Origin of the sequence: Streptomyces sp. NPDC086023 (assembly GCF_044540325.1) — a bacterium.
GTDB lineage: Bacteria > Actinomycetota > Actinomycetes > Streptomycetales > Streptomycetaceae > Streptomyces.
In genome coordinates this window covers 1-100,299 of sequence record NZ_JBITRX010000025.1, presented here as the reverse complement: position 1 = coordinate 100,299, position 100,299 = coordinate 1, and the positions used below count along the sequence as shown (strand labels likewise).

Sequence of the window (100,299 nt, the reverse complement as noted above, 5' to 3'; positions counted from 1 at the left end):
GCCGACGGCGGCGTGTACGTGCACGCCGGCCCCGAGGTCTGCGTCGTGTCCACCAAGTGCTTCACCAACACCGTCGTCGCCTTCGCGCTGCTCGCGCTGCACCTGGGCCGCATCCGCGACCTGTCCGTCGCCGACGGCAAGCGGATCATCGAGGGCCTGCGCAAGCTGCCCGCCCAGATCCAGGAGATCCTTCAGGGCGAGGAGGACATCAAGAAGCTCGCCGCGCAGTACGCCGAGGCCAAGTCGATGATGTTCATCGGCCGCGTCCGCGGCTACCCGGTCGCCCTGGAGGCCTCCCTGAAGCTCAAGGAGATCTCCTACATCCACGCCGAGGCCTACCCCGCCTCCGAACTCAAGCACGGCCCCCTCGCCCTCATCGAGCCCGCCATGCCCACCATCGCGATCGTCCCCGGCGACTCCCTGCTGGAGAAGAACCGCGCCGCCCTGGAGGAGATCAAGGCCCGCAGCGGCCGCATCCTCGCCGTCGCGCACACCGAGCAGGAGAAGGCCGACCACACCATCGTCGTCCCCAAGAACGAGGACGAACTCGACCCGATCCTGATGGGCATCCCCCTCCAGCTCCTCGCCTACCACACCGCCCTGCACCTGGGCCGCGACATCGACAAGCCGCGCAACCTCGCCAAGTCCGTCACCGTCGAGTAGTCGCGACGGTGGACGCGGAAGGGCCCCTCGTGCTCCTGCACGAGGGGCCCCACGCATCTCAGCACCTCTCAGAGAGAGTCTTCGGCGAAGTACTGGAGGTTGTACGCACAGGTCAGGGCTTCGATGGTGCCCATCATGTCCTCACCAGCACGTCGTTGGAGCTTGGCCTTCGGCGTTGAGCCGGAGTTGCCGTGATCCTTGATCTGCGCGTTCACGTAGTGGGCGGACTCGTGCATCAAGATGATGGCCTGCTTGGTGCGATCCTTCTCGAAGAAGCCTTCACCCAGGTAGATCGCTTCCTTGGCCACGGTGAACGCGACGAACTTGCCCTCCTGGGACTTCTCGTCTCCGCCACCCTGGTACATCCGGACGGGTGCGGCCGGAAGGTGTGCCGCCATGTGGCTGTAGGTCTCGGTGAGGACGCCGATCTTGTCCAGGGCTCGGCGCCCGAACCACTTCGACACCAGTTCCTCGGCGGCAGAGACCCCCTTGGCCGCAGCGCCTGCCTTCGTCTGCGCTGCCCTGACATAGGCGAGCGCCTCCTCACGGAGCGCCTCCACGAGCTCGGCGCGATCGCCCGAGAGGTCAGTGGAAGTGACCGCCTGCGTCTTCTTCCTGCTCGTCGGCGGCTCGGTTTCACGGCGTCCCTGCTCGACGGCAGTCGACTGCCCGGAGGCAGCCTGCCGGGCAGCCGTCTGACCCTGCTGCACCGCAGCAGCGGCCACCGAACGGTTGGCCTGGGGGGCAGCCTGCACACGGTCCAGGCCGAGGAGTTGATAGAGCCCGACCGTGAAGTCGCTCGACGCATCGCGGATGTCATCGTCGTCGAAGCAGGCCGCCCATGCGTCTTCCAGGATCCCCTTGAAGACACGGAAGGTCTCGGCCGAGTCCTGGAACGCCAGATCGAGCTGCCCCCAGGTCGTGGCGAGAGTCCACGAGACGTTGTATCTGGACTTCACCTCTTCCATGAAAGAGAACTGCGGCGAGAATCGCAGGATGTCACGCGCGTTCGAAATTGCCGGTATGTCGGGTACCAAGGCGAACCCTTTCATTCTCTATGGATACGTTGCCGTCCAGACCAGATGTCATGGAGCTTGACGACACCCGGACCCTATTGCTTCCCATGCGAAACGACCATGTGCGAAAGCGAAACCCATCGGGCAATCACGTGGTCGAGGGAGCGTCAGACCGTCCGGCCCGCGACGCTTTCCGCGAAGTACTGGATGTTGTAGGCGCTGTACGCCGCCGTCCCCTGATTGGCCTGGGCGATGAGACGCGCCCCCGGAATGCTGGTTCCGTTGGCCCGGGACAGGTCATGATCGAGGATTTCCTCGTGGACATAGTGGCTGGACTCGTGGAGGATCACGAAGGCCCTGCCCTCGGCCGAGAAATCATCGAAGAACGCGTCCGCCACATAAACAGCCTTCCCGAAATCGGTGTACGCCGTGAATTTGGCCTTCAAATCGCCGCCGCCATAAAGAAGCACAGGCATCCTGCCGATCGCCGCACTCATATCGGCGAACGTCTTCCTGAGGTGCGGGAGGCTGCTCTTCCATGATTTTCCGAACCATTCGACGGCCAGTTCGCTGTGACCCCCTCCGGCTGCAGCCTCAAGGTACTTGAGGGCCCTGTCCACGTGGCCGGCCGCGCTCGCCCTGGCAGCCTCCACCGCATCCGTCTGGTCATCGGACATCGGGCGGGAAACGATCGGAGCATTTGCCTGCCCCTTCTTCAGGTACTTCTTGTCGGGCTCGTCGTCCGATGTGGCACCGCCAGGCAGCGGAACGTCGGCCCTGAACACCGCCCGGGCGAACCATTCGATGTTGTACGCACGCTGCAGACCCAGCCCCTTTTCAGAGTTGTTCCGCAGGTTGCCCACATCCGACCCTCCATCGTCCGTTGTGGAGTGGTACATGTGCGTGGATTCATGCAGAAGGTCGAAAGCCTGCATCTCCGGACTGACCTCGTAGAACGCCGGCGTCACATGCACGGGTATATCTGCCCGCCCCGGGGTGGTGAACGCCCTGACGGAATCCGTGACATCGGGTCCCTGACGTTCGTGGCCCTTGTGCCAGTTCAGCACCGGGATTCCATCGAGATTCTCGGCCAGCGTCTCGTAGAAGGTTGCCGCTTCCGTGACGGATCCTACGGTCGGATTCGCGTTCAGGAGGTTCACATAGAGCTTGCGGATCATCTTCGCCTCCGGGGTCAGCACCCCGTCGAGCTGTCCGGAAAGCTCCCAAAGGTGACTCGCAGCCGCACGCGCAAGGTCTGCGGCAAACACCTTGGCCGTCGCAATGACATCCTTCTGCGCGGCATCGGGTTCGGGCGATTCCGCCGGCGTCGCCTTGTGATGCCAATGCGAATTCTTGGTCGGCTTGTCAATCCCTCCCCGGGCGTACACCTTGTCCCCCCGACCATCCTTGACCAGAGCCTTGTACGTGCCGTTCTCCACCGGCTTCTTGCGGGTTACGCCACTGATGGTGGCTTCGATCACCTCCGGGTAATCGAGGCCCGGGGGCTTCATTTTGGCGACTCGACGCTCCAGCTTCGCGTTGAGCCGCCTGACGCAATCGCCCGCTTCCTGATCGGGCCAGTTCGGCAGCAGTATGGAAAGAATATCGAGCGGGTCCGCCCCCGGCCAGAGGACCTCAATCATGTTCTTGTGCCGAGGGGTGAGCCAGCTTGGCCCAGAGTCCGCTCCGGGGCCCGCAAACGTCCGAACAATGTACAGCAAAGCGGGGATGAATTTCTCATTCTCCTTCGAATGAGCCTTCCACAGCCTCGCCGCCTCGATTTTCAGAAGTTTGGCGTCCGTTTTCTTCAGGAGAGCGGCGTGCTCGAAAGTGTCCCAGTCATAATCGGCCAGGGCATCCGCGCTCTTCGCGATCTGCTCTCGAATACCTGGGTTCTGAAGCAGCCAGGAATTCATTGCCAGGAGATCACCTTCCGGCAGAGGAGCCTCCTCGGATTCCCCCTCTCCCTCCGCCGCGGAATCATCCTCTTCCAGTGCAGGTTCCTGTTGCGCCGCAGAGCCGCCGGAGTACCCACGGGCTGCGAGCAGGAGCGAGGTGACGTACGTATCCGCCGAAAACCCCGACCAGAGCGTGCGCACCGCGGTGTTCAGCGCGCTCAGCTGCCTCGGCTGAAAAATGCCGAAATTCTGGACACCTTCCCAATGGAACGCAGAAAGGACTTCCGCGTATTTGTTGATCGCACTGAGGAGCTTTGGATCGTTTGCGGCGAGCCATTGCCCCATGGCATTGATCGCCTCCTCCGGGACGTGCTTCGCCTTTGCCCGAGGCGCGCGCTGCCGCGCCGCCCAGATCACGTAGATCAGGGCCAGATGCCGCTGCTCCACGGCCATGCCGACAAGGCTGTCCTGGTCGAGGAGCGTGGTCTTCAGGTGGTGGGTCTGCTCCTGATTGAGGACCCTCTCCTCCAGAAGAACCTTGAAATCAGACCATGGCAGCATCGTCCATGACTCGTCGAAATGGTCATGGAGGGCTGAGGAGATCTGCGGGTTCCTTGCGAGCCAGTCCTGTATCTGAGTGGACTGCTCGAGCGTCATTGTCTGGGCAGAGGTTTCCATGAATTCTCCGTATGTTTCCGGTCTGGTTTCCAGGGTTCTGCGGGCAGCACCGCCACGTGAATCCCGAAAGGGCTGTGCTCAAGGCACCGTTCAGCTCCACACCCGGTCCCGGGCGGCCTTCCGGTGGTTCCGGCCGGGCGTGTGGGACGTCCAGACGGCGGCCGGGTCGTGGGCGAGGGCGTGCGACAACTCGGCGGGCGTGAGGTCGGTGGTGTCGCCGGCCGCGCGCTTGCGGCGGATCGCGGCGCCGACGCAGTGCTCGACGCGTCGGAGCTCGCAGTGGGTGCGCAGCATGAGGCGCGCCTCCTCCTCCAGGGCGAAGCCCTCGTGGAAGAGCATGCACAGGCGGCAGTGCCAGAAGTAGCCGCGCCCGGCCTCGTGGCCGAAGCACACCGGAGCCCGCTCAGGGGCGTACGGGAAGGGGGGTCGGAGGCCTTCGCCGGCCGGGCCCTCGTCCACGGCCGGGCCGGGGCCACCGGAGCAGTCGTACTGAACGTTCAAGAGGTTCCTTCCTCATGGTGCGAAAGTCTCTGCGCAGGCCTGTCCGGACGTTGCGGGAACCTTGACGTGCCCGGACGGCTGGCCACGGGTCTGCCCGTGTGCTTCCCCATGGGGTGCTCAGACCTCGGGCAGGAGGACTCGGCGCAGCGCGTCGGCGGCGGGGCCGTACCCGTGGCCCGCGTCCTCCGTGCCGGAGGCGTACGCGTCGGAGGCGTACGCGTCGGGACCGTGCCCCGTGACCGGCACGTCGGCGCCGTACGCCTCGGCGCCGTACGCGTCGGGACCCTGCCCCCCGGCCGCCGCGTCGGCGGCGTACGCCTCGGCGGCGTAGGCGTCGGCGCCGGGCCAGTAGCGGCCGAAGGCCGACCACTCGGCCACCATCTCGTCGTACACCGGCGTGTTGACCGTCGTGGGTGCGGCGGCCAGGGCGGGCACGTACCGGTACGCGCCGGGCGGCACCGCGACAACGGGCGGCGGTACGGGTCCGAGTCCGGGTGGAGCGGGCATGAAGCCGGGGGCGGGTACAGGTGCCGCGGCGGCGCCGAAGGCAGAGTCCTCCGGGGCGAAGGAGCCCGGCGACGGCACGGCGGTGCTCGGGAGCATGCTCGGTGTCCTCTCGTGGGGGGGGGCGGGGCCACCGATGCTGCGTCCCCCCGCCGGGGGTGTCCACCGCCGCCCCCGTTGCCCGGCGTCGAGCCTCTCGCAACCCTCCGTTAGGGCGGGCGACCGTAGCTTCGGCGGCATGCGTCCACACCGCGAACACCACCGCGACCGGCAGCCGTTCGGCTCCGGCGGTCAGGCCGCACCGTTCCCCGGAGGGGGACGGGCGGCCAGTCGTCCTGCCGGGTCTCCGAGGGGCTCCGGCACAGGCCAGGGCCCCGTCGGCGGCGAAGGCCGCGCCCGGGGCAGAGCGGGCGGCCCGCCCGTTCCGCGCCGCAAGGGGTGGCGCCGCTTCGTGCCCCGCCCCAAGACGCTCCTGTGGATCGTGGTGGGCGGCCTGCTGCTGCTGATGAGCCTGTTCGGGGCCGGCTACGTCCTCGTCGACATCCCCGACCCCAACAAGAAGGCCATTGCCGAGAGCAACGTCTGGCTCTACGCGGACGGCACCGAGATCGGCCGCTCCGGCGAGGCCCGGCGCACCAGCGTGACGCTGGATCAGGTCTCCCTGGCCGCGCAGGAGGCCACGCTCGCCGCGGAGGACCGCAGCTTCTACACCGATCCCGCCATCTCCCCTGCAGGCATCGCGCGAGCCGTCTTCAACAACGTCACCGGCGGCGCCCGCCAGGGCGGCTCCGGCCTGACGCAGCAGTACGTGAAGAACCACTACCTGACCCAGGAGACCTCCCTGACGCGGAAGCTCAAGGAGCTGTTCATCGCGGTCAAGGTCAACCAGAAGATGTCCAAGGACGAGATCCTCCAGGGTTACCTCAACACCAGCTACTACGGCCGCGGCGCCTACGGCATCCAGTCGGCGGCCCGCTCGTACTACGGTGTCGACGCCAAGGACCTCACCGCCGCGCAGGGCGCCTATCTCGCGGTTCTGCTCAACGCCCCGAGCCGTTACGACGTCAAGCAGTCCCCCGAGCACCGGGACCGCGCCGTCGCACGCTGGAACTACGTCATGGACGGCATGCGCGACATGGGCGCGATGACCGACCGGGAGCGTGCGGCCGCCGTCTTCCCCGAGCCCCTGGCCCCCAAGGGCAACGAGGGCATGGCGGGGCAGAACGGCTACCTCATGCAGGCCGCCCGCGACTACCTCATCGCCGCAGGCACGGTGACCGAGGCCGAACTCGACGCCGGCGGCTGGCGGATCAAGACCACCTTCGACAAGGACAAGCAGGCGGACCTCGTCGCCGCCGTCGACAAGGAGCTGCGGTCGAAGCTGAAGCCGCAGGACCGCGCGGTCGACCGCAACGTGCGAGCGGGCGCCGCGTCCGTGGAGAACGAATCCGGCAAGGTCGTCGCGCTCTACGGCGGTCCCGACTACCTCAAGGAGTTCGTCAACAACGCGACCCGGCACGACGTCCAGGCGGGCTCCACCTTCAAGCCGTTCGCCCTCGCCGCCGCCCTGGAGGACGAGGCCACCGACTCCCGGGGCGAGCGGATCGGGCCCCGCACCCGCTACGACGGGAACGACGGGTACACCGCGACCAACGGGTACGCCCCGGGCAACCAGGGTGGCAAGAGCTACGGGCCGATCTCGGTCCGCGAGGCGATGGCCCGGTCGGTCAACACCGTCTTCGTGCAACTCGCCGCGGACACCGGTCTCAGCACCGTCCGCGAGGCCGCCGTCGACGCGGGGCTGCCCGACAGCACCCCCGGACTCACCCCGGTCCCCTCCCTCCCGCTGGGCGTCGCCACGCCCAGCGCCCTCGACCTGGCGGGGGCGTACGCCACCTTCGCCGACCGGGGCGTGCGCCACGACCCGCGGATGGTCCTGGAGCTGAGCCGCGGCGAGGAGAAGCGGGCCCTGCCCGAAGCGAAGTCCGAGCGGGTCTTCAGCACGAAGACCGCCGACTCCGTCACCGACGTGCTGCGCAGCACGGTCAACGCCTCGTACGGCAGCGGCCAGGCGGCCCGGGCCGCCGGTCGGCCCGCGGCCGGCAAGACCGGTACGACGAACGAGCAGAAGTCGTACTGGTTCGTCGGGTACACACCCGAGCTGACCACGTCGGTGGGCGTCTTCCGCGAAGACCCCGACTCCCACGCCCGGCTCAGCCTGAGCGGCCTGGGCGGGCAGTCCGGCGGCGGTGGCGGCTTCCCCGCACGGGTGTGGGCCGCGTACACCAAGGCGGCCCTCGCGGGCACCCCGGTCACGTACTTCCCCGCCCCGTCCGGGAACGACTCCGGTACGTCCTCGGGCCCGGCCTCCGGTTCCGACGGCTCCCGGGACACGGCCCCGGACGACGGGGGGAAGCAGGGCTCCGACGCGGTGGTCCCGCCGCCGGCGTCCCCTTCCGCTCCCGCGAAGCCGGCCGACCCCGGTCCCCCGTCCCCCTCGACGACCGTGAGCCCGCCCCCGGCCGGCCCGCCGCCGGAGGAGGACCCGCTGCCGGACGAGGGGGACGGTACGTTCCCGTCTCCGCCGACGCCGTCCTCATCCGACCCCGCCGTCCCGCCGGACCCCGGCGGCGGGCGCCCCGCCGCGCCGCCGGGACGCCCCTTCTGAGGCTCCAGGGTCTCCGTACGGCTCTGCCCTCCCCGTTAGAACTCGCCCGAAGGCGGACCAACCCCGCCCCGACGTCCCACCCCCAACCGCCGCCGCACGGCGGCAACCCGCAGCAACACGGATGGTTCCTCATGTCCGACCACGACCACGACACGATTGCTCTCGACCGTACGACCACCTCCGACCGATCGTCGTGGCGTCCCCTCTCACCACCGGGCAGGCCTCCCGTATCCGGCCGCCATCGCAGGCAGTCCCGCCGAAACGGCATCACGGCCGTGCGCGCCGGGGTGGTCACCGGGGTGCTCAGCACCGTCGCGGCGGTCTCTCCCGTGGCGGCCGACGCCCAGGAGGGCGACCGCGACACCGTCACGATGGAGCTGGACCTGAGCGCCCTCACCCGCTCCAGCACGGCCCTGGCCGCGGACGCCTTGAAGGAGAAGGGCGAGATACACGCCCGGCAGGCGGCCGCGGAGAAGGCCGCCAAGGAGAAGGCGGCCAGGGAGAAGGCGGCCAAGGAAAAGGCGGCCAAGGAAAAGGCCGCCAGGGAGAAGGCCGCCAGGGAGAAGGCCGCCGAGGAAAAGGCGGCCAAGGCAAAGGCGGCGCGGGAGAGGGCAGCCAAGGCCAAGGCCGGCAAACTGAAGCCGGGCAAGGGCGCCGCGGCCGCCGTGGCGTTCGCCCGGGCCCAGGTGGGCAGCGCCTACATCATGGGCGGCACGAGTTCTGCCGGCTGGGACTGCTCCGGGCTGGTGCAGGCGGCCTACAGGGCGGCCGGAGTCCAACTGCCGCGCGTCTCCCAGGATCAGTCGACCGTCGGCCGGGAGGTTTCGCTCAACGCCCTCAAGCCCGGCGACATCCTCTACTGGGGCGGCAAGGGCAGTGCGTACCACGTCGCCCTCTACATCGGCGGGGGGAAGTTCGTCGGTGCGCAGAACCCGTCGGCCGGTGTGGCCGAGCGGACGCTCGACTACGACCGGCCCGCCGGCGCGGTCCGGCTCGTGTGACGGGTGGCCGTACCACGGGGGCGGCGGCATCGATCCAGGGCCCGTGCCGCTCCGCGCGAGCGATCTCGGCGTCATGGAGCTGCGGTCGCCCCCCGGCCGCTGCGGTCGCCCCCGGCCGCTGCGGTCGCCGTCGACCGGCCCGTCGAACGGGTCCCCCGAACGGCTCCCCTCACAGGCGATGCGTTCGCACGATGCCGCCGCCGGCCCCGGCGCCTAGCGTGGCGGCCGCTCATCACCTGCACCAAGAGGAAACGGACTGTCGTGCGCGCTGCCATCTCAGAGTCTTACGGGAAGATCGAGGACGTCGTCAGGGTGTCCACCGTCGACGAGCCGGACCTCCGGCCCACCGACCTGTTGGTGGAGGTGCGCGCCGCCAGTGTGAACCCGATCGACTGGCTGATCGTCACCGGTTACATGCGGGTGCTGTCCGAGGCGGCCTTCCCGCTGCGCCTGGGCAGTGACGGCGCCGGTGTGGTGCGGTCCGTCGGCTCCGAGGTCACGGGGTTCGACGTCGGCGACCACGTCTACTTCCGGGTGGCTCCCGACCGTACGGGAACCTTCGCCGAGCTCGTGGCGGTGGACGCCGCACTGGTCGCGCGGGCGCCCGCGTCCGCGAGCTTCGTCGAGGCGGCCGGAATCCCCCTGGTCGCGCTGACGGCGTGGCAGGGCCTGACCGAGCAGGCCGAGGTCTCGGCCGGACAGCGGCTGCTCGTCCACGGCGGGGCCGGGGCGGTGGGCGCAGCGGCGGTGCAGCTGGCCCGGCACCTGGGTCTGCACGTCACGGCTACGGCGGCCGCGGAGGACGCGGCATGGCTGCAGGGGCTGGGCGCGGACCGGGTCATCGACTACCGCACGCAGGCCTTCGAAGACGTTCCGGGCGAGTACGACGTCGTGTTCGACACCGTGGGCGGGGACACCCAGAAGCGGTCGTACACCGTCCTCGCGCGTGGGGGGACGCTCGTGTCGATCCTCGGAGCGCCGGACGCCGAGCATCTGGGGCAGCTGTTCGGCGTGCGGGTCAGGCCCTTCTTCATGCGCCCCGACGGCGGTCAGCTGGCCCGCATCGCGGAGCTGGTCGACGCCGGAGCCCTGCGGTCCCGGGTCGACAGCGTCTTCTCCCTGGAGGACGTCCGGGAGGCCCTGACCCGCAGCGCCTCGGGCCACGCCAAGGGCAAGGTCATCGTCTCGGCCCAGGCGTGACTCACAGCCGGCCGGAAGGAACGGGACCGGCGACGCGTCGCAGTTCCGGTCGATCAGCCGTCCCCGGCAGGTCGGTTCACCACCGGAGCTTCGGGCCGTACGGCCGGTCGGTCCGATGACCGCGATCCACACGGTCGGGCGGAGTGTCCGCCCGACCGTGCACCGACTCATTGCACCGCGTACTCGGGACTGCCGGTCGAACTCGCGCATCCATGGACGGCGACGGCCGGCAGCCAAGCCTCGGTCCCACTTCCGGGTGCGTGATCAGAGACGCCCGCCGCGTCCAGTGCCCGATGGCACGAGCGCAGACAAGGCACCTCACTTACTGTAGTTTGATTTCCACCTGAGCTTTTGCATGTAGATCTGGCAGTTCCCGCATGGCGCAAGGTAGTTCCATTTACCCTCACGCCATTCAAAAGTATGACACGTCACGCGCATTGTTCCCATCCCGGCCACCGCCCTTTCAACCTCCGCCCGGGACTCGGTATTGACCCCCTTGCCTGCGAGGTACTTCGCGAGAGCCTTGAATTCTCCGCAGCAGAAGACATCCCTGCCTTCCGGATTTTCTCCGCCCATGAGCGTGCTGATGAGGCCCCGAAGCCCGTTCGCGGAGACACCGTCCGTTGAAAAGGATTTGACCTGCGCTCCCCCTACGTTCAGGACGGAGGTGACCGGACTCCCCTTGCCATTGCGAGGAAGGGTGCCATTTTCCACAAACGTTTCAACCAGGCTGTAGCCCTTGTTTTTGAATTTGATCTTCTTCGCCACCTCGCTTTCCTTTTTTTGCTTGACTTTCAGCTGTTCGAAAGCCTCCTTGCCCCGCTCCACACCCTTGCCTATGTCCGCCCGCTTGACCCTCTCCGCCATCCCGTCTTCCACATGGAACATGGCGGCCATCACGTCGCGATACTTCTCAAGCTCTTCCGCAAAGCTCAGATCATAGGAGCGGAGGTCGTCTTCGAAGTTCTCGTATCGGTACTTCAGGGCATTCGCATAACCATCCCTGTAGCTCTGGCAAATCAGCTGGAGCCCATTCAGAATAGCCTGCAGCTCATCATCATCTCCACGTTCAGAGCTCGCCATCAGCGCCTGCAGGAACCGGATGAGCTCATCGGCCGCGACCAGCTGCTGCCGATACCTCTGCACATTCACTTGCGCCAGAAGGTCTGCGGAATGGTTGCGCCGGAGGTCTTCCAGCGGATCGCCATCGTACAAACACTCCTTCAGCTTGACGAGCTTCTCGTGATCCAGCCCGTCGATAAGCTTGATTATCTTCCGCTCGATACCAGTAGTACCAGCAGTAGCAGCGTCTTTGATTTCCACGTCTACGCCTTCGCACTCATTGCACTGTCGACAGCCTTCTTGATGAATTCCCTCGCGGATCTCTCATCCATCCCCCCCGACACCGCAATCTTGATGAGTCCGTCACGCAGCACCTGGGCCTTACGCATATCCTCATCCGGCGGCATGTCCGCGTCCGAAGGTTTCGTGCCGCTCTCCCCGTTTGAACGATTCCCCGCCCCCTTGTCCCGACCGACGTGAGGCTTCCCGCTCCCGGCAGCAACCTGATTAACCGTGGACCAGGACGCGGAAGCACGATAACGGGAATCTGAAAAGTAACTGGCGCGGCCGCTGTCATACTGGAAGGATTCCCCGTTCCACCACGACCCGAGGATGACCTTGACTTCCTGCAGGTTATCTTGATCGAGCTTCATTTCCAGAACGCCGCACAGGTGCCCCCTCGCGATGTCTGAAACCTCGGTCAGCGTGGCACTCCTGAGGGCCTGTACAATGTCGCCCTTTCCATACGCTGCGCGAATGCGGTACAGAAGATCGGCATCAGCCTGCACCTCCCCGATCAACCCTTCGATATTTTCGATCATGGCAACTGCCATACCGATATCAGATTCCACAGAAACCTCCTCAGTCGATTTCAATACGCCTTCGCATGCGCGGCAGGTATTCGAAATGAACCTCTTGTGGGCGGCATGAGGATCTCGCCACCGCCTGAAGGAGACCCTGCCGCCTCCCTGGTGTGCCGGTAAGGACCTGACGAACAGGAATGCGGGCACCTCACTGGGAGAATCGCGCCGGTGGACTACGCGGATCGCGACGGCCATGAGGCGGCCAGGGCGATTGCCACGCCTGATGATCATGTCCGGGTGCGGGCCGCGTGCCCACGGCCGGCCTTTGGGGCAGGCTCAGGCCGGGGTGCCGAAGACCTGGGTCCACCAGGGGCCGCCGCCCGTGGTGGTGACGCCGACGCCGATCTCGGTGAAGGCGCAGTTGAGGATGTTCTCCCGGTGGCCGGGACTGTTCATCCAGGAGTCCATCACCGCGGCCGCGTCCGGCTGGCCCGTCGCGATGTTCTCGCCGGTCCGGGACCACGCGTAGCCGGCCGCTCCGACGCGGTCCGCCGGCTGTGACCCGTCCGGGCCCGTGTGGGAGAGGACACCGGTGGCAGCCAGGGTGTTGCTGTAGGCCTGCGCCGCCTTGCTCAGGGCGGGGTCGGTCTTCAGGGCCGGGCAGCCGGCGGCCGCGCGCTCGGAGTTCACCAGGCGGGTCACTTCGAGGGCCCGACCGGTCGCGACGGTCGGGGAACCGCCGCCGGACGTGGCCGCCTGCGCCTTCGGCGCCGGGGCCCTGCTCGGGGTCGGCGCCGGTTTCTTCGCGCTGCGGGTCGGCGCGGGGGACTTGGAAGTCCTGGGGGCCGTGGGGGACTTGGCGGACGGCTTCTTGGACGCGGACGGGGCCGGCTTGGCCTCCGGTCTTGCGGAGGCGGTGGCTCCGGGGGGCGTGGGCGCCGGATCGGACGACACCGCGACCGACCCGCCCGGAGGCTCGGGGAGGACGGATGCCCGGTCGCCGAGGGCGGAGGTGTCCGGCGCGCCGACCGGAGACATCACGAGGTCGGCCCCCGCCATGCACACCGCCGCGAACGCCAGGGTGCCCGCGCCCGCCAGCGCCGCCTTGATGCGCAACGGCACGGGCGCACGCTGCCCACGGCGTCGGCCGGCGGCACGGGGACTCATGGTGGGACCTCGGGTAGGGGACGGGAGGGGAGGGTGGAGAGGGTGGGCTGACCCGTACCCCGGCAGGCAGGCGATGGCCGGCGGCCACCTCCGCCTGCCGGGGATCGTAAGCAGGGGCGCAGACACCGGGACACCGGTAAGGGGATACGCAGGGGAAGCCTTAGGGGTCCCTTGAGGTTCCGCACACGGTGGCGCGGGCTGCGCACGCCCGGGCAGGTGTTCCGGTCACGCCGGCACGGCCCGGCGGTCGTCCGGCGGGCCGACGTACCGAGCCGCGGCGGTCGTCATCCGTCGCCCTTCTCCCGCCGGGACCCCTCGTCCTTCCCCAGCCGGGAGGTCGCGGGCAGACCGACGAGGAGCAGGAGGCCGGCCGCTGCCGCGTAGGCGAGGTGGTGGCCGGCGAGCGACAGGGTGCCGTGGTGGTGCGGGGAGACGGCCTGGGCGATTCCGGCGAGGACGGCCGGGCCCGTGGCGGCGCCGAGCTGCAGGGCGGTGACCGTCACGGCCGAGGCGGTGCCGTGGTCCTCAGCCGGGACCCCGCTGAGGCCGGTGGCGGTGAGGGCGGGGAACGTGAGCCCCTGCCCGATCCCGGTGACGACCAGGCCGGCCAGGACCGCTCCCGCGTAGGGGCTGTGGGTTCCCGCCGTGCACCACAGGAGCACGCCGCCGGCGGTGAGCACGAGGCCGGCGGCCAGCAGCCTTCGGGTACCGAGGGCGTGCGCCAGCCGCCCCGAGACGAGCGCGGCCGCGCAGACGGCCAGGCTGACGGGCAGAACGGCGAGCCCGGACGCCGCGGCGGACATGCCGTGCACCTGCTGGAGGTAGAGCGGCAGCAGGAACAGCGCCCCGGTGACGCAGAAGTAGAACGCCCCCGCCACCACGGCCGAGGTCCGCACCCCGCGCAGGCGCAGGAGCGCGGGGTCCAGCAGGGCCGACCGGGTTCCGCGGGTGCGGCCGCGCCGCCACCAGAGGCAGCCGGCGCCCGCGGCCGCCGCCAGCAGCACGCCTGCGAGGGGCGCGCACCCGGGGCGGGCCGCCAGGTCGGCGCCGAGGACGGTCAGGGCGAGGGCGGCCACCAGCGCGCCCGCCCCCACCGGGTCCAGGCCGTGCTGCCGTCGCGGTACGTCCCCGGCCGGCAGCCACCGGATGGCGGCCACCGCGGTGGCCGCGGCCGCCAGGGCTTGCAGGGCGAACACCCAGCGCCATCCGAAAGCGCTGGTGACCACGCCGCCGAGCACCAGTCCGGCGCCGTAGCAGCCCGCCTGGGCCGAGGAGAACACGCCGAGGGCGCGCGAGCGCGTCCGGCCGACGGGGTACACCGCGGTCAGCAGGGCCGTGGCCGCGGGCATCGTGGCGGCCGCACCGGCCCCCTGCAGTACGCGTCCCGCGACGACCATCCAGAACGCGGAGGCCGCGAAGGCGAGCGCGCCGCCTGCCGCCACCACCACCAGGCCGCCCACGAGCACGCGGCGCCGCCGCACCCGGTCGGCCGTCGCACCGCCGCACAGCAGCAGCCCGGCGAAGGCGAGCGCGTAACCGGTCGCCGCCCAGGACAGGTTCTGCGCCGACGTGCCGAAGTGGGCGCCCAGCGAGGGCAATGCGCTGTTGAGTACGGCGACCCCGCCGGCGTCCAGGCCCGCCGCGGCACTCAGGACGGCGAGCGGTGCGTACCCGGCGGACCTCGGTGAGGCGGGGGCGGCCGTGGCAGCGGCGGAAGCGGGTCGCCCCCCGGGGCGCGGCGGTGATGCGGCAGGGCGTGCGGGCATGGGCGGGCTCCTGGAGCCGATGGGCGTGCGGGGGTGCAGAGCGTGCGGGTGGGGTGCGGGGGGAGGGCGGCGTGCGGGTGGGGTGCGGGGGGATGTGTGGGGGGAGGGCGGCGGGCGGGAGCCGCTCAGGTGAGGGCGAAGCCGGCGTAGACCGTCTTGCCGCCCGCCCCCTCCGCGCTCTGATCCGACCCGTCCCGGGGTACGACGCCCCAGTGATCGGAGAGCGCGGTCACCAGCTGGCACCCGTAGCCGCCCGACTCGCCCTTCGCCTCGTCCGCGGGCTCCTCGGGCAGAACGTCCGACGCGTCCTCGACTTCCACGACCAGTTCGCCCTGCTGCAGGCGCACCCGGACCTCGTCGGCGCCGCCGGCGTGCCGGCACGCGTTGGTGACCAGTTCGGAGACCACCAGCAGGACGTCGTCCGCCCGGCTCCCGGCGGCCTCGCACCCCGAGCGGTGGCACTCGTCGAGCACGTCGGAGACCATCCTGCGCGCCTCGCGAACCGCCTTCTTCGCTTCGGACCCGTCAGGACGGATGACGGCAGGTGCGGTGTGGGGGGTGTTCGTGCGCATGGTCCGGTCCCGATCCAGTCTGAATGACAGCTATGAGCCGACATGTCTGTTTTCTTCGCCTCTGTCATGACAGCCGAGTCGAGCCCCCGGGGGATCGGCCACCAGGCCCCACGACATGGGGGAGCCGCCCCCTCCCCCAGCCGACCGGCCCCTCCACCAAATGGCCCCGTCCCACCGCGGCGCCCCGCGCCGAGCGCCGCCGACGGCCGGTGAGCGACAACCGGTGAGCCGGGGCCGTCCCTGGCTGATCGGCGGGGTACCGACGGGTGAGCAGGGGCGCCGGGCGAGGGCTCCGCTCGGGGTGGTCCGGAGCCGAGCAGGTGATCAGCACGTGGTTGCGCGGTGCGCCAAGGCCTCGGGCGCGAGCCGCTCCGCCCCCTCGGGCGACGCCGTTCGCGGCGCAGCTCGCGACGCAGCTCGCGGCACCGTTCGCAACGCCGTTCGCGCGCGGACGAGAGCCGCCACACGCGACCGCGCCCGTGCTCGACCGGTTCGACCGCACCCGTCCGGTGACCGCACTCGCCCGGACCGTGTCGGTTAGGGAGCGCCGGGGGACCTTCGGCCGGTGTGCACCCTCCACCGGGCACGGTCCTGAGGACCGCGCCCGGCAGGGGGAGGGTGCGGGACGTGCGCATCCGGGGGGTGGGGATGCCGATGCCCGCCCCTGCACCCGCCGGCTCTCATCCGGCGCAGGGACCACACTGACCCCCGGCCGGCCGGGGCGCCCCCTGCTTCCGGACCGCTTACGGGGGGACCTGCCGGGATGCGGACGGCCTCCCCCTCCCCGTGCCCTTCCCCTGCCCGCCCGTGCCCCGGCGCCCCGCCCCGCCCGTACACCGGCGTACACCGGCGGTCCCGGAACGGCCACGTGCGCAGCGGCGCTGCCCCGATGTCTACCCGGGCGGTGGCTCCGCCCCGCCCGGCGGTGACGCATCGTGCTCCGTACCCCCGGACACCGCCGGGGGTGCGAAACCCCTTCCCCCAGCACGGCAGGAACCGACATGTCCCACCCGCCGCCCTCCAGGGCCCGCCGCGCGGACGGCCGCCCGGCCCGCCGGGCGGCGCCCCGCCGGCCGCAGCCGGACCAGGGCGCCCCCGCCTCACGCCGGCGGGCCCGGCAGCCCGCCACGGGCGGCCCCGGCCGGGGTGCCCGCCGTGGCGCCCCCGGGAGCGACCACGACGGCCGCCTGCGCCCCACCCGCCGGGGCGGTTCGGCAGCCGGCCGGATCGGCGCGGTCCTGTGCGTCATGGGACTCCTGCTCGGGCTCTACACGGCGTACTCGCTGTGGGGCACGGACTACGTCGCGAACCAGGCCGCGCAGAGCGCGTCCTCGGACCTGCGCAAGGACTGGCAGCAGCAGCGCGCGACCGGGAACGCACCGCCCAGACCCCTTCCCGGGGACGCCATCGGCTTCCTGTACGCACCGCGCATGAGCAAGTCGCCGATCCTGGTCCGGCCCGGGACCGCCGACGAGGTCCTCGACCAGGGGGTGGCCGGCGCGTACGAGCACGCCGCGATGCCCTGGGAGAAGACCGGCAACTTCGCGCTCGCAGCACACCGGGACGGCCACGGGGCGAAGTTCCACCACATGGACAGGCTGCGGCGGGGCGACACGCTGGTCGTGGAGACCCGCGACACCTGGTACGTCTACAAGCTCGACAGGACGTTGCCGAAGACGTCCATCGACAACACCGGCATCATCGAGCCGGTCCCCAAGGGCTCGGGATACTCCAAACCCGGCCGCTACATCACCCTGACCACCTGCACACCCAAGTACACCTCGGACTACCGCATGGCCGTGTGGGGCCACCTGGTGCGCACCGCGCCGGTGGACGCCGCCCGGACGCTCCCCGCGGAGCTCCGGTGACCCGCCTGCAACCGGAACGAGGAGCGAACCACGATGAGGGCGAACATGAGGATCGACCTGGCCGTGGGCCAGGCCCGGGCCGCGGAACTGGTCAAGCGGTACCGCGACCGGCTGATGGAGCACGACCGGCTCCCCCCCGACCGGGCCCTGGCGCTGGCGTGCCAGGCGTACGCGGACGGCTACGTCTACGTCACGGCCGCGCCGGGCCAGGTCTGGGAGCGGACGGAGAAGGCGGGGGGCGGGTCCGACATGCTGTTGATCCTCTCCTTCGACCAGTCGTGGCAGGGCCGCACGGCCCTGTGCGAGTTCGCCGACGGCGAGCACGACGAGCTGCTCCTGGAGGAGCTGCGCGCCCACTACACGCTTCGGTGCTGGCCGGCCGGTGACGGGGCGGAGCCGTCCTGGATCGGGCCCGGCGGTCACTGACGCCGCGGACGGGCGGCCGGCCGGCCGGAGGGCGGGCTTCTCCCCCGGCCGGTCCCATGACCGGAGGATCGGCCCGCCCCGTCCGGCCGCACAGACTGGGGAGACCGGCCTTACCGGCCCCGCCTGCTCCGTGACCTGCCCTTTCGGGCAGCTCTGGGGGAAGGGCGTCACTGCGGTCCCAGGAGTTCCCCATGTCCTCCCCCCTGACCCTCAAGTCACAGGTGCCGCCCTCCCCGCGCAGGGGCTTCCGCGGGCACCCCCGGGGCCTGGCCACCCTCTTCATGACGGAGATGTGGGAACGCTTCAGCTACTACGGCATGCGCGCCCTGCTCGTCTTCTACCTGATCTCCGGCGGCCCCGACGGGCTGCGGGCGCACCTGCCGGGCGGCGGTCTCGGGGTGACGCTGACGACGGCGACCGCCGTCTACTCGGTGTACCTGGCCGTCGTGTACCTGCTGACGATGCCCGGTGGCTGGATCGCGGACCGGCTCTGGGGAGCCCGCAGGACGGTGACGGTCGGCGCCGTGGTGATCATCGCCGGGCACTTCGTGCTGGCAGCCCCCGGCATGACGTCCTTCCTGATCGGCCTGGCCCTCGTGGCCATCGGGTCGGGCCTGCTGAAGGCCAACATCGCCCCGATCGTGGGGCATCTGTACGACCGTGACGACCCCCGCCGCGAAGGCGGGTTCACCCTCTACTACCTCGGCATCAACCTCGGCGGTCTCCTCGCCCCCCTGGTCATCGGCACGATCGGCGAGACCGTCAGCTGGTCCCTGGCCTTCGTCCTGTCCGGGGTGGGAATGGCGCTCGGCCTGGCCCAGTACCTGTTCGGTACCCGCCACCTGCCCGAAGCGAGCAACCGCGTCCCGCACCCGCTGGGCCCCGACGAGCGCCGCTCCCTGGCGCTGCGCGTGCTGGCCGTGCTCGCCGTGGTCGTCGCCTTCTACGGCGCGGTCGCCGCCACCGGGCACTACACGTTGACCTGGGCCCTGCTGCCGCTGACCCTGACCGGGCTGGCCGTCCCCCTCGTCGTCCTCGTACGGATCAGGCGTGACCGCGACCTGACGGCGGACGAGCGGGCGAAGATGCGCGGCTACACATGGCTCTTCGCCGCCGCGGCCGTGTTCTGGATGATCTACGACCAGGCGGGCTCCACCCTGCTGGCCTTCGCCAAGACCAGTGCAGCGGCGACCATCGGCTCCTTTGCCGTCCCGGGTTCCTGGTACCAGTCCCTCAACCCGGTGTTCATCATCGTCCTGGCGCCGGCGTTCGTGTGGCTGTGGCTGCACCTTTCACGGCGCCGCCGGCAGGGTTCCAACGCGGGCAAGTTCGGTGCCGGCCTGTTCCTGATCGGCGCCTCGTTCCTCGTGTTCCTGATCCCCATGGCCCTGGCGTCGGGCGGTGCGCGGGTCAGCCCCTGGTGGCTCGTGGTGATCTTCCTGGTGCAGACCCTCGGCGAGCTGAGCCTCTCCCCCGTCGGGCTGTCGGCCACCACCCGGCTGGCGCCGCGGAAGTACGGCAGCCAGATGCTCGGCGTGTGGTTCCTGGCCGTCACCGCGGGCGACTCCGTGACCGCCCTGCTGTCCATGGCACACGTGAACCTCGCCGACACCCCGGCCGTGGCGGTGGAGGGCGCGGTCGCCGTCCTGGCCGGCCTGGGCATCTACCTCGCCCGCCCGTACATCAGCCGTCTGATGGGCTCGGCGGCGTGATCGCCGGCCCGCCCGTCGCCCGCCCCGGTCCTCACCTCCCGGCCCCGGCTCCCCAGGAAGGCACCGCATGACCCCCGACATCCGGCTCGCCCGCGCCAGAAGCGCGACGATGACCACGTTCGCCCTGGTGGGAGCGATCAGCGCGGTCTGGGTGGTGCGGATCCCAGCGCTGCGGGACAAGTTCGCGCTCACCGAGCTCCAGGTGGGGATGGAGGTGCTCGCCTGGGGCCTGGGGGCACTCATCGCCATGCAGGCCGCGGGCCGGCTCGTCACCACCCACGGCAGCCACCGGGTCCTGCGCCTCACCGTGCCCAGCGCGGTGGCGGGCCTCCTGTTGCTGGCCTTCGCACCCGGATTCCCCTGGCTGCTCGCGGGGGGCCTCGTCTTCGGCGGCCTGTTCGGCCTGGTGGACGTCGCCGCCAACGCACAGGCCTCCCACCTGGAACGGGTCGGCGGCAGGCCCCTGATGGGACGGATGCACGCGGGCTGGAGTCTGGGGGCGGTGCTCGGCGGCCTGCTCGGCGCGGGTCTCGCCGCGGCCGGGCTGGGGTTCACCACCTCGGTCGCCGCGGCCGCCGTCGTCGCCCTCGTACCGGCCGGCTACGCCATGTCCCGCTTCCTGCCCGACGCCCCCGCCGATGCGGCCGCCGGGGCGGCCCGGCGCCCGAGGCTGCCGCGGGTCGTCCTGCTGCTGGGCGCCCTGATGTTCTGTGCCTTCCTCGCCGAGGGCGCGGTCGCCGACTGGAGCGGCCTGCACCTCCACGACGGCCTGGGCGCGTCGGAGACGGTCGCCGCCCTGGGCTATCCCGCGTTCGAACTGGCCATGCTCGTCGTACGGCTCGTGTGCGACCGCTTCACCCAGCGCGTCGGTGCCCGGCTGCTGCTCACCGGAGCGGGCCTGGTCGGCGCGGCCGGGTTCGTCGTCTTCGTCACCGCCCCGGCCGCACCGGTGGCGATCGCGGGACTGGTGCTGGTCGGCGCGGCGGTGTGTGTCGTGGTCCCGCTGACCTTCTCCCTGGCCGGCCTCGTCGGCGGGGACCGGTCGGCGGCGGCCATCGCCCGCGCCGGGACCTTCGGCTACTGCGGGCTGCTGCTCGGCCCCGTCGCGATCGGCCTGGTCGCGGAGCACTCGGGCCTGCGCACCGGTTTCCTCCTCCTCATCCCCGTCTGCCTGGTGGTGGCCGCCGGCGCCTGGACCCTGCCCGACCTGCGCGTCCCCGCGCAGCACGCCGCCGTCGCCGAGCCGGTGGAGGCGGCCCCCGCCGATCCGTCCCCCTGACCCGCAGTCCGCTCCCGACCGAAAGGCAGTGCCGGCGATGACCGACCTCTACCTGGTGGCCCACGGCTCCTCCGCCTCCCTCCCGACGCGGGCCCGCGTACCGCGGGGCCGCAGCCTCGTGACGTACGCGGCACCGGGCGACAGCCTGTCCACGGCGGAGATCCAGCTGGTCGTCTCCGGTGCGGCGAGCGGCCCCGAGCCGCTGGTCCGCACCGCGGACGCCGTGCCGAACACCCAGCTGTTCCCGGTGACCGACGGCGAACTGTCCGGCATACGGGCCCAGTTCGGCACATCGGGCGGTGAACTCGCCACGGTGCCGCAGCCGATGTGGCTGTGCGCGAGCCCCACGCTCTGCTCCGCCTCCCGGCACGTGTGCCGAGGGGTGCTCGGCCCGGCCTTCGACGCCTACGAGAGGATCCACGTGCTGGCCTGCCGCGGCGGGACGAAGACCCGCAACGCCGTCGCCGAGTCCCTGGCCCGGGAGACGGACGCCTTCCTGGCGGGCGACTACGCGGCCACCCGCGCGCACTGGGACGGCCTCGACCAGCTGCACCAGGCCCGCTACCTGGCGTTCGACGGGGTCGCCCTCTGGTACCAGGTGCACGGCTGCCGCCTGCGCGCCTCGGGCGCCCAGGGCGAGTTCCGCCTGCTCCACGACTTCGAGTCGTTCCTGCCGAAGGAGCACCGCAACGTCCTCCTCGCCTACGGCGACGCGGAGGACTGGCCCTGGGCCACCGAGTTCATGGCGCAGGTGCGGGCCGAGGAGGAGGCCCTCACCGCTCTGGAACGGGATTTCGACCCCTCGGCGTGGACCGGCCTCAGCGCGGCCGGGCAGCTGCGCGCCCTGGAGGTCTACCGGGAGTGGGGCACCCACTACCTGGATTCCCTCCAGGACTCCCTCACCGCCGCCGGACTCGTGGTCCCCGGCCACCTCACGCCCGACCCGGGAGACGGAACGGCTCCCGACGGGAGCGGGATGCGGTGACGCTCCCCCGCCTCCCGTCCGCCCGCCTCCCGCTGTCACGCCACGCCCCGGGCCCTCGAAGGCCTCAGGCCCAGGGTGCCGGGGGGTCGCCGGGCCCGCGGTCCGACCCGGACCGCGGCGGGACACACGCGTCGAGCACCCTGTGGAAGGGCCTGCGCAGGGCCACGGCCACGGCCTGCGGGTCCTGGTGCCGGTAGCGGTCCAGCAGGCGGCGGGCGGCCTCGGCCTCTCCGTCCGCGTCGCCCCCCGCCACCAGCGCCGCCAGGACGCGCCCCGTCGCCTCGACGACGGCGGGCAGTTCCGACCCTGCCCTGCGCAGGGCAGGGCTGGCTCCGTCCCGCGCGCTGAGCACCTCCGCCTCCACCGCGAGGAGGTCGACGTAGGACGCGGCCCCGGCGACTGTCCGCAGCCGGGCCGCCAGGTCGGCGACCCGGGTCCGGTACTTCCTGCGCAGGGGGTTGAACCGCATCGCCCGTTCCGCGTCGCCCGCCCGCACCCGCGCGTGCCGCAGCCGCTCCACCTCGGCCGCGACGACCCGCCGGTTGTCCGCGGCCGCGACCGGGTCCCCCAGGGCAGCCACGCTGCCCATCAGCGCCGCGGGCAGCCGCTCGGCGCACTCCCGGGCCAGGGCCGTCAGCTCGCGGTACGGGTGCGGGGGCCACAGGAACGGGGCCAGCACGATGGTGACCAGGCCGCCCAGCGCCGTCTCCCAGAGCCGGGTGATCCCATAGGCGTCCGGGGCGGGATTGGACAGCACCAGCAGGGACGTGAGACCGACCTGGGGGTTGAGCGCCGGGCCGGGACCCACGAGCGTGCCGATCAGCAGCGCCAGGCCCAGCACGACCACGAGGGCCGCCAGGGACGGGGTGAGGACGCTGACCACGGACAGCCCCAGGGCCACACCCGCGATGACTCCGACGACCCGCAGCGCCACCGCCGTCAGCGAGGAGAACGGATCACTGCGCAGTGCCATGAGCGGGGCGAACACGGCATAGACCGGCGGGTTCCGGGCTCCCGCCCACACCGTCACCTGCCAGGCGACGGCCCCGATGACCAGGACGCGCGCGGCTGCGGGCCCCTCGTCCCGCAGGCGCCCTCGGACCCACGCCCACGACCGGACGGCCGGTGCGGTGCTCACCGTGCCACCGTACGGCGCCACCGCACCCCACGCCTCCGGTGCCCTGCACCGACATCTGACCCTCATGCTGCCCTAAGCGCCCTCCGCCCATTGCCGCGTCGACGCTATACAGGCAGGAAAACCCACAGCGACGGAGAGCGGGGAAGCATGCCGATCGAGCCCCAGAGTATGCCCGTAACACTTGATTACACCAGCACCGAATGGCAGGCAGTGTACATCGACGAGCTGCCGGAAAACCCCACGAAGCTGACCGGCCTCACCAGAGAGCACTTTCGCAGCTACTGCCGCCATTTCGGACTCAAGGGAATAACCTCCAGCAGTAGCTTCGATTCAATTTCCTCACACTTCAAAAAGAACAGCTACAGCATCGAGAACGCCTATCGGAATTACCGTTCCAACTTCAGTACCCAGCAGCTTCTCTTCAAGTCGAACAACGCGGCACTATTCAATCGGCTCACCGACAGAAGGATAAAGAGCGCGACCGCTCGCGCCACAGCAGAGAGGATCAAACAGGCTGCCCGACTGGGGGCTGATGTCGAATACTGGTGCAGCCGTCCTTCAAATTACGTAATTGACAATGAAACCAAGTGGAATGAAGCTCTGAGAAAGTACAGGGATTCCCTGAAGGACATCCCGGTCGACCAGCAGGAACGGTCGGGATTGACCAGAATACTCAATAATATAAGCATCAAGGAAGCGAGAGTAAAGCAAGTAAAACTCGAACGCCAGCTTTCGACAAAGCAGGAGCTGGCCAGGCTGGAGAAGGCCCTGATAGGGCTCTCAGCCGAGCCGTTGCGCCTCTCCCGCGTGGCGATATGGACGGACATACTCAACAAGTACCACCAGGCCCGGGACGTCAATAGGAACGTCCCGCTGAACGCAGAAACAGAAAAGGCGATCGCGAAGCAGAAGAGCCGCCTCACGGGCTTCAGAATCGCCACCGACGCGAAGAACGAGTTCAGACGCAGAGAGCAAGACCCTCCCTCCGTAGAGGACCTCGAATATTTGAAGAAGAGGCGCTTCTCATTCGAACTCGCAGGCAAGGCTGCCGGGCTCCCCGAAGAGCTTCGGTACAGCGCCACGGTGAGCCACATGGATCAAACCATCAAAACGTGGTCCGCAAGCCTTGCAGAGCCTCATGCCCGCCAGAGGAGACCACGGTTCGAGCCCATCCGATGGCAGTACGTCATCGATTCCGATTTCCCCGTCAAGGCAGCCTGCCCTGCGAACGATCTCCACCTCTCACCGCCGCGAGAATGGGACCTCGGCACGGCAAAGGCGTTTTACGCCTTCTGCCACCTCAACAGGTATTTCCAGAACATGTCAGCCGATTATATCGGCAACCTCGACTCGTACCCTTCCGACCAGATTGTCCACATGGCCCTGCGGGACTTCGGCGTGGTGGTCTTCCAGGACGCCTGTTCCGCCTTCGAGAAAGCCTGGGAAGCCAGGCCCTGGCGTACCTAGTCGGGCCCGCGGGTGCGGCACGGCGGTGACCGAGGTCGACCTGCCCACGGGATTGCACATACGGCTGCACGGATTCCCCTGCCCTTCCCGGCAGCCGAGGTGAACCCTTCTCGTAAACGCGCCCCCGGAAGGGGATGCCGTGTTCTTCCGATACTCCTGGGGAGCTTTTTATGCAGGCAAGCCGTTCGACAGCGATCCTCGTGGCGGCTGCGGCGTTTCTGGCCGTACCGGTGACGGCATATGCCGACTCCGGGCCGAGCCCTTCCGCCCCCGGACCGGTTTCCCAGGCGGCGACGTGCTGGGGCGATGCGCCTTTCCGTTCCACGGGCACGCTCAAGAACGAATCCAACGCACACCTGAGTCTCACGAACTCGGGGGTAACGGGGCACGGAGGCTTCTGTGAAGGCGGCACCCCTGGTGACGTCGCGCCCGGTGGCATCACCACGTGGACGGGTCAGTGGGAGGATTCTCCCGGCGATGGCATCATGCTGTTCTACGCGCTGCCCGACGGAGGCGGCCAGTTCAGCGTCTACACCCTCAATGATTCTCAGAAGAATCTGAGCACCACCTGCAAGGCACCCCCCGGTCATACCTGCACGGTGGACGACCCCGCGTCGGAATCTCCCACCATCACCTTCCACTAGGCACTCGGCCGGCGAAGGCCGTAGGGGGTGCTCACGGGCGTGAGCACCCCCGGCAGTGTTCGGACTGCGGTCAGGAGGCAGGTGCCGGGCAGACATGGGCCAGGGCTTGGCCGAGGCCCTCGCGGTGGGCGGCGTCCAGTCCCAGCTCGTCGGTCGTCGCCGCCTTCGCCCGGTCCAGGGCCTCGCCGCAACCCGGGCTGACCAGCAGGGGCTCCGCCTGCCGGATGGCCGTCAGCAGGGCGCCGTCGATGCGGTCGAGCTTCGGGCGCACCTGCGTGTCGAGATCGGGCCGGTGGGTCGGCCGTTTCGCGGGGTCTGCCCGCCACGTGGCGTACAGCGCCCGCTGGACGGTCTTGTTCGCCTCGATCTGGTCCTGGATGATCCGGCGGACGGTGTCCGAAGGGATTCCCAGCTTCACGCCCTGCGCGGTCGCGCCGTCGATGACGGCCTTCTCCCGGGCCGGGTCGTCGATGGGCCGGGAGGTTCCCCACTTCGCCGCGGCCACGGTGTCCGCGGTCGTCATCCGCTCGCTGGCGAGCGTCACCAGGGTGCCCAGGGCGCGCTGGGCTGTCGCGGTCTCGGCCGGAGAGGGCCCCCGGTCGGCCTCGTCGGAGGCGCACGCCACGAGGGCGCCTGCTCCCGCACAGATGAGCACGAGCGTGGCGATCGAACGTCTGAAGAGGGAAGTCATGCACACCACTGTCTTGGAGCGCCCGGGGCGGCGGGCCCCTCCGATCGGCCCGGCGGGCAGGGGACCGTCACCCGGGCCGGTCGGCCCGGATCCCGCGAGGCGGGTGAGGCTCCGACTCCCCCAACCGGAGGGTCCACGGCTCCTCCCCAACGGCGGCTGATCGGCCCAACCGACCGCGCCGGTACCGCCCCTACAGTCCCGGTATGAATGAAAGCTCTCCCCTCGACGCGGCCGACCAGGCGGAGTTCTCCCTGCTCTGGCTCGACCACGCCCGCGACGAAGAGGACTGCGCCGGAACGCGCCGCGCGCTGCTGAGCATCGCCCGGTGCATGGCGGAGATGGGCGATACCGAGACGGCCGCCGACCTGCGGGCCCTGGCGGAGCGCCACCGGGCCCACGTCCCCGAGTGGGCGATGGACCGCAGCGTTCCGCGGCAGGCGCGCGGTCCGCTGCCGAGCTGAGCCGGCCCGCCGGAGACCAGTACCGCCATCCCGGAAGGAACCACGATGCGCCCACAGGAACCGACCTGCCCGTCGGTGGCTTCCCCCGCCCCCGAGGCCGCTGAGTCCCGGACGGCGTTCCGTGACGCGCTCGTCCGGTTCGAAGAGCTCGCCCGCACCTGCACGGCGGACAGCCTCCGCATGGAGGACCTCGTGCTGCGCGCGGGGCGGGCGGCTCCCGAGGCGACCACGCACCCGTTCCACGCAGCCGGGAGCGCGCAGGACCGGCACGAGGTCCGGCGCGTGACGTTGCTGCTCCTGGACATCCTCTACGGCGAACCGATGTCGGCCGTCACCCGCATCACCACCGACCTCACCGGCGACCGGGGCCGGCTGCGCCCCGCGTGGGAGTTCGCACTCCGGGTACGGGGCGATGCGGGCGGGCCGCCGGCCGAGGGCGTCGACCACGTCCATCAGGTCGTCGTCGCGTACGGCCGGGAAACGTTCCGGCCGAACCTGGCCAGGTGCCGCGCCCTGTGGAGCCGCCTACCGGCCGCCGACCGGGCCCTGCTGTCCCCGGAGGTCACGGGCGTGATGGCCAGGGTCACCGAACATCTCGACGCGCTGGAATCGGCGTTCTCCGCCGTCGAGCACGCTTCCCGGGCGCTGCGGACCACCGAGCACGCTGGGCGGCTCCGAGCGGCATGACCCCTTCACGGGCGCGGGCGGCGCACGGCGGGCTTCCCCCCGCTGGGCGGCGACGGTGCGGACCCGTCGTCCGGACTCGAAGCCGCAGCGTCGCGGGGCGGCCGCCACCCCGTGTGCAGCGCCTTCCAGAAGTCGGTCCAGGCGGCGGTTTCCGTCGGTCCGTGCCCTTCGACCCCGGGCAGCGTCTCGCACGAGACGACGTATCCGTCGGGTGTCAGACGGACGGATGGGGCAGACATGCGCATTCTCCCGGGCTGTCGGTCGGGTAGGGCCAGTGTCCGCCGCGTCGTCCGGCCCCGCACGTCCGAGCCCTTCGTGGCCTTCTTCTCCCGCCCCCGTAGCTCAGTGGACAGAGCGGGCGCCTTCTAAGCGCTTGGCCGCAGGTTCGAGTCCTGCCGGGGGCACCGACGACCAGGGGTGCCGCGTACGCCCGCCTCCGCCCCACCTGGCGGCCACTGGTCACCCGCCGGGAGGGCCGATCGGCCGAGGCCGCCCGGCCGGCCCGCGGACAGGATCGGTACGGCGTCACATCCCGACAGTCGATCAGGGAGCACCGCATGCGCACGAGGAGCCGAACGCATTACACCGCCAAGGCCGTTGTGGTGACCGCCGCGGTCGCGGTGGGTGCCCTCGCATGCGGTGCCGGAGTCGGCTGGGCCGCACCGGCCCCGGGCCCCGGGCCGCACGGAGCCGGTGCCGCCGCCGTGGCCCCGAAGGACGCCGGACGGCAGGACGCCCCGCAGGATCACGCGGCACCGGGCAGGGTCCCGGACAGCTTCACCACCGCGTCCGAGGGCGGTCCGCACACGGTCGACATCACCATCGACGACGGCCCGAACCCGGTGTGGACGCCTCAGGTGCTCGCCGTCCTGGCGCAGAACCACGTCCATGCCACCTTCTGCCTGATAGGCAAGAACGCGGACAAGTACCCGTCCCTGGTGGAACGGATCGCCGCCGCGGGCAACCGGCTGTGCGACCACTCCATGAACCACGACACGACCATGGACAAGAAGCCCGCCGACTACCAGAAGGAGGAGATCCTCAAAGGCCAGGCCGCCGTCGACCGGGCCGCCGGCGGAGCCAGGGCCCTGTACTACCGGGCGCCCGGCGGTGCGTTCACCCCGGCCAGCCGGCAGATCGCGGCCGCGCACGGCCTGCGCCCGCTGGGCTGGGACGTCGACCCGCAGGACTGGGGCCGTCCGGGCGCCGCCGGCATCATCACCGCGGTCGAGGACCACCTGGGCGACGGACCGATCGTCCTCCTCCACGACGGAGGCGGGGACCGCTCCCAGACCGTGGCCGCCCTGCGCCACCTCCTGCCGTGGCTCAGGCAGCACGGCTACGGCTTCTCCTTCCCCGCCCAATCGGCCTGACCGACCCGCCGTCCGAGAGAACCCCGGAGCCCGCAAATGAAGAAGCCCTCGGCAGGTACGACCGCTCTGGTGGCTGTAGGGGTGTGCGCCGCCGCGGCCATGGCCCCCTTCTTCCTCCCGGACCCCACCGGCCACGGCGACCGGGACCCGGCACCCGAGACGGCGCACATATCCTTCGGCCTGCCCGACGGCAGCACCGGTGTCCGGCCCTCGCAGTCGGCCGGGGTCTCGGTCAGCGGCGGACGGCTGGACTCCGTGACGATGGAGCCGCCGGCCGGCGGCGGCACGGGCGGCACCTTCTCCGCCGACCGAGCGGGATGGACCTCCAGCGGAGCCCTGGCCCTCGACACCACGTACACCGTGCACGCGGTCGCCCGCGACACCGGCGGCAAGGTCGTCTCCCGGGACGCCACGTTCTCGACCCTGGGCGCCTCGCAGGCCCTGCACGCCACCGTCACGCCCTCCGCCTCGGCCACGGTGGGGGTCGGCATGCCCCTCTCCATCGCCTTCGACAAGCCCGTGCAGGATGAGCAGGACGTCCAACGGGCGATCGGCGTGACCTCCACCGGCGGGCAGCAGGTGGTCGGCCACTGGTTCGGGCGGACCCGGCTGGACTTCCGGCCGGAGACGTTCTGGAAGCCGGGGACGACCGTCCGGGTCCGCCTCGCACTGGACGGGGTCGCGGCGGCGCCCGGCATCGTCGGCGTGCAGGACAAGTCCTTCGACTTCCACGTGGGCCGTGCCCAGATCTCCACCGTCGACGCGGCGGCGTCGACGATGACCGTGGTCCGCTCCGGCAAGACGCTCAGGGAACTGCCGGTGACGGCCGGAGATCCGGAACACGCCACGTACAACGGCACCATGGTGATCTCCTCGAAGAGTCTCAAGAAGCGGATGAACGGGGCGACCGTCGGCCTTCTCGACGACGACGGCAAGCCCGCCTACGACATCCCGGACGTCCCGCACGCGATGCGTCTGACCACCTCGGGCACCTTCATCCACGGCAACTACTGGGCCGCCCCGTCCGTGTTCGGCGCCGCGAACACCAGTCACGGCTGCATCGGGCTGCAGGACGTCAAGGGGGGCGGGGACCCGAACACCCCCGCCGCGTGGTTCTACGAGAACTCGCTGGTCGGCGACGTGGTGATCGTCAAGAACTCGGCCGGTGGCGGCAACGTCAGCGCGCAGAACGGGCTGAACGACTGGAACATGTCCTGGTCCGCGTGGAAGGACGGCTCGGCCCTGGCCTGACCGCCGGACGGCGGCCCGCGAAAAGGGGCGGAACCCTCCCGACAGCGGGCCGGCCCGCCCCTGACGGGGGCGGGCCGGCCCGCCCCCGTCAGGGGCGGATCAGGGCGGGCGGTCAGCCGCCGCTGTTGCGGCGGCGGGCCGCGATCAGCAGGGCCGCACCGATGCCCACGGCACCCAGCGCACCCGCTCCCCACCAGAGCGCGTGGGAGCCGGTGGCAGCCAGGGCCTGGTCGAGCACCGACTGCTCCTCGGCGGCGCCGTCGCCGCCCTTGCCGGCCCCGTCACCCGAGGGGGTCTGGGAACCGCCGGCCGGTGCGTCCCCGGTCGGGCCGGAACCCTCGCCGGGCTCGTCCGTACCGCCTCCGGTCGCCGTGGCCCGCACGCTCGCGCTGCCGCAGATGTCCACACACTCGTTGGGATCGTCCGCCTTGGACGACACAGCCAGCACGTCGAAGCGGTAGTCCTTCGGCTTGTCGGCGGTGAAGGTCAGGGTGAGGGACCTCTCGTCGCCGGACTTCAGCCCCCCGGCCTTCCACGTGCCCGTCGCGGGATCGAAGCCGTCACCTCCGTCGTGGTCCACGCCCTTCAGGCCCGGGGGCAGGGCGAGCTCGACGGACGTCTCCTCGGCTGTGGACGGACCGGCGTTCGAGACCTTCACCGTGACCGAACCCTCCGCACCGGTCTTGACCGTCTCCGCACCCGGCGTCACCGACACGTTCAGATCCGCCTGCCGGCGCACGGACAGCGTGTGCTTCACTTCCGCACCGATCACCTTGTCCTGGTCCTTGAGCGGCGTGCCGCTCGCCGTGACCTTGGCCGTGGTGACGACGTCCTGGTCTGCCGGGGCCTTGCCCGTCAGCTTCAGCACCGCGGTGCCCTTCGACATGATGTCGGCGGGCTTCCACACGCCGGAGTCCTGATCGAAGGAGCCGCCGTCCTTGTCGACGGCCACATCGGTGACCTCCTTGGGGAGGGCCACGCCGATCTCCAGGCCCTTCGCCGTCGACGGGCCGTCGTTCGACGCCTCCACCGTCCACGTCACGCTCTGGCCCGGCACGGCCTGGGGCCGGTTCGCGCTGACCTTGACGCGGGCGTCCGCCTGCTGAGTGACGGTCAGCTCCTGGGAGGCGACGTGCTCCTTCACGGCACCGGCCTCGCCGCAGGGCTTGAAGCCACCCCGCGGATCCGGGATGTCGGCGCCCGTGATGCACACCCGGTGCAGGGTCTTCTCCTGGTCCGCGGGGACGATCCCCTTCACGGTGATGGTGGCGGCCGAGTCCGGGCCCACACCGATGAGCGGAACGACCCACGTGCCTTCTGCGGGATCGTAGTCCGTGCCGTGGGGGCCCGTCTGCTGGAGCACGCCCATGCCCGCAGGCATGAGGTGCGAGATCTTCACGTTCCTGGCGGGGGAAGGCCCGTTGTTCTTCGCCACGATCGTGTAGGTGACCTGCTGGCCCGGGGCGTAGGTCTTGTCCGCGCCCTCCCGGTCGGCGGACACGCTGACATCCATTTCGGCGTTCATGGCGATGGGGACTTCCGTCTCGGACCGGTTGTTCCCCCGGGTCGTGTCGTCGACACCGCCGAACGAGATCAGTTCCGCCGTGGCCGACAGTGCCTCCTTGTCCGCCGGAACGGTCACGGCGAGCTTGAGCGTCGTGCTCTTGTCCGCGTCGAGGCCCGCAATCGTCCACTCCCCCTTGTCCTTGTCGTAGTCATCGGTCGGCGCCAGGTTGACCGGCTCGGCTCCGGAAGGCCCGTGGACCCTCACGGTGAACTCCTTCCCCGGCCTGGCCGGTCCGTCATTGCCCACCGTCACGGCGATGTAGGCCTTCTCTCCGGGCTTCGCCTCCTTCAGCGGCTCCCCCTGCTCCGACTGGATGCCCGCCTGAACCTTGAGGTCGGCACCGTTGCTGGCATCGCTGCTGAATTCCAGTTCGTTGTTCGTCGTGACCGGGTCGAGTGTGCTGGGGGTGGACACGTTCGCCACCCCGGTCAGCTTGCCGACGTTGGCCGCGACCTCGCCGGTGAAGCCGAGGGTGCGGCTCCCGCCGGCCGGGACCTCTCCCACCGCACAAGTGAGAATGTCCATTGCGTCGCGCGTGCAGGAGAGTTCTTCCTCGTTCCATTCCAGCCGCCCCACGTTCGCGGGCTCCTTGACCTTCACGACGACGTCCTGAGCGGGTTGCGCCCCGGCGTTGACGACCTTGACGGACAGCGCGGCCTGCTCGCCCTGGACGTAGCTCTTCTTCGAGAACGTGGCGCTGTCCAGCACCAGATCGGTGGAAGCAACCTTGATCATCGTCTTGGCTTCGGGGAGTGGGATCTCCGCGTCCTTGGCCCAGTTGTGCTTGATCACCGGATCGTGTGCGAACTCCAGGGACTGCGGCGCCTGCTTCCCGTCCTTCATCATCAGTCCGTACGTGACGACGAACGTGTCACCGGCCGCGACCGTGCCGTCGGGGCCCAGCTGAACGCGCATGGTTCCGTCCTCGAAGCGCGCGGCCCCGCCGATCTTCTTCCAGGTTCCGTCCTTGTTGGACACCACCACCTTGTCCAGATCGACGTCGACGCCCTCGGGAAGGGGAACGGTGTACATCGCATCCTCCAGCGGGCCGCCGGCCTCGTGCTTGACCTCGGTGCTGACCTTCAGCTCCTTCCCGATGTAGAGGGGACTGTTGCCGACGTCCACCGTGCCCTTGAGCGTGGGGGCGTACTCGATCCTGAAGTCGTCGAGGTACACCCCGCCGGGGCCCGTGCCCGCCGCGACCTTGACCTCCAGCGACGTCGCCGCGACGCCCGGCCACTCGGGGACCGTGTACTCACCCGACGTGAGCTTCCAGTCCCCCTTTGTCACAGGGACCACGAAAGTCTTCTCGTTTGGCGCTCTGTTCGGCTGGTTCACCTTTTCGGACAGCGTCACGTTGAAGTTCGTCGTGTACGCCACCGAGGTATGGGCGATACGCCATCTGATCTTCTTGCCGGGCGCGACCTGGATCTTCCGGGACATGTCCCCGTAGAGGTCGATGAACTGCTTGTCGTACGGCTTGATCCCGAGATTCGCGCCCCAGGAGGGGGGAGAGACCACAGGGAACATCTGCGTCGTGGAGGACTCCCAGCCTTGGGGAAGCTTCGCCACGGGAGGATTCACATTCGTGACATTGGGGAGCTCGAAATCGCCGTTCTCCAGGAGGGACGCCTCGGCCGCGCCCCGGACCTCGTCGTCAGGGCTGGCGCTTGCGTACTGGAAGGCGAACGCAGACATGACCGCAGCCGCGGCACCCGCCCCCAGGAATGCTTTCTTACGAGAAGCCCGATGCCTCTGTGCGGCCATGTGCGGGAGTCCTTTCACCACGGATCCGGTGCGGAACGTCGCATTCCGCCAGGCCGTCACTCTGGACCCGCGTCACTCCGGCCGCAGGGGTCCTCCGGCCAGTCGCACGGGCACTGATCCCCGTCGGCCGGCGGCGGACGGGGAAGCCGAAGGTCCGGCCGAAGCGCGGAGCCCCGGCCGGACCGGCCCGTGGGGGTGCCTGAGCGTGCGTCAGCAGGCCTCGGTCTCCTCCGCGAGGTGGCGCAGCACGTCGGTGGCCGACCGGCGACGGGCGAACACGGCCCGCTGCCGGGCCGCCGCCGACCCGTGGCGGAGCAGGTCCGTCACGGTGCGGGACACGTGGTCGTAGTCCCCGGCCGCCTCCAGTTCGAGTCCGACCAGGTCCACGAGCTGCCACACCAGCGTGGCGGCGGGCACCTCGGCACCGGTGCGGGGGTCGATCCCCCCGCCCTCAAGTCCTTCGCGGGCGGCGCGCCCGCGCGCCAGCCGCAGCGTCCGGCCGGAGACCGCGGGTCCGCAGGGCGTGTCGGGGTCCTCGGCCAGCACATGGGCCGCCAGCGCACGGGCCAGGGCGGCTTGGAGCAGGGCACCGTCCAGCCTCGGCGACATGTCCGGCGCCCGGAGTTCGAGAGTGGGCCAGTTCGCGCTCGGACGCAGGTCCCAGTAGACCATCCCCGTGTCCACGGCCGCGCCGGAGTCCAGCAGGTTTTGGACGGCACGGTCGTAGGCGGATACGGACCCGTAGTGGGGCGGCAGACCTGCCGAGGGCCACGAGGACCAGGTGACCGTGCGCCAGCTCGCGTGACCGGTGTCCCGGCCGTTCCAGATCGGGGACCCGGCCGCGAGGGCGATGAAGGTGGGGATCCACGGACGCATGCGGTTGGAGGCCCGGACGGCGAAGGACTTGTCGACCGCGCCCACGTGCACGTGGCGGCCGCAGCTGACGAGATTGTCCGTGAGGCTGCCGAAGAGGGTGTGCCGGATGCGCCGGCGCTCCTTGTCGAGGTTCAGGGCGAGAGGGGCCGGCGCGGGGAGCACCGGGGACGCCGCCGCGACCAGCCGGTACCCCCGGGCCGACGCGGCGGCGGCCAGGACCCGGCGGGCACCCGTCAGGCTCTCGCGCAGGCCGGCGAGGGTGTGGTGCACGGGGGTGGCCGTCTCCACCTGGTACAGGGTGCCCTCGCCGTGGAAGGCGTGGCCGTACGACGCCACGTCCCCGAGGATCTCCGCCGCGGCCGGGACCAGCCGCCAGGTCCGGGCATCCACCAGCAGGTACTCCTCCTCCACCCCCAGGGACAGGGACGCGGGACGGTCCCCGGTGGGGCGCGCCCCGGTGCGGGGCAGCGGCAGGGAGGAGGGGGGCGGGGACACCAGCGTGCCGGCACCGGGCTGGGGGGAGAGGATCCTGGCGTTCAACGCGATCTCGCCAATCGGACGGGCCGGGAGGGCACGGGCTTTCGGCGTGCTCCGTCGCGGTCGCCGCCCGGAGCACGTCGCGGGCTGCCCGGCCGGCCAAAGGTGGCCCGGTGGCCGACCGGGGACGCTTCCATGGTGGTGCGGCGAGGGGCACCGGTCCTCCACCGATCAGAGGGCCGGCCGGAGGAGCGCGCTCGTCCCGGGCCCTACACCGTGCGCCAGTGCGCGGTCGGCCAGGCCACCGCCACGGCCTGCCCGATCACTGCATCCTCCGGTATCGACCCCCCGTGGCCGTTGTCGAGGTGTACCCGGGAATCCGCCGAGTTCCCCCGGTTGTCGCCGAGCACGAACAGCCGGCCGGCGGGCACGGTGACGCGGAACGGCACGGCCGCGCGGCCGGCCCCGCCCGCGTCCGGAGGTTCGACGACCGCGCCGTTGACGCGGACGCTCCCTGCCGCGTCCCCCTCCACCGTGTCGCCCCCCACCGCGACCACGCGCTTGATCAGGGTCGTCCCGTCGTCCACCGGGAGCAGTCCCAGCGAGGTGAGCAGTGCCTTCCCGGGGAACCGCCCTTCCGACGCGGCCGTCGTCCGCTGCGGCGACCAGCCCTCGGGGGCGTGGAACACCACGACGTCACCCCGTGCGGGGGTGCTTCCGAACCAGCGGGTGAACGTGTCCGCCAGGACCCGGTCGCCGACGCGCAGCGTCGGCTCCATCGAGCCCGACGGGATGACGAAGACCTGCGCGACGAACGTCTTGACCAGGAGGGTCAGCAGAATGCTGCCGCCGAGCGCTGCCGCGATGCGGCGCGGCGCCCGGCCCGCCCTGCGACGTCGTACCCGCCGGGCCAGGCGCCGGCGTTCGGCCCTGCCGTGCTCGGGCAGCACGGTCTGCCGGTCCGGCGCGGGCCCCTGCGGGGTGCGGCGCCGGCGGCCGGTCGGGGCGGAAAGGCGCATGGGCGGACCAACCTGCCGGGGGACCCGGCATGCGTCGGGAGCGGCGTACGGACCGTCCACAGTGCCCGGTGCCGGGTTGTCCGGTCCCTGCGGCCACCTTGTCGTCCGCTCTACGGACGCCCTTCGGCCCGCCCGTCGCGCCGGCCCTGGCGGAAGCCGGGCACCGGCGGGGCGGACGAAGGGAGCGTGATGGCCACCGTCGTGCCGTCCGGGCCGGAGGTGATCTCCATGGTTCCGCGAACGGCCTCGATCCTGATGCGCAGGGAGGCGAGCCCGATGTGGCCGCCGAGCAGCTTGCTGCGCGGCTCGTCCGGGGCGATGCCGCGGCCGTCGTCACGTACCTCCAGCCGCCACGTCCCGGCCTCGTCCGTGAGCGAGATGCCGAACCGGGTGGCCTGCGCGTGCAGGACGACGTTGTTGAGCAGTTCCCGGGCCGCGGTGAAGACGAGGCCCTCACGCGGGTCGGGCTGCTCGGCGTCGTGGCGTACCGTGACCTCGCAGTCGCCCCGCAGGCCGGACCGTTCGGCCGTGGTGTTGGCCAGGAGGCTCAGGACGTGTCCGATGCCCTTGGCCTCCAGCATGACCGGGTGGAGTTCGGTGGTGAGGTCGCGCAGCTGCCGGGAGATGTCGAGGAGCCTGACGCGTGCGGTGGCGACGCCGTCCGGGCCCGCCAGCCGCTGTGCCGTGCCCAGCTCCAGCCGTACGGCCAGGACGGACTGCAGCGGGCCGTCGTGCAGCAGCTCCGCCAGGACCGCCCGCTCCCGCTCCTCGACGCACATCACCTCCGCCAGGAGCTGCGCCCGCTCACAGGTGAGCTGGTGGATCCGCTCCGTCCGCTCCTGGATCTGACGGGCCACCACCAGACAGGAGAGGCAGGTCAGGACCAGGAAGGCCAGAACCGCCAGGGCGTTCTCGTCGACCGTACGCTCGCGCAGCCGTGCGTCCCCGGCCAGCAGCAGCAGGTACGCCACGAGACACACGCCCGCGAGGGCGGCGGTGCGCCGCACCGGGAGCTGGAAGCCGGCGAACATCGGCACCAGGAACAGGGCGAGGGCGAGCGCCGGCGCTCCGTCCGAGACCAGTGCGAGGACGATCACGACGACCACGTCCCCCCACAGCATGGTCTCGGCGAAGCGGGGACGTGGGCCCGGCGCCGGCAGGCGACGCCGTGCCGCCGCCGCGCCCAGTGCGAGGAATCCGTAGCCGGACAGGACCGCCGCCTCCGGAAGGGGCAGCGGTCCGCTGCCCCGGTGCTCCACACCGGAAGCGAGTGCGAGCACCACGAGGAAACCGAGCCTCAGCCAGACGGAGATGCGGATGACGTCGGCACGGTACGAGGTCAGAACATCCGCGAGGCCGCCCTGGGAAGGGGGGCCCTCCGGGGAGGGGGCGCGCCGGAGGCCGGCGCGGTCCGCGCCTCCGGGCTCGTCGGCGGTCGCGGCGTCCGTGGCATGGTTCACAGGGCTATCCCGGATGTGGGGGACCTCGATGGAGAGCCGGCGGGCCCGCTGGGGCCCCACGTCGGCCGGATGTTCCGCGCGGGCGGCCCGCGGACCGGGCTGCAGGGTCCCCGCCGGGGCCCCCGGGCCGCCCCTAATCGAGGATCCCGCGGCGCATGGCCTCGGCCACGACGGCGGCGCGGCCGGACACGCCCAGCTTGTCGCAGACGTGCTGGATGTGTGTCTTGACGGTGGAGGGCGCCAGGTACACCGCCCGGGCTATGTCCGGGGTGGACATGCCGGACGCCAGCATCTTGAGGATCTCCGTCTCCCGCTGGGTCAGGTGCGGGTCGCGGATCTCGGTGCGGCTGCGGATCTCGGAGATCAGGCCCGCGGTGAGCCGCGGTGGCAGTACGGGATCTCCCTTGTGGCAGGCCTTGACGGCCTGGACGATCTCGTGCGGCTCGGCCTCCTTGGTGAGGTACCCCCAGGCCCCGTCCCGCAGGGCCTGGTAGACCGTCGCGTTCTCGGTGAACGCCGAAAGGATCAGCATCCTCGTGGTGGAGCCGGATCCGGCCGCGGTGCGGGCGACCTGGGCGCCGTCGAGGCCGGGCATGCGGTGGTCGAGGACGGCGACGTCCGGCTCGACCTCCATGATGGCGGACAGTGCCTCCTTGCCGTCCTGGCAGACGCGGACGACGTCGAGGGACTCGTCGGCCTCCAGCTCCCGGCGCACCCCGTGGAGGTATACGGGATGGTCATCCGCGATCAGGACGCGGATGTGCGGCCGGGTCGAGCTGTTCATGGGGAGGCCTCCGTTGGACGTGAACGAGGGCCCATCCTGTCCTCCGGTGCCGCGGTTCGGACGAGGCAGACGGGCAGTGAATAGGCCGATTTGAGTCGGCCTGTTCGGAGGATCGACAGATCGACCGTGATGAGGTATTTCCGTCCGCCGGCACGTGGCCGCCCGGGGCCCGTCGGCAGCGGACACCGTCATCCCCGCCGACCGGCGGTCGCCCTGGCGCGGGCGGCACCCCTCCACCGGCACGATGGGCCGATCGGCGGAGCCGGCGCCCGCGGGCCGCTGCCTACGGTGAGGCCACCGGCGCGCATCGCGTACCGCAGTCCCGACCGTCCCACGGACACCGCACGAAAGGGTGAGCCCGTTGTCCAAGTACACGCCCCGGGCCCAGATGACACCGCAGCAGCGCACCAGCGCACAGCGCAACGCCAAGCGGCGCAGGTTCCTGGTCCAGCGCGGTACGCCCTCCCGCAGCAAGGACATCGCGGAGATCCAGCAGCACCTGCGCCGGATGTACTACGACGGCGGGATGACCTCGCACGCCATGGCGGCGCAGAGCGGCGTCAGCCGGGACACGATCATGCACGTGATCAAGGGACATCGCAGGCTCCACGGACGCGAGGTGCCGGTCACCTGCCTGCTGCGGTCCACGATCGACAAGCTCTGGACGATCGAGCTGCAGCTGCCCCCGGACGCGTCCCGTTCGGGCGCCCACCTCCCCCCGCTCGGCACCCGCCGCCGCCTCCAGGCGCTCAACGCACTCGGCTACGACGGCGTGTGGATGGCGAAGCAGCTCGGTGTCTCCGAAGCCAGTCTCACCGCCATGCTGAGCGACTGCAGCCGCCGCTACGTGTACGCCGCGACAGCGCGGAGGGTCGCGTCCTTCTACGAGCAGTACCAGCACACGGACCCGGCCGACGCCGGCCGCAGCGCCTGGCACATCGCCACCACGAAGTCCCGGGCGGCGAAGAAGGGCTACGCGCCGCCGGCGTGCTGGGACGACGACGCGATCGACTCCCCCCAGGCCGAGCCGGAGTGGACCGGCGCCTGTGGATCCGCCGAGGGCTACGCGATCCACCGCCGCGAGGGGATCCCTGCCTGCCGCCCCTGCCGGCGGGCCCGGTACGCGTATCTCCAGGCGCTGCGGGCGGAGAGCGGAACGGCAGCGGGGGCCGTCCCCACCGAGACCGCCGCCCCGCAGGCGGACGCCGCCCGGAGCACCGTGCGCCGGCTGGAGCGGATCCCCGTGCTCGACCGTGCGTCGGCGGACGCGCAGGAGCGTCAGCCGGCCGCCGCCTGACCCTTCCTCCGGAGCCGGGTCCCGGCGTCAGTTCCGCGGGTCGTCGTACGCCCTGTCCCGCCGGGTGAACTGCTCGCCGCGGCAGTCGGCCTCCGCCTTCGCCGCCGCGAGCCACCCCTCGAACGGCCCGGCCTCCACCCACGGCAGGTTCGCGCTCACCTGCTGCACCTCCCAGCGGGGCGGACCCTCGTGCAGGAGGGCGACGCCCGCCGTGTAGTACGGGGTGCCGGTGTCCAGCAGGAGCTCGGGCCGGTCCAGTGCGTAGGCCTGCACCGCGTCGACCGCCGGCGGCACGTACCGAAAGGGCTCCAGCACCGCCACCGCTCCGCCCGCGCCGGTCTTCACCAGGCACCGCTCCCCCGTGGCATCGCGCCCCAGCCGGGCGAGGTCGAGCACCCGCAGCCCCCCTGTCACGTCCACGAGGGACACCGTCACCGTCTCGATCACCATGGGGTGCGCACCGTCCTGCCGGGCGGCCCCGCCCCCACGGCACAGGACGAAGTCGGCACGCGCCGGGAAGGACTGTTCGGTGAGCTGGTTCCAGATCGAGTACGGGTACGTGACGGTGCACCGGTCCGGCACCCGGACCGGCCCGGCGAGGGGCGTACTGCGTCCGGTGTCGGGGTCGAAGACGTAGTCGCTCCCGTTGACGGCCGTCACCATCCGGCCTGCGGAGTCGCTCCCCACGGTGCGCGCCCCGGGCCTCGGGGCCGAGCGGCCGGCGGTCTTGGCGGTCTTCCTGACGGTGCGTGCGTCCGCGGGCAGCCGCTCCCGCTCGGCCGCCCCGCCGACCGGCACGGTCGTGCGCACCGTGGAGGCGGCCGCGTCCCGGAGCAGGCCCAGGTGCCCGATGGCCGCGCCCGCGGGAGTGCTCGCCAGGACCACCGTGCTCTCCGCCAGGACGGCCGCCGCGGCGGCCACCTCCGCGTGGGCGCCGCCTGCCGTCAGGAGGTTGGACACGGCCCCGAACCCTTCGTTGCCGGTGTCCAGCAGCTCCCCGGCCTTGCCTGCCACGGCGCGCGCCTCCTCGCGGCCCCCGTTCCCGGCAGCCTTCGCACGCTTCTTCAACCGGCTCACGGGTACGGCCTTGTTGCGCAGCAGCTCCACGACACGGTCGGGGTCGGCCGTCTCCTGCCCGGCCCGCTTCCTCAGGGCGGCGGCCGGGCCGACGACACCGGCCGCCGCCACGCCGATGGCGACGGCCGCCACCGGCGGACAGAGCACCGAAGCCGCCGTGCCGGCGGCCCCGAGCACCAGAGCGGTCGCCTTGAAGGTGTGCGACATCAGCGCGAACTCGCGGTCGTAGTGGTCGACGGCCCCGGTGAATTCCTTGCGAGCGGCCTTCACGGCCCGCTTCCACAGCGCGACGCAGGCCTCCGCCAGGCCTTCCTGGTACGCCTCCAACGCCGAGCGGAGCCGCACCAGGTCCTCGCAGGCCCTGGCCGTCTCGGCCGACAGGTCCTGGCACGCGGAGCCGGGGCGCAGCGCCTTCCCGAGGACGGAGGTGGAGCGCTCAAGCGCCTTCCTCGACTCCTCAAGGTGCTCCAGCAGACCGGGCAGGCCCTCTCGCACCGCCCGGTCGCGCCCGGCAGTGGGCGGCAGCGACTCCGGTGACCACTCCCAGCCGAGGCTGTCCTCCAGGTTCCGCGCGGCCTGCAGACCGTCCACCAGGGGTGCGTGCCGGGCGCTCAGTTCCGCCAGGAGCGCGGCACACCTTCCGTATGCGGTCCCGGCCCTCTTCCGGGTCTGCTCCGCCGATCCGCCCTGACGGGCGGCCGCGGACGCGGTCGGGTTCCGGGCGGCTTCGTCGTGCAGGGCAGCGACGGCGTTCCTGAGCAGGAGGGCCTCCGCCGTCTTCAGCTGCTTGCCGTCCAGTACCCGTACCAGGTGGTCAGCGGCGGTGAAGCTGCCGGCGGCCTCCAGGTACCCCCGCACCCGCCCGGCCCGCTCCGGGAACCGGCGGTAGTGGTGGACGCTCTTCAGCGGTGCGCAGTCCTTCAGACGGGCGGCCGCCGTCGCCACGGTACGGGGCGCGCCCCCGGGCCCCGCTCTGTTCTCCATGGATCAGTGCCCTCGTCCGGACGTCACCGCGTCCGTCCGCTGCCGTCCTCCTGCGGCCACCGGGCGAGCGCGTACCCGCGGCCGAGCTGCTCCAGCGGGACCCTGACCTCGATGCCGCAGGGCTCGCGGCACAGGGCGAAGTGCCCGGACTCGGTGTTCCCGATCTCCAGGACGTGCAGCTCGGCGGCCTCGGGGTCGTCGGGGCGACCGCCGTCCTCGTCCCGGATCCACACCTGCCCGGGAGCGGCCAGCACGTGGACGCATCCGGAGGCATAGGCGTAGCAGGCAACATTGAGGGCTGCGTGCGGGGACAGCAGGTCCAGCCGCTCCAGCCGCTCCCGGTAGGCGTTGACGAGCTCCGCGGCCCGCACCCCCCCGACGACCAGATCTATCCTCGAACTCATATGACAACTCCGTTACGGGTGAACGACCTTCGGCCCCCGTCACCGGCACGGCAGGGGTGGCGCCCTGACCTGGTACCGGCTCCGCGGGGTGCTCATCCTGCGGGCCCGGCACCTGCGGGCCGCTGCCTTCGGGACAGTCGTACGGGCAGTCCTTGCACCGCGCTTGCAGCTGCCGGGGCGGGCGGCCCCAGGCCGTGTCCGCCCTTGTGCCCCAACGGGATTGCAGCCGGAGCCGGTCTTCGGATGGGCTCGCCGACGGGACCGGTGCGCCGCCTGCGGGCGCGCCGCCCCGTCCATACCGCCCCCTTCCCGAAGGCCCTCACCATGCACGTCCGAAACCGACGCCCCGTGCTGAGAATCATCGACATCGACGTGGCCGCCCTGGCGCTGCCGACCCTCCGGGTCCAGGCGGCGGCCCTCGAACTGCCACGGCGCGCGCTCGACCACCGAGTACCGGAGCGCCGTATGCGGGGCGCCTGCGACCTGACCGCGTTCGGCGCGTTCGACGACGGCCGGCTCGTCGGCTTCGCCTACGGGGTCCGCGCCGACGAGCCCTACGCATGGCGGGAGCCGGTGCTCGACCGGCTGGCGGCGGCAGGCTGCCAGGAGTGGACCGAGGACGCCTTCTACCTGTGCGAACTGCACGTCCGGCCCGACTTCCAGGGCCGGGGACTGGGCACGCGCCTGCTCACCACGCTGTGCTCGCGCGCGTCGGAGCGCCGGGTGGTCCTCACGACGCCCCGGCAGCCGACTCCGGCGCGCCGGCTCTACCACCGCTACGGCTACCGCGACCTGGTGACCACCGACCCGGGCGGCGGCGAGGGGGAACCCTACGCGATCATGGGTGCCGAACTGCCGCTGCTGCCGGAGACCTTCGCCCGGGCTGCCTGAGACCGCCGGGCGTTCGCCGGGCGGCACACCACGGGCACGTCCGGCCCTGTCCCGGCCCGGCGGCCATGGCCCGACCGTGCCTGCGCTGCCGGCGCGCCCTGTGGCAGGCAGGTGTCAGCGCGTGTTCCACACGGACGAAGACGGCCGGGTACGGGGCGTGACCATCGTCCCCGGCCCCCGACCCGCGAACGCCGACCAGGCAGGGCGCACGGCGCACATCTTCCCCGCAACCAGGCGTTAGGGAAGCCGCAACGTCCGGGCGCCGAGGATGCAAGAGCCCCGTGGCGCCGCTCGGTCGCGCCGCCCTTCTCCCGATTTCCTCCAGGAAAGGCCCTGACCGTCATGCTGGACGCCCCTGCCGACGACGCTCCCGCCCTCGCGGCCCTCCCCTCGCGGAGACTCACCGCCTCGGCCGCGCGGCGCGCGTTCTACCGTACGCGCCAGACGGCCTGGCACCTGGTGGCGGCCGGACTCTCCGGCCGGAAGCTGGCTCCGCGGTGAGCCGGGCACGGCGCTCGGCGGCCGTGCGGCAGCCCGGCCCGGCCTCCCCGGGGGCGCTGCCGCGCACCCGGCGGGAGGCCCGTATCCGAGCCCGCTCCCGCCACCGGCGCCGTGCCTGGACCAAGGCCGGGATCGTCGGCGCGCTCGTCCTCGTGGTCGGCGGCGGCTCCCTCGCCTACGCCTTCTACGACAAGCTCGACGGCAACATCACCACGGCCGACGTCACGTCCTCGCTCGGCGACGACCGGCCGGCCGATTCCCCGGCCGGCGCCCTGAACATCGCGCTGATCGGTTCGGACAGCCGCGACGGCACGAACGGCCGGTACGGCAAGGGGCTGACCACCCACAACTCCGACACGCTGATGGTCCTTCACCTGTCGGCGGACCGCCAGTGGGCCACCGTGGTCTCCCTGCCCCGGGACTCCTGGGTCGACATACCCGGCTGCGACCTCGGCGGCGGCAAGACCTCGAAGCCCACCCGGGGGAAGATCAACAGCGCTTTCGCGGTCGGGAGTTCGGGCGGCGGGGGAGTCACGAGCGGCGCGGCGTGCAGCATCAAGACGGTCGAGTCCAACACGGGGCTGCGCATCGACCACTTCATGGAGATCGACTTCTCCGGCTTCAAGGAGGTGGTCAACGCCCTCGGCGGCGTCGAGATGTGCCTGCCGAAGGCGGTCAAGGACACGAAGGCCTCCCTCGACCTGCCCGCCGGCTGCCAGAAGCTGAACGGCGAGCAGGCCCTGGGCTACGCCCGGGCCCGCTACTCGCTCGGCGACGGCAGCGACATCCAGCGCATCGGGCGTCAGCAGCAGTTGCTGACCGCGATCTTCGCAACGGTGCAGAAGAAGAAGCTCGACGCTCCGGCGATGTACCGGCTCGCCGACGCCGCGACCAAGTCCCTGACCGTGGACACCAAGCTCGGCGGGCTCTCCGCGCTGCTCGGCCTCGCCCAGGACTTCCAGAGCATGCCGAAGGACAACCTGACCTTCCTCACCGTCCCCAACTACCCGCGCTCCCTCGACGTCCCCTCCGACAAGGCCAACGTGGTCTGGAAGTCGTCGGCCAAGGAGCTGTTCGCCGCGCTCCGTGCCGACAAACCGGTCGACAAGGAGGGACGGCCGCTGGTCACGCCCGGCACGTCGCGGTCCCCGGACGGCTCCGCCGCTCCGCAGCGGGACAGCATCACGGTCACCGTCCTGAACGCCAGCGGCACGACCGGCAAGGCCGCCGAAACGGCCGGGAAGCTGGCCGGAGCCGGCTTCCGCACCGCACCGTCCGGCAACACGGCCGGGCAGCGCCAGACCGTCGTCCGGTACGGCCCCGGCGGCGAGCCGGCGGCCCTCGCCGTGGCCACCGCCCTCGGCCTCGATGCCGACGTCGTGCGCGAGCAGAGCACCGGAGCGGCGTCCGCGGTCACCGTCGTCCTCGGCACCGACCACTCCTCACTGGGCCTGTGACCCCCGTAGGGCCCGCCCACCGCGTTCCCCCCGCCCCTGGAGGCCATGTGCCCGTCCCCGTCCGCAGATACGCCGGCGCCCTACTGGCCGCCGGCGCGGTCGCCACCGGAACGGCTCACGCCGCGTCTGCGGCCGGGGGCCCGTCCCGGACCGACCTCTCCCTCACCCGCCCCTGCCTCGTCACCGCGCCAGCTCCGCGGGCCTGAGTCTGCAGTGGTCCGGCGCCGACGCTTCCCGCGCCGACGCCTACGAGGCCGCCGACCCCGCGGTCGAGCGCGTCAGCCTCGCCCGGTTCGTCGGCAGCGCACTGACCGTCCCCCGCACGCCCGCTGTGCCACCCCACCAGCATCGGCAGTGCACTCGGCGTCTTCGACACCACGCGCCTCTGGAAGACCGGCCCCGACACCTACGTCCTGCCCCCGTGTCGGGAACTACGCCTACACGGGTTCGGGCAGCGGGTGCGGGAGCTACGCGGGCATGCCCATGCGGCCCTGCATCAGTTCGGCCTCACTGGACCTCACGGGGATACGGCCCGCACTGGTCACGGCCGGGATGAACCCCCGTACCGCGGGTACGTCCGCGCCGCCCGCCGCGTCCGTCGTCCGCTGGCCCATCGATCCCGTCACCGGCGTACTCACGGCGGACGGCAGCGGCAGGGTCCGCGCGACCGACCGGTTCGTCACGCCCCTGCACGGAATCCAGGGCGTCACCGTGCACGAGGGCCGGTTCCTCTTCTCCGCCCCTTGCCCCGGCGTGACCGAGCGCAGGCCGTGCAGGAGCCCGCGTCACAGCCTTCGGCGCGCTGACGCGGGCAACCGGCGGCGATCGGCGCTGACCGGGGGTCAGCCCCGTCGGCGCACGTTGCGGGCCCACGGCCCCAGGGCACCCGGGCAGAGCTCGTACTCGACGGCGTCACCCGCGGCGGGTGGTTCCGCCCCAGGCTCTGCCGCCATGTCGGAGCGGTGGACGAACAGGTCGGGCTCGCCGTTCCCGTCCGGGACGATGAGGCCGAACTCTCCGCACGGGGTTCGCCACACCACGGTCCCCCACGCAGCTCGTGTCGTATCCGGCATGTCCGGGTCCCTTCCTCCTCAGGTGTTCCCTCACAGGGACCCAACCCATCACCGGCGCGGACCGAGGAGAAGGGCGGGAGAGACAGCTCTTCGTGCAGGGCGGAGCACCCGGCGCCATCGATCCGCACCGCATCCGCACCACATCCGCCGCCGGCTTCCGCCCCGGCCGGTGGGCCTCCGACGGCCGCTTCTAGCGGCGTTTGCGGGTCAGGACGCGGTGGCCCACCGTGGCCGCCACCGCGGCCGCGGCCACCACCGCGAGCTCCAGCGTCTGTACGGCCGTCGACGACGGCCTCCCCGCGTCGACCGCGGGCGCAACGGCAGCGGGCTCGCGGTCCGCCTCCCCGGCCGCCGCCTGCGCGGGCCCGGCTGCCGTCGCAGCGCAGGCCAGCGCCAACGCGCCGGCGGCCACCGCCGGCCGCCACTTCGGACTCCTGCCCATCGGGGTGGACCTCCTCGACCGGGTTCGGCCCGCAGCGGGCCCTGATCCCCCCGGAGCTCTCCATGCTCGGCGGCCCGGGACGCCCGTCCCTCCACCGATCGGCGGAGGGGTGCGGCGGACTCCGCCCCGACGACCGCGGAAGACCTCGCCGGAGCGCACCGCGGTCCGGGCGCGCCACCGTTCGGGGGAGACGGAAAGGGGAGGCGAGGACCGGCGCGCGGCCGCCCCCGACGGGCGATGGCAGGCGGGCGGGTCCCGCAGAGGATCGGACAAGGATCCTGAAAGGAACAGAGCGTTGAAAATCAACAGAGCAGTCGCCACGCTCGCGGCCGCCGCAGTCGTCGCGGCGGGCACTGCGGCTCTCGGCACGGGCGCCTCCGCCACCGGCGTACCCTCGCAGAAGCCCACGATCGTCCTGGTGCACGGCGCCTTCGCCGACTCCTCGGGGTGGAGCGACGTCGTCCAGCTCCTCCAGGCCCGCGGGTACAAGGTGGTCGCCGCGGCCAACCCGCTGCGCGGGCTCGCCTCCGACTCGGCCTACGTGGCCGAGGTGCTCAAGGGCATCCCGGGACCGGTGGTCCTGGCCGGCCACTCCTACGGCGGCGAGGTCATCACCAACGCTGCTGCCGGCAACCCGCAGGTCAAGGCCCTCGTCTACATCGCCGCCATCGCGCCGGACAAGGGCGAGAGCGCCAATGACATTCTCGGCAAGTTCCCGGGGAGCGAGCTCCCGGAGTCACTGAACGCGGTCCCCTACACCCGCGCCGACGGCTCCGCGGGCACGGACCTGTACATCTCGGCGGACAGGTTCCGCCGGGCCTTCGCCGCGGACGTGCCGGCCTGGAAGACGTCCGTCATGGCGGCCACCCAGCGCCCGATCGAGGCGTCGAGCCTGGGGGACCAGAGCGCGAACTCCACGTGGCGGTCCATCCCCTCCTGGTACCTCGTGGCGACGCAGGACAAGGCGATCCCGCCCGCGGCGCAGCGCTTCATGGCCGAGCGCGCCCACGCGCACACCGTCGAGGTGGACGCCGCCCACGCGGCCGCCGTCTCGCAGCCCAACGCCGTGAGCAAGATCATCGTCGACGCCGCCGGTCAGGTGAAGTAGCCGCGTGACCGGGCGCCGTACGGCGCCCGGTCACGCACCGCGGACGGCCCGGCCCCGGCAGGCCCGGGACCGTCCGCGTCCGGAGCCGTTCAGCCCGCGCCCGCGGCAGCGCGGCGTAGCCACCCCGTCGCCTCCGGGGCCGCGAGTGCGGGCGACACGAGCCAGCCCTGTATCACCGGTACGCCCATCCCCCGCAGCAGCAGCAAGTCCTCCTCGGTCTCCACGCCCTCGGCCACCACGTCCAGCCCCAGGGCGTGCGCGAGGTCCACGGAGCACCGCACCACCGCCTCGTCCCGGGGGTCCCCGGCCATCCGCGACACGAACGACCGATCGATCTTCAGCTCGTCGACGGGCAGTTCCCGCAGCCGCGCGATCGAGGAATGGCCCGTTCCGAAGTCGTCGAGGGAAACCCGCACACCGTGCCGACGCAGCTCCGCCAGGGCAGCGGCCAGCGCGGGGACGTCGGGCACCGCGGAGCTCTCCGTCACCTCGACGGTCAGGGCCCGGCCCGGCAGACCGTGCCGGCGCAGGCAGGCGCGCACCCGGGCGGGAAAGCCCGGCACCAGCGCGTCGGCCGGCGAGATGTTGACCGCGACCGGGACCGCGAGACCCTCCCGGCGCCACACGGCGGCCTGCGCCACCGCCGTGTCGAGCACGTACCGCGTCAGACGGGGCATCAGCCCGTTCCGCTCGGCGTGCTCGATGAGCGCGACGGCCGACTCCGGGCGCCCGCCGGGCGGGCGGCGGCGCAGCAGTGCCTCCATTCCGGTGGCCTTGCCGGCCGGGTTCACCTGTGGCTGGTAGTGCAGCTCCAGGGCATCACCGCCCAGCGCCCGTTCCAGGTCGGACGTGCCGCCCGCCCCGGTCGGCTCGGGCTTCTCGTCGATGCGGCCGTAGACCACCCAGGCCAGCAGCAGCACGACGCACGTGCCTCCGGCGAACGCGAGCGCGTCGAGGTCGCGCAGCCGCCTCACCACCCCGAGCAGGCCGAGCAGGGCGACCCCGGCCAGTACGGCCAGGGCGCCGACGTCCGCGGGACCACGGCGGTGGGCGCGACCGGGGGCCGCCGCGCGCTCTGCGCGCGGCCGCGCTTCCGGCCTCACGGCCCCGCGGTCCGCTCCCATTCGTGGTGCCCTGCCTTCCCCGTCACGCACTGTCCGACGGCACACGTTCGCCCCTGGCACCGCAAGCCGCCAGTCCGTAAAGGGCAGTTCGTCGGGCACCACGGGGCTCCGCCCAGCCTGCCTGACGGGCCTGGCCGGGCGGAGCCCCGTGGTGCCCCCAGTGTGCACCAGGGGCAGCGTGTTCATCATGGTGCGTCCGGCCTCCTCCGATCGGCCTCCCCCTCCTCGCGGCCACCCCTCCCGCCGGCCGCCGGAACCTCCAGTCCTGCCGTCGGTCCCTTCGGTCCCTTCCCGTCCAACCCGACTTCCCCGAAACGTGGTTCCGGCCAGACCCGAGGGACTCTGCGCAACCGGTCCCGCGGCCCTCCGCACCCGTGACACCCTTCCGCAGGACCGCAGGACCGGCGGGGCGCGCACGTCCGTGGAGTGCCCGGCCGCCTCTCCGGGTGAGCGAGGAGGGGGAGACCAAGGGACCGAAGGGACCGAAAACCGGAATCACTCGCTCAAGGTGCCCGTCGTGGGACCACCTCTGGGTTAGGCTCACCCCGCGTGAAGACCAGCCCTCTTTGGTCCCTGTAGTCCCTCGTCGAACCGGACCCGCAGGGGTCCCCGCTCGTTGAGGAAGGCGACCACAGCCGAACCCGCAGCAGCCGAGGAAGAAGACCGTGCCGCCCCGCGCTGATAGCCCCCCGCCAACACCGCCAGCACCGCGCGCGCACCTCGACGTGGCACGGTGGTTCGCCGCCGAAGGCCGGGCCGTCCACCCCCTCGCCCCGGGCAGCAAGGTGCCCGCCCGCAACTGCGCCCGCTGCCGGGCCGAGCGCCATCCGCCGGCCGCGTGCCCGTGCCGGTCCGAGGGACGCTGGTGCCACGGCTTCCACGCCGCCACCACCGACACCGCGGTGGTGGACCACTGGTGGGGCCTGGAGCCCGGGTTCGGCGTGGGCGTCGCCTGCGGCCCGTCCCGGCTGGTGGTCATCGACGTCGACGTACACCCCGCCGCCGTGCCGGGCCGCGACCGGCTGCTGCCGGGGATCGCCATCGACCCGCGGGTGGACCTGTCCGGCCTGGCCTCCGGCTTCGACACACTGGCGCTGCTGGCCGCCCTCCGCTCCCGGCCGGACCCTGCTCACGACCGCGACACCCTGCGGGTGGCGACGCCTTCCGGAGGCCTGCACATCTGGTACGCGCGGCCACCCGGCGTCCCCCGGCTGCGGTCGTCCAGCGGATCGGGGGCCGGGACCGCCCTTGCCTGGCAGGTGGACGTACGCGCGGACGGGGGCTACATCGTCGCCCCCGGTACGCGCACGGCGGAAGGCGCCTACACCCCGCTGCCCGGTGCCCGCAGGCCGGCCCCGCTGCCCGACTGGCTGGCGGCCGAGCTTCTGCGGACCGGGCACGGCACGGCAGAGGCCCCTGCTTCCGCCCCTCCGGAGCGCGCCTCCCGGCCCGGGGCGGCGCACGCACCGGCGCGCCCGGGCGGGGGTCCGGCCGGCCACGCCGCCCGGCTGCTCGATTCCCTGCTGGCCGAGGTACGCGGGTGCGGGGCCGGCCCCTCGGGAATGGGCTTCACCGAGAAGCTGAACCGGGCGGCGTACACCGCCGCCGGCCTCGCGGCGGCCGGCCACCTGTCGGACACCCGGTGCCGTGCCCTGCTCGCTGAAGCTGCCGCACAGGCCCGGCCCCATCAGCAGCGCCGGAACCGGTCGATCATCGAGTCGGCGTACGCGGCGGGCATCGCCCGCCCCATCCACCCCAAGGGATGTCCATGAGCAGCGTCAGGACCGGCGGCTTCAACGCGCAGGCCGCGGCGGAGCAGATGGTGGCCTTCGATGCCGGACTCCCGGTCGCGGGCGCACATCCCCCCGCCCGCCGGGGCGCCCGCGCCCGGGACCGGGCGCCCGAGCCGCACCCCACACCGGCGGCCGGGGAGCTCCTGGAGTCCGGCCTGCTGACGAGCCTCACCGACCGCGGCAACGCCCTGCTCTTCGCCCACCTCCAGCACGACCGCTTCCGGCACGTGGAGGGGCTCGGCTGGTACGTGTGGGACTCCTACCGCTGGAAGCGCACCGGGGGCGAGAAGGCCGCCATCTGGGCCGCGGGCGACATGGCCGAGGCGCTGCCCCTGCACGACCCGCGCGGCACGTTCACCGACCGGGAGCTGGCGCAGCACCGCAAGCGCGCCATGTCGACCTCGGGAGTCAAGGCGATGCTGGCGCAGGCCAAGGCGGCACCCGGACTCGCCCTCGACCCGGACGTGCTGGACGGCGACAAGTTCGCGCTGTGCACCCCCGGAGGCGTCGTCGACCTGTGCACCGGCGAGCTTCGGGCACCGGACCCCTCCCGCGACCTCCATTCCCGGGCGACGTTCGTTCCGCCGGAAGCCATCCCGACACCGAGGTTCACCCGGTTCCTGGACGAGACCTTCGGTGACGACGACAAGGGCAGGGAGATGATCGGCTTCCTGCACCTCCTGCTGGGGTACTCCATCACCGGCGACGTCGGCGGCCAGGTGCTGCCCTTCCTCTACGGCATCGGCGCGAACGGCAAGTCCGCGCTGATGGACGTCGTCATCAAGCTGCTGGGCGACTACGCGGACGTGGCCCCGCCGGGCTTCCTGATGGAGCGCGGGAAGTTCAACGAGCACTCCACCGAGCTGACCGAACTGCACGGCAGGCGGCTGTTCGTGTGCAGCGAGCTCAAGCCGCACGACAAGTTCGACGAGGCCAGGGTCAAGCTGCTCACCGGTGGCGACCGGCTCAAGGCCCGCCGCATGCGGCAGGACTTCTTCAGCTTCGAACCCACCCACAAGCTCTGGCTGCTCGGCAACCACCGCCCCGAGGTGGGCACCGGCGGCCACGCCTTCTGGCGCCGCATCCGGCTCATCCCCTTCGACCGGGTCGTCCCGGCCGAACGGAAGATCGACAACCTGGCGGAGGAACTCGTCCGCGACGAGGGGCCGGGCATCCTGCACTGGATGGTCCAGGGCGCCAGGGCCTACCTCGCCACCAAGCCGTCGCTGGTCGGCCCGAACGTCGTGCGCACTGCCACGCAGGCGTACGCGAACACCGAGGACCACATCGGCCGCTTCCTGGCCGAATGCTGCACCACTGCCGCGGACGGGGGCGACTACCGGGAGTTCAAGGTCGAGCAGGGCCTCCTCTACCGTGCCTACGGCACCTGGTGCAGCGAAGGGGAAGGTCTGCGGCCCGCCACCGTACGTGCGTTCGCCACCCGCATCCGGGCCGAGGTCGGCATCGCCTCGCCCAGCGAGATGCTCCGCTCGAACGGCCAGAAGTTCTATCCGGGCCTCGCCCTGCTGGGCGATCCGGAGCAGCCCGCCGCATCCGTGGGGGGTACCGAGCCCTGAGGGCCGGCGAACGTGCTGTCCGCCGGTGGCCCGACGATCTACCATGGAGCAGAGCATGACGAACGCCGCAGGACTGGGGTCGCCGCCCCCCGGAGCGCGCCGACGACGGCCCCCGGGGGCATCGGCCACGAAGCGCCGGCACACGGCGGACACGAGAAGGGACCAAGGCTCATGAGTTCGCTTCTGAACGCGAGCGATCTCTTCCACGAGGACAATGTGGTGTGGCTGGAGGACCCGGAGTCGCTCGACTACGTGCGCCAGGCGCTCGACAAGACACCTCGTCGGCGGGGGAAGCCGCGTTACTTCCGTGACGGGCGGATGGTGGGTTTCGCCGAGCTCGACGACCGCGCGCAGGCGGATCCGGACACCGGCCTGCAGAAGCGACGGGTCTTCTACCTGCTCCCCCACGACCGCGACGCGGAACCGGACGGCCTGTACCGCGAGGGCGCGCCCGGCGAGGCGGTCGACCCCCGCACCGTCGAACCGCGCAAGGTCGGCCTCAAGACCCCTCGTTCCCAGCGCAGTCTGTCCACCCCCGCGGCACCGGGCGCCTGACCGGCGCTCCTGCGCCGCGCTCTCGCCCTCCGGGCACTCGCCCGGGGCTAGCTCATCACCACTTCCCGGACAGGGCCCTGGGGACGTTCCTGCGGTCCTTCTCGGCGAGGCCCTTGCTGCCGATGCGCGTGAGGATGCCCAGGAGGGGATCCCGGCCGAGGACCGTGAGGACGGTGGAGAACTCCTCGCGTGTGATCGTGGTGGCGGCTCTGCGCTGTCGGTCCTTCAACAGCCCGGTCAGCGCGGTGGTTCGCTCCGTCCCCTTCTTCAGGTGAAGTCTCGCCGCGACCGCCCCGTTCACCAGGTCGAAGGCGGCCTTGCTCTTGATCACGTCGCAGAAGAGGACCGCGTCCTGGGACGTGAGATCGGCCAGGGGACCGACGACTTCGGCCGGAAGGTCGCAATGCTTGTCGAGGAGCACCAGGCGGCGATCGTACAGACTGGCCCACTGCCCATGGGTGTCCACGCCGAGCTTGGCGTGGGTGACACGCGTGCCGTGTTGTTCCGTCGCCCGGCGTCGGCTGTCGTCCCGCGCCGTTTGCATGATCTGACACTGGTCGGCGAAGTCCTGCACGAACTCTTCGTAGATCTTGTCGAAGACGGCCCCCCTCCCGATGTCCTTGAACTGTCCCCTGACCCATGCGATCGTGACCTCGTTACAGAAGTCGTCGTCCGTTTCATACCTCTTGGCGACCTTCGGAAGGCACCTCTTCACCGCACCCATCCGCCGGCCGAAGAGGAACGCCTTGAACGAGTCGGCCAGCTCCGGGTGCTTCACGTCCAGCTCCCGGCACTGGCGACCGGCACACTTCTCCAGCACCCGGACGCTCTTGGACGAGTAGAGCCTCTCGCAACTGTCGGGGCCCTCGGAAGGCTGCAGCTCGTTGCTCCGTCGGCTCCACCTCTTGGATTCCCAACCGGAATCCTGAGCCTTCCTTCGGGACTCCGGAGGTTCTTCGTTCCACGACCGCGTCACGCCGAATACGTCCTGCGGCTTTCGTTCCGTTGCCGTGCGGTGCGCCTCCACCAAGATCTTGAATGCGTTGAAGACTTCGAAACCCTGCTCGCGGAGCATCTGGTCCGCTTCCACGGACAGTTCCAGCCCCCCATGGGAGAGGCGCTCGCCGGAGAGCCGTCGCCCGGCGGCCTTGTACTTGAGGAACACGCCCAGCTCGCAATAGGCCCGGAACGCCTCATAGACGTTCTGATCCTCGATGTCCCCCGTGTCGGCACAGTCCCACAGGTCTTGCATCGCCACCGGACTGCACCGGGAAAGCGCCGTCCTGAAATCCGACTCGAACAGCGTCTCCCAGTGATCATCTGACCAGGATTCCATCTTGAACGCGCTGAAGTACTCGTCGAACGGCAGCTCGGCGGACGGCCCGTCGACCTCGAAGGTGATCGTCCCGTCGTGCTCGGCGAAGGCTCTGCGCTCGCAGTAGATCCGGAACGCCTCCACGAGCACGGGATCGGAGAGCGCGTTCCAGCTGGCCGTCCTGTGCAGTTCGACGACCTGCGCGGGCGAGAGCTCGGCCCTCACCGCCATTCCGCCGTAGCCGACCACGTTCTCCATGCAAACCACCTGCTCGCCAGCACCGCCCTCCTTCGGTACGGAGGAACCCCACGGTACTGATCACTGCAGAAAGTCTGGCACCGCCCTTTCACGGCCCCAAGCCCGATCGGGCTCCCTTCGAGGCAGCGCCGAGCCGGCCGCCGTGCAGCAGACACCCACCAAGGCCTGAGAAGGCCGGACCACGGTCCCCCCGTCCCATCGGACCGGTGGGGCGGCCCCCCGGTCCCGCCTCGTCCTCACACGGCTCCCCCCGTCCGGTCCCTCCAGCCCCTCAGTCCCTGCCGGACTCTCCCCCGGGCCGGGGAGTCCCCCTCTTCCCCCTCCCTCCCCTCGCCCCTCCCCAGGGGGACTGAAGGCCGCCGGTTCTCCTTCGGTCCCTGTCCCTTCGGTCACTGAGTAAACCTGCAGGTGGGGGCGGTTCTGCCGGTGGGCCAGGGACCAAAGGGACCCAATTTCCCAGTTATGAGCTGCCTGAGAACACGTAGCCATATAAGAAGATGTCTCGCGCCCGCGCGCATACACGCACACGCGTAAAGACTGGAAGTACCGACCCTCGGTCCCTTCAGTCCCTGCCCTGACCCGAAAAACGCCTCTGACCTGCGGTTTCATCAAGGGACTGAACTTCCCCAGGGACTGAACCCCCCAGGGACCGTTCAGCCCCTCATCCGCACCGGCTCGCCGCCCGTTCCCGGACCGGCCTTGACCGCACAGGGACCGTCAGCCGTCGCCCCTGGCGAGCCGGTGCAGCCCCCGGCGGTCGTAGACCGAGGTGACCAGCACCCCCAGCACTACGGCCGTCACCAGACCCGCTCCCGTCATCACCCATGCCCGGGTCAGACCCGCGTCCGCGCGCGCACCGAAATAGAGGATGGCCCGCACCCCGTCGGTGACCTGTCGCATCGGCTCGAACTCCGCGAGCAGCCGGTAGGCCCTGGGAACCGCCTGCACGGGGACCGTGCCGCCCGAGGACGGCAGGGCCAGCGCGATGAAGACCAGCATGGCCACCGGCTGCCCCAACGCGCCCAGAACCGAGGTCAGGGCCTGCGCCCCCACCCCCACGGCCGCGCTCACGCAGACCGAGAACACCCACAGCAACGGCAGATGCCCGGCGTCCATGTCGAGGAACCCGACGGTGACCGCCATCAGGATCGACGAGGTCACCAGGGAAAGGGCCACGGTGAACACGCTGTTGACGAGGAATGTCTGGCGACGGCTGATGGCCACCAGAGGCCGATGGGTCCGCAGGGGCCCGAAGTCGCTGGCGGCGTAGCCCAGTCCGATGTCCGTGCCGTTGCTGACGATGCCGGCGCACAGGAAACCGATCAAGACCAAGAGCAGCGCGTAGTAGAACGCGGACAGGCCCAGGCCGCTCCGTGTGCCGATGGGATGCCCCACGGAGACGGAGACGTCCACCGGATCGGCGAGCAGCAGGCGAGCCGCGGGCCCGGCTGCTCCGGCACCGGCTCCCGCATGCCCGGCGAGCAGGGTGGCACCGAGCCTGGTGGAGGCGTGGTGCGCGGCCTGTTGCATCGCGGTACTGGCCAGCGACGAGCCGAGGCTGCCGGCGCCGGGGTTGGTCAGGACGTCGATCCGGGGCCTGGCCGACGCCGGGCCGGGGCCGCCGAGCGCCTGCACCTTCGCGGTGAAGTCCTGGGGGATCACGAGGACGCCGTACAGCTTGTCGGACGCGAGTTGCCGCCGTGCCGAGGCCAGGTCGAGGGGCTTCCATGCGACGTGCCGGTCCGGGTCGGCCGTCCGGATGGCCTCGGCGATGCCGGTGCCGAGCGCCTCTCCCGATCCGGGCACCCCGCGGTCCTCGGAGACCAGGCCGATCGGGAGGTCCTTCATGCTCCCGCGGGGATCCAGGATGCCCCCCATGTAGATCAGCGAGAGCAACAGGGCCAGAACGGTCACCAGACCGGCCGGCACGGCCCAGAGGGAGGGGCTGAGGAGCGTTCCGAGCGGCACGCGCTCGGCCCTCCGGTGAGTGGACGCCATGGGACCTTCCCGAGAACGGTGGATCCGGGGGCGGCGTGGACAGGACCGTCCGTCCCCCGGCCGGCCCCGGCCCGGCCGGTACCTCCCGGCCGACCCACGCATGGTTCCCCCCGGGACGGCCGCCCCGGATCATCCCTCCGCAGCTCTGGCAGGACTAGGCCGCTTCTTCAGATCATCGGCGCCGCGTTCTTCCGTGGCCCCGGCGGTGTGCAGGATCGCCTCTTCGAGGTCCAGGCGGCGTACGAGGAGGCGCATCGTCTCGCTGTCGAGCCGGTGCCCGTCCCGAAGGTCCACCAGGACCCGCCGCTCCTCGGCCAGGAGCTCCGCGGCCAGCCGCCGGTACGTCGCGTGCGCGCTGCCGGCGTCGACCGGTCTGCCGGCGAGGGGGCTGTCCTCCACCACACTGCGCAGCCGGCGCCCGGGAACGTGCCGCAGCCGCTCCTCAAGGTCCGGGGGCAACGCGTTGTGCGTGTCGGCGAGGAGCTCCTCAAGCCGGACCAGTGCCGCCTGGGAAGCCGCTTCCTGCGCCCGTGCGGCGGCCCGGGCCGCCGTCAGGGGGTCCCTCTGCGGCAGCTTCAGCAACCGCACCAGCGGGGTCAGCGTGAGGCCCTGGACGAGCAGGGTGGAGATGACGGTGGTGAACGTCAGGAAGAGCACCAGGCTGCGTGCGGGGAACTCCTCCGTCCCGGAGAGCCCCGGGACCGTCACCGGGATGGAGAAGGCCACCGCGAGGGATACGACCCCCCTCATCCCCGACCAGCCCACGGTCAGTACCGACTTCCACGTGGTGTCGGGATCACGATCCCGGACACGGGCACTGAGCAGCCGCGGAAGGAAGGTCGCAGGAAAGATCCACACCAGCCGGACCAGCACGACCAGGCCGAAGACCACCATCGCGTAAGCGGCCAGCCGGGCCGTGCCGTAGCTCTCCAGCCCCTCCAGCACCCGCGGCAGCTGCAATCCGATCAGTGCGAAGACCACCGATTCGAGAGTGAAGACGAGCATCCGCCAGACGGCCGCCTCCTGCAGGCGCGCGGCGAAGTCGACCTCCCAGGACCGGTGTCCGAGATAGAGCGCGATCACGACCACGGCCAGCACCCCGGAGGCGTGCACCCGCTCCGCGAGGGCGTAGGCCGCGAAGGGCACCAGCAGGGACAGGGTGTTGTGCAGCACGGGCTCGCGCAGTCGGCGGCGCATCCGGTGGATCGGCAGCATGAGCACCAGCCCGATGGCTATCCCACCGACCGCGGTCATCAGGAACTCCGCGACGCCGCCCATCCATCCCGCCCCCTCCCCCACGGCGACCGCGAGCATCACCTTGAAGACGGTGATGGCGGTCGCGTCGTTGGCCAGGGACTCGCCCTCCAGGACGGCAGTGATGCGCGGTGACAGCCGCAACCGGCGGGCGATCGCGGTCGCCGCCACCGCGTCGGGCGGCGCGAGGACGGCTCCGAGGACCAGGGCGGAGGTCAGGGGGATGCCGGGCAGCAGCAGGTGCACGCCGTAGCCCACTGCCAGCGAGGCGAACAGGACGTACCCGACCGCCAGCCACAGCACCGGCCGGATGGCGGCCACCAGGTCCGGGTACGAGCTGTTCGCGGCCGCACCGTACAGCAGCGGGGGCAGCATCAGCGGAATGACGACGGCCGGATCCAGAGCGTACGCGGGGACCCCGGGCACGGTGGTCGCGATCAGCCCGACCACGACCAGCACCAGCGGTGCCGGCACCGGACCAGATCGTGCGGCTGCGCCGATCGCTGTACTGCCGGCGATGAGCGCGACTACCTCCAGAACGTCCATGCCTGCTTTCCACGGGGCGACGCGGTAGGACCACGGACGGTCGACGGTATGCCGTTCTCACGTGCGGCGGATCGTCCCATCGGCCGCGCCGACCGAGGGGGCACGGCGGACGATGGGTCTAGTGCTGTGGCCGGGAAGGTCTGCCGGACCGGGGAACCGCATCGCGAACCCGGTCCGAAGCCTCGCGCGCTTGCGCCCGCACCCTGGCGGGTGCGGGCGCAAGCGGGGGTTCTGGGCCGCTCTCAGGAGCCCTGGGGATCGCCGGGGACGACCACCTTCAGCCGGTCGTTGCGGGAGACGTAGTGGACATGTGCGTCGCCGCCCAGGGCGGCGGCCTTCTCGTCCGCCTCGCACGCTCTCGACATGGCGTACACCCCGACTTCCCGCGCCGGACGGCCATCGCACTGCGTACACCAGGAGTCACACACCGGCAGTCTCCTGAGCGGCGGAGCCGGGGTGGAGGGGTCGGCATACAGGGGGGAGCTCATGCGCGGGGTTCCTTCCACGGGGAGGGGCTGCCATTCGAGAATCCCGGACCGTCCTCGCCCCAGGATCCGCTGGTCGGTCCCTCCGCCAGGGGACACTTCCTCCGCCGGCGGTCGTGCGCGTTCCCCGCCGCATGACCGCTGCGATGGGCACCGCAGTCCCCCGGTCTGGTCCCCCGACCGTGGGGCGCCGCCTGCTGCTGCCCGCGCGGATGCTGGAGGCTACCGTTCGCCATCTCGAACCGGAGGCCTGGATGCCCGCGCCACATGCCCCTCATCTCGTGCGGAGCCCTCGGCGAGCCGTCGTGCCGACTCCCGGCGCCAAGGCCGCCGAGTACGGCGACGGTGCCTGCGTCCTCGTCACCCGGCACCTGGCCAAGGGCATCGCCAAGGAACCCATCGAACTGCACGTCGCGAACGTGTCCGAGGTGCTCATGCGGCGGATCGTCCTTCCCGTCGGTGGCAGCACCGGATGGCACTACCACCCCGGCTCGCTGCTCGCAGTCGTCGAGCAGGGCGAGCTGACCCACACCGACGTCCACGGCAGGAGCCACCGCTACGGTCCGGGGGATGCCTTCCTGGAGCCCCACGGCTCCCAGCATGCCCATGAGGGCTGCAACACCGGTGAGAACGACGTCGTCCTCCACGTGACGTACCTGAACCCCGGCGCGGGCCCGCTGGCCGTTCCGGTCGGCTGAGCCGCCGCACGCCTCGAGACCCGCCGTATGAACGAAAGCTCGCAGCAGTTGGAGCTTATGAACCGATATGCGGGTGAACAGGAATTAACGTTCCTGAGGCAATCTCCCTGCTTCAGGAAGTAGAACGGCATGCGTAGAACCAGGCTTTCGATCCTCGGCATGGTGCTGGTCGCCGGTGGCGTAACGGCAACCGCGTCCGTTGCCTCCGCAGCTCCTCAGGGAGGCGGAGAGCGACACGTCACCCTGAACTGGACCCAGACCATCGACCGGCACGACCCCATCGACGTGGGTCCAGCAGGTGAGAGCGTCGGCGACCAGAGCATTGCGAGCGGAGTCGTGTACCGGGACGGAACCGCGGTCGGCACCTTCGATCTGAACTGCACGATCACCCACGTCGACGCGCAGTCGACCACGACCCAATGCCAAAGTGCGTACACGCTGCCCGAGGGCGGCCTGACGTTCTGGGGCCGTCACACGCAGCCGCTCGGCACCCCGATCCATCTCGGAGACCAGGCAAGGGGCCGTATCTCCGGCGTGGCCAGCGGCACGTTGGCCTACAGCACGGCACGGGGCCAGGGCACCTTCACCCGCACGACCGGAGCATCCCAGACCGTCTCCGTCACGCTCACCCTGGACAAGGAGAAGAGCACGGACCCCCGCAGCCGCCGACACTCGGCGTAGACCGTCCACACGGGGAGAGCTCTGCGGCGGTGATAACTGAGTTATCGCTCGGCTCCCCCGCCTCCGGGAAGGCCTGTGGCCGATGACCAGGGCGGAAGGTCATCGGCCACAGGCTGGGGGCATGGCGGTGGTCATCAGCCCCTGACCGCACGCAGTCGTGCGCGGACACGCTGCCGGCGTTCTTCGTTGAGGTGGTCGACCGCCTTGTCCAGGCGCCGCTTACCCGTCCGGGGAGAGACCCCGAGCCGTCGGCCGACCTCAGCGCCGGACAGCTTCGTTCCGGACTCTTCGGCCTCGGTGAGCCATTGCGCGACCATCGCGATCTGTTGCTGCAGCGGGTCCTGGTGAGGAAGTTCTTCTGGTGACGCGGCAGTGGCCGCGTCGATGACTGCCGGCTTCCGAGCACTCGCTGTCGGGGGTGCATCCGAGCCGGCGCCGGCAGCCTGCGCTGGGGCCTCCTGGGCAACTGGTTCCGGGTGCGGCAGTCCCTGGGGCTCGTCGCCCGGTACTCGTATGACCTGCGCCGGGTCCTGGGGTCCGGCGGCCGGGGGTGCCGGGTCTCCGGTCCCCGGTCCGGCTGGCGGTAGCTCCGGTGTCCGCGTCGGTGTCGTCACGGTCTGCGCCGGGATCGGCAACACGGTGGGGGCCAGCGCCGGTTGTGGGGCGGGCGGCAGCAGTACGGGATCGATGCCCGCGGCTGCCAGGCCCTCGGGCGCGGTCTGTGCCAGTGGTACGCCGATGCGTGCCAGTCGCAGTGGCATCAGGGCTTCCACCGGGGCTTTGCGCCGCCAGGCGCGTCCGTAGCGTGCCTGGAGTCGTGCCTGGTAGATCAGCCGGTCCTGTTCCATGCCGACGGCCTGCTCGTAGGAGCGCAGCTCCCACAGCTTCATGCGGCGCCACAGTTTGAACGTCGGCAGCGGTGAGAGCAGCCAGCGGGTGATGCGTACGCCCTCCATGTGCCGGTCGGCCGTGATGTCGGCGATCCGGCCCACCGCGTGGCGGGCCGCTTCCACGGTCACGACGAACAGGACGGGGATGACCGCGTGCATGCCCACGCCCAGTGGGTCGGGCCAGGCGGCCGCGCCGTTGAAGGCGATGGTGGCCGCGGTCAGCAGCCAGGCCGTCTGCCGCAGCAGCGGGAACGGGATCCGGATCCAGGTCAGGAGCAGGTCCAGGGCCAGCAGCACGCAGATGCCCGCGTCGATGCCTATCGGGAAGACCAGCGAGAAGTCCCCGAACCCCTTCTTCAACGCGAGCGCGCGCACGGCGGCGTACGACCCCGCGAAACCGATACCCGCGATGACCACGGCGCCCGCGATCACGACGCCGATGAGTATCCGGTGCGTCCGTGAGAGTTGCATGGCGGTGGGCACCTGTTTCGCTTGACGATCAAGGGGTTTCGAGTAGATGACTGTCCCCCGGATCCAGCCTCTGAAAGGTCGGAACGCACGGGGCGGCACAGCTGGTGCCCCAGGCGATGGCCCGGGGCACCAGCAAGGCGGGGCTCACCGTCAGTCGAGAAGCCGGTCGGCCAGTTCGATCCGCTGACGCTCGTCCAGCCGTTCACGCAGGAGTTCAGCCAGCTGATCCAGGTCAGGCAGGGGAGACCACACCTGGCGGGCCAGAACCGGGTGTACCGGTGGCGTGGTCACCGGGTCGGAAACAGCTGAGCCCGAACCATCGGCTGAGGCACTTGCGGGGGGAGTGACCGCGGTGGACTGGGGTTGCTGCTCGCCGTCGGTCGGGATCTCACGGCCAGGCATGGGGGGCGCAAAGTGGCGTGGCTCAGGGACGGCAGGAGTGATAACTGAGTTATCACTCGTCCCCCGCTTCTCACGCTGCGCAGCCTTTCGGCGAGACGTCTCCTGCGCGCGCTGGTCGGCAATATCCTTCTGCTGTTCGGCTGGAAGGTCCGCCAGGCCCCGCACATGATTGACCTGCCGGCGGCCGGCTGCGAGGTCTGCCTGGAGCTCGGGAGTGAGGCCCAACAGGGACAGCTTCTGGGACACATATGCCTGGGACTTGCCCACCCTGCGCGCAGCCTCTCGCTGGGAGCCGTGGAGCTCAACCAACAGCTTCAGGGCTTGCGCTGCTTCAAGATCGGTGAAGTCCTTGCGTTGGGCGTTGGCGACGAAGGCCGCTTCCAGCAGGTTGCGGTCAGTCGTGGCGAGGGCGTCGTCGACGAACACCTTCATCGTGTGGAGCCCCGCCAGCTTTGCTGCGTGGAGGCGTCGGTGCCCGTCCACGACGACGTAAGCGGCCTCGGGATCGAGCCTGTCTTCCATCTGGGGACGGTCGCGCAGATACGCGTCGACGCTGGCGACTGTGATCGCCTGCACCTGGCCTACCGTCTGCAGACTTTCCGCCAGCTCTCGGAGGTCACCCAACTCCTCACGCGGGTTCTCAGGATTCGAGCTGATCTCCCGCAACGGAAGCTTGGTGGGTACCCCGTCCTTTCCGGTCACCCGGTCGATCATGCCTCGTCGCGTGCTTCTGCCGCCGGCCATGCGCTCGAACGTCCCAGCCTGGCCGAGCAGTTCGCTCTTGCTGCTCACGAGAGCCTCCGGGCGATCGTGCGCATCATCTCGGACTGCTCGCAGTCGGCCGAGTAGACGAGGAGCGGCTGCTGCAGACGTACGGCTTCCCGCTGTTCCTTGAGGTCTCCGACCACAGCGAGGAGTCTGGGGTTCTCCATCTTCTCCCAGCGCTCCAGAGACGACGTCGCCACGTAACCACGGCGGCTTTCATAGAGGTTCACCACGAAGCCCAGACAGTCCACTTCGAGCGCGAAGTCCTCTTCCAGAGCCGAGATCTGGGCGTCGAGCATGCTGAACGCCTTGGCTGAGCTGTCCTCCGCCTGAACCGGGATGACCACGCCCGACACATCCGCGGCCTCACCGTCGCGGCGGCGCGCGTAGTACAGAGCGGTGTCCATCGTGGTGCCCAGGCTCGGCGGACAATCGATGATCACGACGTCGAACTGGTCTTCCACGGGGCGCAAGGCCTTCTCCAGCGCGGTCTCCTTGGTGCGGAGCTTGGAGAGGGCGAGCATCGTGTCCAGAAGGAAGCCGTCCATACAGGTGGGCAGCACGACGAGCCTGCCACCAAAGCTTTCGTGCTCCAAGGTCACCAACAGCTCTTCGAGCGGATGGTCGTTCTCACTCACCATGTGCTTGGCGAGGCTGTCGTGATCCTTGTCGTTCGGGATCTCTGCGAGGCCGAGTTGTTCGGTGAGGTGACCTTGCGGATCGAAGTCCACCAGCAGGACCCGCTCACCTGCTTCGGCCTTGGCCTGGGCCAGACCGGCAGCGATGGCAGTCTTGCCGACTCCGCCCTTCTGGTTCGCGACGACCAGCCTCTGAGGAATGCCCGTGACCGGCCGGACCTTGGGCGAGGGGTTGTCTGAGAGCCAGAGCTGCACGGCCTGGGACAGCCCCTGGACCAGAGGGATGCCACGCTGGGCGCACACCTCGCGTACGGAAGACCAACATCCGACCGGCAGATGGGTGGAGAAGGGGATGGCCCCGGTCGTCGAAACGAGGGGCATCGCCTCCTCGGTGGTCATCCACGACTGCAGTCCCTGCAGTACCGCGTCCTGGATGTCGCAGCCACGTTCCGCCGCTCGGACCTTCAGGTCCTGGCGCATCAGCGCCGGCAGCTTGGAGACAACCTTCTCTCTGTCTCCAGCAAGGTTCTGAGTCGTCATGAAGCAACCTTACTAACTTCTGCTGCGCGAAGTAACGCACCCCGCAGCCTTCGGTGTGTCTCGGAGACACCAGAGTTCAACAAGGAAACGGAAATACTGGAAGCAACTGAACATTTCGCATGAGGGAGTCTCAGGTGCACAGAGCGGTAGCTCCTCAGCCCTGGCGGGCTTGCGGTGCCCCGCCGGGGTCCACCCATACGTTGGCACCTGCGGCTGAGTTCCCGGGCACGAACAAAATGGCGTGGTTGATGCCGGTGGGGGTCAAGGGAAGGCCCTGAGCCGAGTGGACCGGTGCCCGCAGCATGTGGCGCACCTTCTGTGGCCAAGGTGGACATCGGGGAGGGTTGGTGCGTCCGACGCCAATTGACGGTCAGTCAGGGAACGGCCGATCAGATCGTCTTGACCGCAGGGACGTTGGCAAAACGACGGCCGGCCTCTTTATATAAGAGGGCGGCGCACGAAAAGGCCCTCTGACCTGCAGGTTTCCAAAAGCAAGTGTCGGTGGCCACCGACATTAGGCCCTGTCTGATGTCGGCCGTGGCCCACATTCGACAGCGAAACTTGCGTCTATCCACAAGATTGTCTGGAGACGGTCGCAAAACTTGCGTCCAGTAGCAACTTTCCTGGTCTGGCGGCGCCTTGTGGCCACATCGAAGGCATGGCGGGCTGCGGGTGCCCCACGGCAGCCGGGGGTGACGGCCGCCACCGACACAAACTTGCGTCCATCCGCAAGAACGCGGCGCGTAACATGCGCCTGTTGACAACTTTTGCCGTACAGTGCTCGGCACCTGTACGCGAAAGGATCAAGAGATGGCTGAAGCCGCCCGCCCGCTACGGAGTCGAAACAGCAGAGGGCCAACGCCCGTTGAGCGCCCGCACCTGAAACCTGCGGGTGCGGGCCAACCCAACGACCTGGCCCGCATGATCGCCGAGCAGTTCGGTGCCGGACCCGTCCACGAGGTCAGGGCCACCGTCTACCGCAGGGCCCCCCACGACTTTCTCGGCGAAGAGGGCTACTCCCTCGTCAGCAACTACTTCCTGCGCCGTGTACTCCCGTACTGCCTGACACACCACATCATCACCACCCTGCAAGGCGCGATCCTCTCCAACCTGATCGGCCGGCAGAAGAAGGGCAAGATCCAGTCCACCCACGCCGAGATCGCCCAGGAGCTGGGCGTCCAGCGGACCAGCGTCGGCGCACCGCTCAACCAGCTGTGCGACATGAACCTGATCCGTAAGGTGAAGCGGGGTGTCTACGAACTCAACCCGCGGGTTGCCTTCAACGGGAACGGCGATGAGCAAGCCGATTTCCTCGCCAAGCTGCGGGCTGCGAAGCTTGAGTCGAAGTTCCCGGACGAGTTGGGGGAGATCCTCACACTCTTCGCCAAGACCGAGATCTGCTGATCGGAGGCCGCGATGCTGATGACAACCACCGGACTGCTCGGGATGCTCCACCAACTTGAGCTCACCCCTACGGCCATCAACGTGTTGTCCGTGATGGTCAAACACTCCGAATCCGGCGGAACGGTCGATCTCAAGCAGGCGGAGATCGATGAGATCCTCGGCGTGGGCCAGGCCTCGATGAGTCGGGCGATGGCCCTCCTCGTCGAACGAGGCCTCGTACTGCGCTCCGGAAACGGGCGCGGACACCGCTACGCGCTCAACCCCGCGATCGCCGGCTACGACTCCGAGGGAGAGCTCAAGAGCCGGCTCGGCACCCTCGCGGCCGCAGACGCGCTGCCGCCCATCATCGTGCCGGACTACAATCGCCGGCCTCCCAAACCGGGAAGCGGCGGCCTCCACGCCGTCGCCTAGCCGCACGCAGCAGTAAGGCCCCGACGGGATTGTCGGGGCCCCTGCACCTGTACGCGTAAGCGTGCTCCCAGTATGCAGGCGACGGTGCCGTGCTGCCAGGGCTGAGGCGAGCAGAACCGCGTACGGTCGCGACCGCAGGGCCGTCACCCCCCACAGACGCGTGGGGGTGTCGTCTTCCCCTTCCCCCGGCGCCCCACCAACCCTACGCGTCGTCGGGGTGGGGACGTTGCGGCTGGAACGCAGCCTCGTCGGCTGCGTGCGGGTTGAGGTCCCGGTGTACGGCCTTGGCGACCGCCTCGATGGTGTCGATGCCGTAGTACCACCCCGCGGGGTCGTCAATCGTCCGGTTCTGGTTGTCCTCGGTCAGGACCACCAGACCGTAGTCGCGACCCGCGCCCTGGAAGGCGCCCATGCTGTTGACCTTCCAGTCACCACGGTCGAACGGATCGTCGGGGCCGGTCAGGGAGCGCTGCAGCCAACCGTTCTTGACGTGGACGTCGACTCCCGCCGGAGTGCCGGCCGGGGTCCCCCAGCGCTGGTCCGCCTCTACGTCGTGCATCAGCGACAGCGCGTATGCCCGTTCATCTGCGGTGAGCGGACTGTCCGTGTCGTTCCGGGTGGTGAGCGCCCGCAACAGCCGAGCCTGGTCGGCGGAGGTGATCTGGGTCAGGCCCCACGAACCATCCTTGTCCAGGACCGTTTCCTTCATCCCGGCGGCGTTGAGGAACTTCCGGACCTGGACCGGCTTGGTCTTGTCCCCGTTCTGCGACAGCTGGGCCCACAGCGCGGTGGTGGCATCGTTGTCAGAGCTCACGATCATCGCTCGTGCCAGCTCCTTGTCTGCCTCGGTCAAACCGCCGTGGCCTCGCGTGCTCAGCAGGAGAGCTCCCAGCACGATCGGCTTGGCCACGCTGGCGGAGTCGTACGTCCTGTGCGCGTCCAGGGAACACGTGAGGTCCTGCTCCCGGTCGTAGAGCGACGCGGAGACCGCGTTCTTCCTGTCCTTCAGGGCACCCGATATGTCCTCGGAGAGTTTCGCAGCCAACCTCTTTCCCTCAGCTGTCGAAGAGCTGCACTCCACATTCCTCGTGGCCGGCGAGGAGGGCGAGGCAGTGGCGGTGCTCGCCGGGACGGCCACCCCCAGGGTGCTGACGGTGGCCAGCACAGCGGATATGCCCCACCTGTGCTTCTTCGAGCGCATGAATTCCTCCGGAGATGATCAAAAGATCTGCTCCGACAGGCTGCCTCGAATGTTTTGCCGTCCTCATCCCCCGGTCGGACCCTTGGGCGGGCCGGCCCTGCCCTCCGATCGGTGGTCTGGCCGTTGTGGGAGAAGCCCTTGCCCGAGGGGGCTCGCTACGACCACTCGGCGAGCTCGATGGTGATCCCGTCGGGGCCCTCCAGGAACACGAGCTTGCGGTCGTGGAAGGTCATCGGCTGACTGCGTACGCGCACACCGGCGGCCGTGACTCTGGAGATCAGGGCGTCGATGTCGGAGACCGCGAAGCAGATGTGGTTGAAGCCCATGCGGTCGAGCCTGGCCGCGTCGCTCGCGGTTTCCACCGTCGGCTGGAGGAAGTGCAGGAGCTGTACCTCCAGCCGCGGAGCCGAGTCTTTGAGCACCAACGTGACGTGCCGAGCCTCAAGGTCGTCAATGCCCATGTAGCGGTCCATTTCCGGGCCTTTGATCACCACGTCCTTGTCCTGCTCGAAGCCGAGCAGGCCGAAGAATTCGATGGCTGCGGCAGGATCGCTCACTGCCACGGTGACATGATCGAAATGCTTAAGCATCATGCCATTTTACCTTTATGTAACGAAAAGAGAGGCGGGGCGGCCGGCGCGAGTTGCCCCAGGGGGATCCCTCCGCCCGCCCTGTCCCGCCGGCCCGCAGAGCGCCGCCTTTCGGCCGACTTCCGCGAGCCCATGTCGGTCTCGTTGACACCTGGGCGGACGTCTTCCAGCCTGCGGATTGTCATGTACATCACATGAAAGGTGTGTGGAATGAAACGACGAAGAGGCCTCAGGCGGAGACGCGGCCTGCTGTACGGCCTGGCGTTCGCGCTGATGGCCCTGACGATGGGGCCTGCGGCCGGAGCTGCCGCCGACGGCGGCTCCGTGGCCGCAGCGGGCGCCTGGTGGGATCCGGTGGCTCGGCCGGCTCCCGACTCCCAGGTCAACGTGACCGGTGAGCCGTTCACCGGGACCGACACGCAGGGGCGAGTCCGCGGCTGGGTCGACGCGCACGTCCACCTCATGTCCAACGAAGGCTTCGGCGGGCGGCTGGTCTGCGGTAGGCCCTTCTCTCCCGCAGGTGCCGCAGACGCCCTCAAGGACTGCCCCGAGCACTACCCGAACGGCATCCTCGCCCTCTTCGACATGATCACCAAGGGAGGCGACGGCAGGCACGACCCCACCGGCTGGCCCACTTTCGGGGACTGGCCGGCCCACGACTCCGCCACCCACCAGCAGACCTATTACGCCTGGGTGGAGCGGGCCTGGCGGGCTGGGCAGCGCGTGCTCGTCAACGACATGGTCACCAACGGGGTCATCTGCTCGCTGTACTTCTTCAAGGACCGCGGCTGCGACGAGATGACCGCGATCCGGCTCCAGATCCGGAAGACCTACGAGCTCCAGGACTTCGTCGACCGCATGTACGGCGGCCCCGGCCGCGGTTGGTTCCGGGTCGTCACCGACCCCGCCCAGGCCCGCGAAGTGATCCGACAGGGCAAGCTCGCCGTCGTGCTCGGCGTCGAGACATCCGAGCCCTTCGGCTGCAAACAGGTCTTCGACCGGGCGCAGTGCTCGGCGGCCGACATCGAACGCGGGCTGGACGAGCTGCACGGGCTCGGCGTGCGCAGCATGTACCTGTGCCACAAGTTCGACAACGCCCTGTGCGGCGTCCGGTTCGACACCGGCACCACGGGCATGGCCATCAACGCCGGCCAGTTCCTCTCCACCGGCACGTTCTGGAGCACGGAGCCCTGCACCGGCCCGGAACAGGACAATCCGATCGGCTTCGGCCTCGCCCCCGCGATGGCCGGTGACCACGGTCACGACGGGGCGGTCGTCGAGTCGGGCGGCACCGATGAGGAGCAGGCGCGGGACCGGATCCAGGCGGCCCTGCCCGCAGGCGTCGAACTGCCGCAGTACGGCTCCGCGCTGCAGGCTCAGGGGCAGTGCAACCGTCGAGGGCTGACCGCGCTGGGCGAGCATGCCGTGCGGGGCATGATCAAACGCGGCATGATGCTCGAAATCGACCATATGAGCGTCAAGGCCGCCGGCCAGACCCTGCGCGTGATGGAGGCCGAGCGGTACGCGGGCGTCCTGTCCACCCACGGCTGGATGGACGAGAACTGGACCGAACGCGTCTACCGGCTCGGCGGCTTCATCGCCGGGCACATGTACGAGGCCCCGTCCTTCGCCGCGGAGGCTCGCAAGCACGCGGCGATGCGGGCCAAGTACGGCGCCGGATACGGCATCGGCACCGACATGAACGGGTTCGCCTGGCTTCCCGGACCACGGGCGGCGGCCGGGAACCCGGTTCGCTACCCCTTCCGCAGCCCCGACGGTGGGTCCGTGCTCGACAGGCAGGTCACCGGAAGCCGCGTGTGGGACGTCAACACCGACGGCGGCGGCGCCCACTACGGCCTCGTGCCGGACTGGATCGAGGACATCCGTGTCACCGGCGGCCAGGACGTGGTGGACGAGTTGATGCGGGGCGCCGACGGCTACCTCCGCACCTGGCAGGCGTCCCGGGACCACGTGCCAGGACGCTTCGACGCCTGCACCACGCGCATGGACCCCGCCAAGGACATCACGTACCAGGCGCATGTCGCGGACATCGGCTGGCAGGGGTTCAAGGGCTCCAACGGCACCGAGGCCGGCACCACGGGGATGAGCAAGTCGATCGAGGCCCTGCGCCTGTCGATGCGGGGCGCCGGGGATCTGTGGATCCGTGCGCATGTCCAGAACCTGGGGTGGCAGCCCTGGCAGCACGTGACGGACGGACAACAGGCCGAAGTCGGCACCGTCGGGCGGAGCCTGCGGCTGGAAGCTGTCGAGATCCGGGTCGGAGCGGGCGGCATCGCCGGGCGCGGGCACGTGCAGAACGTGGGCTGGATGGCCCCCGTCGCGGGCACGACCATCGCCTTGGGCACGACGGGGAGGAGCCTGCGACTGGAGGCCCTCTCGCTGAACCTCTGCATGTGATCCGAGCTGTGACCACCTCCCCATGACGGTCCGTCGGCCCCCTTCCGGCGGACCGCCATGGGGCAGGGTCAAGCCCTGCCCGCTCTCCACGAAGGCCCGCAGTGCCCTGGCGGCTGAGGTTGCCGCAAGCTGCAAGTCCATGACAAGTGCTCCTCCTGGAGCCCTGTGATGCTTTTCGGTCGTTCGAACAGTTTGTTTTTCAGGTGCTCCTGCCGGCCGGTGCGGGGCGCACGGCGGCTCGACCTGGCGCGACGCCGACAAGCGGGTGGGCGAACGGCCGCCGTGCACGATGGCCTGCATCAGTCGCAGAGGCGGAGTGCTCACTCCGCTTGCCTTCACATCACCTTCACGGGCGTGCTGTCATGGCCCCGCCAATCGGTCGGATCTCCGGCCGTACCCCCGAAACGAGGAGGCATCATGGCCATGCGTCGTGTTCTGTTAGGCGGAGCGTTCGCCCTGGCATCGGTTCTGGGCGCGATCCCGGCGCACGCCCAGCCGGTCCCGACCCCGCCGGGGCAGATCACCGTCGAGGTCGAGACCGTCAACGGTTCCGGCTGCCCGCAGGGCACCGCATCGGTGGCTGCCGCCGAGGACAACACGGCCTTCACTGTCACGTACAGCGACTACCTCGCGCAGGCCGGCGGCGGCTCGAACCCGATCGACTCCCGCAAGAACTGCCAGCTCGGCCTCAAGGTCCACGTGCCGCAGGGCTTCACCTACGCGATCGCCCGCGCCGACTACCGCGGCTTCGCCTACCTCCAGCGCGGAGCCTCCGCCCTGCAGCGCGCGAGCTACTACTTCCAGGGCTCGTCCCAGACCACCCGAAGCACGCACGGCTTCGCCGGCCCGCTGGTCGACAACTGGCAGGCCAGCGACGAAACCGACTACGCGAGCCTGGTCTGGGCGCCCTGCGGCGAAGAGCGCACCCTCAACGTCAACACCGAACTGCGTGTCTCCGCCGGAACCTCCAACCCCCAAGCCGTGAGCTTCATGACCATGGACTCGACCGACGGAAGCGTCAGCACGAAGTACCACCTGGAGTGGAAGGAATGCCCGGCCGGCTGACCACCGCTCCCAGCCCGTCACAGCCTGCCCCTCATACACACCTGGAAAGGTCGAAGATGAAGCATGCCTTGACCGGCGGCGCCGCCGCCGCGCTCCTCCTGGCCCTGGCAACCCCGGCGCACGGCAGCACTGCCGGCAAAACGACGCTCCCCGCCCCGCCCGACAAGATCGTCATAGAGCTGGCGACGGTCAACGGCTCCGGCTGTCCGGAAGGCACCACGACGGTGGACGTGGCCTCCGACAACACGGCGTTCACTGTGACCTACAGCGACTACCTCGCGCGGATCGGACCCGGCTCACCGGCCACGGACTTCCGCAAGAACTGCCAGCTCAGCCTGCGCGCCCACGTACCCGGCGGATTCACCTACGCCATTGTGAAGGCGGACTACCGCGGATACGCGTTCCTGCAACCGGGTGCGAACGCGATGGAACGCGCGGGCTACTACTTCCAGGGCATGCCGCAGACGTCCCAGCGCTCGCACCGGTTCGACGGGCCGTACGACGACAACTGGCAGGCCACGGACGAGACCGAGTACAGCGAGTTGATCTGGGCGCCCTGCGGGGAGAAGCGCAACTTCAACATCAACACCGAGCTCCGGGTAAACGCCGGGACCTCCAACCCGCTGACCCAGACCAGCTTCATGACCATGGATTCGACCGACGGCAGCGTCAGCACCGTCTATCACATGGCCTGGAAGGAATGCCCGCAGCCCCAGTAGCCGACTCCGGCGGGCCTTCTGCCTCGTGGCGGAGGGCCCGCCGGCATCCAGACGATCACGTCGTCGCCCAACGCCTTCAGGCTACGAAGAGGACCTGAATTGATCTACAACGTGTTCGCTTACGATCCGACATCGCCCGTCCGCTGGGACAACATCCGCGTCCTGGCCGCAGACTTGGGACACTACCTTGAGTGGATTCACTCACGGGGGTTCCGAGACGTGACCGTCACGGTGAGCCTGCACAAGTTCGGTGCTCTGCCCACCTTCGCTGCGGAGGCCCACTGAGCGCTTGCGAGAGCGGCGAACCAGGCCGAGGAGCCGAGGTCCGGACGGATGGAGCCGGTGACTAGCTGGGATTGAGCGGGTGGATGCCGGTCCCCTCGTACGCCTCCGGTTCGAGGGAAAGCACGGTGACGGCTTCGCCGGATTTCGCGGCCTGCCACGCGACGGCTGCCGGATGTGTGACGGCCCAGTCGGTGCCGGGCCAGGATGCCGCGTCCAGGGCGTGCTCCGCGGTGAACGGGACGTGCTCGGCGAACCGCAGCCGGGCGGCATGCGAGCCGGCACCGGCCACCGCGCGCTCAGCGGCCAGCGTGGACAGGGCCGGGACCAGGACCCTGCCGGCGCCGCGCGAGGACTCGATGTAGAGACCGGTGAAGAACGGATCGGCCCGATACAGGCTGATCAGCGCGGTGTGGTCGAAGACGGCGGTCAGGCTCACGCGGCGGCGCGGCTCTGGTGGGCGCGGATCTTGTCCCAGGCGGATTGCCCGGCCTGCTGCACCTGCTCGGTGTACTCCAGCCCGAGCTCGGCCGCCGCAGCGCGGGCCCGCTGCTCCTGCTCGGCCCGGGTCAGCCGACTGGCGGCGAGCTCCTCGAGGAGCTCGGTGATCGTCGTCCCGTGCTCCTGGGCCAGCAGGCGCAGCCGGTCGCGCGTTGCCTCGGTGGCCTTGATGCTCGTCGGCTTGCTGTCGCTCATACCATCGATTCTACCACCGGTAGAACCCGACTCGCAGGCTTCCGCGGGCCGAGCTCTACCAAAGGTCCTCCTCGGGGTCGGAACGACTCCGCCCTGGTGAATCAGCCCTGCATCAGGTGTTGGCTGATGTTGCCTGTTCGACCATGGCCTGGCGTCGGGCGCGGAACTTGTCCCACACGGGCTGCAGAAGACCACCGAGCACCACCTGCAGGGTGTGTACTGCGTCCCGCTGCGCCTTTCTCTGGACCTCGGCGAGTTCGAGCGCCAGCGTGGACATCGAGGCGAGGACTTCGTTCACGTCCCCCCGGGTGGCCAGATGGTTCACATAGTCCTCGGTGGCGTCGGGAGCACTGGGATTCGGATGCTTGTTCCGACCCTCGGCGACGATCCACTCCAGATCGCCTGGGGCCAGACCGAAGAGATGGTTCCCGATGGTGGAGCCGCTGCAGTGTGGAATGAGGCGCAGCATTGCGCATCGTGCACCGTGCTCCTCGATTCCCGCGACCAGGGCGGGGTTGACGTCGGGCTGGACGGCTCGCTGTCCCAGGGCGAAGGCCACCAGTTCGGCGTCGGTGGTCTCGTCGCAGGTAAGGAAAGCCCCGCCTTCGGTGGCGAAATTGACCTTGTTACTCGGATCGAGCCAGTTCTGCGACATGATGAGCAGATCCACCCGTGCCTTGTCGGTCCCGCTCTTCAGGAAGGTGTGCGCGTAGAGCCAGAACGCCCACCGCCACGTCTCGTTCTCTATGGCCTGGTTCACGGTGCCGGGCAGCACCAGTGCGGGATCCCACAGTTCCCGCGGCATGAACATCCACGCGCTCTTGTGGGACTCCCATTGCTTGGGGTTGGTGAGGTGACCCCAAGCCGGGCCGAAGTCGGTGTACTCCTTGGCCTGCCTGTCCAGCATGATGCCGCTCAACGCCGACTTCGTGACCTGAGGAAGGGCCTCGTACTTCCTGAGGCGATCGCGCTCGTACACGGAATCCTGTTCCTGGTCCGCCTTCCTCAGCATCTCCGGAATAAACCGCCTGTCTTCCTTGGAGAAATTGTAACGGTTATCGGCGCCGCGCCTCTGCTCGTCCTCGAGAGTGTGCTCCTCGATCCCGCCCAATGCCACGGTGAATCCGTCCCTGCCCGAATACGGCTGGCAGGCCAGGAAGTGCATCGTTGTGAGACTGGGGTTCCGGCTCAGGAGTTCATTTACCATGTTCTCCAGGTTCGATTCGGGAAGACCGTCCAGGGTGAGGCGCCCACGCGAACTGAATTCCGGCTTGACCTCCAAGCCCACCATGTACAGGGCGCCGTCCATCTGGCTGGATCCAGCGACCGCAAGGTGGTGGAGGTTGCCCAGGGAGTCGAAGCCAGTCATGTCCAGGTTCTTGGTTCTCGTTTCGGGCGGAATCACATGACTTGCCTTGACCGCCTTGAACCCGCCGACGCTCAGGACTCCGATACCGTTCGTTCGCATCGTGTACGTCGCCGGCTTTCCGTAGAAATAAAGCGTCACGTCCTTGGGGGTGACGAAGTACCTGTTGCTGATTCCCAGCCCGTGCGAAGCGATGTAGGCAGTTTCCATGAATTTTCCACTCACGTATCTCTGGTGCGGTCGGCGTTCTCAGATCGTCGAAACCTGTCGACTCCACGAAATCACTCGCCTCCCGGATTTCCCTACAAGGTTGGACAAGAGAAGAGGCACGCCTCATGGCACGATGGTGTCCCTTGTCGTGGTGTAGCCGATCAAGGTGAGGGAGTGCGCCGGGGGCGCGTGCTGACGTGTCTTCCGCTCCCTGCCAGAGGACGGGCCACCGTGCAACTCTCCGTAGTGAACGGGCAGTTCAACGCGGGAGGTGCAGGGTGGCCCTGTCGCAGCATGACCTACTCCGGTTGCTGGAGTCACTACGCTCGGGGGACGGGCTGGAGCTCGAACGGGGTGTGGCCGAGCGGATGCTCCAGGAGCTGATCGAGGCCGAGGCCACCGCGAGGATCGGCGCGCGGCGCGGAATGGAACGAGCACACCGAGACGCACCGCGCTTCGCAACGGCCGCCCAGGCCGGCGACCTGGACCTTGCGATCCCCAAACTGCGGTCGGGAAGCTTCTTCCCCGCGCTTCTGGAACGGCGCCGCCGCGTCGACCAGGCCTTATAGGCGGTGATCATGCAGGCGTACGTCCACGGCGTGTCCACCCGGTCGGTCGACGACCTGCTCAAGGCCCTCGGCGCGGACACCGGGGTCTCCAAGAGCGAGGTGTCGCGGATCTGCCAGGACCTGGACGGCCAGCTGACCGCGTTCCGCAGCCGGCCCCTGGACCCCGTCCGCTTCCCGTACGTGTATCTGGATGCGACCTACTGCAAGGCGAGGGTCGAGCACCAGATCGTCTCCCGGGCCGTGGTCATCGCCACCGGCATCACCGAGGAGGGCGGCCGGGAAATGCTGGGAGTGATGGTCGGCGACAGCGAACGCGGACTGAGCGGGGTCCGCCTCGTCATCGGCGACCACGGTCAAGGCCATCCGCAAGGTCATGCTCGGAGCCGCCTGCCAGCGCTGCAGGGTTCACTTCCTGCGCAATGTGTTCAGCGTGATCAGCAAGGAAGCGGGCGAGATGGTCGCCGCGACGATCCGCACAATCTTCGCCCAGTCCACAGCCGACGCGGTCCGGGCCCAGCCCGACACCGTCGCCGACATGCTCGGCCAGCAGTTCCCCCAAGGTCAAGGAGATGCTGCTGGAGGCGAAGGACGACCTGACCGCCTTCGTCGTCTGCACGACGAGTGGATCGCCTTCCCCCACCGACCTGCCCGAGGGAAGCATGGACCAGCTTCATGGAGGATGCACCGATGACCAGTGAGAACGTGACCGAGGCCGAGATCAGCAAGGCGGCCGAGCCGCAGCCGGCGAGGGCGGTGGACGACCGGCTGATCGACGAGTTGGTGTCCCGTGCTCAGGCAGAGGGCCTGCAGCTGACCGGCGAGGGCGGGCTGCTGCAGTAGCTGACGAAGCGCTGCTGGAGTCCGCCCTGGAGGGCGAGATCACCGATCACCTCGGCTATGACAAGCACGATCCGGCGGGAAGAACGGCGGCAACTCCCGCAACGGAACTCGTGCGAAGACCGTGCTGACGGACGTCGGACCAGTGGAGATATCCGTGCCCCGCGACCGGGACGGATCCTTCGAGCCGAGGATCGTCAGGAAGCGACAGAAGCGCCTCACCGGCGTGGACGAGGTGGTCATCTCCCTTTCTGCGAAGGGTCTGACGACCGGCGAAGTCCAGGCCCATCTGGCCGAGGTCTATGGCGCCGAGGTCTCCCGGCAGACGATCTCCACGATCACCGACAAGGTCATGGACGGCATGGCCGAGTGGCAGAACCGGCCCCTGGACCCTGTCTATCCGGTGGTCTTCATCGACGCGATCCACGTGAAGATCGGCGACGGCGCCGTCGCCCACCGGCCGATCTACGTGGCCCTGGCCGTCACGGCCGAAGGCCGGCGCGACATCCTGGGGCTGTGGGCCGGCGATGGCGGCGAGGGCGCCAAGCACTCCGAGATCAAGAACCCACTGGCAAGGGCCAGGCCCGCTGGACCATGCGCTGGAAGACCGCCCTCAACGCCTTCGACATCACCTTCGACGGCCGACTCTCCGCAGCACGCCAGTAACCCCGAACCCCCTCGTTACACCGTTCGATTCGACTGACAGACCCCACGGGTCACGACGGGTCCCCAGGTTCAACGCCACCTTCGACGAGGAGTCGTCGGAACGCGACCGTGAGCACCGCCGCAAGTGCCATGCATGCGGCAACTGCCCACATGCCGGCACGGAAGTCGCCCGTGGCGTCCCTGAGCCAGCCGGTGACGAAGGGCGCCACGAATCCGCTCAGGTTGCCGCAGGAGTTGATGAGGGCGATGCCGGCGGCCGCGCCGACCCCGCCGAGAAAGCCTGCCGGCACTTGCCAGAACACCGGGAGGGCAGCGAGCACCCCAGCCGTGCACACGGAGAGCGCAATGATGGCCAAGTACGGCGACTGCAGGTAGAGCGAGCACGCCACGCCCACGGCACCGACGAAGGACGGGACGGCCAGGTGCCACACGCGTTCCCCCTGCCGGTCGGAGTGCCGGGCGTTCCAGAGCATGGCCACTGCGCCACAGGCAAAGGGGATGGCGGAAACCAGGCCGACCTCGACGAGGCCCAGCTTCACGCCGAAACCGTCCTCGAATCCTGCGACGACCTGCGGAAGGAAGAAGGTCAGGGCATAGAGCCCGTACACGACGCCGAAGTACACGGCGCACAGGAGCAGGACCCGGGCGTCCCGAAGGCTGCGGCGCAGCCCAGGGGGGTCGGGAACCCGTGCACGGTCTTCGGACTCGATGGTTGCTGTCAGGGCCTGACGTTCCTCCGGGACCAGCCAGTTCGCGTCCTGCGGCCGGTCCGGCAGGAAGGTCCAGCAGGCGACGGCCAGCAGAATGGAAGGCAGTCCCTCCAGGAAGAACATGGTGCGCCAGCCGGCATCGAAGCCGAGGAATCCCCGCCCGTGTTCCATGATCAGGGTGGAGACCGGGGCGCCGATGACCGAGGCCGTGGGCAGGGCAAGGAGCAGCAGCGACATCATGCGGGCGCGGTGGCGGCGGGGGAACCAGTAGGTCAGATACAGGACCATTCCGGGGAAGAAGCCCGCCTCTGCGGCCCCGAGCAGGAAACGCACGGTGAAGAACGCGGCGGGGCTGTCGATGAAAGCCTGAGCGCTGGCGATGACGCCCCAGGTCAGGGCAATGCGTGCGATCCAGCGCCGGGCGCCGACCCGGTGGAGGAGGAGGTTGCTGGGCACCTCGAAGAAGAAGTAGCCGATGAAGAACAGGCCCGCGCCGAGCCCGAACGCCGTGGCGCTCAGTCCGATGTCGGCGTTCATCCTGAGAGCGGCGAAGCCGACGTTGGCACGGTCGAGGAAGTTCATCGTCGCCAGTGCGCCGAGGAGTGGCAAAACGCGGAGCGCTGTCCTACGCACCGCACCTGAAACGACCGGATCCGAGGTGGCCACGGACGATGGGTTCCACCGGGGGGCCACTCCATGCGCGCGGCATGCGAACGGCGCGCATCCGGGGTAGGCCGTTGCGCCGTTCGGCCTCCGGAGCCGACGAGGTCGGCGACCTGCGGACCGCCTCGCCGAGTTGCTGGGTCTGGCTGGGCTTCAGCACTGGGCCACGACCACCCACCTGCGTCTCACCCACCCCCGTGGCGGGGCGGTCGGCCGGGACCGGGTCGGCGGGGCCGAAAAAGCCGTCAGTCCGAACCGCCGGGGCGAGTGCCCGGTCGGCCGGGCGGGGCCTATGAACCGTCGCACGGTCGCCGAGTACCTGTCGGGTGGGGTTCTGCGAACGGTCAGCCGCGCCAGCGGGCGGTGGACGAGGTCGCGCCGCTGATCGACGCGATGCTGCGGGCGGAGATCCTGACCAAGGGGGCGCTGATCCACGAGCGTCTGGTTGCTCCGGAGGCGGTCGCGTTCTCTGCCCACCGGAGCCGGCCGCCGCGTCACAGCCGGCGGAGACCTGCCAGCACCCCGGCAGAGCGGCGGGTCGGAGACGGGATCGCTGCTGGCCTTGCTGAACCGAGCCGCGGCCACCCAGGTCGAGACCGAGAAGCGGGGCGATATCTGGCACACGGCCGACAACTGGGCCGAGGGCAGCTTCCTGTCGTCGATGAAGCGCATGAGCCAGGCCCTTGAAGTGCGCCGTCTGCTCGACCAGATCCTCAAGGGCGGCCCGGACGCCCGTGCCATCGTGGCCTGCGACTTCAACGCCGAGCCCGGCGCAGTGCCCGTCCTGGCGATCTGCGGGAACGTCGAGGACACCAACAACCGGGACCTGGCCACAAGCGTTCCGGTCCCCATCGAGCACACCATCCCCGCCGACTCCCGCCACACCCTCTGCTACCACGGCCGCGGCCAGCGGCCTCATGGAGGGCTGCCTCGCCGAGACCGGCCTGCCCACAGACGACACCACGAGTTCAACCTCGGCAATACCAAATGGGGGAGTCCCTGTGTTCGACCTTCGGGGGGAGGCGGCTGTGCCCCGTGACGCAGGAAGATCTTCTCTCGTGCCGAAGCCTCCTGATGCGACCTCAGGACTCGCGTGACGGCAACAGGACTCTCGGAAAGTTGAGACATTCGTGAAGACGACAGCATTACTTGTCGGTGCTTCCACTGCAGGCGCACTGCTGCTGTGGGCTCCCATGACGGACGCGGCGACAGGTCCGCCGCAGGCAGGCGCCTCCACTGCCCGCGCCGGTGTCGGCAGCATCGGCCAGGGGGTGGTGCAGGAGAGGAAGTACATTCTGGAACACCTCATCGAGACCACTATCCCCAGCAAGGCTGGCAGCATCAGGGTTCTTGCGCTGGACGGCCCCCCGAACGTCTCCAGCCGGCCTGGGGAGGTCTTCTTCCTTTACGATCCGTCGGAACGGAGCGTCAGCGGGTCGTTCTGGCTCAGCGGTGACACGGCCGCGACGGAGGTCGACGACTGGCGGCAGGTCAAGTTCTCCTACCCAGCCCGGTCTCAGCAGCGCATCGAGGTGCGCTACGGCAGCCTCGCCACCCCTCAGAGAGCCGATGTCGTGGCATCGGTCACGCGCTCGTACGACCGGGAGTCCGCCGAGCCCGTCTTGATTGACGACGCCTTTACCGACTCGGAACAAGGCTGGAAGCAGTTCATCGCCGACGTGCCTGCCGACAGCCCCCTGGACGACTTCGAGCTCCACTACGGCCTCGACCAGATCCCCGCCCCACTGGACGCCATGGGCCGCGCGCTTCACCTGACCGGACACAACCGCAGCGACGACCTTGCCATGTTCGCGACCAAGGAACTCGGACCGCAGCACGGCATCAAGCCGAACACCAGCTACCGCATCGACTACGAATTCGACATTGCCACCAATGCCTACAGCGGTATAGGCATCGGTGGTGACCCAGGCGGAGCGGTGTACGTCAAGGCGGGCGCGGTCTCCACCCAGCCCGCAACCGTGCGTGAGGCGGGCCTGCTACGCGCGAACTTCGACCACGGCGACCAGTCGGAGGACGGCAGGGACGCCGTCGTGCTCGGCAACCTGATCAAGCCGTCAGGCCTCGAGGACGACACCTACGAACTCAAGCACTTCAACAACGCTGACAAGCCGCTTAGTGCCACCTCGGACGCCAAGGGACGACTCTGGCTGGTCGTGGGCACCGACTCCGGCTACGAAGGCATAACTCACGTCTACTTCCCTCGCATCGGCGCTGTCCTCACGCCGCTCCAGTAGCAGGTCTCTCGGCCTTCGTCCGTTTTCATGATCGACAGCCGGGCTTCGCTGACTCTGTGTGAGGTTCGCTGAACGGGCCTTACCGGGTCTGGACACGCGGAGGCATCGACGGATCCGAGTCCACCGCGTCGAGGGACCGTCGATTCACATCTGGCGTTTCGTTGATCATCAGATCTGCCTTTCATGAGATGTCGCGCAACATCCGGCGATTTTCTATTGCCTTCTGGCGTGGGTCTCGAATGGCCATTGTTGCCACGAAACGACGATGACACGGCTCGCCGTACATTGCTTTCGAGCAAGGATCAGGCTTGCCATACTCGACCCAATGCAAGGCGGCGCACCTGCCAAGCCGTCAAGCATCTTGGGAGGTACCATGGTGAACGCAGAAACTGACAATGATACTTGCATTATGGAGGGGTGCTGCCGCCCTTTGGCGCCACAAGATCCCCAAGGTGTGTGCGCTGACTGCAATCCGTACAGCAGCAGCCTCGTCATGAACAACGATCCGTCATATAGATCGTGGCTCCTCGACTGTTGACACACTCGACGTTCCGACGCAGCCGGGCCCTGACCTCACACTTTCGACAACCGAGACACGTGGATCTTGATGGTCCGCTTGTAGCAGCACGGGGCGAAAAGGCCAGGTAGTTGCGGGGATGGCGTTCGTAGCGGTGGTTGAGACGGCGATACCCGGTCAGCGAGGACATCAGGGTTGACGCGCTCTTGCCTGTCGAGATTCTACCGGTGGTCGAATCGATGGTATGAGCGACAGCAAGCCGACGAGCATCAAGGCCACCGAGGCAACGCGCGACCGGCTGCGCCTGCTGGCCCAGGAGCGCGGGACGACGATCACCGAGCTCCTCGAGGAGCTCGCCGCCAGTGCCGCTGAGCGCGCGGTGGCCGGTGCCGGCTCGCATGCCGCCCGGCTGCGGTTCGCCGAGCACGTCCCGTCCACCGCGGAGCACGCCCTGGACGCGGCATCCTGGCCGGCACCGACTGGGCCGTCACACATCCGGCAGCCGTCGCGTGGCAGGCCGCGAAATCCGGCGAAGCCGTCACCGCGCTTTCCCTCGCACCGGAGGCGTACGAGGGGACCGGCATCCACCCGCTCAATCTCGGCTAGAAGACTGATGAAGATCTTGTTGAGGGGTCGTCCGGCCGTGGGCCGGGCGGCCCCTCTGGTTATGTGATGGCCGGTGCGAGGTGCCAGGTGCCGCCTGTGTGGGTGAGTCCGAGGTTGATCAGGCGGCGGAGGTTGAGGGCGGCGGCTCGGGTGTGAAGCCAGGAGTTGTTGTTGATGGTGCCTCGGTAGCGGAGCCGGCGGCTGCCGTGATGTGGCTACTCCGAGCGGTCTACAGTCCAAACCCATGCAGGTGCAACGAGTCTCGAAGGACGCGTTGAAGCATTGCTGTGCATGGTTTTGCGGGATGCTGCACCGGCAGAGCCAATTATTCCTGGAGGAGAACCAAATGAAGCGCAGGGCTGTGTACTTGCTCAGGTTCGGTGCTGTGGTCTTCACGCTGGCTAGCATGGCCTCTGGCCAGGCATCCGCCAGCATCGACCCCGCTCCCTCGGGGGGAAATACTGTGATCGTGGTGAAGGGCGACAACAATCACGTCGCCGGGCGAGATTCGGGAGATGGCAATACTTCTGGAAGCGGTCACACTCTCTCCTCCCCTGCACCCGCATCGACTCAATTTACTGTTACCAACTCAACGGGCCTGGACCTGACTCTCAACTCTTGGGACGGACCGCTCACGCCTGTCAGTGGCGGCAACGACCTGCCTGACAAAGGGCAGATGACCTGGCAGTACACCATCGATTTCAGCAACCCGCAGAACCCTGGACATTTGTACTTTTACGTTAAGCCGGATGGAAGTGATCAGGTCACGGTGTCGTACAACACGTTCGGGGGCGGCTGCTCTGGGAGCCCTACAGTGACGTGTTCTGGAGGCGATCCCAATGTGGTGCTCACACTCGGGTGAGCCGGAACCTGATGAGCCGCGTGTGGTTGTCCGGGGGCGCGGGAGGTGCCTTGTCTGGACGGCGGTGTTTCAGGGCTGAAGCGTTCTCAGCTGGTGGGCGTGATGAGGTCGAGCGCGTCGTCCGGGTCTGACTGGTAGTGATCTACGGCTTGGGCGTGGTTGGTCCGGCCGACAAGGTGGGCCAGGGCTATCACGAGGTTGCGGAAGGTGGCCAGGGCTCGTGGAGCGGTTTCCGGTACGCACCCGGCAGGCGTCTTCGTGGAGGCGGTGTCGCGGATGTGGTGCAGGGCCCTCGATCTGCCAGGGCCCGCGGACGGCGGCGGCGAGCTGGGCGGGGGTGGCCTGCCCGGCTTGCAGGCCGGTGACGGCGTAGGCGCGTTCGAGCGTCACCTGGCCGGTGCGGACATCACGGCGTCGGCGCACGATCTGGAGGGCCTGGACCGCGTGCGGGAAGGTGAGTCCGCCGACGGTAGCGGTCTTCAGCCGGCGGATCTCGTCCCGGCCGCGACCTGCCTCACGGGTCTTGTCCAGGAGGGGAACGTCCCGCCAGGGCAGCTTCTTCAGTGCTGTCTGCAGGGTCGGGTGGTTGCCCTTGACCACGGCGATGTAGTGGGCCTTCTTCTCTTCGACTAGGAAGCGGGCGTGATCGGTCTGCGTCAGCAGCGCGTCGAACGTGACGACTGTGCCGACCAGCTCCAACGGGGCGAGCAGGGGCCGGAACGCGGTGATCTCGTTGCTCTTGGAGTCGACCTGACGCTGGGCGATTACCGTCTTCTCGCCGTGCAGGACCGCCGCAAGCAGGTGGACGGCGACGCGATCGTGGGTGCGCGAGCCGCGCAGGGACTTTGCCGTCCACAGACAGGGCCCGCAGTCCGTCTGCGGGTTCGAACTGACCGGCGAGCCAGTCGCCGACAGCCCGGTCTGGAGCATGGGCGTCGATCCTGGCCAGCAGCCGCCCCAGGCTGCAGGCCCGCGGGACAATCACGACCGGATGGCTTAATTCGCGCTGTTGTTGTGCGTCACAGGCCACGCATCGGTGGAGGTTCGGAATGATCGGCGACCGACCGGGCCGTATCTACCGCACCCGGGCAATTCACGTCGCACGCATCAGGGGAGACTCATGCCAGCGAAGTCCCTGCACTTCACGACAACCGGCCGCCGGTCCTCATGGGTGGCCGCTTTGTGCACGATCGCCGCGGCTCTTCCCGTGGCCCTGTCTGCCGTCCCCTCTGCATACGCCGCCCCTCCCTGCCCCACGCAGTCCGGTGTCCCGGGGACGTATACCTCCGCGAACCAGACCTGCACGTACACGTTCGCCGCGGGGCTCGACCAGTCCTTCGTCGTACCGGTGGGCATCTCCTCGGTCTCCGTTGTCGCGACCGGCGGCAGGGGCGCCGCCGCTCCCAACGGCCCCGGTGGCCCAGGCGGCCCGGGCGGTGCTGGAGCCACCGTCCGCGCCGACGTTCCCGAATCCGTCCTCGACGCGGACCGCACGCTGTACCTGAACGTTGGCGGCAACGCGACCGGTGCCAGTGGCGGGGTGAACGGCGGAGGCGACGCCGGCACCGCCAACGGCGGTGGCGGAGGTGCGAGTGACGTCCGGCTCGAGCTCTCCTCGGTCCCCCTCACCACGACGGACTCCCGTCTTGTCGTCGCCGCCGGAGGCGGCGGTGGCGCGGCCGGAACGTCGGGCTTGGGTGCCGGAGGCGGATCCGCACCGGCTCCCGGTGGCCCGGGTGGTCAGAACCCAGGATTCCCCCCTGGTGCCCCCGGCGGTAGCGGCGGGGGCTTCAACAGCCCGGGCGGGCAGGGCGGGCAGGGCGGAGCGGGCGGCGGCATCACGCGTCTGGGCGGGGCAGGAGGGTCGGCGGCTGCCGACGTGGCCGGCGGGGGCGGAGGCGGCGGGGGTGGGGGCGCGAGCGTGCTCGGCCGCCCGGGCGCGGGCGGCGGGGGCGGAGGCGGTGCCACTGGAGGCGGGGGCGGTGCCCCAACCGGCGCCGCCGGCACTCTCGGTGCCGGAGCTGACGCCCCGGCCTCCGGAGGTGGAGCGGGCGGGGCCGGCTATTACGGAGGCGGTAGCGGCTCCGTCGACGGATCCCCTTCAGGTGGCGGAGCGGGCTCCTCCTTCGCCGACCCCCGGACGAGCGGGCGCACTGTCGGTCCCGGCGCCAACAATCCCCAGCTCGTCATCAGCTACCGTCTGGTCTCCACGACCACGACGGTGACCTGTGTCCCCGACCCGGTCCAGGTCGGCCAGGGCTCGACCTGCACGGCTACGGTCAGTGACGGCATCGCGCCGACGGGCACGGTGGACTTCACCGTCGACGGCGCCCTCGTCGCCGACGACGTACAGCTCCAGCCCACCCAGTCCGGTACCAGCTCCACCGCGTCGTTCACCACGAACACCGACCTCACCGTCGGCGACCACACGGTGGGCGCCTCCTACGGCGGAGACGCCACTCACGCCCCGTCCAGCGGCACCACCACGCTCGCCGTCGCGCTCGTCACCACGACCACGTCGGTTGCCTGCGATCCGAACCCGGTCACGGCGGGCCAGACGTCGGCCTGCACCGCGACAGTGAACGGCGGCGGCGAACCCGCCCCCACCGGCACCGTTGTCTTCACAGTGAACGGGGAATCCGTCACCAGCCCGCTGGTCCCCGGAGCGGGCGGCAGCTCGACAGCAACGTTCACCACGAACACGGCCCTGGCGGTCGGTAGTTACCAGGTGACCGCGACCTACGAAGGCGACGCGAGGCACAGCGGATCCTCAGGGAGCACCACTCTGGCCGTAGGCCTCCTCACCACGGCTTCACTCCTTTCGTGCGTCCCCAACCCGGTCCAGGTGGGCCAGAGCTCGACCTGCACGGTGACGGTCAGTGGCGGCACCGCGCCGACGGGCACGGTGGACTTCACCGTCGACGGCGCCCTCGTCGCCGACGACGTACAGCTCCAGCCCACCCAGTCCGGCAGCAGCTCCACCGCGTCGTTCACCACGAACACGGCCCTGACAGCCGGTAACCACACCGTCGTCGCCTCCTACGCCGGCGACGCAACGCACTCGGGCTCGACGGCCAGCACCTCCTTGACCGTCACACCTTCGGGAGGCGGTGGTAACGGTGGGGGCTCTCTGATCAACCTCAACGGCCTCATCACGGCGTTCAACAACATCTCCGTCAACAACAACATCAAGAGCCCTGGTAGCACCAACATCACCAACCAGCAGTTCCCCCCGGTGTCTTCGGGCAACTGAGTTCCGGCTGCCATCGACGCCTGATCGCGACCAGCCCCCTGGCGGAGGCGACGGACACAGACGTCCACGCCCGCCGTCCAGGGGGCTTCGTCGGAGCCTCTGGCTGCGAGGAGGACGACGCGGGTCTGTCCAGTAAACGGTGTAACCGGTTCGGTTGCTGCCGAGGACCGCTTCCTCCGGTTCGGAAAGGACAGGTCGGGCGAACGGGATGTGGGAGGTAGGGGTGGCGGGGGATAATCACCTTCATGATCGTGCACGAGAGCGGTGAGTGGGGTGCGTCCGCGGAGCGGGTTCTGCGGGCGCGGTATGCGGGGCGGCTGCCGGCTTCGCTGGACAAGCTCGCCGGCCCGCGGGCCGGTGTGGTGGAGCTTCCGGGGCATGTGGCGTGGTCAGGGCTTCGTACCTTCGATCTGGAGCGGCCGCGGCTGCGGATGAGCCTGTACCGGACGGTGCTGGCGGAGGGTCTTCATGAGGATCTTCTGCGTTTCCTCGACCGCGATCTGCTGATCGAGCAGTGGCCCGTGCTGCGGACGCTGGTCAGCCGGCACATCCGTGTCGTGTGGGAGGACGCCTTCCCCGAGCTCGCCACCGTGGCGAGGCCTGCGGCTGCGTGAACCTCACCGACCTGCACCGGCGGCTGCTGGCCGCCGTCGTCGAGATCGGCTCCCGCTATCCGCTGGTGCTGGCCGGCGGCTACGCCGTCCAGGCACACGGGCTGGTCGACCGGCTCAGCCAGGACCTCGACGTCGCCACCCAGGACCCCGCGCCCATGCCCGACATCGCGGACCGGCTGTGCACCGGTCTCGTCGCGCGTGGCTGGCATGTCCGGTTGATCGCCGTCGACCCCCTTCAGGCGCGCCTGATGGTCACCGACCCCGTCACGGGCGAGGACTGCGAGGTCGACATCCTCAAAGAGCACTTCTGGACCACCCCCGTCGACACCCCCTACGGGCCCGTCCTCGCCCTGGACACCGTCATCGGTACCAAGGTGCGTGCTCTGGCCGACCGCGGCATGCCCCGCGACCTCATCGACGTCCGCGCCGCCCACCGCCTCCACAGCCTGCACGACCTCGAGCGCCTCGGCGCCCGGCACGCCCGCGACGACGGCTTCTTCCTCGAAGACCTCCGCGACCGGCTGACCGGATCCGACTGGCTCGACGACAGCGAGTTCACCAAGTACGGCCTCGACGAAACGGCGATCGCACAGCTTCGCTCCTGGGCGCTGGACTGGGCTGCCGACATCGACCAACGCCTCCAGCGCGACCCGCACGACGGCTGACCACCCACCGCGCCCAGGAATTCCACCGGCATGATGCCGTCCTCGACAGGCATGGCCTCAAAGGTCGGGCGCCGGGAGAGGAACTGCTGGTACTGCTCGTCGCCCGGCTCATGCGCCAGGCCGGACTGGCCGGCCGGCACCGCGGTTCGACTTCTCGTCGTGGGGCCGCTCATCAGCCGTCTCCTGGCGGGAGGTACGGGTTCGCCGGTACTCCGGATCGCCTCGCCGATGGAACGCGCGCAGCGCGTCGTACACCCCGGCGCCACCAAACACCAGCCTGCCGATGCCTGAACCGGGCTGCCGCGGGTAGGCGCAGCGCGGCCGCGACGGCGGGCCGTACGGCCCGTGGCCGACCGGGGGCTCCCTCACCCAAGGCGTGGCGGGGCCTCCGGCCTGCGATGAAAAAATGACAAGCCGGTACACCGGCGGTGACCGCCCCAGCGCGCCGGGGAAGGGACGCGTCCACCTGCTCGGGCGTGCCGCCGACGGCGAGCACATCCCGCCCGCCGGGCGCGGATCATGCGCGCGATCTCGGTGAGGTCGTGGTCGAAGAAGCGCAGACTGCCGCGGACGTCCGCGATCAGGGCGGTGGGCAGCAGGGCCTGCCACAGGCGGGATGTCGGCGACCAGTCCCAGGAGCATCCGGTAGATCCGCGGGTCCGTCTCCTGAGACGCAGCGCACGTGCAGGATCGGGGAGCCGGCACCCTGCCGCAGTGCGTGCTCGACGTCCATGGCGGCACCTCTTCACTCACGCTACCGAACATCTATTCGAACAAGCGACCCGATAAATGGAGTCCTAGATTCGAACGGCGCACGATGTGCATCATGATCCACTTCCCTGGCCCAACGGCCTACAGGCGTCCCTTCGCCGCCTCGCCCGCGCCCGGAGCCGGCCCGGGATCCTTTCTTTCCCGTCTTGTTTGTCTATGTTTACTGGACAGGCCCGGGCATCGAGGCAGTCCACCACGTCCGGGACGTCACCTTCGCCGAGGACGCCTCGGAGATCCGCTCCGGACATGGGCCGGCGAACATGGCGACCATCCGGAACCTCGCCATCAGCACCATGCGCTCAGCGGGGCACCGCAGCATCGCCCCCGCCCCGCGGGAGGTCTCCGACACCCCCTTCACCCGCCCCCTCAACTTGCTCAAACTCCCCTGAAATGCGACGAAACCGGCACCATCGGACTTTGAATCAGCCCTGAGCGATGCCGTGCTTCCACTGCTCGATCAAGGTGAACCCGAAGATGCCCAACAGCGTGTCGCTTCAGCACAGGCTTGCCGACCGTCACATTTCAAGGCGTCCTGTCTTCCTCTCTCACTCCGAAGGTGGAAACTCATGAAAGCGAGTGTCTCTCGCGCCCTGCTAGTGGCCCTGACGGCCACCATGGCGTTCACTGGCCCCGCCGTGGCGAGCACGATCACTCCAAGTCCGCCTGAAGCCGCCGCCGGTCACACGATCACGGGTGACCTGACGGGGCATGGAATTATCTACCAGGCCGGAAATGGACACTCCGTCACTGGCGTGTCTACAAACGTGGCCGTCGGGCGCTCCGACGAGTCTGCGGCTTCCGACCTGGTCTGCATCAAGAGCTGGAGCAATCTGCTCACCACCGAACTGCAGCAGAGCGGTATCACGGGGTCGTGGAGTCCGAACAACCCTCCCCAGGGAATTCTCCCCGCCGGTGCCTCCACCACGACCGCGTGTGCCGCTGACGCGACGTTCTCCTACAACGGAGGTCAATACAAGGTCCAGGTTGTGAATGGCGGCCTGGACGTCCTCGGTGGAAGCAGCACCTTCACCGAGAACAGTGATGGCACCTATTCGGTGGTGTTCGACGACTGAGCTTGACGTTTACGTCGCAGGTCACTGAGCCTTTCCAACCTGCTTGTGTGGCACAGCAGTCGGCGTGACAGACGAGTGAAGCCTCTGATAGACGGGTTGACCAAGATCACCCGTTCCGGCAGAGGCTTCACGTGCTTGTCCACCCGTCGGCGCCGCCGGCATGCCCACCGCAGCCTGAACCACAGCCGCCGCCAGCCCAGACACACCCTCAGGCGATCACACTCCTGGTTCCGCTGCGCTCCACCAGAGCGGACCTGCTCCGCAGGCCCCAGAGCTCCCGCGCTTCGCGCGGGAGCTGACCCCGTTTCACGGGGTCCGGGCCGCTGACCCGTTGGGCGCGATCGCTCCCCCACACGAGTCCCTTCCGGCTGCGCCCTAGGCCCGCCTCCCCCAGCACACACCCCCACACCCGCCAAGATGCAAACGCCATACCCGAGACAAAAAGGAGCAAAAGGGATGCGCTACACCCGCCCCGCACTCGCCATCACCACAGCCATCCTCGCCCTCACCGGACTCGCCACCACCGCACACGCCGACGACGACGCGAAGGATCACGATAAGAACAACATCTGCTTCATCCACGTCGAAGGCGACCACAACCACAACGCCTGCGGAAACATCGAATACGGAGCCAACGCCACCACCGGACAGGGTCACTCCGTCATCTCCGGCCTCACCACTCCCATTCAACAATCGAACTGCATCGACATCACGAACAACTTGCCGAGTGGTGCGGTGCTGACGCTCACCCCACCCTCGCCGACGTCTCCGAACCCGAACCCGCCTGCTTCAGCGTGGAGCATTAAGCCCGCACAGACCATCGCCAATGGGGAGGCAGCGTTGGCTTGCGCCAACGGCTCATTCGCCGGCCTGACGTACACGACGTCGACCACCGGCGCTCAGGTGTCCTTGCAGAGCAACTCCAACACAGTCACAGGCCAGGCCAAGTACCAGCCTTCAGGGGGCACGTCCTGGGATCTTGGTTTCGGCCTGGGTACCCGCCAAAACCCCAACCCCACACAGACCGTGACTGTCAATGTGACGTGTGGCGCTGAGCCCCAGAAGCCTTGTTGACGGTCGAGAAATCGCAAGAAAAGCGGCCTATTCTCACCTTCGGCGGTCACGCTGGGGAGGATGCCTAATAGATTGCGTAAGTCCGTGATGTGACAGCCTGACCCGGGACACAACATCGAGCCCGCGGTCAGGCCATCGGACGAGTCTGTCGGACAACATGGAACAGTCCCCGGGGCCGCCACCCAAGGGCCCCGGGAACCTCAAGCTGGCATCCCCTGGGGCGAACCTCATGCCTGCAGCTGGAGAGCACCGTCTCCAGAGCACCTGCATCAGACCGATGCACACCGTCACGGCTGCTTCGGCGGCACTGGGCTGCTTCCCGAATGGCCGGGTCCTGGTGATGGTCCCGACCCTGGACCTCCTGGCGCGGACCGCGTAGGCCTGGCGCCGGGTGGGCCACCAGTCAGCCATGGTGGCGGTGTGCTCTCTGGAGAACGATCCGGTGCTGGCAGAGCTGGGGGTGCGGACGACTACGAACCCGATCCAGCTTGCCCTGTGGGCAGGAGCGGGGTCGGTGGTCGTGTTCGCTACGTATGCCTCCCTCGTGGACCGAGAGGACCCTTACGCGCCCGTGGGAGCTCCCCCGATACGTGGCCCAATGAAAGGCTGCACTGGCGGGCGGGGAGCGGCTGTACGGGCAGCAGATGGCTGACTTCGACCTCCCGATCGTCGACGAGGCCCACGGAACCGCCGGTGACCTCGGCCGCCCCTGGGCCGCCACCCACAACAACACCCATATCCCGGCGGACTTCCGGCTCTACCTGACCGCAACGCCGGGCATCCTGGCCTCGGCCGCGCCTGAGAAGGGCGCGGAGGGCCATGAGCCGGAGATCGCGAGCTGCGTACGGTCATGACGTTCCACCAGAAGGTGGAGGAGGCGGCCGGGTTTCGCGGAGAAGCTGCCCGAGACGGCGGCCGAGCTGTACGTCACGGACGCCTCCGATGCCGATCTGGCGGCCGCGGAGCAGCTCCTCGCGTCGTCGATCGAGGCGGAGTTCTACGCGCTGGAAGCCGGCCGCCACGTCCCGCCGGACCGGGTGTGGTCAGCGTGGCTGTGCGGGGACCACCTCGTCACCGAGCGGTGCGAGGTCCTCCGACAGTCTGCCAACGGCATCGACGCCAACAACCGGAGGGTACACCGCGCATTCCTCGCGTCCGTCCGTGTCCGGATCATCGTGCCATCTTCCCAGAGCCGAACGAGGACCCCACCGACATGGTCGCCTCCGCCAGCTTCAAGCCGCTTGTAGCCGTCCTTCAGGGCTCGCCTCCCGGGCTCTGACGAGCGGCAAGCGCAAGGTCCAAGTCCGGCGGGACGAGGATGGGCGGATCGTCGGGGCCGGCGGAGAGGGCGCCGACCATTGAACAAGGTGACATTGCCAGAATTCAGGTTCAGCGGCATGTCGTGCGACTGCTCGGGAGTTACGCTGCATGTGGATCCGGTACAGGATGGGGGCATAGCAGGATGAAAGACGTGGGCATCTCGCTGAGTGTGGCCTTCGCTGCGCTCTTCCCCATCGTGGATCCAATCGGAAATGTTCCCACCTTCCTCGCGCTCACGACCCACTCAGATCGCAAAGCGGTGGCTCGGAAAGCCGTTGCGGCCGCCATGCTCGTGCTTGTGGTCTTCCTTGCCGTCGGCCACTTCATCCTCGAGTACTTCGGTATCTCCCTGGCTGCCGTAGAGTTCGTCGGCGGGCTCATCCTGGGTTACACAGGTTGGCAAATGCTGTCCCAGCCACTCAAGCCGGCTGGTGGGCAGCAGCCTTCCAGCGCGGTCTACTTCACGCCCCTGGCCTTTCCCCTGCTGGCAGGACCCGGGGCACTGGCTGTCGTACTCGGCTTCTCCAACCGCGTCGACAGCTGGCTCGATTTCCCTGGCTGGTTGGCAGGCACTGCCTTGGTCCTGGCAGTGACCTACCTTGTCTTCGTGCACGCGGACCGGGTCCTCACCGTGGTGGGACCCAACGGCATCGACGTCCTGAACCGCATCATGGGCCTGATCGTCCTCTTCATCGCAGCCGAACTCGCCTTCCATGGGATCGCTGACGAATTTGGTCTCACACGCGCCGGATAACCCGCAGGACGCTTTCACCAGCCGCCTCGTGACCGAACGCCTGATACGGGCACACCCCCACGTGGACGCCGCAGTGGTGCGCGGGTCGCTTCACACGGCGTTCGAGGAGCTCAAGTACGCGCGCGTGCGGACCTACCTTCCCGTCCTCATGGAGCGACGAGCCCGGGACCTGCTGCCCTGCGACGTACCAGGCGAGCACGACACCTGACCATCTCCATAACCCGCCGATCTCCTTCCCGCCCCGGGGTGGCTCCGGCGGCGGCCGGCGGCAGGTCCGTTCCTCGTCGGCGGCCCGGACGGCGCCGATCCTCTCGTCGACGCGGGCAAGGGTGAGCTCCAGCCAGCGGCGTATGACCAGGAGCTGGTCCAGGGCTGGCGGCAGGGGCAGGAGAGGGGTTCCGGCATGGCGGCTACGCCGCCTCGGCTGCTTCAGGGGCTTCGGCTGGGCAAGCCTGCCGCTTCAGCTGCATGCGGCTCTTCACCAGGATGTCGGTGGGGACGCTCTTCCAGTGAGGTCTCATCGGTCACCCCTTAATCGTAATTCTGTTCGATTTTGGAAGGGAAGTCGGCGCTCCGGTTCGTGACCCGTTCGGCAGACGGCCGGGAGGCCGACAGATCGGATGGGGCTGACCGGGTAGGCGCCGTGCACTGGATGAGGGGCGACTTGAGGAGGTGGCGGCCGTGGCGCGTCCCGTCTGGGCCGGAAACCTGTCATTTGGGCTGGTCAGCCTGCCGGTGGGCCTCTACACGGCCACCGACAGCCACACGTTCCACTTCCATCAGCTCCAGCGCGGCACCTCCGACCGGATCCGCAATCGCCGGGTGAACGAACGAACCGGGAAGGAGGTGGAGCTCGAGGACATCGTGAAGGGGTTCGACACCGGCGACGAGTACGTCCTGGTCGAGCCGAAGGAGCTGGACGAGATCGCGCCGGGCCGCTCCCGCTCGCTGGAGATCGCCGGGTTCGTTGACCTCGCGGAGGTGGATCCGATCTTCTTCGACAAGACCTACTACCTAGGCCCGCGCGGCTCCGAGTACGGGAAGGTCTACAGCCTGCTCGAGCAGGCACTGGCCAAGGCTGGCAAGGCCGGGATCGCCACCTTCGTGATGCACCAGCACGAGTACCTCGTCGCCCTCAAGTCCGAGAACGGGCTGCTCACACTGCACACCCTGCACTGGGCAGACGAGATCCGGGACCCGAAGAAGGAGATCGACACCCTTCCCGGGAAGGCGAAGGCGTCCGAGAAGGAACTGATGATGGCCGAGCAGCTCATCAACGCGATGAGCATGACCTGGGACCCCGAAGAGTTCCACGACACGTTCCAGGAGAAGGTCGCCGCTCTCATTGAAGCGAAGAAGGTCGGCGAGACCATGGAGAAGGCCGAACCCGCCGCCGAGCCGACCGGCGTCGTCGACCTCATGGAAGCCCTGCGCGCCAGTGTCGAGCGTGCGGGCAGCCCGAAGGCCACCGGTGGCAAGGCCACTGCCTCCGAGAAGGGTTCCGGATCCGCGAAGACCACCGGTAAGCCGCCCGCGAAGAAGCGGGTCCGCTCCACTCCGAAGGAAGACCTGAGCGGCCTGTCGAAGGCCGACCTCTACAAGGAGGCCGCGGCCGCCAACCTGCCCGGCCGCTCCCAGATGACCCGCGACGACCTGGTCAAAGCCCTGACCCGTGCCTGACCGAGTGAATGTCTGCGCGTTCGGATTTGGGCTGCAGTACGCAAGATCCGGGCTGGCTGCTCTCCGCCTTCGCCAGGGCTCGGACGGCCTCCCAGGGGGCGGCAGGGAACCGTGCCATCCCCGCACTCCTGGGAACGGCCGACGCACCGGTCATCCGAAGGCCCGACGGGCGCTCTCCGACCCGCGCCCACCCGATCACCACCAAGTCTCGTTGCCGGCAACCGCTGCGGAGATGACAGCACGCGTTGGGCGACCGGGGACCAGACCGCCGTCGCGATCTGCTCATCCTGCTTGGTGAGGCGCACCCCGGTGCCGCCGGCGGCGCAGAGCGGATCCGGCTGACGTACGGCAGCAGAGCGGCAGCCTCGGTGACGCAGGCCTCGATCAGATCGACAGCCGATCAGGAACCCGAACCGACAGCGCTCCTGGTAGGGCCGGACCTAGCTGTTCTCCAGGGCGTGGCGTACGGTCCCGCCTTGCTGGTTCCGCTCGTGCAGGGTGAGCAGGATGTTTTGGGTGGTGCGGCTGATGCGCTCCAGGGCGAGCTCGGAGCGGTCGTCGCCGGATCGGATGAGCAGCGTGACCAGGTTGACGAAGTGGTGGCCACGGTCGTCCATGGCTGCTGTCGGGACTCCGGCGAGGAGCTCGTGCTTGGCTCCGTCGTCGATGCGAGCTGCAACGGCAAGCAGTTGGGCATCAACGATCGCGGCCTGAGCGGTCTCTGCGCTGTCTGCGCCCGATTCTCGAGCTGCGGTGTGCAGCGCGAGGGCGAGTAGAGCGTGGACGGCTCCTTCGCCAGTTGCTACGCAGATGTTCCAGGCTTCGAAGCGCCCTTGCCGGTCGTCGCGCAGTTCTGTGGTCTGGTCGTGGATCTGGACCAGGGCATCGGCGACCTGAGTGGCTGTCAGCCATAAGTTGTTCGGTTCCGAGGAGTCCATGGGGTGATTGTGCATCCCTCCGGCTCAGCGCCGGAGGGATGCGGGGTTCACAGGCAGGCGACGCGAAGAACTTCGCTGGTGGAATCGCCGGTGTGTCGGACGGCGGTGGCGTATGGGGCGGAGACGGGGCGTACCGCGAGTTCGCCAGTGGCCGCGTCGCAGCCGGCGAGGGCGACATGCCCGGCAAGATTGGGGGCGAGGGCCGGCCACTCGTCCACCAGCAATCCGCCGGCCGCAGGGAGTTCCCAGGCGCGGTCGGTGGTGAGGTTGGCCAGGAGCTCCTGGAAGCCGATGGGCTCGCGGCCGTCCGGCTGTCGGGTGGCGTGGGTTTCGGTGGGCTTTGCGGGATCCGCTGGGGCGCTCGCCTCGCTGCCGGGCTGCGGCGCGGGCGGCGGCGAGGGCCTGGCGGGCGAGGTCGACTCCGGATTCCGGGGCCTGCGGACGGTTGACCGAGTTGTTGATCACGGAAGGCTCCTTACCGGCGGTGGGCGGTCGTTCGGGTCGCCGCCCAACGCCACCAGGAGGCGCTCCACCAGCGGCCGGGTGAGGGGATCCTTGTCGAGCAGCGGCCAACCGGTGAGCTGGACGAAGAACCTCGCCAGTTCGGTCTTGCCGCTGCCGGCATATCCGCCGACCAGAATCAGAACGGGGCGGTGCGGGTCGCCGCCGGTGTGCCTCCGCTTCCAGGCGTCGATGATGCGCTGCTGGAGGGCGAAGTGGCCAGCGTCCTCGCTTCCGGGAGAGATGCGGTGTATGGCCCGCTCGACGGCCAGGACGTGCGCACCGTTGAGACGATCGTCCATCGGCGTGAGCTTGAAGGACGTCTCCTCATCGAGGGCGGGTACCCCTTGCGGGCGACCGTCTGCTCGATGAAGGCGACGATGGGCGGCCCCGGTCGGCATGGCGCCGGAGGCCGTCCAGGTCCCGTTCGTCGGCCACATCGCGGCCGGGATGCCGATCCTCGCCGAGGAGCTGGTCGAGGACGTCCTTCCCATGCCGCGGCACCTGGTCGGCGAGGGCCGGTTGTTCGCGCTGACGGTGGTCGGCGACAGCATGATCGAGGCCGCCATCTGCGACGGCGACATCGTCACCGTGAGGAAGGCCGACAGCGCGGACCACGGCGACATCGTCGCCGCCATGCTGGACGGCGCAGCCACCGTCAAGCGCCTGCGCCGCGAGAACGGCCGGTCTGGCTCATGCCGCACAACGCGGCCCATCAGCCGATCCCCGGCGACGACGCCGTTGAGGCAGTCCCCCATAGAGGACGTCAGTTGGCAAAGCCCGGCCCCACCTGGCTATCCGCTCAACCGTCACACCATGCTTGTGACACAGCCGGAGACCATGTCACATGATCTCCGGCTGTAGTACCGGGGCCCGGCGGCTGGCGCCGCGTGGTCTGGTCAATACTCTATTTTGGGTCGCTTGTCGTGTCTGTTCTGAATTTCGGTGCGCTCTGGTGGAAGGGTCGAGGGCGACCAGTTCTCTCCAACAGGGAGTTCCCCGTGAAGCGCATCTTCCGAATGGCTATGTTGGCAACCGTCGCAACCTGTGCTGCAAGCCTCGCAGCTGGCCAGGCCTCCGCCACAGGGCTCGGAGACCCCCTCCCCTACACCCCTGCGCCCGCCGGTTCCGTCGTCTTCAACAACGGCAACCACAACGTCAACGTCTTCGGTAACGACAACAACACCGCCGGACGCGACAACCTGAGCGGCAGCAACCACGTTGCCGGAAGCGGACATGCCGTCGGACTCGGAGTCACGCCGCCACCTATGCAGACCTGCACTCAGATCACGGTGGTAAACGACGATGCTCAGGACGCGCTGATGCTGACTGGTCAACTGTCAAGTGGCACCATTACCGTGAGCTTCGGAAGCAATGACCAGACGCTGCTTTCCGCTGGGGGCGGACGGACGAGTGGCACAGCTTGCGCGCCCGGCCTCGCCGGCCCGTTCCTCTCCGCAGGCTGGGCCTATCCCAACACGGGAATTGCAACCACAGGTTTCAGCTCTGCCCTCGGCCCTCAAATCTTCCAATCCAACACATGCGTAACGAATGACGCAGTGGTTGGAAACACCATCACGTTTCATGTCAAGAGGGCCTGCTGATCTTCTCCTGCTCAGACGGACGACCGCCTGGTCCGGGCCGCGGAGCATGTGCCGGCTGAAGGAAGCCCGCAGGTCGTGAACGGCAGGCCAGCTCCGGCGTGCGACCCTGGGTGACCCCCAGTCGGCCGTGCTCAACACCCGAGTGACCACGGGCGGGCCATGTCGCTGAGGGGGTGGGTAGTTGGGGTGTCAGGGGGTTGGTGAGCGGGGGTGTTGCAGGTTGGGTTGAGAACGGGGTGTGTCGGGTGGGAGTGGTTTGACCTGGGGTTCTTTCAGGTTGGTTGAGAACGTTGTTGGTGTTGCAGATGGCGTCTGGGTCTAAAGGACCGAGGCGTCATTTCCTGTTTCTGGGTGTTTGCGCCGGTCAGCGGGTTGCGTGGCGGGTCATGGAGCGGTTCTTGGGCTGGTGTGTGGTTTCGGCGTGGTGGTCGAGGTGGATCGCGTCGAGTGCTGGCTTGGTGATGCGTTCGGTGCCGTCACCGATGGCGGTGATGGCGGCTTGTCGGATGAAGCGTGTGAGGCTTCCGATGCGGCCGGCGGTGTGTTGGTGGAGGTAGGTGGCATGTTGGGGGAGGGTGCCGGGTTTGTGGTGGTGGAGGTCGAGGGCGTTTTCGAGGTCGGTGAGGGTGTCGGTGAAGGGTGCCGTTTGCCGAGGCGGGCGGGGAGTGGCCCGCATTCGATGAGGGTGGCGCGTTCTGCGAGCTGCCGGGTCGCGGTCCAGGACCATCAGTTGCGCGCGCATCGCGTTCGACCCTGAGGCGGCGTGCCGGCCGGTGGTCGCCGACCACCACAGCCCAGGTCCCCAGCGCCTGCCGGGGACCACGGGGAACGCCGAGACCGGCTTCAGGTCCTCGAACGCGACGGTCACCGCCGCGTCCACCCACCGCTGTTTTACGGCCTTTCCGCCGAATCCGGCGAACGCTGTCTCGAACCCGGACCCCTCACCCGCGTGCGGTTCCGCACTGCTGGCCCCTGACGCACTTGTCACATGGCTCAGCCAACTACCCCAGCCAACAAATATGCCCGGTATGCCCATTCTGGTCATGTGTGAGCGCCGGATGCGGTACCGCGCCCACCACACTCCGCTTCTGACCCGCCCCCTGCCTACTGGCCACCCTCGTCCTGGGGGAGGGAGTCGGCGATTCCTGCCCATTGCTCGACGTCGTGGAGTGCGACGCCCGCGGTCACCGCTGCGAGCGCTGTTTCCCGCAGGGCTTGGTCGAGCAGCTCGATGGAGTGGCTGAGCCGCTGCAGGAGCAGGCGGGCGGCGTCGGCGGTGCGGCCAGCCCTGGTGCGCGCCGCGCAGCTGGAGCAGTTCTTCCCCGGCGGCCTGGATGAGGCTGGTGATGCACATGCGTTGTTCGGGTGGCACGATGGAGCGCCAGTTCGTACCGGAACCGCCCGCGGTCTTCTCCCGGGTCTGCTCACGAGCAGGGCTGCCATGGTGGGCGGCTGCTGATCGGCCCTGACTCTCCACGGACCGGCGTCGTAGGGGTCGACCCGCGTATGCCATCGCCAGCGGATGACGGCAGCCTTCCACGTGATCAGAGGGCCGCCGTCCGTCGCGACCAGCGGCCCCAGCCAGGGGCGCCCCACCTGCTCGCCGAGGTGGCGCTCGAACCGGCTTTCCCCAGGGAGCGGGCGGGGCAGTCCCGCTCTCCCGCTGTCGGTCCACGCCAGTTCTTCGGCGGCCGGGTCCAGCAGGACATTGGCCAAGGCGACGATCTCGGGGAAGACCACCGCGTCCCGCCCGATCGCCCGCCACCGGTCAGCATCCCCACGAACTCCACGGCCCGCGACCTGCTCCAGACGACGCGGCCAGGTCTGTTCCTGCTCCCAGTGCAGGGAGTGTTCCCACCACCGGCACACGACCGCACGAGCCAGACCGAACACCTCCGCCGGCGCCACCCCGGCCCGCCACGCCCGGCGGGCCACCCCACCCCACCGCCGCTGCGCCCCGACGACTTCCGGGACCCTCCGCAGGTCGAGGTTCTCCAACGGCTGGTCGGCATCGGCGTCCAGCAACCAGCGGCCGTGCCGCCTGCAGACCCGTTCCCAGCGTTCGGCGTAGCGCACCGCGCGAACCGGCTGTCCGGTGCGCTGTGCCGTACACAGTCGGCAGCCGAACGCCACCGGCCCGATGACTGCACCACCAACGCGCCAGAGAGCCTGGGGGTCGTCTGCCGATTCCTGTGCGGTGAGTCCGTCCTCGTTGCTGTCCCAGGACGGCAGCGCGTGGCTGAGGTTCTCCTCGTCGACCCTGCTCAGTCCTGCCAGCACAGCCCTGCCGACCGGACTGAGCAGGACTTCCGCGTCTGCGCGGAGCGCCCCGCCGGGGTGTCGGGGCTGGTGGTTCTTCCACCGCCAGTGGCCGAGCAGGAAGCCGGGCTCCTGGCCGTAGCGGGCAGCGAGCCGGCACATCAAGGACCAGGTCGTCTCTCCACTCAGCGGGCCCACACGGCAGATCCCGGCTGGAGATCGGTCAGACTCAGTCATGGCTGACCACACCTTTTGGCTGCCCGCGAGACTCCGACAACCCCTCGCTCCCTTCCCCCGGACCAGTGGCTCATCGGGCAAGCCGCCCTTCCGCCTCAGTGAAACTGCTCGGGCCATCCGGGAGATGAGCGGAGAGACCGAGCCACACGATGGGGTGGAGTACCCGCCGACCGGTAGCAGCACATCTCCCGCCCCTGCTACCGTCCACGAGCCTGCAGCACCTCAGCCCGGCGGCCGCGAGCTCCAGCCCCACCGGCCATCACCCTCAGGTGAGAGCAACAGGCAGCCTTGAAGGCTGGTTGGCCATCGACCCCATGTCACCAAGCTGACTGGATCCACTCGGCAAGTCAGGCCCCAGCACGAGATACCCTCTAGTGCCGTATCAGGCAACGTTTGCCCTGTCGACGACGGCGCGTAGGCGTCGGTCGTCGACGTAGCGGTTTCGCCAGATGATGTAGCGGCGGATCATGCTGCCCTGTTCTTTGTGGTCGGCGTGGTCGGTGCCGTCGAGGGTGAAGTAGCGCAGGGCGGTGAACTGGGCTTCGATCCGGTTGAGCCAGGAGGAGTTGGTCGGGGTGTAGGCGATCTCGACGTTGTTCGCCGCGGCCCAGGTGCCGACGCGCTGGCACCTTTTGGTGGTCAGGTGCGGGGAGAAGTTGTCGCAGACGATCGCTATCCGGACGTGGGCCGGGTAGAGGGTGCGGAGGTAGCGGCAGAACTCCAGGAACTGGGTGCGTCGCTTGACGGGTTTGATGTGGCCGTAGAGCTTGTCCTTGGTCAGGTCGAGGGCGGCGAACAGGTGCCGTACTCCGCCGTAGCGGTTGTAGGTCGCCCGGCGCCGTCGGCGCGCTTCGCGGTCGGGGTCCTTGTGCTTGCCGCCGCGCTCGGCCCACTGCCGGCCAGGGTGGGGTATCAGGTTGAGCGGCCCGAACTCGTCCATGCAGAAGACGACGTCGGGCTCACCGTCCTCGGATACGACCTCGCCGTCGGCGATCGCGTAGAGGTGCTCGACGCGGGCCTTCTTGGCCGCGTAGTCCGGATCACGGGAGGTCTTCCAGGTCTTCAGGCGTTGAAATGAGACGCCTTCCTCGCGGAGCAGGATGCGCAGGCCCTCGTGGCTGATGTCGTCGACCACCCCCTCGGCGACCAGGAAGTCCGCCAGCTTGGTCAGGCTCCAGGTCGAGAACGGCAGGTCGTGCTCGGTCGGCTTGGACTTCGCGATCTTCTTGATCTCCCGACGTTCGGGCAGTGTGAACGTCTTCGGTCGGCCGCCGGAGTAATTCGGATACAGCGACTCGAAGTCGTCGGTGTTGAAGTTGTGGATCACGTCCCGGACCCGGTCGTCGCTGGTGAACGACACCTCGGCGATCCGCGCCACCGGCATCCCCTGCGCGGACAGCAGCACCATCTGGGCCCGCCGCCACGTCACCACCGACCCGGTGCCCCTGCGGATGATCCGCAGCAGTCTCTGCCCCTCGTCGTCATCGATCTCCCGCACCCGTACTCGCTTGGTCACGACCACAGAATGCTCTGCGTGCGAGCCCCAGGGGGCGTGAACCTGGCGGGACATCGTCGGAGCAGCCGTGCATCATGCGCAGAATGGGGGCATTCGCCAGCTGTTGCCGACCGAGAGTGACTCCCATGAATCGCCTTCCCGCGGACCCGACGGTGCTTCACCCGTTTTCCGACCAGCCGCGGGTGGTCCTGCTGAAGCCGCTGGTGGCCTCGCCGCTGATCGAGGTCGGGGAGTACTCCTACTACGACGACCCGGAGGATCCGACCGCGTTCGAGACCCGCAATGTGCTTTACCACTACGGGCCGGAGAAACTGGTCATCGGGAAGTACTGCGCGCTGGGAACCGGGGTGCGGTTCATCATGAACGGCGCCAACCACCGCATGGACGGCCCCTCCACCTTCCCCTTCCCCATCATGGGCGGCTCCTGGGCCGAGCACTTCGACCTGCTCACCGGCCTGCCAGGCCGGGGCGACACCGTCGTCGGCAACGACGTCTGGTTCGGCTACAACACCATGGTCATGCCCGGAGTCCGCATCGGGCACGGTGCGATCATCGCCTCCGGCGCCGTCGTCGTGGACGACGTCCCCGACTACGGCATCGTCGGCGGCAACCCGGCCAAACTCATCCGCACCCGCTATAACGACGACGAGATCGCCCGCCTGCTCGCCCTCGCCTGGTGGGACTGGCCCGCAGAACACCTCACCGAACACATCCGGGCCATCATGACCGGCAGCATCAGCGACCTCGAAGAGATCGCACCACGAGTCTGAGCCGGCCTCCACTCACTACACGTCACACCGGAACAGGGCCAACGTTGCTTGATACGGCACTAGTCCAGCCTCAATCTGGATGCCAGAATGAAGCATCAGGGTCAGCTGACCTCACCGTGACCCACCGCTGAGCCCGGCCTAGCCTGCGCGTCACCCGACTGACAGCAATCGTTATACGGATGGCGGTGGACCTCGCAGATCGGCTACCACACCAGCAGAGCCTCGGCCCCAGGACTTCGCAGGCCAGGAAGACCCGAACCCGGCCCCTCTGCTGCCAGCCGCCCGCGGAGCGGGCTGGTCCTGGAGGCGGAGCCAGAAGGACCCGGGTGGGGGAGCGAAGCGGACCCGCCCAACAGGCCGTAGGCCCGGACCCCGTGAAACGGGGTCACTCAGGCCTGCGAAGCAGGCCGTTCGGGGTGGAGCGCAGCGGAACCCCGAACCAGTCCGGAGCGAAGCGCAGGACTCCGGCCCGAAGGGCCGGCTCTGGCACGGCGAAGCCGTGCCCCGTCGAGCGCAGCGAGACGGTTCGTTGGCACAGCGCGCAGCGCTGTGGGACCCGCTCCGCGGG

The 100,299-nt window shown here is 69.5% G+C and carries 88 protein-coding genes, 1 tRNA gene and 5 pseudogenes; 51 read left to right on the top strand and 43 right to left on the bottom strand.

What is annotated here, in order from left to right; translation table 11 throughout:
• On the top strand, nucleotides 1–663 hold a 663-nt coding region (locus tag ACIF6F_RS33190; protein ID WP_399955715.1), incomplete at its 5' end, for an SIS domain-containing protein.
• Nucleotides 664–731: 68 nt separating this feature from the next.
• On the opposite strand, the gene ACIF6F_RS33185 is transcribed toward ACIF6F_RS33190, so the two are convergent.
• The 4 genes from ACIF6F_RS33185 to ACIF6F_RS33170 form a co-directional block, all read right to left on the bottom strand.
• Nucleotides 732–1,715 (bottom strand): hypothetical protein, encoded by a 984-nt coding sequence (locus tag ACIF6F_RS33185; protein WP_399955712.1) that lies wholly within the window; start codon nucleotides 1,713–1,715, stop codon nucleotides 732–734.
• Nucleotides 1,716–1,846: 131 nt separating this feature from the next.
• Nucleotides 1,847–4,255, bottom strand: coding sequence for a hypothetical protein (locus tag ACIF6F_RS33180; RefSeq protein WP_399955709.1), 2,409 nt, complete (start codon nucleotides 4,253–4,255; stop codon nucleotides 1,847–1,849).
• 90 nt (nucleotides 4,256–4,345) lie between these two features.
• On the bottom strand, nucleotides 4,346–4,756 hold the full coding sequence (locus ACIF6F_RS33175) for a hypothetical protein (RefSeq protein WP_399955706.1): 411 nt from the start codon (nucleotides 4,754–4,756) through the stop codon (nucleotides 4,346–4,348).
• Between the two features lie 117 nt (nucleotides 4,757–4,873).
• Nucleotides 4,874–5,359, bottom strand: coding sequence for a hypothetical protein (locus ACIF6F_RS33170; protein WP_399955703.1), 486 nt, complete (start codon nucleotides 5,357–5,359; stop codon nucleotides 4,874–4,876).
• A gap of 352 nt (nucleotides 5,360–5,711) precedes the next feature.
• Between ACIF6F_RS33170 and ACIF6F_RS33165 the strand changes: the two genes are divergently transcribed.
• From ACIF6F_RS33165 to ACIF6F_RS33155, 3 genes are all read left to right on the top strand, one after another.
• Nucleotides 5,712–7,928 (top strand): transglycosylase domain-containing protein, encoded by a 2,217-nt coding sequence (locus ACIF6F_RS33165; RefSeq protein WP_399955700.1) that lies wholly within the window; start codon nucleotides 5,712–5,714, stop codon nucleotides 7,926–7,928.
• Between the two features lie 275 nt (nucleotides 7,929–8,203).
• The gene (locus tag ACIF6F_RS33160; RefSeq protein ID WP_399955697.1) at nucleotides 8,204–8,929 is read left to right on the top strand and encodes a C40 family peptidase; all 726 of its coding nucleotides are present in this window, start codon (nucleotides 8,204–8,206) and stop codon (nucleotides 8,927–8,929) included.
• Between the two features lie 261 nt (nucleotides 8,930–9,190).
• Nucleotides 9,191–10,129, top strand: coding sequence for an NADP-dependent oxidoreductase (locus tag ACIF6F_RS33155; protein WP_399955695.1), 939 nt, complete (start codon nucleotides 9,191–9,193; stop codon nucleotides 10,127–10,129).
• A 318-nt stretch (nucleotides 10,130–10,447) separates the two neighbouring features.
• Here ACIF6F_RS33155 and ACIF6F_RS33150 read toward each other — a convergent pair whose 3' ends face one another.
• The 5 genes from ACIF6F_RS33150 to ACIF6F_RS33130 form a co-directional block, all read right to left on the bottom strand.
• A complete protein-coding gene (locus ACIF6F_RS33150; RefSeq protein ID WP_399955690.1) occupies nucleotides 10,448–11,452 on the bottom strand; it encodes a hypothetical protein in 1,005 nt (334 codons plus the stop codon).
• Nucleotides 11,453–11,454: 2 nt separating this feature from the next.
• Nucleotides 11,455–12,042: a hypothetical protein gene (locus ACIF6F_RS33145; protein WP_399955687.1), complete on the bottom strand. Its 588-nt coding sequence runs from the start codon at nucleotides 12,040–12,042 to the stop codon at nucleotides 11,455–11,457.
• A 288-nt stretch (nucleotides 12,043–12,330) separates the two neighbouring features.
• Nucleotides 12,331–13,116: a CAP domain-containing protein gene (locus tag ACIF6F_RS33140; protein WP_399955684.1), complete on the bottom strand. Its 786-nt coding sequence runs from the start codon at nucleotides 13,114–13,116 to the stop codon at nucleotides 12,331–12,333.
• Nucleotides 13,117–13,445: 329 nt separating this feature from the next.
• Nucleotides 13,446–14,927 carry an MFS transporter gene (locus ACIF6F_RS33135; protein ID WP_399955681.1) on the bottom strand — a complete coding sequence of 494 codons (1,482 nt, stop codon included), beginning with the start codon at nucleotides 14,925–14,927 and terminating at the stop codon, nucleotides 13,446–13,448.
• A gap of 125 nt (nucleotides 14,928–15,052) precedes the next feature.
• Nucleotides 15,053–15,499, bottom strand: a complete 447-nt coding sequence (locus ACIF6F_RS33130; RefSeq protein ID WP_399955678.1) for an ATP-binding protein — start codon at nucleotides 15,497–15,499, stop codon at nucleotides 15,053–15,055.
• 1,001 nt (nucleotides 15,500–16,500) lie between these two features.
• Between ACIF6F_RS33130 and ACIF6F_RS33125 the strand changes: the two genes are divergently transcribed.
• The 5 genes from ACIF6F_RS33125 to ACIF6F_RS33105 all read left to right on the top strand — a co-directional run bounded on the left by ACIF6F_RS33125 (nucleotide 16,501) and on the right by ACIF6F_RS33105 (nucleotide 21,769).
• Nucleotides 16,501–17,367, top strand: a complete 867-nt coding sequence (locus ACIF6F_RS33125; protein WP_399955675.1) for a class E sortase — start codon at nucleotides 16,501–16,503, stop codon at nucleotides 17,365–17,367.
• 33 nt (nucleotides 17,368–17,400) lie between these two features.
• Nucleotides 17,401–17,793 carry a hypothetical protein gene (locus ACIF6F_RS33120; RefSeq protein WP_399955672.1) on the top strand — a complete coding sequence of 131 codons (393 nt, stop codon included), beginning with the start codon at nucleotides 17,401–17,403 and terminating at the stop codon, nucleotides 17,791–17,793.
• 191 nt (nucleotides 17,794–17,984) lie between these two features.
• On the top strand, nucleotides 17,985–19,505 hold the full coding sequence (locus ACIF6F_RS33115) for a peptide MFS transporter (protein WP_399955669.1): 1,521 nt from the start codon (nucleotides 17,985–17,987) through the stop codon (nucleotides 19,503–19,505).
• 67 nt (nucleotides 19,506–19,572) lie between these two features.
• Complete coding sequence (locus tag ACIF6F_RS33110) at nucleotides 19,573–20,784, top strand: MFS transporter (protein ID WP_399955666.1); 1,212 nt, start codon at nucleotides 19,573–19,575, stop codon at nucleotides 20,782–20,784.
• A 37-nt stretch (nucleotides 20,785–20,821) separates the two neighbouring features.
• Nucleotides 20,822–21,769, top strand: coding sequence for a putative adhesin (locus ACIF6F_RS33105; RefSeq protein WP_399955662.1), 948 nt, complete (start codon nucleotides 20,822–20,824; stop codon nucleotides 21,767–21,769).
• Between the two features lie 64 nt (nucleotides 21,770–21,833).
• On the opposite strand, the gene ACIF6F_RS33100 is transcribed toward ACIF6F_RS33105, so the two are convergent.
• Nucleotides 21,834–22,907 (bottom strand): FUSC family protein, encoded by a 1,074-nt coding sequence (locus ACIF6F_RS33100; protein WP_399955659.1) that lies wholly within the window; start codon nucleotides 22,905–22,907, stop codon nucleotides 21,834–21,836.
• 147 nt (nucleotides 22,908–23,054) lie between these two features.
• Between ACIF6F_RS33100 and ACIF6F_RS33095 the strand changes: the two genes are divergently transcribed.
• Both ACIF6F_RS33095 and ACIF6F_RS33090 read left to right on the top strand, forming a co-directional pair.
• Nucleotides 23,055–24,374 carry a hypothetical protein gene (locus tag ACIF6F_RS33095; protein WP_399955656.1) on the top strand — a complete coding sequence of 440 codons (1,320 nt, stop codon included), beginning with the start codon at nucleotides 23,055–23,057 and terminating at the stop codon, nucleotides 24,372–24,374.
• Nucleotides 24,375–24,544: 170 nt separating this feature from the next.
• Nucleotides 24,545–25,018 (top strand): hypothetical protein, encoded by a 474-nt coding sequence (locus tag ACIF6F_RS33090; RefSeq protein ID WP_399955654.1) that lies wholly within the window; start codon nucleotides 24,545–24,547, stop codon nucleotides 25,016–25,018.
• A gap of 70 nt (nucleotides 25,019–25,088) precedes the next feature.
• On the opposite strand, the gene ACIF6F_RS33085 is transcribed toward ACIF6F_RS33090, so the two are convergent.
• Entirely contained in the window at nucleotides 25,089–25,709 is a 621-nt protein-coding gene (locus ACIF6F_RS33085; protein WP_399955650.1) for a chorismate mutase, read from the bottom strand.
• 203 nt (nucleotides 25,710–25,912) lie between these two features.
• Between ACIF6F_RS33085 and ACIF6F_RS33080 the strand changes: the two genes are divergently transcribed.
• The 5 genes from ACIF6F_RS33080 (at nucleotide 25,913) to ACIF6F_RS33060 (ending at nucleotide 29,481) form a co-directional block, all read left to right on the top strand.
• Nucleotides 25,913–26,170, top strand: coding sequence for a hypothetical protein (locus ACIF6F_RS33080; RefSeq protein ID WP_399955647.1), 258 nt, complete (start codon nucleotides 25,913–25,915; stop codon nucleotides 26,168–26,170).
• Between the two features lie 45 nt (nucleotides 26,171–26,215).
• On the top strand, nucleotides 26,216–26,857 hold the full coding sequence (locus ACIF6F_RS33075; RefSeq protein ID WP_399955645.1) for a hypothetical protein: 642 nt from the start codon (nucleotides 26,216–26,218) through the stop codon (nucleotides 26,855–26,857).
• 331 nt (nucleotides 26,858–27,188) lie between these two features.
• Nucleotides 27,189–27,261, top strand: a tRNA-Arg gene (locus tag ACIF6F_RS33070).
• A gap of 153 nt (nucleotides 27,262–27,414) precedes the next feature.
• A complete protein-coding gene (locus ACIF6F_RS33065) occupies nucleotides 27,415–28,230 on the top strand; it encodes a polysaccharide deacetylase family protein (protein WP_399955642.1) in 816 nt (271 codons plus the stop codon).
• Nucleotides 28,231–28,266: 36 nt separating this feature from the next.
• Nucleotides 28,267–29,481, top strand: a complete 1,215-nt coding sequence (locus ACIF6F_RS33060) for an Ig-like domain-containing protein (protein ID WP_399955639.1) — start codon at nucleotides 28,267–28,269, stop codon at nucleotides 29,479–29,481.
• A 112-nt stretch (nucleotides 29,482–29,593) separates the two neighbouring features.
• Here the strand turns inward: ACIF6F_RS33060 and ACIF6F_RS33055 are convergent, their stop codons facing one another.
• The 5 genes from ACIF6F_RS33055 to ACIF6F_RS33035 all read right to left on the bottom strand — a co-directional run bounded on the left by ACIF6F_RS33055 (nucleotide 29,594) and on the right by ACIF6F_RS33035 (nucleotide 37,431).
• Nucleotides 29,594–32,746: a hypothetical protein gene (locus tag ACIF6F_RS33055; RefSeq protein ID WP_399955636.1), complete on the bottom strand. Its 3,153-nt coding sequence runs from the start codon at nucleotides 32,744–32,746 to the stop codon at nucleotides 29,594–29,596.
• A 279-nt stretch (nucleotides 32,747–33,025) separates the two neighbouring features.
• Entirely contained in the window at nucleotides 33,026–34,231 is a 1,206-nt protein-coding gene (locus ACIF6F_RS33050; protein WP_399955634.1) for a YbdK family carboxylate-amine ligase, read from the bottom strand.
• A gap of 206 nt (nucleotides 34,232–34,437) precedes the next feature.
• The gene (gene lepB, locus ACIF6F_RS33045) at nucleotides 34,438–35,187 is read right to left on the bottom strand and encodes a signal peptidase I (protein ID WP_399955632.1); all 750 of its coding nucleotides are present in this window, start codon (nucleotides 35,185–35,187) and stop codon (nucleotides 34,438–34,440) included.
• A gap of 110 nt (nucleotides 35,188–35,297) precedes the next feature.
• Nucleotides 35,298–36,647 (bottom strand): sensor histidine kinase, encoded by a 1,350-nt coding sequence (locus ACIF6F_RS33040; protein ID WP_399955629.1) that lies wholly within the window; start codon nucleotides 36,645–36,647, stop codon nucleotides 35,298–35,300.
• A gap of 133 nt (nucleotides 36,648–36,780) precedes the next feature.
• Entirely contained in the window at nucleotides 36,781–37,431 is a 651-nt protein-coding gene (locus ACIF6F_RS33035) for a response regulator (RefSeq protein WP_399955624.1), read from the bottom strand.
• 361 nt (nucleotides 37,432–37,792) lie between these two features.
• Between ACIF6F_RS33035 and ACIF6F_RS33030 the strand changes: the two genes are divergently transcribed.
• Entirely contained in the window at nucleotides 37,793–38,728 is a 936-nt protein-coding gene (locus ACIF6F_RS33030) for a hypothetical protein (RefSeq protein ID WP_399955622.1), read from the top strand.
• 27 nt (nucleotides 38,729–38,755) lie between these two features.
• Here the strand turns inward: ACIF6F_RS33030 and ACIF6F_RS33025 are convergent, their stop codons facing one another.
• Nucleotides 38,756–40,789 carry a hypothetical protein gene (locus tag ACIF6F_RS33025; RefSeq protein ID WP_399955619.1) on the bottom strand — a complete coding sequence of 678 codons (2,034 nt, stop codon included), beginning with the start codon at nucleotides 40,787–40,789 and terminating at the stop codon, nucleotides 38,756–38,758.
• Nucleotides 40,790–40,812: 23 nt separating this feature from the next.
• On the bottom strand, nucleotides 40,813–41,193 hold the full coding sequence (locus ACIF6F_RS33020) for a hypothetical protein (protein ID WP_399955616.1): 381 nt from the start codon (nucleotides 41,191–41,193) through the stop codon (nucleotides 40,813–40,815).
• Between the two features lie 348 nt (nucleotides 41,194–41,541).
• Here ACIF6F_RS33020 and ACIF6F_RS33015 point away from each other — a divergent pair, with 348 nt between their 5' ends.
• The 3 genes from ACIF6F_RS33015 to ACIF6F_RS33005 all read left to right on the top strand — a co-directional run bounded on the left by ACIF6F_RS33015 (nucleotide 41,542) and on the right by ACIF6F_RS33005 (nucleotide 44,042).
• Nucleotides 41,542–42,084 carry a GNAT family N-acetyltransferase gene (locus ACIF6F_RS33015; RefSeq protein WP_399955613.1) on the top strand — a complete coding sequence of 181 codons (543 nt, stop codon included), beginning with the start codon at nucleotides 41,542–41,544 and terminating at the stop codon, nucleotides 42,082–42,084.
• 342 nt (nucleotides 42,085–42,426) lie between these two features.
• Entirely contained in the window at nucleotides 42,427–42,585 is a 159-nt protein-coding gene (locus ACIF6F_RS33010; RefSeq protein ID WP_399955610.1) for a hypothetical protein, read from the top strand.
• Nucleotides 42,582–44,042 carry an LCP family protein gene (locus ACIF6F_RS33005; RefSeq protein WP_399955607.1) on the top strand — a complete coding sequence of 487 codons (1,461 nt, stop codon included), beginning with the start codon at nucleotides 42,582–42,584 and terminating at the stop codon, nucleotides 44,040–44,042. The genes ACIF6F_RS33010 and ACIF6F_RS33005 overlap by 4 nt, the downstream gene beginning before the upstream one ends.
• Before the next feature lie 467 nt (nucleotides 44,043–44,509).
• Here ACIF6F_RS33005 and ACIF6F_RS33000 read toward each other — a convergent pair whose 3' ends face one another.
• The 3 genes from ACIF6F_RS33000 to ACIF6F_RS32990 form a co-directional block, all read right to left on the bottom strand.
• Complete coding sequence (locus ACIF6F_RS33000; RefSeq protein ID WP_399955604.1) at nucleotides 44,510–44,725, bottom strand: hypothetical protein; 216 nt, start codon at nucleotides 44,723–44,725, stop codon at nucleotides 44,510–44,512.
• Between the two features lie 159 nt (nucleotides 44,726–44,884).
• Nucleotides 44,885–45,115: a cold-shock protein gene (locus tag ACIF6F_RS32995; RefSeq protein WP_399955601.1), complete on the bottom strand. Its 231-nt coding sequence runs from the start codon at nucleotides 45,113–45,115 to the stop codon at nucleotides 44,885–44,887.
• 190 nt (nucleotides 45,116–45,305) lie between these two features.
• Nucleotides 45,306–45,557: a hypothetical protein gene (locus ACIF6F_RS32990; protein WP_399955598.1), complete on the bottom strand. Its 252-nt coding sequence runs from the start codon at nucleotides 45,555–45,557 to the stop codon at nucleotides 45,306–45,308.
• A 295-nt stretch (nucleotides 45,558–45,852) separates the two neighbouring features.
• On the opposite strand from ACIF6F_RS32990, the gene ACIF6F_RS32985 reads away from it, so the two are divergent.
• Entirely contained in the window at nucleotides 45,853–46,665 is an 813-nt protein-coding gene (locus ACIF6F_RS32985; protein WP_399955595.1) for an alpha/beta fold hydrolase, read from the top strand.
• Nucleotides 46,666–46,754: 89 nt separating this feature from the next.
• Here ACIF6F_RS32985 and ACIF6F_RS32980 read toward each other — a convergent pair whose 3' ends face one another.
• Nucleotides 46,755–47,768 (bottom strand): EAL domain-containing protein, encoded by a 1,014-nt coding sequence (locus tag ACIF6F_RS32980; RefSeq protein ID WP_399955592.1) that lies wholly within the window; start codon nucleotides 47,766–47,768, stop codon nucleotides 46,755–46,757.
• A 746-nt stretch (nucleotides 47,769–48,514) separates the two neighbouring features.
• Between ACIF6F_RS32980 and ACIF6F_RS32975 the strand changes: the two genes are divergently transcribed.
• The 3 genes from ACIF6F_RS32975 to ACIF6F_RS32965 all read left to right on the top strand — a co-directional run bounded on the left by ACIF6F_RS32975 (nucleotide 48,515) and on the right by ACIF6F_RS32965 (nucleotide 51,714).
• Nucleotides 48,515–49,561 (top strand): bifunctional DNA primase/polymerase, encoded by a 1,047-nt coding sequence (locus ACIF6F_RS32975; protein ID WP_399955589.1) that lies wholly within the window; start codon nucleotides 48,515–48,517, stop codon nucleotides 49,559–49,561.
• A complete protein-coding gene (locus ACIF6F_RS32970) occupies nucleotides 49,558–51,159 on the top strand; it encodes a phage/plasmid primase, P4 family (RefSeq protein ID WP_399955586.1) in 1,602 nt (533 codons plus the stop codon). Before ACIF6F_RS32975 ends, ACIF6F_RS32970 begins: the two co-directional genes overlap by 4 nt.
• Before the next feature lie 171 nt (nucleotides 51,160–51,330).
• Nucleotides 51,331–51,714 carry a DUF6009 family protein gene (locus ACIF6F_RS32965; RefSeq protein ID WP_399955583.1) on the top strand — a complete coding sequence of 128 codons (384 nt, stop codon included), beginning with the start codon at nucleotides 51,331–51,333 and terminating at the stop codon, nucleotides 51,712–51,714.
• Nucleotides 51,715–51,769: 55 nt separating this feature from the next.
• Here ACIF6F_RS32965 and ACIF6F_RS32960 read toward each other — a convergent pair whose 3' ends face one another.
• From ACIF6F_RS32960 to ACIF6F_RS32945, 4 genes are all read right to left on the bottom strand, one after another.
• Nucleotides 51,770–53,287 (bottom strand): hypothetical protein, encoded by a 1,518-nt coding sequence (locus tag ACIF6F_RS32960; RefSeq protein ID WP_399955579.1) that lies wholly within the window; start codon nucleotides 53,285–53,287, stop codon nucleotides 51,770–51,772.
• Nucleotides 53,288–54,004: 717 nt separating this feature from the next.
• Nucleotides 54,005–55,285, bottom strand: coding sequence for a YhgE/Pip domain-containing protein (locus tag ACIF6F_RS32955; RefSeq protein WP_399955576.1), 1,281 nt, complete (start codon nucleotides 55,283–55,285; stop codon nucleotides 54,005–54,007).
• A gap of 129 nt (nucleotides 55,286–55,414) precedes the next feature.
• Nucleotides 55,415–57,085: a Na+/H+ antiporter gene (locus tag ACIF6F_RS32950; protein ID WP_399955573.1), complete on the bottom strand. Its 1,671-nt coding sequence runs from the start codon at nucleotides 57,083–57,085 to the stop codon at nucleotides 55,415–55,417.
• 242 nt (nucleotides 57,086–57,327) lie between these two features.
• Nucleotides 57,328–57,450 carry a hypothetical protein gene (locus ACIF6F_RS32945; protein ID WP_399955571.1) on the bottom strand — a complete coding sequence of 41 codons (123 nt, stop codon included), beginning with the start codon at nucleotides 57,448–57,450 and terminating at the stop codon, nucleotides 57,328–57,330.
• Between the two features lie 425 nt (nucleotides 57,451–57,875).
• On the opposite strand from ACIF6F_RS32945, the gene ACIF6F_RS32940 reads away from it, so the two are divergent.
• Nucleotides 57,876–58,268 (top strand): cupin domain-containing protein, encoded by a 393-nt coding sequence (locus tag ACIF6F_RS32940; RefSeq protein ID WP_399955568.1) that lies wholly within the window; start codon nucleotides 57,876–57,878, stop codon nucleotides 58,266–58,268.
• A 159-nt stretch (nucleotides 58,269–58,427) separates the two neighbouring features.
• Nucleotides 58,428–58,949 (top strand): hypothetical protein, encoded by a 522-nt coding sequence (locus tag ACIF6F_RS32935; RefSeq protein WP_399955565.1) that lies wholly within the window; start codon nucleotides 58,428–58,430, stop codon nucleotides 58,947–58,949.
• Nucleotides 58,950–59,083: 134 nt separating this feature from the next.
• Here the strand turns inward: ACIF6F_RS32935 and ACIF6F_RS32930 are convergent, their stop codons facing one another.
• From ACIF6F_RS32930 to ACIF6F_RS32920, 3 genes are all read right to left on the bottom strand, one after another.
• Nucleotides 59,084–60,310, bottom strand: a complete 1,227-nt coding sequence (locus tag ACIF6F_RS32930; protein WP_399955562.1) for a DUF2637 domain-containing protein — start codon at nucleotides 60,308–60,310, stop codon at nucleotides 59,084–59,086.
• Between the two features lie 150 nt (nucleotides 60,311–60,460).
• Nucleotides 60,461–61,504 (bottom strand): ParB/RepB/Spo0J family partition protein, encoded by a 1,044-nt coding sequence (locus tag ACIF6F_RS32925; protein ID WP_399955559.1) that lies wholly within the window; start codon nucleotides 61,502–61,504, stop codon nucleotides 60,461–60,463.
• Entirely contained in the window at nucleotides 61,501–62,655 is a 1,155-nt protein-coding gene (locus ACIF6F_RS32920) for a ParA family protein (protein WP_399955556.1), read from the bottom strand. The genes ACIF6F_RS32925 and ACIF6F_RS32920 overlap by 4 nt, the downstream gene beginning before the upstream one ends.
• 810 nt (nucleotides 62,656–63,465) lie before the next feature.
• Here ACIF6F_RS32920 and ACIF6F_RS32915 point away from each other — a divergent pair.
• Both ACIF6F_RS32915 and ACIF6F_RS32910 read left to right on the top strand, forming a co-directional pair.
• Nucleotides 63,466–64,059: a replication/maintenance protein RepL gene (locus tag ACIF6F_RS32915; protein WP_399955552.1), complete on the top strand. Its 594-nt coding sequence runs from the start codon at nucleotides 63,466–63,468 to the stop codon at nucleotides 64,057–64,059.
• 12 nt (nucleotides 64,060–64,071) lie between these two features.
• On the top strand, nucleotides 64,072–64,470 hold the full coding sequence (locus ACIF6F_RS32910) for a hypothetical protein (RefSeq protein WP_399955549.1): 399 nt from the start codon (nucleotides 64,072–64,074) through the stop codon (nucleotides 64,468–64,470).
• A 202-nt stretch (nucleotides 64,471–64,672) separates the two neighbouring features.
• Here ACIF6F_RS32910 and ACIF6F_RS32905 read toward each other — a convergent pair whose 3' ends face one another.
• Entirely contained in the window at nucleotides 64,673–65,515 is an 843-nt protein-coding gene (locus ACIF6F_RS32905) for a serine hydrolase (RefSeq protein WP_399955546.1), read from the bottom strand.
• A 311-nt stretch (nucleotides 65,516–65,826) separates the two neighbouring features.
• A complete protein-coding gene (locus ACIF6F_RS32900; RefSeq protein WP_399955542.1) occupies nucleotides 65,827–66,261 on the bottom strand; it encodes a VOC family protein in 435 nt (144 codons plus the stop codon).
• Between the two features lie 210 nt (nucleotides 66,262–66,471).
• Here ACIF6F_RS32900 and ACIF6F_RS32895 point away from each other — a divergent pair, with 210 nt between their 5' ends.
• The 4 genes from ACIF6F_RS32895 to ACIF6F_RS32880 all read left to right on the top strand — a co-directional run bounded on the left by ACIF6F_RS32895 (nucleotide 66,472) and on the right by ACIF6F_RS32880 (nucleotide 70,748).
• Nucleotides 66,472–68,679 carry a hypothetical protein gene (locus ACIF6F_RS32895; RefSeq protein ID WP_399955539.1) on the top strand — a complete coding sequence of 736 codons (2,208 nt, stop codon included), beginning with the start codon at nucleotides 66,472–66,474 and terminating at the stop codon, nucleotides 68,677–68,679.
• A gap of 417 nt (nucleotides 68,680–69,096) precedes the next feature.
• Nucleotides 69,097–69,744 (top strand): DUF4360 domain-containing protein, encoded by a 648-nt coding sequence (locus tag ACIF6F_RS32890; RefSeq protein WP_399955536.1) that lies wholly within the window; start codon nucleotides 69,097–69,099, stop codon nucleotides 69,742–69,744.
• A 56-nt stretch (nucleotides 69,745–69,800) separates the two neighbouring features.
• The gene (locus ACIF6F_RS32885; RefSeq protein ID WP_399955533.1) at nucleotides 69,801–70,463 is read left to right on the top strand and encodes a DUF4360 domain-containing protein; all 663 of its coding nucleotides are present in this window, start codon (nucleotides 69,801–69,803) and stop codon (nucleotides 70,461–70,463) included.
• Nucleotides 70,464–70,562: 99 nt separating this feature from the next.
• On the top strand, nucleotides 70,563–70,748 hold the full coding sequence (locus tag ACIF6F_RS32880; protein ID WP_399955530.1) for a hypothetical protein: 186 nt from the start codon (nucleotides 70,563–70,565) through the stop codon (nucleotides 70,746–70,748).
• A gap of 61 nt (nucleotides 70,749–70,809) precedes the next feature.
• Here the strand turns inward: ACIF6F_RS32880 and ACIF6F_RS32875 are convergent, their stop codons facing one another.
• The 3 genes from ACIF6F_RS32875 to ACIF6F_RS32865 form a co-directional block, all read right to left on the bottom strand.
• Entirely contained in the window at nucleotides 70,810–71,184 is a 375-nt protein-coding gene (locus ACIF6F_RS32875) for a hypothetical protein (RefSeq protein ID WP_399955528.1), read from the bottom strand.
• Nucleotides 71,181–71,441: a hypothetical protein gene (locus ACIF6F_RS32870; RefSeq protein WP_399955526.1), complete on the bottom strand. Its 261-nt coding sequence runs from the start codon at nucleotides 71,439–71,441 to the stop codon at nucleotides 71,181–71,183. Before ACIF6F_RS32870 ends, ACIF6F_RS32875 begins: the two co-directional genes overlap by 4 nt.
• A gap of 112 nt (nucleotides 71,442–71,553) precedes the next feature.
• Nucleotides 71,554–73,017, bottom strand: coding sequence for a hypothetical protein (locus ACIF6F_RS32865; protein WP_399955523.1), 1,464 nt, complete (start codon nucleotides 73,015–73,017; stop codon nucleotides 71,554–71,556).
• A 278-nt stretch (nucleotides 73,018–73,295) separates the two neighbouring features.
• On the opposite strand from ACIF6F_RS32865, the pseudogene ACIF6F_RS32860 reads away from it, so the two are divergent.
• Nucleotides 73,296–74,191, top strand: a pseudogene (locus tag ACIF6F_RS32860) (IS256 family transposase); the annotation flags it as partial.
• A gap of 67 nt (nucleotides 74,192–74,258) precedes the next feature.
• Nucleotides 74,259–74,988 (top strand): annotated as a pseudogene (locus tag ACIF6F_RS32855) (transposase); the annotation flags it as partial.
• A 151-nt stretch (nucleotides 74,989–75,139) separates the two neighbouring features.
• On the opposite strand, the gene ACIF6F_RS32850 reads toward ACIF6F_RS32855, so the two are convergent.
• Nucleotides 75,140–76,381, bottom strand: a complete 1,242-nt coding sequence (locus ACIF6F_RS32850) for an MFS transporter (protein WP_399955519.1) — start codon at nucleotides 76,379–76,381, stop codon at nucleotides 75,140–75,142.
• Between the two features lie 643 nt (nucleotides 76,382–77,024).
• Here ACIF6F_RS32850 and ACIF6F_RS32845 point away from each other — a divergent pair.
• The 4 genes from ACIF6F_RS32845 (at nucleotide 77,025) to ACIF6F_RS32830 (ending at nucleotide 80,702) form a co-directional block, all read left to right on the top strand.
• Nucleotides 77,025–77,501: a hypothetical protein gene (locus ACIF6F_RS32845; RefSeq protein ID WP_399955514.1), complete on the top strand. Its 477-nt coding sequence runs from the start codon at nucleotides 77,025–77,027 to the stop codon at nucleotides 77,499–77,501.
• 91 nt (nucleotides 77,502–77,592) lie between these two features.
• Entirely contained in the window at nucleotides 77,593–78,717 is a 1,125-nt protein-coding gene (locus ACIF6F_RS32840; protein WP_399955511.1) for a hypothetical protein, read from the top strand.
• Between the two features lie 761 nt (nucleotides 78,718–79,478).
• The gene (locus ACIF6F_RS32835) at nucleotides 79,479–79,907 is read left to right on the top strand and encodes a hypothetical protein (protein ID WP_399955718.1); all 429 of its coding nucleotides are present in this window, start codon (nucleotides 79,479–79,481) and stop codon (nucleotides 79,905–79,907) included.
• Nucleotides 79,908–80,084: 177 nt separating this feature from the next.
• Nucleotides 80,085–80,702, top strand: a complete 618-nt coding sequence (locus tag ACIF6F_RS32830) for a hypothetical protein (protein ID WP_399955508.1) — start codon at nucleotides 80,085–80,087, stop codon at nucleotides 80,700–80,702.
• Nucleotides 80,703–80,771: 69 nt separating this feature from the next.
• Here the strand turns inward: ACIF6F_RS32830 and ACIF6F_RS32825 are convergent, their stop codons facing one another.
• Nucleotides 80,772–81,632, bottom strand: a complete 861-nt coding sequence (locus tag ACIF6F_RS32825) for an ISAs1 family transposase (protein WP_399955505.1) — start codon at nucleotides 81,630–81,632, stop codon at nucleotides 80,772–80,774.
• 1,291 nt (nucleotides 81,633–82,923) lie between these two features.
• On the opposite strand from ACIF6F_RS32825, the gene ACIF6F_RS32820 reads away from it, so the two are divergent.
• The 10 genes and pseudogenes from ACIF6F_RS32820 to ACIF6F_RS32775 all read left to right on the top strand — a co-directional run bounded on the left by ACIF6F_RS32820 (nucleotide 82,924) and on the right by ACIF6F_RS32775 (nucleotide 91,906).
• Nucleotides 82,924–83,955, top strand: coding sequence for an Ig-like domain-containing protein (locus tag ACIF6F_RS32820; protein ID WP_399955502.1), 1,032 nt, complete (start codon nucleotides 82,924–82,926; stop codon nucleotides 83,953–83,955).
• A gap of 245 nt (nucleotides 83,956–84,200) precedes the next feature.
• The gene (locus ACIF6F_RS32815; RefSeq protein WP_399955499.1) at nucleotides 84,201–84,569 is read left to right on the top strand and encodes a hypothetical protein; all 369 of its coding nucleotides are present in this window, start codon (nucleotides 84,201–84,203) and stop codon (nucleotides 84,567–84,569) included.
• Nucleotides 84,566–85,234 (top strand): nucleotidyl transferase AbiEii/AbiGii toxin family protein, encoded by a 669-nt coding sequence (locus tag ACIF6F_RS32810; protein ID WP_399955496.1) that lies wholly within the window; start codon nucleotides 84,566–84,568, stop codon nucleotides 85,232–85,234. Before ACIF6F_RS32815 ends, ACIF6F_RS32810 begins: the two co-directional genes overlap by 4 nt.
• A 917-nt stretch (nucleotides 85,235–86,151) precedes the next feature.
• Nucleotides 86,152–86,394 (top strand): hypothetical protein, encoded by a 243-nt coding sequence (locus ACIF6F_RS32805; RefSeq protein ID WP_399955493.1) that lies wholly within the window; start codon nucleotides 86,152–86,154, stop codon nucleotides 86,392–86,394.
• Between the two features lie 177 nt (nucleotides 86,395–86,571).
• Nucleotides 86,572–87,078, top strand: coding sequence for a hypothetical protein (locus ACIF6F_RS32800; protein WP_399955490.1), 507 nt, complete (start codon nucleotides 86,572–86,574; stop codon nucleotides 87,076–87,078).
• A gap of 456 nt (nucleotides 87,079–87,534) precedes the next feature.
• Nucleotides 87,535–88,152, top strand: a complete 618-nt coding sequence (locus tag ACIF6F_RS32795; RefSeq protein ID WP_399955487.1) for a hypothetical protein — start codon at nucleotides 87,535–87,537, stop codon at nucleotides 88,150–88,152.
• A gap of 283 nt (nucleotides 88,153–88,435) precedes the next feature.
• Nucleotides 88,436–89,502, top strand: a pseudogene (locus ACIF6F_RS32790) (DEAD/DEAH box helicase family protein); the annotation flags it as partial.
• A gap of 121 nt (nucleotides 89,503–89,623) precedes the next feature.
• On the top strand, nucleotides 89,624–90,226 hold the full coding sequence (locus ACIF6F_RS32785; protein ID WP_399955484.1) for a MarC family protein: 603 nt from the start codon (nucleotides 89,624–89,626) through the stop codon (nucleotides 90,224–90,226).
• 28 nt (nucleotides 90,227–90,254) lie between these two features.
• Entirely contained in the window at nucleotides 90,255–90,434 is a 180-nt protein-coding gene (locus tag ACIF6F_RS32780; RefSeq protein ID WP_399955481.1) for a three-helix bundle dimerization domain-containing protein, read from the top strand.
• A 473-nt stretch (nucleotides 90,435–90,907) separates the two neighbouring features.
• Nucleotides 90,908–91,906 carry a Ku protein gene (locus ACIF6F_RS32775; protein ID WP_399955478.1) on the top strand — a complete coding sequence of 333 codons (999 nt, stop codon included), beginning with the start codon at nucleotides 90,908–90,910 and terminating at the stop codon, nucleotides 91,904–91,906.
• A 440-nt stretch (nucleotides 91,907–92,346) separates the two neighbouring features.
• Here the strand turns inward: ACIF6F_RS32775 and ACIF6F_RS32770 are convergent, their stop codons facing one another.
• From ACIF6F_RS32770 to ACIF6F_RS32760, 3 genes are all read right to left on the bottom strand, one after another.
• The gene (locus tag ACIF6F_RS32770) at nucleotides 92,347–92,844 is read right to left on the bottom strand and encodes a hypothetical protein (protein WP_399955475.1); all 498 of its coding nucleotides are present in this window, start codon (nucleotides 92,842–92,844) and stop codon (nucleotides 92,347–92,349) included.
• Nucleotides 92,845–92,891: 47 nt separating this feature from the next.
• Nucleotides 92,892–93,062: a hypothetical protein gene (locus ACIF6F_RS32765; RefSeq protein WP_399955472.1), complete on the bottom strand. Its 171-nt coding sequence runs from the start codon at nucleotides 93,060–93,062 to the stop codon at nucleotides 92,892–92,894.
• 243 nt (nucleotides 93,063–93,305) lie between these two features.
• Nucleotides 93,306–93,647, bottom strand: coding sequence for a zeta toxin family protein (locus ACIF6F_RS32760; protein ID WP_399955469.1), 342 nt, complete (start codon nucleotides 93,645–93,647; stop codon nucleotides 93,306–93,308).
• Nucleotides 93,648–93,750: 103 nt separating this feature from the next.
• Between ACIF6F_RS32760 and lexA the strand changes: the two are divergent.
• Both lexA and ACIF6F_RS32750 read left to right on the top strand, forming a co-directional pair.
• A pseudogene (gene lexA, locus ACIF6F_RS32755) lies at nucleotides 93,751–94,085 on the top strand (transcriptional repressor LexA); the annotation flags it as partial.
• 261 nt (nucleotides 94,086–94,346) lie between these two features.
• Nucleotides 94,347–94,949 carry a hypothetical protein gene (locus ACIF6F_RS32750; RefSeq protein ID WP_399955465.1) on the top strand — a complete coding sequence of 201 codons (603 nt, stop codon included), beginning with the start codon at nucleotides 94,347–94,349 and terminating at the stop codon, nucleotides 94,947–94,949.
• Nucleotides 94,950–95,655: 706 nt separating this feature from the next.
• Here the strand turns inward: ACIF6F_RS32750 and ACIF6F_RS32745 are convergent.
• From ACIF6F_RS32745 to ACIF6F_RS32735, 3 genes and pseudogenes are all read right to left on the bottom strand, one after another.
• A pseudogene (locus tag ACIF6F_RS32745) lies at nucleotides 95,656–95,937 on the bottom strand (hypothetical protein); the annotation flags it as partial.
• Nucleotides 95,938–96,053: 116 nt separating this feature from the next.
• Complete coding sequence (locus ACIF6F_RS32740) at nucleotides 96,054–97,445, bottom strand: DNA-binding protein (protein WP_399955462.1); 1,392 nt, start codon at nucleotides 97,443–97,445, stop codon at nucleotides 96,054–96,056.
• 382 nt (nucleotides 97,446–97,827) lie between these two features.
• Nucleotides 97,828–98,961 (bottom strand): IS630 family transposase, encoded by a 1,134-nt coding sequence (locus ACIF6F_RS32735; RefSeq protein WP_399955459.1) that lies wholly within the window; start codon nucleotides 98,959–98,961, stop codon nucleotides 97,828–97,830.
• A 125-nt stretch (nucleotides 98,962–99,086) separates the two neighbouring features.
• Between ACIF6F_RS32735 and ACIF6F_RS32730 the strand changes: the two genes are divergently transcribed.
• A complete protein-coding gene (locus ACIF6F_RS32730; protein WP_399955456.1) occupies nucleotides 99,087–99,731 on the top strand; it encodes a CatB-related O-acetyltransferase in 645 nt (214 codons plus the stop codon).
• 385 nt (nucleotides 99,732–100,116) lie between these two features.
• On the opposite strand, the gene ACIF6F_RS32725 is transcribed toward ACIF6F_RS32730, so the two are convergent.
• A partial coding sequence (locus ACIF6F_RS32725) for a hypothetical protein (protein ID WP_399955453.1) occupies nucleotides 100,117–100,299 on the bottom strand: 183 nt, incomplete at its 5' end.

Excerpts from the sequence above, each read along its gene's own strand:
- ACIF6F_RS33185 (WP_399955712.1), bottom strand. The coding sequence starts at position 1,715 with ATGAAAGGGTTCGCCTTGGTACCCGACATACCGGCAATTTCGAACGCG.
- ACIF6F_RS33180 (WP_399955709.1), bottom strand. The coding sequence starts at position 4,255 with ATGGAAACCTCTGCCCAGACAATGACGCTCGAGCAGTCCACTCAGATA.
- ACIF6F_RS33170 (WP_399955703.1), bottom strand. The coding sequence starts at position 5,359 with ATGCTCCCGAGCACCGCCGTGCCGTCGCCGGGCTCCTTCGCCCCGGAG.
- ACIF6F_RS33135 (WP_399955681.1), bottom strand. The coding sequence starts at position 14,927 with ATGCCCGCACGCCCTGCCGCATCACCGCCGCGCCCCGGGGGGCGACCC.
- ACIF6F_RS33130 (WP_399955678.1), bottom strand. The coding sequence starts at position 15,499 with ATGCGCACGAACACCCCCCACACCGCACCTGCCGTCATCCGTCCTGAC.
- ACIF6F_RS33125 (WP_399955675.1), top strand. The coding sequence starts at position 16,501 with ATGTCCCACCCGCCGCCCTCCAGGGCCCGCCGCGCGGACGGCCGCCCG.
- ACIF6F_RS33120 (WP_399955672.1), top strand. The coding sequence starts at position 17,401 with ATGAGGGCGAACATGAGGATCGACCTGGCCGTGGGCCAGGCCCGGGCC.
- ACIF6F_RS33115 (WP_399955669.1), top strand. The coding sequence starts at position 17,985 with ATGTCCTCCCCCCTGACCCTCAAGTCACAGGTGCCGCCCTCCCCGCGC.
- ACIF6F_RS33110 (WP_399955666.1), top strand. The coding sequence starts at position 19,573 with ATGACCCCCGACATCCGGCTCGCCCGCGCCAGAAGCGCGACGATGACC.
- ACIF6F_RS33105 (WP_399955662.1), top strand. The coding sequence starts at position 20,822 with ATGACCGACCTCTACCTGGTGGCCCACGGCTCCTCCGCCTCCCTCCCG.
- ACIF6F_RS33095 (WP_399955656.1), top strand. The coding sequence starts at position 23,055 with ATGCCGATCGAGCCCCAGAGTATGCCCGTAACACTTGATTACACCAGC.
- ACIF6F_RS33090 (WP_399955654.1), top strand. The coding sequence starts at position 24,545 with ATGCAGGCAAGCCGTTCGACAGCGATCCTCGTGGCGGCTGCGGCGTTT.
- ACIF6F_RS33085 (WP_399955650.1), bottom strand. The coding sequence starts at position 25,709 with ATGACTTCCCTCTTCAGACGTTCGATCGCCACGCTCGTGCTCATCTGT.
- ACIF6F_RS33080 (WP_399955647.1), top strand. The coding sequence starts at position 25,913 with ATGAATGAAAGCTCTCCCCTCGACGCGGCCGACCAGGCGGAGTTCTCC.
- ACIF6F_RS33075 (WP_399955645.1), top strand. The coding sequence starts at position 26,216 with ATGCGCCCACAGGAACCGACCTGCCCGTCGGTGGCTTCCCCCGCCCCC.
- ACIF6F_RS33065 (WP_399955642.1), top strand. The coding sequence starts at position 27,415 with ATGCGCACGAGGAGCCGAACGCATTACACCGCCAAGGCCGTTGTGGTG.
- ACIF6F_RS33060 (WP_399955639.1), top strand. The coding sequence starts at position 28,267 with ATGAAGAAGCCCTCGGCAGGTACGACCGCTCTGGTGGCTGTAGGGGTG.
- ACIF6F_RS33055 (WP_399955636.1), bottom strand. The coding sequence starts at position 32,746 with ATGTCTGCGTTCGCCTTCCAGTACGCAAGCGCCAGCCCTGACGACGAG.
- lepB (WP_399955632.1), bottom strand. The coding sequence starts at position 35,187 with ATGCGCCTTTCCGCCCCGACCGGCCGCCGGCGCCGCACCCCGCAGGGG.
- ACIF6F_RS33035 (WP_399955624.1), bottom strand. The coding sequence starts at position 37,431 with ATGAACAGCTCGACCCGGCCGCACATCCGCGTCCTGATCGCGGATGAC.
- ACIF6F_RS33025 (WP_399955619.1), bottom strand. The coding sequence starts at position 40,789 with ATGGAGAACAGAGCGGGGCCCGGGGGCGCGCCCCGTACCGTGGCGACG.
- ACIF6F_RS33020 (WP_399955616.1), bottom strand. The coding sequence starts at position 41,193 with ATGAGTTCGAGGATAGATCTGGTCGTCGGGGGGGTGCGGGCCGCGGAG.
- ACIF6F_RS33010 (WP_399955610.1), top strand. The coding sequence starts at position 42,427 with ATGCTGGACGCCCCTGCCGACGACGCTCCCGCCCTCGCGGCCCTCCCC.
- ACIF6F_RS32995 (WP_399955601.1), bottom strand. The coding sequence starts at position 45,115 with ATGCCGGATACGACACGAGCTGCGTGGGGGACCGTGGTGTGGCGAACC.
- ACIF6F_RS32990 (WP_399955598.1), bottom strand. The coding sequence starts at position 45,557 with ATGGGCAGGAGTCCGAAGTGGCGGCCGGCGGTGGCCGCCGGCGCGTTG.
- ACIF6F_RS32970 (WP_399955586.1), top strand. The coding sequence starts at position 49,558 with ATGAGCAGCGTCAGGACCGGCGGCTTCAACGCGCAGGCCGCGGCGGAG.
- ACIF6F_RS32965 (WP_399955583.1), top strand. The coding sequence starts at position 51,331 with ATGAGTTCGCTTCTGAACGCGAGCGATCTCTTCCACGAGGACAATGTG.
- ACIF6F_RS32960 (WP_399955579.1), bottom strand. The coding sequence starts at position 53,287 with ATGGAGAACGTGGTCGGCTACGGCGGAATGGCGGTGAGGGCCGAGCTC.
- ACIF6F_RS32955 (WP_399955576.1), bottom strand. The coding sequence starts at position 55,285 with ATGGCGTCCACTCACCGGAGGGCCGAGCGCGTGCCGCTCGGAACGCTC.
- ACIF6F_RS32950 (WP_399955573.1), bottom strand. The coding sequence starts at position 57,085 with ATGGACGTTCTGGAGGTAGTCGCGCTCATCGCCGGCAGTACAGCGATC.
- ACIF6F_RS32945 (WP_399955571.1), bottom strand. The coding sequence starts at position 57,450 with ATGTCGAGAGCGTGCGAGGCGGACGAGAAGGCCGCCGCCCTGGGCGGC.
- ACIF6F_RS32935 (WP_399955565.1), top strand. The coding sequence starts at position 58,428 with ATGGTGCTGGTCGCCGGTGGCGTAACGGCAACCGCGTCCGTTGCCTCC.
- ACIF6F_RS32930 (WP_399955562.1), bottom strand. The coding sequence starts at position 60,310 with ATGCAACTCTCACGGACGCACCGGATACTCATCGGCGTCGTGATCGCG.
- ACIF6F_RS32920 (WP_399955556.1), bottom strand. The coding sequence starts at position 62,655 with ATGACGACTCAGAACCTTGCTGGAGACAGAGAGAAGGTTGTCTCCAAG.
- ACIF6F_RS32915 (WP_399955552.1), top strand. The coding sequence starts at position 63,466 with ATGGCTGAAGCCGCCCGCCCGCTACGGAGTCGAAACAGCAGAGGGCCA.
- ACIF6F_RS32910 (WP_399955549.1), top strand. The coding sequence starts at position 64,072 with ATGCTGATGACAACCACCGGACTGCTCGGGATGCTCCACCAACTTGAG.
- ACIF6F_RS32900 (WP_399955542.1), bottom strand. The coding sequence starts at position 66,261 with ATGCTTAAGCATTTCGATCATGTCACCGTGGCAGTGAGCGATCCTGCC.
- ACIF6F_RS32895 (WP_399955539.1), top strand. The coding sequence starts at position 66,472 with ATGAAACGACGAAGAGGCCTCAGGCGGAGACGCGGCCTGCTGTACGGC.
- ACIF6F_RS32890 (WP_399955536.1), top strand. The coding sequence starts at position 69,097 with ATGGCCATGCGTCGTGTTCTGTTAGGCGGAGCGTTCGCCCTGGCATCG.
- ACIF6F_RS32885 (WP_399955533.1), top strand. The coding sequence starts at position 69,801 with ATGAAGCATGCCTTGACCGGCGGCGCCGCCGCCGCGCTCCTCCTGGCC.
- ACIF6F_RS32870 (WP_399955526.1), bottom strand. The coding sequence starts at position 71,441 with ATGAGCGACAGCAAGCCGACGAGCATCAAGGCCACCGAGGCAACGCGC.
- ACIF6F_RS32865 (WP_399955523.1), bottom strand. The coding sequence starts at position 73,017 with ATGGAAACTGCCTACATCGCTTCGCACGGGCTGGGAATCAGCAACAGG.
- ACIF6F_RS32850 (WP_399955519.1), bottom strand. The coding sequence starts at position 76,381 with ATGAACTTCCTCGACCGTGCCAACGTCGGCTTCGCCGCTCTCAGGATG.
- ACIF6F_RS32835 (WP_399955718.1), top strand. The coding sequence starts at position 79,479 with ATGAGCGACAGCAAGCCGACGAGCATCAAGGCCACCGAGGCAACGCGC.
- ACIF6F_RS32830 (WP_399955508.1), top strand. The coding sequence starts at position 80,085 with ATGCAGGTGCAACGAGTCTCGAAGGACGCGTTGAAGCATTGCTGTGCA.
- ACIF6F_RS32825 (WP_399955505.1), bottom strand. The coding sequence starts at position 81,632 with ATGCTCCAGACCGGGCTGTCGGCGACTGGCTCGCCGGTCAGTTCGAAC.
- ACIF6F_RS32815 (WP_399955499.1), top strand. The coding sequence starts at position 84,201 with ATGATCGTGCACGAGAGCGGTGAGTGGGGTGCGTCCGCGGAGCGGGTT.
- ACIF6F_RS32800 (WP_399955490.1), top strand. The coding sequence starts at position 86,572 with ATGAAAGCGAGTGTCTCTCGCGCCCTGCTAGTGGCCCTGACGGCCACC.
- ACIF6F_RS32795 (WP_399955487.1), top strand. The coding sequence starts at position 87,535 with ATGCGCTACACCCGCCCCGCACTCGCCATCACCACAGCCATCCTCGCC.
- ACIF6F_RS32770 (WP_399955475.1), bottom strand. The coding sequence starts at position 92,844 with ATGGACTCCTCGGAACCGAACAACTTATGGCTGACAGCCACTCAGGTC.
- ACIF6F_RS32760 (WP_399955469.1), bottom strand. The coding sequence starts at position 93,647 with ATGGACGATCGTCTCAACGGTGCGCACGTCCTGGCCGTCGAGCGGGCC.
- ACIF6F_RS32740 (WP_399955462.1), bottom strand. The coding sequence starts at position 97,445 with ATGACTGAGTCTGACCGATCTCCAGCCGGGATCTGCCGTGTGGGCCCG.
- ACIF6F_RS32730 (WP_399955456.1), top strand. The coding sequence starts at position 99,087 with ATGAATCGCCTTCCCGCGGACCCGACGGTGCTTCACCCGTTTTCCGAC.